This window comes from Pseudomonadota bacterium, from assembly GCA_039033415.1.
In the GTDB taxonomy this organism is placed as follows: Bacteria; Pseudomonadota; Gammaproteobacteria; order Xanthomonadales; family SZUA-38; genus JANQOZ01.
Genome location: JBCCCR010000014.1, coordinates 1 through 115,343, shown reverse-complemented (window position 1 = coordinate 115,343; position 115,343 = coordinate 1). Strand labels below are relative to the sequence as shown.

At 63.6% G+C, this 115,343-nt stretch carries 84 protein-coding genes (1 of these 84 running past the window's edge); 43 read left to right on the top strand and 41 right to left on the bottom strand.

What is annotated here, in order from left to right; translation table 11 throughout:
- The 4 genes in view from rph to AAF358_13205 are tightly spaced (at most 25 nt apart) and all read left to right on the top strand, a layout consistent with a single transcriptional unit that may run on beyond the window.
- Positions 1–274: the final stretch of a ribonuclease PH gene (gene rph / locus AAF358_13220; protein MEM7706515.1), read on the top strand. Its footprint begins 464 nt before the window's first position; 274 of the gene's 738 nt are visible here — the last part of the coding sequence; its start codon lies off the left edge, out of view; the stop codon is at positions 272–274.
- Between the two features lie 10 nt (positions 275–284).
- Positions 285–887 (top strand): RdgB/HAM1 family non-canonical purine NTP pyrophosphatase, encoded by a 603-nt coding sequence (gene rdgB, locus AAF358_13215; GenBank protein MEM7706514.1) that lies wholly within the window; start codon positions 285–287, stop codon positions 885–887.
- 25 nt (positions 888–912) lie between these two features.
- On the top strand, positions 913–2,064 hold the full coding sequence (hemW, locus tag AAF358_13210) for a radical SAM family heme chaperone HemW (protein MEM7706513.1): 1,152 nt from the start codon (positions 913–915) through the stop codon (positions 2,062–2,064).
- Positions 2,057–2,236, top strand: coding sequence for a CPXCG motif-containing cysteine-rich protein (locus AAF358_13205; GenBank protein MEM7706512.1), 180 nt, complete (start codon positions 2,057–2,059; stop codon positions 2,234–2,236). The genes hemW and AAF358_13205 overlap by 8 nt, the downstream gene beginning before the upstream one ends.
- A gap of 33 nt (positions 2,237–2,269) precedes the next feature.
- Here the strand turns inward: AAF358_13205 and AAF358_13200 are convergent, their stop codons facing one another.
- Positions 2,270–2,953, bottom strand: coding sequence for a hypothetical protein (locus AAF358_13200; GenBank protein MEM7706511.1), 684 nt, complete (start codon positions 2,951–2,953; stop codon positions 2,270–2,272).
- Positions 2,954–3,130: 177 nt separating this feature from the next.
- Between AAF358_13200 and AAF358_13195 the strand changes: the two genes are divergently transcribed.
- From AAF358_13195 to AAF358_13185, 3 genes are all read left to right on the top strand, one after another.
- The gene (locus AAF358_13195; GenBank protein ID MEM7706510.1) at positions 3,131–3,385 is read left to right on the top strand and encodes a type B 50S ribosomal protein L31; all 255 of its coding nucleotides are present in this window, start codon (positions 3,131–3,133) and stop codon (positions 3,383–3,385) included.
- A 163-nt stretch (positions 3,386–3,548) separates the two neighbouring features.
- Entirely contained in the window at positions 3,549–4,844 is a 1,296-nt protein-coding gene (locus AAF358_13190) for a citrate synthase (GenBank protein ID MEM7706509.1), read from the top strand.
- Complete coding sequence (locus AAF358_13185; GenBank protein MEM7706508.1) at positions 4,739–6,922, top strand: S9 family peptidase; 2,184 nt, start codon at positions 4,739–4,741, stop codon at positions 6,920–6,922. The genes AAF358_13190 and AAF358_13185 overlap by 106 nt, the downstream gene beginning before the upstream one ends.
- A 65-nt stretch (positions 6,923–6,987) precedes the next feature.
- Here AAF358_13185 and AAF358_13180 read toward each other — a convergent pair whose 3' ends face one another.
- A complete protein-coding gene (locus tag AAF358_13180; protein MEM7706507.1) occupies positions 6,988–7,431 on the bottom strand; it encodes a hypothetical protein in 444 nt (147 codons plus the stop codon).
- A gap of 179 nt (positions 7,432–7,610) precedes the next feature.
- On the opposite strand from AAF358_13180, the gene AAF358_13175 reads away from it, so the two are divergent.
- Positions 7,611–8,216: a nitroreductase family protein gene (locus AAF358_13175; GenBank protein ID MEM7706506.1), complete on the top strand. Its 606-nt coding sequence runs from the start codon at positions 7,611–7,613 to the stop codon at positions 8,214–8,216.
- 20 nt (positions 8,217–8,236) lie between these two features.
- On the opposite strand, the gene AAF358_13170 is transcribed toward AAF358_13175, so the two are convergent.
- Positions 8,237–10,609 carry an ATP-binding protein gene (locus AAF358_13170; protein ID MEM7706505.1) on the bottom strand — a complete coding sequence of 791 codons (2,373 nt, stop codon included), beginning with the start codon at positions 10,607–10,609 and terminating at the stop codon, positions 8,237–8,239.
- Between the two features lie 107 nt (positions 10,610–10,716).
- Here AAF358_13170 and AAF358_13165 point away from each other — a divergent pair, with 107 nt between their 5' ends.
- A complete protein-coding gene (locus AAF358_13165) occupies positions 10,717–11,613 on the top strand; it encodes a GGDEF domain-containing protein (GenBank protein ID MEM7706504.1) in 897 nt (298 codons plus the stop codon).
- A gap of 15 nt (positions 11,614–11,628) precedes the next feature.
- Here the strand turns inward: AAF358_13165 and AAF358_13160 are convergent, their stop codons facing one another.
- On the bottom strand, positions 11,629–11,991 hold the full coding sequence (locus AAF358_13160; GenBank protein ID MEM7706503.1) for a hypothetical protein: 363 nt from the start codon (positions 11,989–11,991) through the stop codon (positions 11,629–11,631).
- A gap of 2 nt (positions 11,992–11,993) precedes the next feature.
- On the bottom strand, positions 11,994–13,202 hold the full coding sequence (locus tag AAF358_13155) for a class I SAM-dependent methyltransferase (protein MEM7706502.1): 1,209 nt from the start codon (positions 13,200–13,202) through the stop codon (positions 11,994–11,996).
- Positions 13,203–13,280: 78 nt separating this feature from the next.
- Here AAF358_13155 and AAF358_13150 point away from each other — a divergent pair, with 78 nt between their 5' ends.
- Positions 13,281–14,351: an EAL domain-containing protein gene (locus AAF358_13150; protein MEM7706501.1), complete on the top strand. Its 1,071-nt coding sequence runs from the start codon at positions 13,281–13,283 to the stop codon at positions 14,349–14,351.
- The gene (locus tag AAF358_13145) at positions 14,344–15,135 is read left to right on the top strand and encodes an SDR family oxidoreductase (GenBank protein MEM7706500.1); all 792 of its coding nucleotides are present in this window, start codon (positions 14,344–14,346) and stop codon (positions 15,133–15,135) included. The genes AAF358_13150 and AAF358_13145 overlap by 8 nt, the downstream gene beginning before the upstream one ends.
- 38 nt (positions 15,136–15,173) lie before the next feature.
- Here AAF358_13145 and AAF358_13140 read toward each other — a convergent pair whose 3' ends face one another.
- From AAF358_13140 to AAF358_13125, 4 genes are read right to left on the bottom strand one after another with little or no spacing between them, the layout of a single operon-like run.
- Positions 15,174–15,857, bottom strand: coding sequence for a DUF3106 domain-containing protein (locus AAF358_13140; protein MEM7706499.1), 684 nt, complete (start codon positions 15,855–15,857; stop codon positions 15,174–15,176).
- Entirely contained in the window at positions 15,847–16,188 is a 342-nt protein-coding gene (locus tag AAF358_13135) for a hypothetical protein (protein ID MEM7706498.1), read from the bottom strand. Before AAF358_13135 ends, AAF358_13140 begins: the two co-directional genes overlap by 11 nt.
- Positions 16,188–16,544, bottom strand: coding sequence for a hypothetical protein (locus AAF358_13130; protein MEM7706497.1), 357 nt, complete (start codon positions 16,542–16,544; stop codon positions 16,188–16,190). Before AAF358_13130 ends, AAF358_13135 begins: the two co-directional genes overlap by 1 nt.
- A complete protein-coding gene (locus tag AAF358_13125) occupies positions 16,537–17,136 on the bottom strand; it encodes an RNA polymerase sigma factor (protein ID MEM7706496.1) in 600 nt (199 codons plus the stop codon). The genes AAF358_13130 and AAF358_13125 overlap by 8 nt, the downstream gene beginning before the upstream one ends.
- A 126-nt stretch (positions 17,137–17,262) precedes the next feature.
- Here AAF358_13125 and AAF358_13120 point away from each other — a divergent pair, with 126 nt between their 5' ends.
- Complete coding sequence (locus AAF358_13120; protein MEM7706495.1) at positions 17,263–17,907, top strand: hypothetical protein; 645 nt, start codon at positions 17,263–17,265, stop codon at positions 17,905–17,907.
- A gap of 47 nt (positions 17,908–17,954) precedes the next feature.
- A complete protein-coding gene (locus tag AAF358_13115; protein ID MEM7706494.1) occupies positions 17,955–20,126 on the top strand; it encodes a primosomal protein N' in 2,172 nt (723 codons plus the stop codon).
- Positions 20,127–20,158: 32 nt separating this feature from the next.
- Here AAF358_13115 and AAF358_13110 read toward each other — a convergent pair whose 3' ends face one another.
- Positions 20,159–20,572 carry a VOC family protein gene (locus AAF358_13110; protein ID MEM7706493.1) on the bottom strand — a complete coding sequence of 138 codons (414 nt, stop codon included), beginning with the start codon at positions 20,570–20,572 and terminating at the stop codon, positions 20,159–20,161.
- Positions 20,573–20,867: 295 nt separating this feature from the next.
- Between AAF358_13110 and AAF358_13105 the strand changes: the two genes are divergently transcribed.
- Together AAF358_13105 and AAF358_13100 are read left to right on the top strand one after the other, a co-directional pair.
- Positions 20,868–21,206, top strand: coding sequence for a YegP family protein (locus tag AAF358_13105; GenBank protein MEM7706492.1), 339 nt, complete (start codon positions 20,868–20,870; stop codon positions 21,204–21,206).
- 127 nt (positions 21,207–21,333) lie between these two features.
- The gene (locus AAF358_13100; GenBank protein MEM7706491.1) at positions 21,334–22,875 is read left to right on the top strand and encodes a tetratricopeptide repeat protein; all 1,542 of its coding nucleotides are present in this window, start codon (positions 21,334–21,336) and stop codon (positions 22,873–22,875) included.
- Between the two features lie 27 nt (positions 22,876–22,902).
- Here the strand turns inward: AAF358_13100 and AAF358_13095 are convergent, their stop codons facing one another.
- From AAF358_13095 to AAF358_13070, 6 genes are all read right to left on the bottom strand, one after another.
- Complete coding sequence (locus AAF358_13095; GenBank protein ID MEM7706490.1) at positions 22,903–23,283, bottom strand: hypothetical protein; 381 nt, start codon at positions 23,281–23,283, stop codon at positions 22,903–22,905.
- 2 nt (positions 23,284–23,285) lie between these two features.
- Positions 23,286–24,284, bottom strand: coding sequence for an OmpA family protein (locus tag AAF358_13090; protein ID MEM7706489.1), 999 nt, complete (start codon positions 24,282–24,284; stop codon positions 23,286–23,288).
- A gap of 146 nt (positions 24,285–24,430) precedes the next feature.
- Entirely contained in the window at positions 24,431–27,328 is a 2,898-nt protein-coding gene (locus AAF358_13085) for a hypothetical protein (GenBank protein MEM7706488.1), read from the bottom strand.
- A gap of 56 nt (positions 27,329–27,384) precedes the next feature.
- On the bottom strand, positions 27,385–30,159 hold the full coding sequence (locus tag AAF358_13080) for a M14 family metallopeptidase (protein MEM7706487.1): 2,775 nt from the start codon (positions 30,157–30,159) through the stop codon (positions 27,385–27,387).
- A 121-nt stretch (positions 30,160–30,280) separates the two neighbouring features.
- Positions 30,281–31,012 (bottom strand): RNA methyltransferase, encoded by a 732-nt coding sequence (locus AAF358_13075; protein MEM7706486.1) that lies wholly within the window; start codon positions 31,010–31,012, stop codon positions 30,281–30,283.
- The gene (locus tag AAF358_13070; protein MEM7706485.1) at positions 31,002–31,757 is read right to left on the bottom strand and encodes a phytanoyl-CoA dioxygenase family protein; all 756 of its coding nucleotides are present in this window, start codon (positions 31,755–31,757) and stop codon (positions 31,002–31,004) included. The genes AAF358_13075 and AAF358_13070 overlap by 11 nt, the downstream gene beginning before the upstream one ends.
- 42 nt (positions 31,758–31,799) lie before the next feature.
- Here AAF358_13070 and AAF358_13065 point away from each other — a divergent pair, with 42 nt between their 5' ends.
- Positions 31,800–32,717 (top strand): helix-turn-helix domain-containing GNAT family N-acetyltransferase, encoded by a 918-nt coding sequence (locus AAF358_13065; GenBank protein ID MEM7706484.1) that lies wholly within the window; start codon positions 31,800–31,802, stop codon positions 32,715–32,717.
- A gap of 109 nt (positions 32,718–32,826) precedes the next feature.
- On the opposite strand, the gene AAF358_13060 is transcribed toward AAF358_13065, so the two are convergent.
- From AAF358_13060 to AAF358_13050, 3 genes are read right to left on the bottom strand one after another with little or no spacing between them, the layout of a single operon-like run.
- The gene (locus tag AAF358_13060; GenBank protein ID MEM7706483.1) at positions 32,827–34,200 is read right to left on the bottom strand and encodes a TRAP transporter large permease subunit; all 1,374 of its coding nucleotides are present in this window, start codon (positions 34,198–34,200) and stop codon (positions 32,827–32,829) included.
- A complete protein-coding gene (locus tag AAF358_13055; protein MEM7706482.1) occupies positions 34,200–34,745 on the bottom strand; it encodes a TRAP transporter small permease subunit in 546 nt (181 codons plus the stop codon). Before AAF358_13055 ends, AAF358_13060 begins: the two co-directional genes overlap by 1 nt.
- Before the next feature lie 55 nt (positions 34,746–34,800).
- The gene (locus AAF358_13050; protein ID MEM7706481.1) at positions 34,801–35,247 is read right to left on the bottom strand and encodes a DUF2782 domain-containing protein; all 447 of its coding nucleotides are present in this window, start codon (positions 35,245–35,247) and stop codon (positions 34,801–34,803) included.
- A gap of 93 nt (positions 35,248–35,340) precedes the next feature.
- Between AAF358_13050 and polA the strand changes: the two genes are divergently transcribed.
- On the top strand, positions 35,341–38,028 hold the full coding sequence (polA, locus tag AAF358_13045; GenBank protein MEM7706480.1) for a DNA polymerase I: 2,688 nt from the start codon (positions 35,341–35,343) through the stop codon (positions 38,026–38,028).
- Positions 38,029–38,092: 64 nt separating this feature from the next.
- The gene (locus tag AAF358_13040; GenBank protein MEM7706479.1) at positions 38,093–38,944 is read left to right on the top strand and encodes a sulfite exporter TauE/SafE family protein; all 852 of its coding nucleotides are present in this window, start codon (positions 38,093–38,095) and stop codon (positions 38,942–38,944) included.
- A gap of 77 nt (positions 38,945–39,021) precedes the next feature.
- On the opposite strand, the gene AAF358_13035 is transcribed toward AAF358_13040, so the two are convergent.
- From AAF358_13035 to AAF358_13010, 6 genes are all read right to left on the bottom strand, one after another.
- Positions 39,022–40,041 (bottom strand): PAS domain S-box protein, encoded by a 1,020-nt coding sequence (locus AAF358_13035; protein MEM7706478.1) that lies wholly within the window; start codon positions 40,039–40,041, stop codon positions 39,022–39,024.
- A gap of 314 nt (positions 40,042–40,355) precedes the next feature.
- Complete coding sequence (hemF, locus tag AAF358_13030) at positions 40,356–41,264, bottom strand: oxygen-dependent coproporphyrinogen oxidase (protein MEM7706477.1); 909 nt, start codon at positions 41,262–41,264, stop codon at positions 40,356–40,358.
- 78 nt (positions 41,265–41,342) lie between these two features.
- Positions 41,343–43,667 carry a DNA topoisomerase I gene (locus AAF358_13025; protein ID MEM7706476.1) on the bottom strand — a complete coding sequence of 775 codons (2,325 nt, stop codon included), beginning with the start codon at positions 43,665–43,667 and terminating at the stop codon, positions 41,343–41,345.
- A gap of 49 nt (positions 43,668–43,716) precedes the next feature.
- Positions 43,717–44,193 carry a DUF494 domain-containing protein gene (locus AAF358_13020; GenBank protein MEM7706475.1) on the bottom strand — a complete coding sequence of 159 codons (477 nt, stop codon included), beginning with the start codon at positions 44,191–44,193 and terminating at the stop codon, positions 43,717–43,719.
- Complete coding sequence (dprA, locus tag AAF358_13015; GenBank protein MEM7706474.1) at positions 44,190–45,395, bottom strand: DNA-processing protein DprA; 1,206 nt, start codon at positions 45,393–45,395, stop codon at positions 44,190–44,192. The genes AAF358_13020 and dprA overlap by 4 nt, the downstream gene beginning before the upstream one ends.
- Before the next feature lie 247 nt (positions 45,396–45,642).
- A complete protein-coding gene (locus AAF358_13010) occupies positions 45,643–46,836 on the bottom strand; it encodes a LysM peptidoglycan-binding domain-containing protein (protein ID MEM7706473.1) in 1,194 nt (397 codons plus the stop codon).
- A 179-nt stretch (positions 46,837–47,015) separates the two neighbouring features.
- On the opposite strand from AAF358_13010, the gene def reads away from it, so the two are divergent.
- The 9 genes from def (at position 47,016) to AAF358_12965 (ending at position 57,525) form a co-directional block, all read left to right on the top strand.
- Positions 47,016–47,525 (top strand): peptide deformylase, encoded by a 510-nt coding sequence (def, locus tag AAF358_13005; protein MEM7706472.1) that lies wholly within the window; start codon positions 47,016–47,018, stop codon positions 47,523–47,525.
- A gap of 48 nt (positions 47,526–47,573) precedes the next feature.
- A complete protein-coding gene (fmt, locus tag AAF358_13000; GenBank protein MEM7706471.1) occupies positions 47,574–48,548 on the top strand; it encodes a methionyl-tRNA formyltransferase in 975 nt (324 codons plus the stop codon).
- Positions 48,541–49,875: a 16S rRNA (cytosine(967)-C(5))-methyltransferase RsmB gene (gene rsmB / locus AAF358_12995; GenBank protein ID MEM7706470.1), complete on the top strand. Its 1,335-nt coding sequence runs from the start codon at positions 48,541–48,543 to the stop codon at positions 49,873–49,875. The genes fmt and rsmB overlap by 8 nt, the downstream gene beginning before the upstream one ends.
- Entirely contained in the window at positions 49,841–50,407 is a 567-nt protein-coding gene (locus AAF358_12990) for a DUF4390 domain-containing protein (protein ID MEM7706469.1), read from the top strand. The genes rsmB and AAF358_12990 overlap by 35 nt, the downstream gene beginning before the upstream one ends.
- Positions 50,404–52,617, top strand: coding sequence for an ATP-binding protein (locus tag AAF358_12985; protein ID MEM7706468.1), 2,214 nt, complete (start codon positions 50,404–50,406; stop codon positions 52,615–52,617). Before AAF358_12990 ends, AAF358_12985 begins: the two co-directional genes overlap by 4 nt.
- Before the next feature lie 97 nt (positions 52,618–52,714).
- Positions 52,715–54,082 carry a sigma-54 dependent transcriptional regulator gene (locus AAF358_12980; GenBank protein MEM7706467.1) on the top strand — a complete coding sequence of 456 codons (1,368 nt, stop codon included), beginning with the start codon at positions 52,715–52,717 and terminating at the stop codon, positions 54,080–54,082.
- A complete protein-coding gene (gene trkA / locus AAF358_12975) occupies positions 54,079–55,455 on the top strand; it encodes a Trk system potassium transporter TrkA (protein ID MEM7706466.1) in 1,377 nt (458 codons plus the stop codon). Before AAF358_12980 ends, trkA begins: the two co-directional genes overlap by 4 nt.
- A gap of 146 nt (positions 55,456–55,601) precedes the next feature.
- The gene (locus tag AAF358_12970; protein MEM7706465.1) at positions 55,602–56,993 is read left to right on the top strand and encodes a TrkH family potassium uptake protein; all 1,392 of its coding nucleotides are present in this window, start codon (positions 55,602–55,604) and stop codon (positions 56,991–56,993) included.
- 142 nt (positions 56,994–57,135) lie between these two features.
- Complete coding sequence (locus AAF358_12965; protein ID MEM7706464.1) at positions 57,136–57,525, top strand: phosphopantetheine adenylyltransferase; 390 nt, start codon at positions 57,136–57,138, stop codon at positions 57,523–57,525.
- 21 nt (positions 57,526–57,546) lie between these two features.
- On the opposite strand, the gene AAF358_12960 is transcribed toward AAF358_12965, so the two are convergent.
- Entirely contained in the window at positions 57,547–58,257 is a 711-nt protein-coding gene (locus AAF358_12960) for an SGNH/GDSL hydrolase family protein (GenBank protein MEM7706463.1), read from the bottom strand.
- A gap of 123 nt (positions 58,258–58,380) precedes the next feature.
- On the opposite strand from AAF358_12960, the gene AAF358_12955 reads away from it, so the two are divergent.
- From AAF358_12955 to AAF358_12930, 6 genes are all read left to right on the top strand, one after another.
- Entirely contained in the window at positions 58,381–59,073 is a 693-nt protein-coding gene (locus tag AAF358_12955) for an SDR family oxidoreductase (GenBank protein ID MEM7706462.1), read from the top strand.
- 479 nt (positions 59,074–59,552) lie between these two features.
- Positions 59,553–72,785, top strand: coding sequence for a beta-propeller fold lactonase family protein (locus AAF358_12950; protein MEM7706461.1), 13,233 nt, complete (start codon positions 59,553–59,555; stop codon positions 72,783–72,785).
- Positions 72,782–73,762: a peptidyl-prolyl cis-trans isomerase gene (locus tag AAF358_12945; protein MEM7706460.1), complete on the top strand. Its 981-nt coding sequence runs from the start codon at positions 72,782–72,784 to the stop codon at positions 73,760–73,762. Before AAF358_12950 ends, AAF358_12945 begins: the two co-directional genes overlap by 4 nt.
- Before the next feature lie 77 nt (positions 73,763–73,839).
- Positions 73,840–75,576, top strand: a complete 1,737-nt coding sequence (locus AAF358_12940) for a hypothetical protein (GenBank protein ID MEM7706459.1) — start codon at positions 73,840–73,842, stop codon at positions 75,574–75,576.
- Positions 75,577–75,593: 17 nt separating this feature from the next.
- Complete coding sequence (locus AAF358_12935) at positions 75,594–83,822, top strand: hypothetical protein (protein MEM7706458.1); 8,229 nt, start codon at positions 75,594–75,596, stop codon at positions 83,820–83,822.
- Positions 83,823–83,824: 2 nt separating this feature from the next.
- The gene (locus AAF358_12930; protein ID MEM7706457.1) at positions 83,825–86,098 is read left to right on the top strand and encodes a beta-propeller fold lactonase family protein; all 2,274 of its coding nucleotides are present in this window, start codon (positions 83,825–83,827) and stop codon (positions 86,096–86,098) included.
- Positions 86,099–86,244: 146 nt separating this feature from the next.
- Here the strand turns inward: AAF358_12930 and uvrD are convergent, their stop codons facing one another.
- The 4 genes from uvrD to egtB form a co-directional block, all read right to left on the bottom strand.
- Positions 86,245–88,413, bottom strand: coding sequence for a DNA helicase II (gene uvrD, locus AAF358_12925; GenBank protein ID MEM7706456.1), 2,169 nt, complete (start codon positions 88,411–88,413; stop codon positions 86,245–86,247).
- A gap of 35 nt (positions 88,414–88,448) precedes the next feature.
- Complete coding sequence (locus AAF358_12920; GenBank protein MEM7706455.1) at positions 88,449–88,835, bottom strand: hypothetical protein; 387 nt, start codon at positions 88,833–88,835, stop codon at positions 88,449–88,451.
- Between the two features lie 64 nt (positions 88,836–88,899).
- The gene (locus AAF358_12915) at positions 88,900–90,102 is read right to left on the bottom strand and encodes a hypothetical protein (GenBank protein MEM7706454.1); all 1,203 of its coding nucleotides are present in this window, start codon (positions 90,100–90,102) and stop codon (positions 88,900–88,902) included.
- A gap of 10 nt (positions 90,103–90,112) precedes the next feature.
- Complete coding sequence (egtB, locus tag AAF358_12910; protein MEM7706453.1) at positions 90,113–91,387, bottom strand: ergothioneine biosynthesis protein EgtB; 1,275 nt, start codon at positions 91,385–91,387, stop codon at positions 90,113–90,115.
- A gap of 40 nt (positions 91,388–91,427) precedes the next feature.
- On the opposite strand from egtB, the gene AAF358_12905 reads away from it, so the two are divergent.
- Both AAF358_12905 and AAF358_12900 read left to right on the top strand, forming a co-directional pair.
- Entirely contained in the window at positions 91,428–92,186 is a 759-nt protein-coding gene (locus AAF358_12905) for a DUF1698 domain-containing protein (protein ID MEM7706452.1), read from the top strand.
- 55 nt (positions 92,187–92,241) lie between these two features.
- Complete coding sequence (locus AAF358_12900) at positions 92,242–93,525, top strand: acetyl-CoA C-acetyltransferase (GenBank protein MEM7706451.1); 1,284 nt, start codon at positions 92,242–92,244, stop codon at positions 93,523–93,525.
- 19 nt (positions 93,526–93,544) lie between these two features.
- Here AAF358_12900 and AAF358_12895 read toward each other — a convergent pair whose 3' ends face one another.
- Positions 93,545–94,003 carry a hypothetical protein gene (locus tag AAF358_12895; GenBank protein MEM7706450.1) on the bottom strand — a complete coding sequence of 153 codons (459 nt, stop codon included), beginning with the start codon at positions 94,001–94,003 and terminating at the stop codon, positions 93,545–93,547.
- 81 nt (positions 94,004–94,084) lie between these two features.
- Here AAF358_12895 and AAF358_12890 point away from each other — a divergent pair, with 81 nt between their 5' ends.
- Entirely contained in the window at positions 94,085–94,471 is a 387-nt protein-coding gene (locus AAF358_12890) for a diacylglycerol kinase (GenBank protein MEM7706449.1), read from the top strand.
- On the opposite strand, the gene AAF358_12885 is transcribed toward AAF358_12890, so the two are convergent.
- The 8 genes from AAF358_12885 to AAF358_12850 all read right to left on the bottom strand — a co-directional run bounded on the left by AAF358_12885 (position 94,456) and on the right by AAF358_12850 (position 102,275).
- Positions 94,456–96,525 (bottom strand): transglycosylase SLT domain-containing protein, encoded by a 2,070-nt coding sequence (locus AAF358_12885; protein MEM7706448.1) that lies wholly within the window; start codon positions 96,523–96,525, stop codon positions 94,456–94,458. The two genes, AAF358_12890 and AAF358_12885, sit on opposite strands and share 16 nt — an antisense overlap.
- Before the next feature lie 128 nt (positions 96,526–96,653).
- Entirely contained in the window at positions 96,654–97,211 is a 558-nt protein-coding gene (locus tag AAF358_12880; protein ID MEM7706447.1) for a YkvA family protein, read from the bottom strand.
- A gap of 120 nt (positions 97,212–97,331) precedes the next feature.
- On the bottom strand, positions 97,332–98,597 hold the full coding sequence (locus tag AAF358_12875; GenBank protein MEM7706446.1) for an acyltransferase family protein: 1,266 nt from the start codon (positions 98,595–98,597) through the stop codon (positions 97,332–97,334).
- Positions 98,598–98,664: 67 nt separating this feature from the next.
- On the bottom strand, positions 98,665–99,390 hold the full coding sequence (locus AAF358_12870; protein ID MEM7706445.1) for a hypothetical protein: 726 nt from the start codon (positions 99,388–99,390) through the stop codon (positions 98,665–98,667).
- On the bottom strand, positions 99,387–100,298 hold the full coding sequence (locus tag AAF358_12865; GenBank protein ID MEM7706444.1) for an ABC transporter ATP-binding protein: 912 nt from the start codon (positions 100,296–100,298) through the stop codon (positions 99,387–99,389). Before AAF358_12865 ends, AAF358_12870 begins: the two co-directional genes overlap by 4 nt.
- Positions 100,299–100,321: 23 nt before the next feature.
- A complete protein-coding gene (locus tag AAF358_12860) occupies positions 100,322–100,699 on the bottom strand; it encodes a GntR family transcriptional regulator (GenBank protein MEM7706443.1) in 378 nt (125 codons plus the stop codon).
- 185 nt (positions 100,700–100,884) lie between these two features.
- Positions 100,885–101,529 (bottom strand): class I SAM-dependent methyltransferase, encoded by a 645-nt coding sequence (locus tag AAF358_12855; protein MEM7706442.1) that lies wholly within the window; start codon positions 101,527–101,529, stop codon positions 100,885–100,887.
- A complete protein-coding gene (locus AAF358_12850) occupies positions 101,526–102,275 on the bottom strand; it encodes a class I SAM-dependent methyltransferase (protein MEM7706441.1) in 750 nt (249 codons plus the stop codon). The genes AAF358_12855 and AAF358_12850 overlap by 4 nt, the downstream gene beginning before the upstream one ends.
- Before the next feature lie 90 nt (positions 102,276–102,365).
- Here AAF358_12850 and AAF358_12845 point away from each other — a divergent pair, with 90 nt between their 5' ends.
- Together AAF358_12845 and AAF358_12840 are read left to right on the top strand one after the other, a co-directional pair.
- Positions 102,366–103,268 carry a LysR family transcriptional regulator gene (locus AAF358_12845; GenBank protein MEM7706440.1) on the top strand — a complete coding sequence of 301 codons (903 nt, stop codon included), beginning with the start codon at positions 102,366–102,368 and terminating at the stop codon, positions 103,266–103,268.
- A gap of 168 nt (positions 103,269–103,436) precedes the next feature.
- Positions 103,437–105,314, top strand: a complete 1,878-nt coding sequence (locus AAF358_12840) for a winged helix-turn-helix domain-containing protein (GenBank protein ID MEM7706439.1) — start codon at positions 103,437–103,439, stop codon at positions 105,312–105,314.
- Positions 105,315–105,381: 67 nt separating this feature from the next.
- Here the strand turns inward: AAF358_12840 and AAF358_12835 are convergent, their stop codons facing one another.
- A complete protein-coding gene (locus AAF358_12835; protein MEM7706438.1) occupies positions 105,382–106,071 on the bottom strand; it encodes a hypothetical protein in 690 nt (229 codons plus the stop codon).
- A gap of 358 nt (positions 106,072–106,429) precedes the next feature.
- On the opposite strand from AAF358_12835, the gene AAF358_12830 reads away from it, so the two are divergent.
- The 3 genes from AAF358_12830 to katG all read left to right on the top strand — a co-directional run bounded on the left by AAF358_12830 (position 106,430) and on the right by katG (position 111,881).
- On the top strand, positions 106,430–108,094 hold the full coding sequence (locus AAF358_12830; GenBank protein MEM7706437.1) for a prolyl oligopeptidase family serine peptidase: 1,665 nt from the start codon (positions 106,430–106,432) through the stop codon (positions 108,092–108,094).
- Positions 108,095–108,359: 265 nt separating this feature from the next.
- Positions 108,360–109,229: a DMT family transporter gene (locus tag AAF358_12825; GenBank protein ID MEM7706436.1), complete on the top strand. Its 870-nt coding sequence runs from the start codon at positions 108,360–108,362 to the stop codon at positions 109,227–109,229.
- A 489-nt stretch (positions 109,230–109,718) separates the two neighbouring features.
- On the top strand, positions 109,719–111,881 hold the full coding sequence (gene katG / locus AAF358_12820) for a catalase/peroxidase HPI (protein ID MEM7706435.1): 2,163 nt from the start codon (positions 109,719–109,721) through the stop codon (positions 111,879–111,881).
- 292 nt (positions 111,882–112,173) lie between these two features.
- Here katG and AAF358_12815 read toward each other — a convergent pair whose 3' ends face one another.
- Positions 112,174–113,655: a choice-of-anchor Q domain-containing protein gene (locus AAF358_12815; protein ID MEM7706434.1), complete on the bottom strand. Its 1,482-nt coding sequence runs from the start codon at positions 113,653–113,655 to the stop codon at positions 112,174–112,176.
- A gap of 123 nt (positions 113,656–113,778) precedes the next feature.
- Here AAF358_12815 and AAF358_12810 point away from each other — a divergent pair, with 123 nt between their 5' ends.
- Both AAF358_12810 and AAF358_12805 read left to right on the top strand, forming a co-directional pair.
- Positions 113,779–114,519, top strand: coding sequence for an alpha/beta fold hydrolase (locus tag AAF358_12810; GenBank protein ID MEM7706433.1), 741 nt, complete (start codon positions 113,779–113,781; stop codon positions 114,517–114,519).
- A gap of 94 nt (positions 114,520–114,613) precedes the next feature.
- Positions 114,614–115,207, top strand: a complete 594-nt coding sequence (locus tag AAF358_12805; protein MEM7706432.1) for a hypothetical protein — start codon at positions 114,614–114,616, stop codon at positions 115,205–115,207.
- The last annotated feature ends 136 nt before the right edge of the window (positions 115,208–115,343 follow it).

Below are 115,343 nucleotides of genomic sequence, written 5' to 3'. Positions count from 1 at the left end.
GCAGCTCAAGGCGAGTCCGATCCACGGGAGCATCGCGGCCGTGTCGGTGGGCATCTACAAAAACACCCCGGTCCTGGACCTGGACTACGCCGAGGACTCCAACGCCGAAACGGACCTCAATCTGGTCATGAACGACGCCGGCGCAATCGTCGAGATTCAGGGTACGGCAGAGGGTCACGCCTTTCGCCGGGACGAGCTGGACGCGATGCTGAATCTCGGCGAGCTGGGCATCAGTCGGCTCGTGGAGCTGCAGCGCGCGGCGCTGGCCGAGTGAGGTGCCGGCGGTGACTGGCCGCACCTGGGTGCTGGCCACCGGCAACGCGGGCAAAGTTCGAGAGTTCAATCAGCGCTTCGCGGAGAGTGACGTCACCTTCCGCGCCCAAAGCGAGTTTGGCCTCAGCGGCGTTGACGAAACCGGCGCAACATTCGTGGAAAACGCCATCCTGAAGGCGCGCGCAGCGTGTGAGGCCAGCGGCCTGCCGGCGCTGGCTGACGATTCAGGGTTGCGCGTCCCGGCCCTGGGTGGCGCGCCTGGCGTTCACTCCGCCCGTTTTGCCGGTGAGAACGCCAGCGACGCGGACAACAACCGGCTGCTGATCCAGAAGCTGGAAGGCGTCGAGGATCGGCGGGCGGAGTTCTGCTGCGCCCTGGTGCTGCTGCGCAGCGCCGCGGATCCACTGCCACTGATCGTGCAGGCAACGTGGGCAGGTACGCTCATCGATTCACCGCGTGGTCGGGGTGGCTTCGGCTACGACCCGCTGTTTGAGGTTGGCGGCGGGAATGTCACCAGCGCGGAGCTGACCGCGGAGACCAAAAACCGGCTGAGCCACCGCGGGCAGGCGATCGATCAGCTGCTTGCATTGCTGGCTTCGTCGTCGGGCGGCTAACCGGGCTGCCGCCGGGTTCAGGCCCATGTTCAACGGACTTCCGCCGCTCAGCCTTTATATCCACCTGCCGTGGTGCGTGCGCAAGTGTCCCTACTGCGACTTCAACTCTCACCAGCTGAAAGGTGACGCACCGACGACGGATTATGTCGAGGCGCTCCTGACTGACCTGGAGGCGGATCTGCCCCGGGTTTGGGGGCGCACGGTCAGCACCATATTTATCGGCGGCGGCACGCCAAGCCTGTTTCCGGCCAAAGACATCGAACGGCTGCTGAGTGGAGTGGCGGCGCGGATTGCGATCAGGCCTGGGGCTGAGGTGACGATGGAGGCGAACCCCGGGACCCTGGAAAGCGGCCCGCTGGCTGACTACCGAGCGGCGGGCGTGACGCGGCTGTCGCTGGGTATCCAGAGTTTCAACGACCGGCTGCTGGAAAAAATTGGCCGGATCCACAGCGCCGACTGCGCCGAGCAGGCGGTTCGGGAGGCGCTAAAGGTGGGCTTTGAGGGCATCAATATCGACCTGATGTTCGGCCTGCCGGGGCAAACCACAGCCGAAATGGTGGCGGACCTGGAGCGCGCGCTCGCGCTCGATCCGGGCCACATTTCCCACTATCAGCTGACGCTGGAACCCAATACGCTGTTCCACCGCACGCCGCCGGCGAAGCTGCCCGATGCGGACCTGTCGTGGGAAATGACGGAGCAGGCTCATCAGCTTCTCGCGGATGCCGGCTACGAGCGATACGAGGTGTCGGCTTTTGCCCGGCCCGGTCAAGCCTGCCAGCACAACCTGAACTACTGGCGCTTCGGCGATTATCTGGGCATCGGCGCGGGCGCCCACGGCAAAATCACGAGCGCCGCCGAGGGTTCGGTGAAGCGCCTGGTTAAGCAGCGCCATCCGGCCACGTATCTCGCTGGCCCGGAGCGGGTCATCCAGACAACCACGCTCGGCCCCGACGACCTCGTATTCGAATTCATGCTCGGGGCGCTGCGGCTAAGAGCAGGCGTTGCGGTCAGCGACTTTACCCGGCGCACGGGGCTGACGATGGCGCAGCTTGAGCCGGAGCTCCACATCGGTGTCGAGAAGGGGTGGCTCAACGTCGACGCCGAACGGATAGCGCCCAGCGAGCTGGGGTATCAATATCTCAATGACGTTCAGGGGCTGTTTCTGCGCGATGTTTGAGCAGCTCAGCGAGCGAGATATCCAGTGTCCTTACTGCTGGGAAACCTTCACGATCTTTCTGGAGCCGGAGCTCGACCGGGACGAGCAGGTGATCGACTGCGAGGTGTGCTGCCGACCGATTGTCGTGCTGGCCGCGTTTGGACAGGTGTTGTCGGTCGACCGGGAAAGCTAAGTGCATGCCCTATAGCCACCTCCTCGACGCTTATTATTCGGTCCGTTTCCCAGTATCGACAAGGGCAGCAACCAGATAGGTCAACAGGTGCACACTGATCATCAGCTCCTGCACTTCCGCCAGCCGAATATCGAAAGGGGTCTGGCTCGCCGGGGCCCACAGCCCAGCCAGGCGCTCCGGCAGTCGGCTCAGCAGCACCGCCAGCCCGGCTGACGCGCAGGCGAGGCCGGGCAGCGCCCATTCCCAGGGGGCGCCAAGGGGTCTTCGACGTCCGCCGGCGCGGCGGCCTAGCGCCAGCAGCGCGCCGAACACCATCCAAAGCTCCAGGGCCAGACGGGGCTTCTGATCGAGCCAGCTGCTCATGTTGTGGAGATTGGTTTCCTGTTGATCGTTGAGTCGAGCGATGGCGTCGGGCGTTGACCAGCCCGCAAGGTGCTGACCCCAGCTAAGTTCTTCCCCGGCAAAATAGATACAGCCCGCGACGACGAGGGCGTACCAGAGTCGCTGGAGCGGCCGCGGGCGCGCTCGCTTCAGGAGCAGCGCACCGATCGCGATGGCGATGAGCAGCAGGACCACCGTCCCGAGCTCTATCGGACCCAGCTCGCCCATAAATCGGGCCCGAAACGTCTCCACCGGCAGCGAGGCCCGTGCCCCAAGAATGGTGAGCAGCAGCAGCCAGGGGAAAAGCTGCAGGGCCAGCAGAGAGGCGCGTTTCATGGGCGGATTGTAGCGCTTGCTGCGTTCCGCGTGTCGCGATAGACTAGCCGGCTTTGCCGCGTTGGGCTCAACGACAGCCCGAAGCGTCCACTTAAACAGCGCTATCGCTCGTCGGTAGAGGCAAACAACAGCAGGCTGCAGGCCGACGCAGGATTCGGTCGCCAGCGAAGAACGAATATGAAACAAGATACGCATCCGCAGTACCGCGACGTGGTTTTTCAGGACATTTCCTGCGACTTCTCCTTTCTGACGCGGTCGACCATGTCCAGCAAAGAGACGATCCAGTGGGAAGACGGCAACGAGTACCCGCTGATCAAGGTGGAAATCTCCAGCCAGTCTCACCCGTTTTACACCGGAAAACACAAAATTGTGGACAGCGGTGGTCGGGTCGACAAGTTCAAGCGGCGCTATCGTCGCGGCGGCAGCAGCTGACGCAAACCCGCTCTGAGGCACGGGTGAAGGCCGCCGCTTCGCCCGCCCGAGACGGCGCCGGATTCTGCCGGCGCCAAAATTAAACACTTGTTGGAAAAAACACGCTCCGGGCCTTGAGCTGTGGTATCCTTGCGCCCCCCAAAACGGTCCACAGGAGCGACACGTGCCAGCCGATAAACTGCTGATTACCGATCCCAGTACGGGCTCAGACTTAGAACTGCCCGTAATCAGCGGCTCCGCGGGTCTTCCCACGGTCGACATCAAAAAACTGCCTGGCGCCCTGGGCTACTTCACCTACGATTCCGGCTTCGCGGCCACGGCGGCCTGCCGCAGCGCGGTGACCTACATCGACGGCGACGAGGGCATCCTCCTGTATCGCGGCTATCCGATCGAGCAACTGGCCGAGCAGAGTTCGTTTACCGAGGTTTCTTACCTGCTGCTGAACGGCGACCTGCCTGACGCGACGGCGCTCGAAGATTTTCGCCAGGAAATCCGGTATCACACCATGATCCACGAGTCGATGAAGACCTTCATCGGCGGCTTTAACTACGATGCGCACCCGATGGCCATGATGATGGGCATCGTGGCCTCGATGTCAGCGTTTTATCATGACTCGCTCGACATCGATAACCCGGCTCACCGGCGGCTCGCCGCGATCCGCATGATCGCGAAGATGCCGACCGTGGCTGCAGCCTGTTACCGGCATTCGATCGGCTGGCCATACGCCTACCCGAGCAACGCGCTCGGCTACGCCTCGCGCCTGCTGCACATGATGTATTCGGTGCCGGCGGAACCTTATGAAGTGGATCCCGTAGCGGCTAATGCGCTGGATCTGTTGTTTATCCTGCACGCCGACCACGAGCAAAACGCCAGTACCTCTACCGTTCGGCTGGCCGGCAGCACCGGCGCGAATCCGTACGCCTGCATCGCGGCGGGTTGCTGCGCACTCTGGGGCCCGGCCCACGGCGGCGCCAACGAAGCGGTGCTTCGCATGCTGAACGAGATCGGCAGCGTGGAAAACGTGCCGAAGTTCATGGAGCGGGCCAAAGACAAAAACGACCCGTTCCGGTTGATGGGTTTTGGCCACCGGGTTTACAAGAACTTCGATCCGCGCGCGACCATTATCCGCAAGACGTGTCACGAAGTGCTCGAAAAAATGGGCATCTCCGACCCGCTGCTGGATCTGGCCATGAAGCTGGAAGAAATTGCGCTGCAGGACGACTACTTCGTCCAGCGCAAGCTCTACCCCAACGTCGATTTCTATTCCGGCATCATCTACAAGGCGCTGAACATCCCGACCAACATGTTCACAGTGATGTTTGCGATTGCCCGGACCGTCGGCTGGGTATCCCAGTGGCTGGAACAGTGCGAAACGCCGGAAACCCGCATCGGCCGGCCCCGGCAGGTTTACACCGGGAACGCGGCCCGCGACTACGTGCCCCTGGCGGAGCGCTCCTGACCCGGCCGCCCCTGGCGGCCCGCAAACCGTTTCAGCACCACGCTCACGGTAAGCACCGTGACGACCCCTGGCACTGGCTGCGAGACGACTCTCGATCTGACGAGGCGGTACTCAGCCACCTCGCGGCGGAAAACCGCTACACCGAAGCCGAGCTGACGCCGCTGGCGGGGCTTCGCCGAACGCTTGAGCAGGAGCTGATCGGCCGGGTCATTCGCGATGATGAGACCGTGCCTTATCGCCGTGGGCCGTTCGAATATTTCACCCGCGTCAGCGGCGATCTCGAGTACCCCGTCTTTCTGCGTCGCAGCCTGCAGCCAAACGCGCCGGCGCAGGTCATCCTCGATTGTAACCAGCGGGCGCAGGGGCATCCCTACTATGAGCTCGGTGACCTCGCGTGCAGCGATGACCATCGGTGGCTGGCGATCACGGAGGATCGGCTGGGTCGCGGGCTGTACGCGCTGACGGTGCTGGATCTCGAAACCGGTAGCGAAGTCGACCCAAAGATCGAGGGGATCGACGACGGGGTCGCATGGTCGGCTGACGGGCGCTACCTGTTTTATGTCAAAAAGGACTCCGAAACGCTGCTGCCCAACGAAGTGTGGCGCCACCGGCTGGGTCAGCCCGCGGATACCGACCAGCTGTGCCGTCGCGAAGAGGATCCTGCGTTTTACACCAGCGTCAGTCGAGGGACGTCGCGGCAGTACCTGTACATACACCACGGCAGCACTCTCAGTGATGAAGTCTGGTGGCTCGCTGCCGAAGAGCCTGAGGCGGCCTTTCAGGTGTTTGCGCCCCGGCGCCCCGGGCACGAGTATGGCGTCGACGACCGGGACGGTCGGGTTTTTGTGCACAGCAACCTGCGACACGAGAACTTCGAGCTCTTCGAGGCGGAGGGCTCCGCTTTCTCCAGCCCCGAGCGGTGGCAACCCCTGATCGTCGCCGATGACCAGGTCCTGCTCGAGGATTTTGCGCTCACGGAAAACCAGGTGGTGGTCGCCGAGCGGCGCGACGGTCTTCCGGTGCTGCGCGTCCATCCGCTGGACGGCGAATCACCCTGGGTGGTTACGATCGACGGGCTGCAGCCCGCTGAGCGACCATGCTACTTCCTCGACGACAACGGCCTCGATCAGCCGGAGCTCCGCTTCGGCGTCAACTCGCTGACTCGACCCTATGAGATTTACGACCTCGATCTCGCGAGCCGGCGCACGCGGCTTCGCAAACGCACGCAGGTGGGTGGCGGCTATGACCCTGCTGGCTACGCCAGCGAGCGGCACCACGTCCGCGCCGCGGATGGCAACTCGATACCGGTATCACTGGTCTACCGCAAGGATGGGGAGGCGCTGGCCCAGCGGCCGCTGCTGGTCTACGGCTACGGTGCGTATGGGTCCTGCATCGATCCCGAGTTTTCGGCTTCCCGCCTCAGCCTGCTCGACCGGGGCGTAATCTTTGCCATCGCTCACGTGCGTGGTGGTGAGGACCTTGGTCGGCACTGGTATCACGCTGGCCGGCGGGAGCACAAAACCAATACGTTCACCGACTTTATCGGCGTACTGCAAGGGCTTGCGGAAGCAAAGATCGGCGACCCAAGCCGGATCTTTGCCATGGGCGGTTCCGCCGGGGGTCTGCTGGTGGGGGCCGTGCTTAATCAGGCCCCGGAGCTGCTGTGCGGCGCCATTGCCCAGGTCCCGTTTGTCGACGTGCTGACGACCATGGAGGATTCGGCGATCCCGCTGACCAGCGGGGAATACGATGAGTGGGGTGATCCGTCGGATCCCGTCGACTACGCCCGCATGGCGCTATGGTCACCCTACGACAACGTCTCTCGGCAGACCTATCCGCACCTGCTGGTGACGGCTGGGTTGCACGACGGTCAGGTTCAATACTGGGAGCCGGCCAAGTGGGTTGCCAAGCTCAGGGCCATGAAAGAGGGCGACCGGCTGCTGCTGCTCCATACCGAGATGTCCGCTGGCCACGGCGGCGTAAGCGGCCGCTACCGCCAGTATGAAGAGCAGGCTTTAGAGTACGCGTTCTTGCTGGGGTTGTGCGAAGAGCCGGCAGGCTGGTCGGCCGGAGCTTAGACAAGAAAACGCCGGCGGGCGAAGCCGGCCGGCGTCTCTATGGCTTTAAGGCTCCGTGGAAGCGCTCAATTGCCGCCGTCGGTGGCGTCCTCGACCGCGTCTTCGGCTTCTTCCATCGCCTCGTCAGCTTTATCCATGGCGGATTCCTTCAGCGACTCGCCGGCGGCTTCCAGCTCTTCCCCTGCCTTGTCCATCGCGTCGCCGGCCATTTGCTTGGCGCCGTCCATCGCGTCGTCAGCCATCTCGCCGGCCTTGTCCATGGCATCCCCGGCCATTTCTTTGGCGCCATCCATCGCTTCACCAGCGGCATCTGCGGCGTCGCTGGCCATCTCACCTGCCTTATCCATCGCGTCGCCGGCGGCATCGGCGGTGGCCTTAGCAGCGTCCGATGCGGCTTCTTTGGCCGCTTCAGCGGTCTCAGCCGCCTTTTCTTTCATGGTATCGCTGTCGTCGGAGCTGCAGCCGACAAGCAGCCCAGCCAGTAATGCAATTACGAAAAAATGCCTCATGATCTTTGTCCCAAACGTGCCCATAAGAGCCGCGCATCATGGCCAGCACGGGGCTGGTTTGCAAGCGGCCTCGCCATCGCCGGTCCGCAGGTGCGCCAAAGCGCAACGATTTGGACCATCTGCCCGCGAGGCAGTTACAATGGCGCCCTTTTTCTATCCCGCCTGACGAGAGTAAGACCATGAGCGGACGTCCCGCCCCGGCAGACCACCCGATTGAATCCATCATTTCCGAACGCTGGAGCGGTCGGGCCATCGACTCGCGACCGGTCGACCGCGCGACTGTCCTCAGAATGCTGGAGGCAGCCCGCTGGGCGCCGTCGTGTTTTGGTGAGGAACCTTGGCGCTTTCTGCTGTGGGATCGCGAACGCCAACCCGAGGGGTGGGAGGCGGCGCTCAACACGCTGGCCGACAAAAACCAGCAGTGGGCCCGCCAGGCCCCGGTGCTGATCCTGGTCATGGCCGACGGCGAGTTCTCGCGCAACGGAAAGCCAAACCGCTGGGCCCAATACGATACGGGGGCAGCCGCTGAAAACCTGCACCTCCAGGGCGTAGCGGCCGGCTTGGTGGTTCATCAGATGGGCGGTTTTGACGCTGACGCGGCCCATCTGGCTTTTGGTATCCCTGACCGCTACGTACCGATGTCGATGATCGCGGTTGGGCATCCCGGGGAGCTCAGCGATCTGGACGAAGACTTTCACGGCGGCGAAACCGGCCCGCGTCAGCGCCGACCGCTGTCTGAGCTGGTTTTTGAGGGCGCCTGGGACAACCCGCTCCTGGAAGGCTAGCTGCTCGCCCGCGGCTCGGCCTATTCGACGGCCTGCGGACCGCGGGCCGTTTCCTCCCAAAACTCCCGGGCCCGCTGACGGGCGATACCCAGCAGGCTGTCTGCCGGGTAACCGTCGTCGCCCCAATGACCCACCTCGCGGCCGGTGTAAAGCGCCAGCGCCTGCTCAACCGAGGAAACGGCGTATACCGCAAATTGTCCGGCGCGGGCTGCCTCGACGATGTCCTGGCGCAGCATCAGGTCGCCGGCATTGGCGCTGGGGATAATCACGCCCTGGCTGCCGGTCAGCCCGAAGTGATCACAGATGTCGAAGAATCCTTCAACCTTTTCATTCACACCACCGATGGCCTGGATCCGGCCATGCTGGTCGATGGCGCCGGTCATGGCGATGTCCTGGCGCAGCGGGACGTCCGTCAACGCGGACAGCAGGCAGCAGATCTCCGCCCCGGACGCCGAGTCGCCGTCGATCCCGCCGTAGCTTTGCTCGAAGGCAATCGAGGCGTTAAAGGCGAGCGGGTGATCGGTTTTTAGCAGGGTGCGCAGCAGGCCTCCGAGGATGTGAAAGCCTTTGGTATGAATGGAGCCGGACATGCTGGCGCGGCTTTCGATGTCGATGACGCCGGCGCTGCCTGGGCCGATCGCTGCGGTGATCCGGGCGGGGAAGCCAAACTTGATCGGGCCCGCGCTCATCACCGCCAGGCCATTGATCTGGCCGATCCGGGCGCCTGACGTTTCGATGGTCACCGTACCGTCCTTCAGAAAAGACTGAAAGCGGGTGGAGGGCAGGCTCGCGCGCAGTCGCGTGCGGGCCACGGCTTCGCGCACGTCGTCACCGCTGATGAGCTCCGCGCTTCGCTGACCTGCGACCCAATCCGCTTCGCGCGCCAGATCGGCGATGCGGCCAAAGCGGGCGGTCAGCTTGCCGGCCTTGTCGGCAACGCGCGCACCGTGCTCGACGAGCGCGGCGACGCCGCAGTGGGTCAGATGCTTCAGTCCTTCCTCCTGGCAGATCTGGGCCAGGACGCCGGCATACTGACGCAGCGCTTCGGGGCCACGCTCCAGGACTTCGCTGAAGTCGGCCAGCACCTTGAACTGGTGCGCAAAGTCGTAGTCCAGCGCGTCGAGCCGGTAGTAGAGCGAGGCGCTGCCGATCAGCACAACCCGCAGCGACACGGCGATCGGTTCCGGTTTCAGGCTGACCGGTGAAAACGGTGAGTTGTACTCCCGCGGCACAATTTCCAGCATGCCGGTGCGCAGGGTGCGCATCAGGATCTGCCAGGCGCCGGGTTCCGCCAGCACGTCGTGTGCATCCAGGATCAGAAACCCGCCGTCTGCGGCGAGCAGGGAGCCGCCGCGAACCGACCGGTAGTCGGCGCTGCCTTGTCCGCCGGTGTCCCAGACGGTCTCGATATTGCCGAGCAGGTTGGTCAGGCTGGGACTCGTTTCGCGCACGACGGGGCTGGCGTCCTGATGGTGCTCCAGCAGAATGTTGATGCCGTAGCGGGTCACCGGGTCAAAGTCTTTCCCGCCGCCGCTGAGCACCTGGTCCACCACGTCGTCCACCACCTCGTCCAGATGCGCCCCGAGGGCGTCGTGCGGAAACTCCTGCTTGATCCCCGAGGTGGTGCTGCTCATCAGGCTGCGCAGGCTGTTCTCGTTCAGCTCCTGAATCTGCCGCGCGTTCTGCCGCATCACCTTGCTGATCTTTTGCGAGATTTCCGGCAGTCGCTTGGCAAAACCCTCGATGCGGGAAAAGATTTCGGTCTGCTGATCGGTGCTGATGTCACCTTTTCGCACCAGCGCCTGAAACTGCTCCGGCTGAACGGGCTGGCCGTCGAGGAGCGGGAAGATGGCGGCCTGATTGCCCTGCGGCGTTTTGACCTGAACCAACGCCAGGTCCTGGGACCGGAGCTCCTCCTCAAACGGGTTGGTGATCTGGTTGACCTGCTGCTGAGCTTCCTCCTGCAGCGTGCTGCGAGCTGCCTGCAGATGCTGGCTGTTCATGGCGTCGCCCAGACCGCTGGCCACGAAATCCGCCATTTCTCGCAGCGCGCGCCGCAGCGGGCGCGCCTGGCCGCGCGGCAGGTCGATGAGCCTGGGGCGATCGGGCTGGGCGAAGTTGTGGACATAGCACCGGTCGCGCTGATCCTGGCAGCGGGGCTGCAGCTCCTTCAGCACGCCCTCTACCATCGTCAGCCGCCCGGTCCCGCGGATACCCCGGACAAAAACATTTTGTCCGGGCGCCTTGCAGTCCAGACCGAAGCGAAGCGCGTCCGCGGCCAGCGGTTGACCGATCACCTCCGGCTCGGGCGTCACCTCAGCGGTCGAGCGGAAGCTGAGCTGGGCTAAGTCTACGCACCAGCGCAGCGCGTCGGGGGGCAGGGCTTCTGTCATGCGTTTTTCCTTGCAGGAGGTTTCAGAGATGTTGGCCGCTGAACGGGTGATGGTGCGACCTTCGGATTCAGAGGATAAAATAGGTCGGGGGTAAGGAGCACGTTTTTTTGACCGACGATCATCGCACAACCGAGCGTTTCTACAATCTGACGACCGCCGCCACCGAGGGGGTTAGCGCGACGCTGGTTGTGATCCGCGGTGAGCCGTTTGGCAAGTCGTTCGAGCTGAGCCTGAAGCCAGTCACCATCGGGCGCTCCAACGCCTGTGATCTGCAGTTTGGCGAGGAAAGCGTATCGCGCAAGCAGTGCGAGATCGCCTACGACGGCGAGAGCTATTACATCACCGACCTGCAGTCGACCAACCGGACTCAGGTCAACGGCGACGACATCACCCGCTGTCAGCTGAAAGATGGTGACCGGATAGCCTTCGGCGGTGTGGTGCTGAAATTTGTCGCCAGCGATGCCGTGGAGGCGGCTTATCACAGCAACATGTACGCCCGGGCGAGCTCCGACCCGCTGACCGGCATCGCCAACCGTCGGGTCTTCGACCAGGCGCTCGACCAGGCGGTGCGGTCGCAGCATACAACCCCGAGCGGACTGTGTCTGGCGATGCTCGATCTGGATCGTTTCAAAGACGTCAACGATCGCTACGATCATCTGGTGGGCGACCAGGTGCTGAAGAAGGTCACCGGTGTGCTTAACCGCCAGCGCGGTGAGGGAGAGCTGATCGCCCGTCTGGGCGGCGAAGAGTTTGCCATCATGCTGCCGGGCCTCTCGCTTCGCGAGGCGTTTGGCAAAATGGAATCGCTTCGCCATACGATTGCGCGTGCGCCGCAGCTGATTGAAGACCACGAAATCACCATCACGATCAGCGTTGGCGTCGCGGAGTTCTCGTCCCGCATCCGCAACCAGCAGGCGCTGCTGCGGGCGGCGGATCAAGCGCTCATTGAGGCGAAAGCGGCCGGTCGCAACTGCGTTCGTATGGCTGAGAGCCAGCCGGTTTAAGCAGCCCTCGCTCGGTTAGTCTTCAGGCAGAGGCCAGCCTCGGATCAGCGCTGCGCCGCGGATCTGGTCAATTTCCCGCTGCAGCCGCGCTTCGGTGAGGGCCGCGCCGGGGGCAGCGGCATCCAGGGACGCGCGCTCGTCGAGCAACGCGCGCAGCTCGATACCCAGGTTGCGCGCTTCTCGCCACAGGCGACTATCGGACTCCTCGCAGGTTCCAGCCACCGCCTCTCCGCTGAGGCCCGCCTGCCAGGCCGTGGCCGGAGCGCAGGGGGCGGGTGGGAGCTCGCTGGGCGTGCCGGCGCAGGCCACCAGGCCCAGCACCGCCAGCCAGACCACAGGCCGGCAGCGTGGCTCGGTACGCCGGCGGAGCGCGTGCATCGTCATTTGCGGTTGTAGGCGGACAGGTAAAGTTCCACCGTGGCTAAATCCTGCATCGGGTAGTCCTGAAGCCGCGGGTGGTGGTATTCGACCAGGTCCTCGGTGCGCAGCGCAACGCGATAAAACTCAAAGCCGAGATCCTTGAGCTCCCGCTCGAAGCGCGCCACGGTCATCGGATTGAGCTCTTTGTACCACTGCCAGTACTGCTCCGGCGTGGAAAACTCGCCCGCACGGTCCATGTAGTTGGGCTCGGTGCCAAGCACCAAATCTTTGAGCTCCTGCTCGGATTTGGTCAGATGAAAGAAGGGCTCGTTGCTGAACTCGCCCAGGTGGTGACCAAAATTGGAGTAATACAGCCCGGGGTGGGCAAACAGCAGCCCGCCCGGTTTCAGCACCCGCCGAATCTCCTCGAGCGTCTGCTGGTAGCCGCCGGCGATGTGCTCCAACGATCCCCAGGACAGCACCACGTCGAACTCGCTGTCGCCGAAGGGGATCTCGTTGCCGCTGGCGGGCAGAAACTCCAGGCCCTCCGGCAGCGCCGTCAGCGGTAGATGGTTGCGGCCGCAAATCTCCGGCAGCCGATCGTAGCCGCGGAATGGATCGATGCCCACCAGGCGCTCCGGACGGCACCGGTAGAACACCCCGAGGTCGGTGATGCCGTCCCCGCAACCCACGTCTAGGATCTGGCCTTTGAGGGCCGGGGAATCGCCCAGCATGTAGGTGATGATGGTGCGCGCGGCGTGGTCGAAGTGGCGGTAGAACCAGTCTTCGTGCCCTTTGTTCCAGGACAGTTCAGCAACGGGTACCGCGCCGTCAGCGGACCGGATCTCCCAGTGGCCGGGGGCTCCAGGGTTGCCGACGGCGCCGGCGGCAACCTCGGCCTTTACGGTCTCGCGCAGCGCCTGAGTCTCGCGACCGCCATAGCGGTGCAGCAGCGTGATCACCAGGCGGTAGCTCCCCTGAGCCAGGTCGAGCGCGCTGGCGCTGAAGGCCAGCTCATAGTTGCCGGCCGGCAGCCAGGACACGTCCAGGCCCGCGCCGCGCAGGTGATGGGTGAGCGCCGGGGCCTCGCGGCCAGGCTCAAACCACTCCAACACGCAGTCCAGCTCAAACAGCGGCCCCTCCGGCAGGCTCACCTCCAGGCGCACCGCAACCGGGTCACCGGCGGTGAGAGGTTCCGGCTGTAGCCGCGTTTTATTGAGTAAAATCATGGCCGCGCATTATGAACATCCGCGCCGCCGGTCCACAATAGGCACGATGGCGGCCCGCAAGGCAAAATAACCAAGCCGATGACAGCTCAGCAGCAGTGGTTTCTTGAAGGTCGCCTCCGGAGTGACGGTGAGGTGGTGTGGATTCCGCTGGATCACTTTCCCTTTCGAATCGGCCGGCAGCGCAGCCTGTCGCTCGCGCTCAAGGCCAAGGGCATCTCAAGGCTCCATGCAGAAATCAACTGGGACGGCAGCCAGCTGTGGCTGATGGACCTCGACAGCACCAACGGCACGTTCGTCAATCGGCAACGAGCCGAGGAGCGCAGCCCGCTGACCCACGGCGACCAGATTCAGTTCGCCGATCTGGCGTTTACCGTGGTTCACGGCGCGGAGCGAGCTGCCGAGACCACGGCCAGCGATTCGGATGCAGAAATTGAGGTTGAGCCGCTCAAGCAGATGCTGGAGGGGCAGCAAATCAGCGTGCTGTTTCAGCCGCTGATCGATCGGGCCGAGCACACGCTGTTTGCCTTCGAGGCGCTCGCGCGGGGTGATCGGCCGGACCTGCCGTCTTCGCCGGTGGCGTTGTTTGAGCTGGCCCGAGACCAGGGGCTGGAGCTGGAACTTGCGCACCTGATGCGACGGGTGGCGGTTCGGGCCGCAGCCGCCAGCGGCCAGCAGGTCCCGATCTTTCTCAACATTCATCCCGAGGAGGTCCAGCGGCCTGGGCGTCTGCTGGAGGATATCGCCAATCTGCGGACGGCGTTTGCCCAGGTGCAGATGGTGCTGGAAATCCACGAGGCCGCCGTGGCCAATCGCGACCATCTCCAGGACGTGGGCAGTCGCCTTAAGTCCCTAGGGGTCCAGCTAGCCTACGATGATTTTGGGTCAGGGCAGGCGCGGCTCACAGCGCTGGCAGAGGTGCCGCCGGACTACGTCAAGCTCAGCGCGAGCCTGATGCGTGATATCGATACCTCGCCGCCGGCGCACCAGCAGACGGTGCGCATGCTGGTGAGTTACGCACAGGGCATGGACATTAAGGTGGTCGCTGAAGGCATCAGCTCCGACGCTGAGGCGCGCTTCTGCGATGATCTGAAAATCGACCTGCTGCAGGGCTTTCGCTACGGCGAGCCGGAGCCGCTGGGTCATGAATAGGGAAGGCGAGAGCAACAACCGCTGGCGCCTCGCCGGCCGCCGGGCGCTGGTCACCGGCGGCTCAGCCGGGATCGGTATGGCCGTGGCGCGAGAGCTGCTGAGCCTCGGCGCCAACGTGGCGCTGGTGGCCCGGCGCCAGCAGGTGCTGGAATGGAAGGTGTCGGAGCTGGCGGGCGCGTTTCCGGAGCAGGAGGTCTACGGCCTGGCGATGGACCTGTCCTACCTGGAGGAGCTTGGCCGGGTCCCCGCGTGGCTTTGTACGTTCTGGAACGGCCTGGACATCCTGGTGAACAACGTAGGCACTAACGTTCGCAAAAGCGCACTCAATTACCAGGCTGGCGAGTTTCAGGCGCTGATGGACACCAACCTCGGCACCTGTTTCGAGCTGAGCCGGCTCTGCCACGGGCTGCTGCGAGTTGGAACGGACCCGTCGGTGGTGAACGTGTCGTCGGTTGCCGGCTTGACCCATCTGCGCACCGGGGCGCCCTACGCCATGAGCAAGGCCGGCATGAATCAGCTAACCCGCAACCTGGCCTGCGAATGGGCGCAGGACGGAATCCGGGTTAATGCCGTTGCTCCCTGGTACACCGATACGCCTCTGGCTGAGGGCGTGCTGGGGGATGCTGAGTACCTCAACGAGGTGCTCGCCCGAACGCCCATGAACCGGATCGCTGATGCCGAGGAGGTCGCCGCGGCGGTGGCTTTCCTGGCGATGCCGGCTGCCAGCTATATCACGGGTCAGACGCTCGCCGTCGACGGCGGCTTCAGCGTGTTTGGCTTTTAGTGTCCTGCAACGAACTAACGCCGCAGGACACTAGCTAGCTAAGGAGTTTCCTCACCTAGCAGGAACGCCTCCCGTTCCTCCAGGCTCATGTCGGCCAGGCGTCGCTCCAGCGCGTTCCACTGTTCGGGTGTGCCGTTGCGAAGCCGTCGGGTCAGGTTCCGTTTTGCCTCCGGCCCCAGCTGACCGGCCAGCTCACGAAACCAACGAGCCTGGGCCGGTGCCATCTGCGCTAGCGGTCGGGCCGCGCTGGGTGCAGCGCCGGCTCGGCCGTTGCGCAAACGATTCAGAAAACTCTTGCGCTGTTCCGCGGACATCGAATCCCAGAGCTCCCTGATGCGTCTTTTTTGCGCTTCGGGGAGCGCGTTAAAGCGGCGAAAGTTCTGTCGCAGCAGCCGCTGCTGCTCCTGCGGGAGCGAACGGAAACGGGCAAAGCGGTCGATGATGCGCTGACGCTGCTCCGGCGCATAGCGCTGCCACTGACCGAAGCGTTTGTGAACGAGCCGCTTCTGTTCGGGTGTCATGCTGGTCCACAGCTTCGCGCCGGATTCCAGGCGCTCCTGCTGTTCGGCGCCGAGCGTGTCCCACTCCTGCGCAAACGGCGCGAGCACCTTTTGCTCCGCTTCGCTCAGCGAATCCCAGTCGCCCGCGCCGGCCGTGGCCAGCCAGGTGAGCAAGAGGAGTGCGAGCGGGGCGAGCCGACGGTTCAGTCGCTTATCGCGCATGACGGAGCTCCCGGCGATGGGCGGGCGTTGGGGCGCGCTCCTGACGGGTTGGCGGCGCCGCGGTGGGCCCGTCGCTGGTGTCGTCGACGTCCAGCGTCAGGGGTATCGCCTCCGGATCCATCCACTGGCCGTCTTCGGTCTCAAACAACGCAACAAACTCGAGTAACGCCATGCTTGGCGGCGGCTCATCATCGCCGGCCGCCGCCGCCGGGGTTTGCGCTTCCGCGGTGCCGTCCGGCGTCTGAGCGGCTGCCGGCGTCAGCGGCAGACTCGTGAACGCCAGCACCAGCCACAGAGGCGTTTGCCGCAGGGGTGTATCTTCAGGCCTCATCAACCGGCCTCAGCCTCGGTCAGGACCTCGTCGAGCCAGGCGTAAAACTCCAGGTTCTCCAGCATCTCCAGCGACTCGTCGGACGCCAGTACGGTGAAGTCGGAAACTGGCTGTTCCAGCAGCGGCTGCGCGGGCGGCGGCACCCGTCCGGTCAGGCCGATAGCCACGGCCACCACTGCCGCGCCCGCCGCCAGACCGCCCGGCAGCCAGCGTCCTCGGCTCTCGTGCCGGACGTCGTCCAGCGCCTGCTGGCGGGCTCGGTTGAGCCGCGACAGTGTGGCCGCGTCGAGGCCGCTGCTGCGCTGCTCGACGATGGTATTCACCGCGTTGGAGAGCTCGCGATCGATGTCAGTCATGCTGATGTTTCTCCAGTTTTTCCCGCAGCGCGCTGGTCGCCCGCGACAGGTGCGTTTTGACGCTGCCTTCGCTGCAACCCATCACTTCAGCGGTTTCAGCGACGCTCATCCCCTGCCAGGATCTCAGCAGGAACGCCTGGCGCTGCCGGTCCGGCAGCGCGGCGAGCGCCCGTTCCAGCGCCTCGGTACCCTGCTGTCCAGCAAGCGCGCGATCCGGCTGTGGTGTCGTCAGGTCTTCAGCGCGGCTTTCAAGATCGGGCCCGCTGTCGATGACCTGCATGGGTGCCTGCCATCGCATCCGGACCTTGCGGCGCCTAAACCAGTCTTTGATCCGATTGTCCACGCTGCGAAAAAACAGCGGGCGCCATTGCTCTTCGGGCTTGCGTCGATAGCGCCGAACGAAGGCGGTCATGGCGTCCTGAACGATATCCAGCGCCTCGTCGGGGTTGCCGGTTGCATAGTTGGCCATGGTAAACGCCTGCCGCTCCACCGAGCGCAAAAAAATGTCCAGACGGTCCACGGTACCGGTGGTTTTGCTGTCGGCCCGAGGCGTGAACATTGTTTGCATCATCACCAGGGTTTCAGATCCCATGCTATCGTAACACCCGCTTGTAGCTGGTCTGTAAAACAGGCACTTGCGCACCATTTCGGTCGGTTTTCACGGAAGATCCCGTCCAGAACGAGGCTACAGGTCAACAACGCTTCAGGATGAATTACGTTGACACGGGTTTTGCCACAGGAAGGCAGCGAAAGCGCTGCAGCAAAAGTTGCGCTGGTTGGGTCGCCACACCACACGCTGGGCGTGGCGGTTTGTCGCCATCTGGCGGCGCAGGGCGTGCGGCTGGTGATTACCGATCCCAAGCCGGAGCGAGGCGCCGCGGTGTGCCGCCGCCTGGCCTGGCAGGGCGTTAGCGCCAGCTACCGCTATTTCAGCCCCGAATCGAACGACTGCGAACAGCGTCTGTTCGAGGACCTGTCGCTGGTGTTCGGTCGCGTCGACTGGCTGATCAGCTTTTTCGATCCCGCCCGCTACGCGCCCTCCTGGCTGTCGTTTACCGACGACCAGGTGCAAGAGCTGCTGCTGCCAAAAATTCAGTTCCGGCGCCGCCTGCTGAAAGCGCTCGATCCGCTGTTCACCGAGGACGCGATGCACCTTCAGGTCTGTATGGGCGTCGACGGCGCCAGCGACGCCGCCAGCGCGCTGCTGTGGGACCGCCTGTTGAGCAGTCACTATGAGGCTAGCGCCATCCGAACTCGAATGATGACGGTCGAAGGAGAGGTGGAGGGCATCGACCGTCCGGCCGCGTTTCCTCGCAGCATCGAGCTGGACCTGGATCGACTGATTACTCTGCTCGAAGATTAGTGGGCCGAACAAGTCGGCGGTGAGCTAAAATGCCGGGTCGTTTCTGATTGACGGCCCGCGCCATCAGCCAAGCACCTCTATCCACCTGTCAGGTTGCCGTACCGGTTCCGCTGTCGCGCAGCTTTGATTATCTGTGGCCCTTCGACGAGCCGCCCGTGCCCGGCATGCTGGTGGAGGTGCCGTTTGCCCGCCGTCAGCTCAAGGCGGTGGTGCTCGGCGCCGGTGAAGGGCAGTTCGATACGGCCCGATTGAAGCCCGTCACCCGCTGCTGGCCGACGCCTGCACTCGACGCTGAGCAGCTGGCGCTGGCCCGCTGGTGCAGCCGCTATTACCACCACCCGCTGGGTGAGGTGCTGAACACGATGCTGCCCAAAGCCTGGGACAATCCAGCGGCGCCGGAAACGGAGCTGGTGTTGACGCCCAGCGGCCGCATGGCGCTCGACGCCGGGCAGGTCCGGGGCGAACGCCAGCAGCAGGCGTTGAGCATGCTTTCACGGCGGCCGATGGCGCGCTCGCGACTGCAGGAAGCTGGCATCAGTTCCGCGGTCATCCGCACGCTGTTGACCAGCGAACGCGTCACCCAGCAAGCGGTCGGGTCGACGTTGACGGTGAGCTGCGGTCCTGAGCTGACCCCGGCCCAGCTCGACTGCGTCAACCGCATCCGGGAAGCGAGCGGCTTTGCCGCGCACCTCCTCTATGGCGTTACCGGCAGCGGCAAAACCGAGGTTTACCTCGAGCTGATTGCCGAGGTGGCCGCGGCCGGTCGCCAGTGCCTGGTGGTGGTGCCGGAGATCGGGTTGACGCCGCAGCTCGCGCGACGGTTCCTGGAGCGTCTGGGCAGCACCGTGGCCGTGCTTCATTCCGGCCTGGGTGATCGAGAGCGCGCGCGCAGCTGGCAGCGAGCTGCCGACGGTGACGCGCAGGTCATCATCGGGACGCGCTCTGCCGTCTTCTGTCCGTTGCCCCGGGCGGGGCTGCTGGTCGTCGATGAGGAGCATGACCTGTCGCTGAAGCAGCACGAGGGGTTTCGCTATTCGGCCCGGGACGTGGCGGTGCAGCGGGCCCGCGAGCTGGCTGTGCCGGTCATCCTGGGCAGCGCAACGCCTTCGCTGGAGAGTCTCAATAATGCCTGGAGCGATCGCTATCGGTACCACCGCCTTGATCAGCGCCCTGGAGCGGCGACGCTGCCGTCGGTCGAATTGATCGACAGCCGGGGTTGCGGGTCCGACGGCGCGCTCACACCGGCCGCCCGCGAGGCGCTGCATGAAGTGTTGGCGAAGGACGAACAGGCCTTGGTCTTTCTGAATCGGCGCGGCTTCGCTCCGACGCTACTGTGTGACGCCTGCGGCTGGGTGGCGGAGTGTCCTAGCTGCGATAGCCGGCTGACGCTGCATCGGGCCGTCGGGCAGCTGCGTTGCCATCACTGCGGCTATAGTCAGCGCGCACCCACCGCCTGCCCCGAGTGCCGTTCGACCCGGCTGGTGCCGTTGGGTCTAGGGACCCAGCGGGTTGAACAAACGCTTTCTGACGAATTTCCAGGCCGTCGAATCTGGCGTGTCGACCGGGATTCGGTGCGCAGCCGGCGCCGCCTGCTGCAGCTGCTGGAGGAGATCGGCACGGGCGATTCGGGCATTTTGGTTGGCACCCAGATGCTGGCCAAAGGGCATGATTTTCCGAATGTGACGCTGGTGGTGGTGCTCAACATCGACCACGCGCTGTTCAGCGCCGATTTTCGAGCCGCCGAGCGGGCCGCGCAGCTGATGGTTCAGGTGTCGGGTCGTGCTGGGCGTGCTGACAAGCCGGGCCGGGTGCTGATTCAGACGCACCAGCCGGACCACCCCATGTTCGCCGGTATCCTCGAGCGTGGTTACCTGGCGTACGCTCGTGACCTCATGACGGAACGCGAAGCGGCGGCCTATCCGCCAGCCGGGTTTCTTGCGGTGCTGCGGGCAAACGCGCCGCAGCGATCGCTGGCGGAAAATTTTGTGACGGCGGCCATGGCTCGGCTGGGCGGCCCCGCCGAGGTGGAGCTGCTTGGGCCGCTGCCCTCGCCGATGGAGCGGCGGGCAGGACACTATCACCTGCAGGTGCTGCTGAGCTCCCGCCGGCGCAAGCCGCTACATGGTCTGCTGGACCGGTGCCTGCCGGCGATCGCCGAGCTGCCGCAGGCTCGACGGGTCCGGTGGTCGGTTGACGTTGATCCGCAGGACCTGTTCTAGCGAGGGTTAGTCCTTGCGTTTCTAGAAGCCAGTCAATTCCCGGCTTCGGCTGGTTCGTCGGTAGCCTCGGCGAAATGCAGCAGGACGCCGCAGGGATCCCAGACGTAGGTGACGATGTCACCGTGGCTTTGACGCTTAGGAGGCGCGGTTCGAGCGTCACCGAAGCGACCGCCTTCGACGACCTTGGTCGCGTGATGAAACCAGGCTTCAGCGCTGTCCACCCGGATATAGAACATGAAGTTCTGGGCCCACTTTTTGGCATAGAAGTCCTGCAGCAGAAACCGGTTGCCGGCAAGCTCGAGCTCAGCCAGCCCCTCCGCCCGCCAGTTCATATGCCATCCCAGCTGCCGGTAAAAATCCAGGGACAAGTCAAAATCCCGACTAGGAACAAACACCGATACATCCTGGGCTGTGGGCGGGTCGAGTAGGGAGGGTTGGGAGGTCATAAGCGATCTCTTTTTGGTGCAGTGGGAAGGTCGGCTGGCGTCATTGAGAAGCCTCCTGAAGGCCACTTTTTTTCGGCGAATCGGGGATACGTCAACAATCGTGACCTGAACGAGTGTATTGCTTTCAATTTTCTTTGCCAAAGGCAAGTGCGATGTTAAGGTTGCCAACGAGGGGTTACGCGATGGATGGTCGACCGTTCGGCAATCGATCCGGGTTTCTCGGCGCATCCTCGGCTGCCCGTATCCCGGCCCTGCTCAATTTCGTGGGAGTTAGAAATTTTAAGGAGAGGACCTTATGGCAGGCAAATTCGAAGTCTTCCAAGGCAAGAACAAGCAGTATTATTTTCGTTTGAAGGCCGGCAATGGTGAGTGCATCATTTCCAGTGAGGGGTATACGTCGAAGAAAGCAGCGCTGAACGGCGTGGCTTCGGTTCAGAAAAATTGCGGAGCCGACAGCCGTTACGAAGTTCGCGAAGCCAAAAACGGCAAGAAGTATTTCATTATCAAGGCGGGTAATCATCAGGAGATCGGGCGTAGTCAGATGTATGCGTCAAACCAGTCCTGTGCCAAGGGGATGGCATCCGTCAAGCGTAACGGCACCGCCGATCGCGTCGACGACCTGACCGACGGTTGAAAACCTGGCCGGGTCGGACCGACCCGGCCAGCGTTTCCTGGTCGGCCTGGTCCTTTGACCGGCCAAACCGTTTGGATCGCCGCCAACCCGGCCGCCTTTTCGGCAACGGCCGCCTTCCTAAGATCGCATGATTCCGCTTGTAATCCTGCTGGCCACACTGGCCAGCGTTGATCATCCAGACCCGGCCGGGCATCCACCGCACATGCGCGAGCTGCTGACGCAGGCCCGGGAGCGTTTTGAGGCGTCAGCGTCTGACAGTGCCTCCGCGTATGGCGAGCTGGGCATGGTTTACCAGGCCAACGATTTTCTACGGCCCGCCCGGCAGGCTTTCGAAACGGCGCGAGATCTGGCGCCCGCCGACGCCCGCTGGCCTTACTATCTCGGAATGCAGGCGGCGCGGGAAGGACGTTTTGCCGACGCCGAGACGGCATTCTTGCAGAGTCTTGAGGTGAATCCCGACTACGCTCCGGCGCGTGTGAGGCTGGCCCAGGCTCACGTGGCGCAGGGGGACAGCCGGCGGGCCCGGAAGATCCTCGAAGCGGTGACCGTTGCCAGCCCGCGCCTGGCCGCTGCCCACGCGGAGCTCGGTCAGATCCTTCTGGCGGACCGCGATTTCGACGCTGCGGTGCGCTACCTGGAGGAGGCGCTGTCGCTGCAACCCACCGCCAGCGCGCTGCGAACGCCGCTGGCCATGGCCTATCGCGCCAGCGGGAATGCCGATCGCGCCGCCGAGCTGCTGTCCCAGCGGGGAACGCGCGACGTGGTGCTCCTCGACCCGCTCAACGAGCGTCTGATGTCTAACTCGCGGAGCTTCAATTATTTCATGTCGCTGGGCGTCGCCGCGGCGGAAGCCGGGGACCTGGCCCAGGGAATCCGTTATCTGCAAACGGCGCGGGACATTGCGCCGGACAACCCAAACGTGCAGGTCACGCTGGCCCGCCTGCTGGAGGTGGACGGGCAGCTTGCGCCGGCGATGCAGGCCGCGGAAGCGGCGCTGGCGGCACGGCCGGACTATCCGCTGGCGCTGGAGCAGCGCGGCGTGCTGCTCGAAATGACGGGGGATTGGCAGGCCGCGGCGTCGCTTTATGCGCGTGCCCTGGAACTGGATCCCGAGCTCAGCGACGCGCGGCTGCTGCTGGCCAATGCGCAGATGCGCCAAGGCCAGTTTGCCGAGGCGGCGGGCCAGCTGGAGCTGCTGTCGCAGCAACGGCCCGCGGACCCGGTGGTGGCGCTGCGGCTTGCGGTGAGCCGGGCCGAAGCGGGAGACTGCGCCGCCGCGGCCCAGCTGCTGGACCAGCGACTGCGCAGCAACGCGCGAACCGATCTACTGCTGGTGCTGGCGCGAATTGTGGCCGGCTGCGACGGCAGCCCACCGGCGCTGGCCGGGCCGGTGCTCGGCGCGCTGCGCCAGCTTTATGCTCGCCAGGCTGACCTGGAAATCACCAGCACGCTGGCGATGCTCGAGATGGCGAGCGGATCGGCTGAGGCCGCCGTGGCCTATCAGCAGGAAGCGCTGTTTCTCGCGCTGCGGGACGGCTTGGCCGAGGATGAAATTGCCGTGCTGCGGGCTTCGCTGGAGCAATATCGGTCGGGTCAGTCGCCCGAGCGTCCCTGGCCGGCTGGGCATCCGGTGACGGCGCCGCCGCTGGCGAGGCCGGGAGACCGCTGACGACACGGTCTCTGGCAGGCTTGCGCGCTACCCGCCGCCCTTGAGTCTGGCAAGCTCCTGCTGCGCCGTCTCGGCCGCCAGCTTCTGATTGACCAGTTCGGCGCTGGCGTTGGCCAGCTGGCCGGTTGCATCCTCCAGCTCCTGGGTGAGCCGCTTGACTCGGGTCTCCAGCTCATCGCGTTCGGAGATGGCCCCGGTAGCGGTGGCCTGATCTTCCTGCTGCCGTGACTCAAGAACCTCAACCTGGTGGACCAGGTCTTCCAGCTCCCGATCCGTGGCCATGCGCAGCGTGCTCAGCTCGTTGTTGAGAAAGGTACTCGCGCGGCCCCAGGTGAACCAGCAAATCAGGGCCGCCAGGCCGATGCAGCCCAGCATGATCACTAGCAGTATCAACGCGTCATTGGCCATTCTTATCGTCGTCCCAAATCCAGCTGGACCTCAACGCGGCGGTTTGCCGCGCGGCCAGCTTCTGTATTGTTGTCTGCGACCGGTTCGTTCTGACCCCGGGAGCCGATACGCACGCGCGTCGAGGGCAGGCCCAGTTCGCCCAACAGCTCCGCCACGTGGCGAGCCCGGCTGAGCCCCAGCGTTTCGTTGACCCCCGCCTCGCCGGTATTATCCGTATGCCCGATCACCCGCAGACTGGCGCCACGATGGCGCTGCAGGAATCCGCTCACCTCTCGAACGTAGCTGCGTAGCTCTGGGTCTGTGCTGGCCGTGATCGCCGCCGGAGCAAAGAACACGGTGCGGCTCGCAACCAGGTCGCTGAAATCTTCGGTCGCAACGGTAAAGCCCGGTTTACGACTCCGGTCCAGCAGCAGGGCTGAGTCGATCGAAATGCGTGACGCGGCTATGCCGGCTTCCACCAGGGCGCTCTTCAGCGCTGCGGCTCTCGCCTGGCCAAGATTGTCTGCCGCGGCCGGCGTTGACTCGAACACAAAATACTCACCGTTCAGCGTTACGTCGATCGCTGGTGAGCTGTTCAGAAATTCGGCCAGCTCGCCGACGTACGCAGTGCCACCCTCGGTGCCGCTGAGGTCCCACACGTCCGGCTCAAAGCCGAGTGGCCGTGTGGTCAGCGAAGCCCCGCTGGCAAGGCTGATGACCGTCGGCGCCGCTCGTGGCGCGACGCGAGGCGGTGCCTGCTCGCCGTTGGGGACGGCGGCGGTCGATGCGGTCATACCCGCCCGATCATCACTGATCGCGGCCTCCGGTGCCGGGACGGGCTCCGCCGCGGCGCTGGACCTGGCGTCCACCGGTTCAGCCGGTAAGGGGTCGGCGTTGAGCGGGGGCTGCGCGGCCAGCGGCGTGCCGTCGCAGTGGTTCTTTACCTTGCACAGCCAGACGTACTCGGCGCCGGCCATCCAGGCCCCGAGCAGCAAAACGAGCAAAATGACGACTCCTTTCACGTCCGCAATCCGGCGGTTGTCTCCTTGCAGAAGGCGTAATTATAAGCATGACAGAAAAGCTTCGCTTTCGGGAATACTGTCCTAAGCAGGTTTTGGCGGGCTTCGTGTGGCCGGAGCCCGCCACAAAAAGCACCCGGCTGACGAGATCAGGGGCAGGTGTCGTAGATCCCGACGGCAAAAATCATCGACTGCATCATCTGCGAACTGCCTTTCCACCAGCCCGCCTGGTTGAAGTGACCCACACCGTTCCAGCCGGCATTGGCGTCGGTCGGAAGGCCGCCAAAGCCGGGGCTGTCGAGCGCGGCCCGCGCAACCGTACAAAGGTTGATGCCGGGATTAACCTCGTGGCCCAGCAGCAGCATGGCGGCGGTATGAGGTTTGGTGTGTGCGGACATCGCCGTCATCAGATCGGAATCCGGTGAGGCCTGGCAGCTCACGACCGAGCGACCGTCACCGCTGAGCTGACAGTCCAGGGCGGCGGCCCAGTCGCCCGCGACGTCGAGCGCGCCACCCGGTTCCTGCGCCAGCCCCTGCTCGTACAGCACGCGCGGCGCCTCGCCCAGGGCACGCCCGACCGAACCCTGCGGCGGATCTCCGTAGTTAAAGAAATAGCGGTGAAAGAACGGCAGCATCAGCGCATTCTGCATAAACTGCTGCGGCGTGAAGCAACGATCGGGCAGGGGCGCTGGCGGGCCGGGAATATCCCCGTTTATGCCGCTGGCGAAATTCACCTCGCCCTGGCAAAGGATGCCGGCCGCGAGGTTGTCTCTCGCCAGCTCGCCCACAATCTCCCGGAGCCGCTGGTCACAGCTCACGCCCTCGGGGCCGGGCACAAACTCCGCGCAGTTGGCGAGCATCTCCAGATGCTGAATGACCTGGCGGGTGATGTTGATCGCGTTGACAAAAGCTTCCCGGTTGCCCTCTGGAATGGCCGGATCGTAGCGGCCGACCACCGTCCGTCCGGCCTGCGCAAAACGTTCTCGCAGGCCGAGGGTGGGGCGCAGCGTATAGCCGAGCTCGGCACTCATGGCGTACGTGTAGTCATCGGAGCCGAAGGCGGACCGGTGCCATTGGCCACCGCCGCTGCCGTCAGCCGCGCACGGCGGTTGAAATAGCTCGCAGCCCGGTCCGCCCGAGGTGACCGCCAGTCCGGCGCGATTGCCGTGGCTGTTGTTTCCGGTGTTCAGGTAGGCGGCGTGCAGCTGTGTGCGGTAGCCGGCGAGCGCGAAGTCCCAGGCCCAGCGCGGCTCACCGCTGCGCAGAAACTCCAGCAGCTCGTTGCCGGCCGGGTCCCAGTAGTTCATGCCCGAGCTGACGTTATTGGGCGCGCCGGCGTCGACGTTGAACGGATCGGAGGAGCCCGTGTCGGGCCATAGCTGGGAACCGAAGGTGGCGTTACGCTCATGCTGGCCGCCGAGGCCGGCGGTCTGGTCATGGAGCAGATTCATCCAGGCCAGGTAATCGGTTTTGATCGCCGAGGGAGCCTCGGTGCCCAGCGACGGGAAAACGCTGGCAGCGTTAAGGTGGTCCAGCCGCAAGCGCGGCAGCAGGCCCCGCTCGAGGAAATCGAGCTGTCGCTGGCGCAGCACAGCAAGCTGGTCTTCCAGCGGCTCGCTCGAGCGCGCGTCAACCGCCAGCAGCGCATGGTTCCAGATTCCCTTTCCTTCGCCCAGCGTCAGGTCGCCATGAACCACGTTAACGCGGATCCCCTCGGCCGAAACCTCCAGTGACTGGGGTTCGCGAAAGCGCATCCATGCGGCGGTCAGACCAAGCAGCCAGTCGGCGGACAGTCGCGCCACCAGCGGCTGAGCAAAACGTGATGGCTCGGAGACGATTGCACCGTTGCGGCTGGCCCGCGCTCGCCGCCGCCAGCCGCCGCCGTCAAAAGCGCCGCGCAGCTGCGCCAAGCTGGTCGGGCCGCTGCCCACGTCGAGGACGTCACCAAAGCTCGCCGTCTGGCCGGCGAGGTCCACCAGCGGAAACTGCCAGCTCACTTCGGTGACGCGGCGTGTCTGATCGGTCCAGGGGCCCGACTGGGCGTCACTGCACTCGTTGCGAAACTCAAACTCCAGCGCCACGTCTCGGCTGTTGCGGAAAAAGCTCATCGCCACGCTGTAGCCCAGACTTTCATAGGGGGTTGTGTTGTCGGGCTGGCAAAGGCTATTGCCGGCCGGGTCGACAAAGTGACCGCGGGCCGCCACCGTGACCTTCACCGGGCCCGCTTCGAGAATCTCAAAGCTGCCGGGGTCAACCACGGCGGCGGCCAGGCTGGCTTCGCCGCCGATGCCCGTCACGGGGTCCTCAAACCCATCGGCAAACACTCCGCCCGGCAGTGGCACGGCGCTGAACGGCTGTGCCCCGAGCGCCACCGACTGGTTCTGGTCATCGAGGAATACCAGCCGTGGACCCGCCTGCGCGCCGCCACGCACCAGCAGTTCAGCGCTGCCAGCGGCCACCGTCCAGAGCTCCTGGAGCAGGGCCGGGTCTTCCGGATCGACGCGGAAGCGCGCGACGCCGGTATCGACCAGCCAGAGTGGGTTTTCGTCCGTCAGGGTAACCGCCAGCGGGTCAGCGGTTTGCGGGGGCTGGTCGTAAATTCGCAGCTGGTAGTCAGCCTGGGCGTCCGCGGCCAGCGCGACCGGCAGCGATACCTGCAGCCAGCGAATCGGCCGAGTGTTGTCAGCCAGCGGTCCACCCCAGCGTGAGAGGATGGAAAACTGGGCTGCCACCTGTCGACCGCCGGCGGTCAACGCCAGTCGGCTCGTGTCGGTCAGCCCGGAGGCAGCCGGGAGCGCCAGACTTGAAAAAGCGATCTCATTGCGGCTGTGGGGCCGATCGTTGACAACCGAAAAGCACAGTTCAACAAAGTTGCCGCCCGGCGCCGGCCCCAGATCGCCGGCCTCCAGCGAGGGCGGAGCGAGGCCCGGGCTGCAGGGGGCTGCGGGAGTGCCGGCGAGTGCTGTCCCGCTCAACAGCGCGCCTGCGCTGAGGATGATTGTGCTTACGCGATGTCCAACCGCCGTCCGTGGGGTTGCTGATCTCATGACGCCGATTCCTTAGCCTGCGTCTCCCTAACGACGTAACTGGTCGCGCAAATGTCTCAGCGGAGCCGGGCGCTGTGGCCGGCGCTGCGCAGCACGGCGTTCATAAACAGCACGTTGAGGCCGTCCAGGTAACCCCGGACGTTCGGGTCGGCGGTGAACCCGATCACGTGGCCACGCCCGACGCGGCGGGTCACGACAAAAGGCTTGAAGGCCAGCTGCTCGCGGTTTTCCTGCCACAGATAGCCGCTGACCAGCAGTGAATCGGGATCACCAAAGCGCGCCACGGTTATGCCCTGGTCGCGCCGCAGCGGCGCGTAGATCCGATTGCCCCGCAGCAACACGTTCAGCGTCGGTTTAACGCCGGCCGCCAGCCAGTGTTCACCCTCCACGTCCGCGTTGAGCAACACGCCCGGCACGTATTCCGGCGACTGCTCCGGCGCGGCGATCGCGGCCTCATACTGTTTGAGGTCGGTCAGCATCGTGCCGGAAACCGGGCTCACGTTCTCTTCGTCACCATTGCCGCCGGCGGGCTGTGGGCTGCGGTGGTCATATTCTCGCTTGAGCGACAGCAGGGGCTCTTTGCCCTGGATCACCGCGTCCAGCGCATTGCCCAGGGCGATGACCGTGCCGCCCTCACGTACCCACTCATCGAGGCTAGCGGTCAGTGCCGTGGCATAGGGTGAGTAAGTCTCCGGAAGGATCAGCACGTCGTAGCCCGACAGATCGGCCCGCGCGAGACGGTCACTGCGGATCGGCGTCACCGGATAGCCGAACTGGCGTTCGATCACGAACCGCGCAGCGCCGGCGGAGTAGATCCGCGTCGGATTGTCCCAGGCCAGGGCGACGCGCGGTGCCGGTAGATCGGTCACGTTAAAGCTTCCGAAGTTGGGGCCTTCCTCGACCCAGCTGTCGGATACGCCGATCACGGTGGCGCCGCTGCGCCGCGCCATCGTTGCCAGTCGGGCGCCAAGGTCTACCGGGTTGCCGGCAACCGGCATGATGAGCGTGCCCGCCGGGTAGCGGGTGCCGTTCTGCGTAAAAGGCTGATCGCTGCCGCGGACTCGGAGTCCATCGCGCAACGCGGCGGTGAGCAGCCGGACTGCCGCGCGGGTGCCCCAGGGCGCAAGATACGCCACGGTGGCGCCGGCGTTCTCGAGCGACCCGGGCCGAACCCATTCCGATCCGGTCGGCTCGAAAGCGCCTTTGGTCGGGCGCTGGCAGGGCCGGGTTGTCACGTTGTACATCAGCGGGAGGGACCAGCTGGTGACGTCATAGATCTGATCGCCCAAGTCTTTGCTGCGTCGGCGCTCCTGCTCCTCGAGGAACTCGGCATCCATGTCGACCTGCGGATCGAGGAGCGTCCGAATCAGCCGTTTTGCCGGCTGTGCCAGCGAGACGGCGTAGCTGCCGGCCGGGTAGTCCTCGCCGCAGGCGCTGAACGGTTCGATGGCCCGTCGTACGGATACACCCTGCTGCGTCAGCACGCCGGCCAGCTTGTCCGCGGCTGACGCGTCGCCGGCGCTGCTGATCAGGTACTCCCGAACGCCGCGCTCACCCTCAGCGACCGCGCTGAGCTGATAGCGGCGAAAGTCCTGGAGCAGCTTTTCGCGATGAATGGCGGTCGCCTGGGCGGTCGACACCGAGGTGACAAAGTGATTGCGGACGCTGTCGCCGTACGTGAGGGTGCTGCCGTTGCGACGCCGGATGGCCAGTCCACCGACGGAAGCCTGTTCGTAGGTCATCGCCACGGCGCCGTAGTAGGCCGGCCAGGAAGCGCCGTAGCCCGGATAAAAGGCGTCGAAAATCTCGCGGGTGAAGTAGTCGATGCCAAACCGATCGAACCAACGGGCGTTATTGCGGCCGAAGAGGGTCAGATTGGCCCGCTGGTCGCTCGCCAGATGCGGATTGTAGGGAACCGCCTCCGGCGCAAAGTAGTACGTGGCGTCGGGCCCCATCTCGTGCAGGTCGACAAACACCAGCGGCAGCCAGCGCCGCAGCGCCGCGACGTGACCGCGCGTCTCTGGCTGGGTCAGGGCCAGCCAGTCCCGGTTGAGGTCGAACAGGTAATGATTGACCCGACCGCCGGGCCAGGGCTGGTCATGCTGCGCCGACTGTCGATCGGTATCCGGCGTCAGTCCCAGGGTCTGATCGAAGTTGAATAGAAAGCGTTCCCGCCCGTCGGGGTTTTGGACCGGCGTCAGCCAGACGATGGTCTCCGCCAGAATCTGATCGACAACCGGATCTTCCTCGGCGGCCAGCAGATGGTATGCCGTCATCATCGCGGCGTCGGTCGGGGATATCTCGTTACCGTGCACGCTGTAGGCGAGCCAGACGCTCGCGGGAAGTCGGGAGAGCAGCGTCTCCGCCGTCTCGCTATCCGTCGTCGGATCAGCCAGCTGCTGCATGTCGACTTCAAACTGCTCCAGGCCCTGAATGTTTTCAGCGCTGCCGATCGCCAGGTAATAGAGCGGTCGGCCCTGCCAGGATTCGCCGTAGCTGAAGAACTGCAGCTGCTTGGGGCGAGCGGCCGCCAGCGCTTCAAAGTAACGCCTGGCCGCGGCTGTGGAGGTGATGCGCTCGCCGGCCCGGTAACCCAGCACTTTCTCGAAGGTCGGCACCTGGGGGTTGTAGCGCGTTTCTGGCCAAAGCGGTTCGCCGAGGTTGCTCACGAGACCTGTGCCCGCGCCGCTGACCTGGGCGATGGCCGGACTGGCCGTCAGACCGGCCGCCAGCGCCGCTGCGGTGAGGCATAGAGCCCGACAGACCGCGGGCCGGAAACGGCGCGCGACGTTGATGAAAGCGGCGAGTGCCGCAGAGTGCTGAAAGCGCATAGGGCGTCCTTTTGCTGAAGGCACGGAGTGATTTGCACGGCCCATCAGGCGCCGGCTGGGTCACAGTAGCAAAGTTGGTGTCCGGACGTGGCCGCCCGAGGCGAAGCGCGGAATTCAGTGTCTATCGCTCGTCGTCGGCGGAGCTGGACAGACGCTGGAGCGCGCGGCGCAGAACACCTTCCAGGAGCGACCAGTCGGCGAGCTTGAGGTCGGCACGCTGCAGGACAGCGGCCAGGCGCGGGTCTTCGAGGCCTGCCGGGGCAAAGTCGAGGGTTTCCAGGAGCTTGTCGACCTCGCCCAGGAGATGGTGCAGCTGTTCCTGAGTGGGGCGCTCAACGCGATCGGTTGGCCGGTCGGCGAAATGGCCGGCGAGTTCCCAGGCATAGATTTGCACGGCGTGAGACAGATTGAGGCTCGGGCACCGCGGGTTTGACGCGATGATGGTCTGCAGGCGGCACTGGAAAAGCTCTTCATTGCTTAGACCGCTGGACTCCGGGCCAAACACCAGCGCCACTTCGCCCTCAACGCTGCTGACCCGGTCTCTTAGCTCGTCCGGGCTCAAGATCGGCCAGTCCGCATGCCGGCGCCGGGCGGAAACCGCCACGCTCAGCTGACACCCAGCCAGGGCCTCAGCCAGCGTGTCGACAACGGTCGCCTGCTCCAACACGTCGGCCGCCTCCACGGCGCGCCGCGTCGCTTCCCGGTGAGGAAACTCCGTGTCAGGAGACACGAGCCACAGCTGGTGATGCCCCATCGTCTTTATCGCGCGGGCCGTGGCGCCGATATTCCCCGGCACCGACGGTCGGACCAGGACAAACCTGAGCCGGTCGGCGTCCTGCCCTTCAGCAGTCAAAACGGATTTCTTCGACCGCTGCCGAGCGCGTGCCGGGAACCGGTCGGGTTCCGGCGCCATGATAGGAATAAACGAGCGAGAGCTTGACCGAGTTGGTGCGGTTGCGGGTAGCCGCATGAAATAGACCAGCGTGAAAAAAGAGGGCGTCACCCGGCTCGAGATCCAGCTGAATCGACTTATCGATGGCCGCCGCATTATCCGCATGCTGCGGATCGAGAAAGTACCCCTGATCGAGCCGGGCGGGTTCCAGGTCCCAACGGTGAGATCCCGGGATCACCCGCAGGCCCCCGTTTTCCGTACGCTCCTCGCCCAGCGCCAGCCAGCAGTTCACCAGCTGCGGCGGTTCGAACGCCCAGAACCGGATGTCCTGGTGCCAGAGGGTGTCGCTGGAATAGCTCGGATATTTGGTCATGACGCAGTTGTGGTGTGCTTGGCTCAGCCACACCGTGGGGGAGCCCAGCAGCTGACTGACGACCGGTGCCGGGACGGCGGCCCACGCCTGGATGGCCCCGCTTCGGGCGTAGGCGGCAAGGAGCCGGCGGGGTGTTGAGGCCCCGCGGTCTTCCTCGCTCCGCGGCGCGCCCGGATAACCCACGTCGATTTCCAGCTCCATCGGCTGGCTGGCAAGCTCGGCACGGACCTGCTCAAGGATCGATTCCAGTCCGGCCGGGTCGGCCAGGCCTCGGACCCGCAGAAAGCCTTCGCGGTCGAAGCGCTCGCGGTCAGAAGTTGAAAACTCACTCATATAGTTGCATTCTACAACTAATTGGGTGGATGAGACATACATATGGGTCCAGTGATCGAGGGTTTACGGCAAGCGGCCCGTACTTTAGTGCGCGAATTCCGCGTTGTCGATGGTTCCGGGTGTATTCCCGGCAGTACCGTACCGGAATGCCATCTGCTGATGGAGCTGGAGTCGCGGGGCACGGCCACCGCCTCAGAGCTGGCGGAAATTATGCTGCTGGAGAAGTCGAGCATGAGCCGCCTGATCAACCGACTGGTGTCCGCTGGGCTGGTGGCGGCGGGGCGTCCCGGTGGTGACCGGCGTCGCCGCCCCCTCTCGCTGACCGAACTCGGACGCGAAAAAGTCCACGAAATTCACGACCGCGCAGACGACCAGGTGCGTCGGGCGCTGGCGTTTGTTCCCGACGAGGCGCGCGAGGGCGTGCTCGACGGACTGCAGCAATACGCCTCGGCCCTGCGCTATGCGAGGCTTAGCGAGGCGTTCCACATTCGACCGATCCGATCAGACGACAAAGCCGCCATGGCCCGGGTGATTCGCGACGTGATGACCGAACACGGAGCCGTCGGCTGTGGGTATTCCATCGGCGATCCGGAAGTGAATGACATGCACACCGCCTACCAGGGCTCCGGCAGCGCCTATTTTGTGGTCGTCGACGACCACGACGAGGTGCTGGGCGGTGGCGGCGTCGGACCGCTGGTCGGGGGTGACGATGAAATCTGCGAGCTCAAAAAGATGTACTTTATGCCGCAGCTTCGCGGCAAGGGGATGGGGCTGCAGCTCCTGAGGCACTGCATCCACACTGCCCGCCTGCTGGGCTACCGCCGGTGCTACCTCGAGACGCTGGACGTGATGCACCAGGCTCGCCACCTTTACCGCAAGCAGGGCTTTGATGACTTGGACGGCCCGATAGGAGCCACCGGCCACGACGCCTGCAACCGGTGGATGATGCGGGAGCTTTGAGTCGCGATTTTCCCTTGGCTCGCATTTTCAATGGCTTGTAGCCATCGAAAATGTCGGCACGTCCATGTGCCGAAAGCGGCTTTCAAGCAGCCGAGTTGTTCAAGGGACACTAGCCGTAGATGCGTTCGGGTAGCCAGGTGACCAGGGACGGCGCCGCGGCGATCAGACCGAGCACCAGGATCTGGATTGCAATGAATGGCAGCACCCCACGGTAGATATCGCCGGTGGTGACGGTGCTGGCGGCGACGCCTCGCAGATAGAACAGGGCAAAGCCGAAGGGCGGTGTGAGAAACGAGGTTTGCAGGTTGACGGCAATCAGGATGCCCAGCCAAATCGGATCGATGCCCATGGTCAGGAGCGCTGGCCCGACAATCGGCACCACCACAAAAATGATCTCGATGAAGTCGAGGACAAAGCCGAGCACAAACATCAGCGCCATGACCGCCAGCAATGCGCCGACCGTTCCGCCCGGCAGGCCGGTCAGCAGCCGGTGAACGGCTTCGTCGCCGCCGAATCCTCGAAAGACCAGCGAAAAAACCGCTGCGCCGATCAGAATTGCAAACACCATGGCGCTGACGCGCACCGTTCCGCGCATGGTGCCGTTCAACGCGTCCAGGCCAAACTGGCCTCGCAGCAGCGCCAGCGCCAGCGCGCCGGCGGCGCCGACGCCGGCAGCCTCCGTGGGGGTGGCGATGCCGCCCAGATTCGAACCCAGCACGGCCACAATCAGCAGCAGCGGCGGCGCGAGTGCTTTCAGCAGTTCTCCCAGCGCGGGCGTTGGTTCGTCCCCGTCGGCAGCCCGCGGCGCCCGCTCGGGTCGGGTCAGCGCCACCAGGAGCACGTAGGCCATATAGGCACCGACCAGCAGCAGACCCGGCAGCAGCGCGCCGGCAAACAGCTCGCCAACCGACACGGTCTCGGGAGAAAAGATGCCTTGGTCGCGCTGCGCCTGCTGGTAGGCATTGGAAATCACGTCGCCGAGCAGCACCAGCACAATCGACGGTGGAATGATCTGCCCCAGCGTGCCCGCCGCGCAGATACTGCCGCTGGCCAGGCGCGGGTCGTAGCCCGCCTTCAGCATGCTGGGAAGCGACATCAGGCCCATAGTGACCACGGTCGCGCCGACAATGCCCGTGCTCGCCGCCATCAGCATGCCGACCAGCAGTACCGCAACCCCCAGCCCGCCCCGCAGCCGGTGGAACAGACCCGCCATTGCCCCCAGCAGATCCTCCGCCAGCTTGGACCGCTCCAGCACAATGCCCATAAACACAAACAGCGGCACGGCCAGCAGGGTCTCATTGCCCATGATGCCAAAGATACGGTTGGGTACGGCGCTTAAGAATGCCGGATCGAACACGCCGGCAGCGGCGCCGACGGCGGCAAACAGAAGCGACACGCCGGCCAGGGTGAACGCCACGGGAAACCCGGCCATCAGCACCAGGCAGACGGCGGCAAACAGCACCAGTGCGAGCAACCCGTCCATCAGCGTTCGCCGTCACCCGGCGGGGCGTCAACCGACGCGTTGTGTGCGCCGCGTTTCAAACCCCGGATGCTGCGAGCTGCCAGCGCCAGTCCCTGCAACATCAGCAGCCCCATCGCGATGGGGATCAGCGTTTTGAGAAGGTAAACATAGGGCAGCCCGCCAGCCTCCCGCGAGCCTTCGCCTGCGCCCTGGTTGGCCGCCCACGAGGCGGCAACATAATCGAGGGAGCTCCACAGAATGAAGCCGCAGCTGGGCCAGAGCAGCAGCAGCACGCCCAGCAGGTTGACCCAGTGTTTATGCCGCGCGGGGGCCGGGCGATAGAAAATGTCCACCCGAACATGTTCGTCGTGCTGTAGCGTGTAGCCAGCGCCGAGCATAAACACGGCGGCGTGCAGGTAGAGCACCAGCTCCTGGACCGCCACCGAACCGGCGTCAAAGCCATACCGGGCTAGGACCACACCACACGTTAGCAGTACCATCGCCAGCGTGAACCAGGCAATGACGCGGCCGCACCACCTCGCCAGGCCGTCAAGCAGCTCGATCAAATCCCCTCCCAGGCTGCGCTAGTGGTCAAGCGCTCCGCCCCCTAAGTCCGGCGCGTTACTCCCACTCGAGCAGTTTCCAGTGGACCGGCTTCACGCCCGAATCCGACTCGAACTGCCGGGTCTCCATAATGCCGTCGCCGTCATAGTCGAAGAAATAGTAGGGAGGCCCCTTCTTGGGCGTGACCTTGACCATATAGATCTCGCCGTTGCTCGAGTACTCCTCAATGATCTGGCCGTCGTCTCCGGTGGTGATGCGCACCGCCGGCACAATCTCCTGGCTGTTCCTGACCTTGGGCGGAATGGGCACATCGCCGATCGGCGCCTCGTTGGGGTCGGGCTTTGGCGCGCTTTTCAGCGCCGGCAGGGGCGGCGGCGGCGCGTCTTCTGTCACCGGGCCTCCCGGCTGACCGTCGTTCTGCGCCTCGCTGGCGGGCTGCGCCTGGCCCAGTAGAGGAGCCAGCACGAGCAGCAAGGCCCAGGTCTGCAGTATTCGCATATTCATCGGTTACACCATTCGCGTGACGTTCGCACCTCTATCATAATGTGACGCCTACGCCTGACCATTTCAACTTAACTGCCGCGAAAGGCCCAAAGCATGCCCGCCAACCCCACCCTTTACCTGATCGACGGTTCCTCCTATCTATTTCGCGCCTTTCACGCGCTGCCGCCGCTCACCAACAGTCAAGGGGAGCCTACCGGCGCGCTCTACGGGGTGGCCAATATGCTCAAGGCCTGGGTCAATGAACATCACCCGGATCTCCTGGGTGTTGTGTTCGACGCGCCGGGACCGACCTTTCGCAACGAACTCTATGACCAGTACAAGGCCAACCGCCCGCCGATGCCGGACGATTTGCGGGTGCAGATCGAGCCGCTGAAGAAAATGATTAGGGCCATGGGCTGGCCATTGATCGAAGTGGCTGGGGTGGAAGCGGACGACGTCATTGGCACGCTGGCCCGCAAGGCCGCCAGCCAGGGCCAGGACGTGCTGATCTCCACCGGCGACAAAGATCTGGCGCAGCTCGTCGACGAGCGTGTGACGCTGGTCAACACGATGTCCAACACGGTGCTGGACCCCGACGGTGTGAAGGCCAAGTTCGGCGTTGGCCCGGAGCAGATCATCGATTATCTGGCGCTGGTGGGGGACAAGGTGGACAACGTTCCCGGCGTCCACAAGTGCGGGCCTAAGACCGCCACCAAGTGGCTCGACGCCTACAGCGATCTCGATGGCGTGATAGCGGCCGCGGACGGGATCGGGGGAAAGATCGGAGAATACCTGCGCGAGGCGCTGCCGACCCTGCCGCTTTCCAAGGAGCTGGTCACGATCAAAACGGACGTTGCCCTCGAGCTGGACGGCGCCAGCCTGAGCCTGGGCGAGCCCGACAGCGACACGCTGCGCAAAATTTTCACCCGTTTCGAATTCGGCCGCTGGCTGGCCGACCTCGACGAGGAAGATCCCGCCAGCGAGGCGGCAACCACGGACACGGAGATTGTCCGCGATCTGGCGACACTCGATCGATGGGTGGCTGACGCCAAAGCTGCGGCGCTCTATGCGCTGGACTGCGAAACCACCAGCCTCGATCCGATGGTGGCAAAGCTGGTCGGGGTTTCCCTGGCGTGTGAGCCCGGAAAGGCTGCCTATGTACCCATTGCCCATACCGGCGCCGGGGCCGGAGAACAGCTGGCTTTGGAGGCGGTCATCGAGCGTTTGAAGCCGCTGGTGTCCGATCCGGCCTGCGCGCTGATCGGTCAGCATTTCAAGTACGACGCCCTGGTGCTGGCCCGTCATGGTCTGGTGATTGAACACTGGCGCTTCGACACAATGCTGGAGTCGTATGTGGTCAATGCCGCGGGCTTCCGCCACGACATGGACACACTCGCGGAGCACTACCTGGCGCGGAAAACGGTTCACTACGAGGACATTGCGGGCAAAGGCGCCAAGCAGATTACCTTTGATCAGGTGCCCATGGACCAAGCCGCCGAATATGCCGGCGAGGATGCTGACGTCACCCTGCAGCTGCATCATGCGCTGTGGCCCAAGCTGGAAGAGGAGCCGCCCCTCAAGCAGGTGTTCGAAGAGATCGAAATGCCGCTGGCGCCGGTGCTGGCCCGGATCGAAAAGAAGGGAGTGCTGGTGGATCGGAACATGCTGGGTGAGCTCAGTCAGGAGTTCGCCGAGCGCATGCACGAACTGGAGCAAACCGCCTATGAAGAGGTGGGCCGCAAGTTCAACCTCTCCTCCACCAAACAACTTCAGCAGATCCTGTTCGAAGAGCTGGAGCTGCCGGTCCTGCGCAAAACCCCGAAAGGCCAGCCGTCAACCAACGAAGAGGTTTTGGAGCAGCTGGCGCGCGACTATGTGTTGCCCCGGCTGGTGATGGAGCACCGGCAGCTCAGCAAGCTGAAGTCCACCTATACCGACAGCCTGCCGCTGCAGATCAACAGTGAAACCGGACGTATCCACACCTCCTATCATCAGGCGGTTGCTGCGACCGGCCGCCTGTCGTCCAACGATCCGAACCTCCAGAACATCCCGATCCGCAGCCCGGAGGGGCGGCGCATCCGAGAGGCGTTTATCGCCCCCGACGGCATGGTCCTGGTGGCGGCGGACTACTCCCAGATCGAGCTCCGCATCATGGCGCATCTGTCCGGGGATGACGGCCTGCTGACCGCCTTCAAGGAAGGCCGAGACGTGCATGCGGCCACAGCCGCGGAGGTGTTTGGCGGCGATCCGGACGACATCGATCCGGATAAGCGCCGAGCCGCCAAGGCGATCAACTTCGGGCTTATCTACGGGATGTCAGCCTTCGGCCTGAGCCGGCAGCTCGGTATCGGCCGTAAGGAAGCGCAGGAATACATCGACGTTTACTTTGCGCGGTATCCCGGCGTCAAAGGCTACATGGAGGAGACCCGCGCAAAAGCGCATGAGGCCGGCTATGTCGAGACCTTATTCGGCCGCCGCCTCAACCTCCCGGAGATCAACTCTCGCAACTACCAGCGACGCCAGGCGGCGGAGCGGGCGGCGATCAACGCCCCGATGCAGGGAACGGCGGCAGATATCATCAAGCGCGCCATGCTCGGGGTCGATCGATGGTTGACAGAGACTTTTGCCGGCGAGGCCTCGGTGCTGATGCAGGTGCACGACGAGCTGGTGCTCGAAGTGGCCGAACCGGTGCTCGAGGACGTTAAGGACGGGGTGATCGAACGCATGGCCGGCGCCGCCGAGCTGACGGTACCGCTGCTGGTGGAGGCTGGGGTCGGGCCTAACTGGAACGAAGCTCATTAGTAGGATGTTGAAAAAGCCATCCATGGCCCATGGTCATTGCGATGGCAACATTGCCAAGTGAAAAATGCGATTTTCACTTGGCTCACATTTTCAAGGGCTCTTAGCCATCGAAAATGCGGGCACCGATCAGACGATGACAGGCCCTGAGACTGCGTTCGCGCCCTGGCAGTACGGCCTTCTGAGCGCCGTGGGGGTTGTCGCCGGCTGGATGAATGTCATGGCCGGGGGCGGGTCGCTCCTGACGATTCCGGCGATGCTCTTCATGGGGGTGTCCGGGCCGGTGGCCAATGGCACCAACCGGATTGCCATTGCGGCCCAGAATATTGTCGCCAGCATCATCTTTTTCCGCTCCGGAATCAGCGACCTAAAGCTCAGCCTGACCCTGGCGGCGGCAGCGTCCGTCGGCGCGGCCGGCGGCGCCGCTGTCGGCACCCAACTGGACGGCGTTTGGTTCAACCGGTTGCTGGCGCTGGTGATGGTCGGCGTCATGGTGCTAATGGCCACCGGCTCAAGCGGTGCGGGCCCCGCGACCGACAAGGCCCGGGCGCCGATCTCTCGTCAGCGCCTTTGGGCAGGCCATCTGTGCATGGTAGGGGCAGGCGCCTGGGGAGGTTTTATTCAGATCGGCGTCGGCTTCATCCTCATGCCGATCCTGCATCGCGTGCTGGGGCTGGATCTGGTTCGGACCAACGCCCACAAGGTGCTGATCGTTCTGATTTATACCGTCATAGCGCTGGCGGTTTTTTCCAGCCAGGTCGAGCTGCTCTGGGCTGCTGGTCTGGCGCTTGCGGTCGGCAACGCTGTTGGTGGCTGGCTGGGGGCGCGCACCAGCATCGACCGAGGTGAAGGGTGGATTAAGGGGGCGCTCTACGTCGGTTTATCCGCTCTGGTCATCAAGCTGCTGTTTTTTCCATGAAGGCAACGGTCATGTTTCTCACCTGAACCGCCGCCAGGTGCCGAGAGGGCGCCGGTCCTAACGGCGGGGATGGGCGGTCAGGCGGCGCTGTGGCCGGAGCCCCCCCAGCGCTCCTGATTGGCCGGCGTTTGCTCGGCCGTGATCGCACGGCCGTCAACCAGCACACCTTCGGTGTAAGGCTGGCGGGCACTGTCGAAGGCTTTGCGCAGGAGGAGCTGCGCGGTAACCGGTCGGCGCCCGCGATCCGGCAGCGACACCGGGCCCCACGCGCCGAGCATCTCCGCGTCACTGCGGCGTTGCAGTTCATCGGTCAACGCCGGCGCGTGGCCCAGCTCGTTGAGCTGTTCCAGGCTGCTGCACCCCATTAGCTGCAGCAGCACCGTGTTGGCGCGCAGATAGCGACCGTCTTCTGAACAGTGGAACAGCGGCACGGGAAGATCGGAGAAGGTTCGATAGAGTTCAGCCCGAGCATGCTTCAGCGATTCTTCGGCGAGCACCCAGTCGGTCTCGTCAAAGATGACGCAGTCAGCGCCGGTAATCCGACCGCGAGCGTTGCGGGTGAGACGCGCGGAAACGGCGCCGTAGAACGGCGTGCCGTCAGCGCTCTGCAGCACCACCTTCAGATTGCGTAGCTTGCCGGCTTCGACGAGCGCGGGCATCAGCGGCTCGTGATCGGCCATCTCGTTCAGCGCGTCTCGCTCCTTCTGGGGCATAAAATCGCGCAGGGTCCTGCCGATAAGGTCCGTCCGGGCATAACCCAGCTTGCGGGCGCCTTCGCCGTTGATATTGACGATCCGGGCCTGATCATCAATGGAGTAGAGCAGGATCGGCGAATTGTTGAAGATGGCGATAGACCGGCGACGGTTTTGAACCTGCCGCAGCCCCAGCCAGCTCAGCACGACAAAGAGCAGAAACTGCGCGCCAGCGATCACCCACCAGGCCGTGGGGACTTCCCCTTGCGCGCGGGTGAGCCAAACCTGGACCACCAGCAAAACCGCCGCGATGACCAGCGCTACGCGCCAGGGAACCTCACCCAGCAGGGCTCTTTGGAGTTTGGTGTAAGCGAGCAACGCGGCAATCCCGAGCTTTGACCCCATAAAAGATCGACGGGCAGCGCAAGATCTTAAGCCAGGTGGGATGTGTGCGCTGGCGCCAAAACGGCTGGACTAGACGGTCTGGCCGGCCCCTATGCCGTAAGTCATGGGTGCGAAACCTTTTTTGCTCTGGCCGGTCTACTTAAGCAAGCCCGCAAGGCTGGATCCATCTCCCTCCCTGAGTGGATCCGTGCGGAGACGGTGTTCCCCCAAGCTCCGTTTCCCGTGACCCCGGGGGTTTCCCCTTCCCCCGGGGTCTTTTTCTTCATCGCCGTGACGAAACGGGAAAAAATCCTGAATTTACCTATCGCTCGATGTCAGGCCGCCAGTTCGGTGAGCCAGTCGCGCGGCTTTAGATAGTCAGCCAGCGCGGCTTCCGGCGTACCAGGTTCGGGAGACCAGTCGTACTTCCAGGCCACAATCGGCGGCAGCGACATCAAGATAGACTCGGTCCGACCGCCGGTCTGCAGGCCAAACAGCGTGCCGCGGTCGTAAACCAGGTTGAACTCCACGTAGCGACCCCGGCGATAGGCCTGGAAGTCTCTTTCCGCCTCGCCGTAGGGCGTGTCTTTGCGTCGTTCCAGAATCGGTCCGTAGGCGGGGATGTAGTGGTCACCCACGCTGCGCATAAAGCCGAAACACTCGTCGAAAGACGGCTCGTTCAGGTCGTCATAGAACAGGCCGCCGACACCGCGGGTCTCGCTGCGGTGCTTCAGATAAAAGTAGTCGTCACACCACTTCTTAAAGCGCGGATAGATGTCCTCACCGAACGGGGCGCACGCCTGCTGCGCCGTCTCATGCCAGTGCTTCACGTCCTCGTCGAACGCGTAGTAGGGCGTCAGGTCAAAGCCACCGCCGAACCACCAGATGGGTTCAGCGCCGGGCTTTTCAGCCACAAACATGCGCACATTGGCGTGGCTGGTGGGGGCAAAGGGATTGCGTGGATGAATAACCAGCGAAACCCCCATCGCTTCGAAGCTGCGGCCAGCCAGCTCGGGCCGTTTTTCTGTGGCGCTACCCGGGAGCTGTTCACCTCGGACATGAGAGAAACCCACGCCCCCTTTTTCCAGCACCTCACCGTCTTCGATGATCCGCGACAGACCGCCGCCGCCGTTGGCGTGTTCCCACGACTCGGCGCTAAATTCTTTGCCGTCGATGGCGCTCAGGGATTCGCAGATTCGGGACTGCAGGCCCGTCAGATACTCTTTAACCGCGGCTTTGTTCATGGTTTCTCGCACTATGCACGCCCGGGTGCCCAGGCGCAGGGTTGGCACCCGTCATGAGGAAAGGCTGGCCCGCCCCGCTCAGGCTGTTTTGGCTTTTTTCTTGGTCGCGCGTTTTTTGCCCCGCTTTTTGCGGGCGGGCGCCGCGGCAATGATCTCTTCGCACTCGGTGAGCGTCAGTGTCTCCGGCTCTCGGTCTTTGGGAATCCGACCGTTTTTCTTGCCGTCGGTGACGTAGGGGCCGTAGCGACCTTTGAGCACCTGGATTTCGCTGCCGTCGAAGCTTTTGATGATGCGCTCTGCGTCGGCCTTCTTCTTCTCTTCGATCAGCTCCAGCGCCCGCGCCAGGTCGATGCTGTACGGGTCGTCCGGCGCTTTGATCGAGACAAAACTTTTCTGGCCGAAGCGCACGTAGGGTCCAAAGCGTCCGATGTTGGCCGTGATCGGGAAGTCGTCGTCCATCTTGCCGAGCTCCCGCGGCAGCTTGAACAGCTCCAGCGCCTGCTCCAGATCAATCTGGTCCATCTTCTGGCCCGGCAGGAGGCCAGCAAACTTCGGCTTTTCTTCGTCGTCTTTGGTGCCGATCTGGACGTAGGGCCCAAAGCGACCCATGCGGACCGAAATCGGTTTGCCGGATTTGGGATCGGTGCCCAGCTCCCGCGCCTGCAGCACCTCGTCGCGGGTGACCGACTCCTCTTTGTCCTGAACCAGATTGGTGAACGGGTCCCAGAACTCTTTCAGCAGCGGCACCCACTCGCGCTCACCGCGGCTGACCTCGTCAAGGTTGTCCTCCAGCTGGGCGGTAAAGTCGTAGTCGACGTAGCGCGTAAAGTGATCGGAGAGAAACCGGCTGACGATGCGCCCGACATCGGTGGGGAAAAAGCGGCGGCTTTCCAGCTCAACGTATTCCCGATTCACCAGCGTCTGAATGATGTTGGCGTAGGTTGAGGGTCGGCCGATGCCATACTCCTCGAGCGCTTTAACCAGCGACGCTTCCGAAAAACGGGGCGGTGGCTCCGTGAAGTGCTGTTCGCCTCGAATTTCGGCCAGATCCACCACCTCACCTTTTTCCAGCGGGGGCAGTTTGGGTTCACTCTTCTTCTTGTCGCTTTCCGCCTCTTCGTAAACCGCAAGAAAGCCCGGCTCCACCACCGTTGAGCCGCTGGCTCGGAAGCTTGCCCCTTCACCGCAGGGAAAGGTGGCCGTCACGGTGTTCATGATCGCCGGGTTCATCTGGCAGGCGACGGTGCGGCGCCAGATCAGCTCGTAGAGCTTGAACTGGTCTTCGCTCAAAAACGCCTTGATGTTTGCCGGTCGCTGGCCGGCGGCCGTCGGGCGGATCGCCTCGTGCGCCTCCTGGGCGTTTTTGGACTTAGTTTTATACGTGTTGGCCTGTTCCGGCAGCTTGTCTTTGCCGAAGTCCTCAGCAATCACGCCGCGCAGCTCGTCCAGCGCATCGTTAGATAGCGTCACCGAGTCGGTCCGCATGTAGGTGATCAGGCCCTGCTGCGCCCCGTCGACCTCCACACCTTCGTAAAGCTGCTGGGCCACTCGCATGGTTTTCTGGGCCGAGAAGCGCAGCTTGCGCGCTGCGTCCTGTTGCAGCGTGGAGGTGATGAACGGCGGCGCTGGCCGGCGGCGGCGCTGGCGGCTGGTCAGATCGCCTACTGTCAGCTTGCCCTGGGCGGCCTCCAGCAGTTTTTCTTTGGCTGCAACGGCCAGCGCTTCGGTGTTCAGGTCAAACTGATCGAGCTTCTCGCCGTTGAATTCAACCAGTTTGGCGGTAAACGGCTGGTCCTTCTTGTTGAGGTCGGCCTCGATCGTCCAGTATTCCCGGGGCTCAAAGGCTTCGATCTCGTTTTCTCGCTCGCAGATCATGCGCAGCGCGGGGCTTTGCACGCGCCCCGCCGACAGGCCGCGACGCACCTTCTTCCACAGCAGCGGTGACAGGTTGAAGCCCACCAGGTAGTCCAGCGCCCGGCGAGCCTGCTGCGCGTTGACCATATTCATGGAGATTTCGCGCGGGTTGGCGACCGCGTCGGAGATGGCCTTTTTGGTAATCTCAGAAAACACCACCCGGAACACGGGCTTTTCCTTGAGCACCTTCTTTTCCTTCAGAATCTCGTGGACGTGCCACGAGATGGCCTCACCCTCGCGGTCGAGGTCCGTCGCCAGGTACAGGGAGTCAGCCTTGCGCATCGCCTTGACGATCGCGTCTACGTGCTTGGCGTTGCGCTCGATGGTGGCGTATTTCATGCTGAAATCGCCCGTGTCCACCGCGCCCTCTTTGGGGACGAGGTCGCGAACGTGCCCGTACGACGCCAGGACAACAAAGTCTTTGCCAAGGTATTTGTTGATCGTCTTGGCTTTTGCCGGCGATTCAACGATTAGGAGGTTTGCGGTCATTCGATAGACGCCCGAAAGGGCGTTGATTCCTGTCGGTTGGGGTGTTCGATCAGTGGCTAAGCTCCGGAGTGCTCTCGAACATGAAATTCTCCATCCACGCGTAGTTGGCTTCCTGGCCCGGCTGATCGAACAGCACCATCAGCACTATCCACTTCAGGTCGTCCAGATCCACCTCGGCGTTCTCCAGCGCCATCGTGCGATCGATCACGAGTTCACGGCGAGCCGAGTCGAGCACACCGGCACCCTCTAAAAAGGTGATAAAGCCGCGAGACTCGGTGTCGAGCCGCTGCTGCTCAATATCGGTGTAGACCCGCACCGGTCCGTCAGACTTCCCCTGCATCTCAGGCAGGTGGCGCTGGCTGGCCAGGCCGTCGAGCCAATCAAAGGCCTTGTTGATCTCGCGATCGCTGAAACCAGCTTCCGATAAGCTCGACTCCAGCGAGGCGCGATCCGGGTCGTCGTCCGGCTCGTCGTACATGTAGTTTTCAAACAGGTACATCAGAACGTCAAGGACGTTTTCTTTCATTGCCATCCCTCGCCGGTGCGGCAATATCCGCCGCCGGGGCCCATTTGAACCAGGCCTCTTAATTCCAAAATCAGGAGCATGGAGGAAACCGATGCAGCCGTCAATCCAGTGCTCTCGACCAGCAAATCTACACTAAGTTCATCAAATCCCACCGCGTCGAACAGCATTTTATAGTCATCGTCCAACAAAAAATCGTCTGCGCCCAGGGCCCCGCTGATGGCCGTGCCAGCACCCTCGCGACCGCTTTGCCCTGCGCGGGTTTTCTCCGACGTGTCGAGCTGTTCCCGCCGCAGCGCCGCACTTTTTCGTGCCCGTGGCGCGATATCCCGGATGAGCTCATCAGCGTCCTCCAGCAGTCTGGCGCCCTGCTTGATCAGCCGATGACAGCCGCGCGCCATGGGGTTGTCGATCGACCCCGGCAGGGCGTAGACGTCCCGACCCTGCTCGCCCGCGATCCTGGCGGTGATCAGGCTCCCGGACTGGACGCTGGCCTCGATGACCAGTACCGCCAAGGATAGCCCTGAAATCAGGCGATTGCGCTGCGGGAAAGAACGCCGCCGCGGTTCCCAGCCCGGCGGGAACTCGCTCACGATCAAACCGCTGCGGACAATGTCGGTGGCGAGCCCGACGTGTCGGGCGGGGTAAATTCGATCGGGGCCTGTCGCGGCCACCGCAATTGTCAGGCCGCCTGCGTCCAGCGTGGCCCGATGCGCCGCCCCGTCGACGCCGAGCGCCAGTCCGCTGGTGATGACCAGGCCGTGTGCTGCCAACGCGGCAGCAAACCGCTGGGCATGCCGCAGACCGCCTGAGCTCGGGTTCCGGGTGCCGACAATCGCCAGCTGCGGCAACCACAGTAGCTGCGGGTTTCCCCGACAGAACAAAGCCAGCGGCGGATCCGGGACGTCTCGCAGCTGCGGCGGGTAACCCTCGTCGTGCCAGGTCACCAGATCGCAGCCAGGCTGGTCCAGCCACCCGTGGTCGCTGTCCAGCAGCGCCGAATCGGGGTTTACCAAACGCGCGATCGTGTTCTTGCCAATGCCGGCCTGCGCGAGCTCACCCGCGCTGGCACGCAGCAGCGGCTCGCAGCCGCCAAACCGCTGCAGCGCCTCAACGCCGCTAGTGGTTGTGCCCGCAAACGCGCGGATCAGGCTGAGCCATGCCCGCCGGTCGGCAGTTTTGTTGGTGGTGGTGGAATCAGCCAAACGGGGGCTCCGTCGAACCTCTAGCCATGCAGACAAACGCGCGGCCTTTGCGCGGATGTTATCAGGAGAAGGAGCGGGCGGCCCCGTGGGCGTGGGGGGTTAAGGTGAGTTAGTGGCTCTGCCGGTTCCAGACACCGACGCCGCGATCAGCAAGTTTGTAGGCCAGGGAGGGGCTGCGGTTGATCAACCCGGGCTCGCGCCCGGACCGACCGTCTTGCGTTCGCCCGGGCCACGGCCCGGGCGACGCTCAGGGCATCTTGAGCTTATCGAGAATGCGGACCGCCTTCTTGCCGCGCATCACCAGGCCGTAGCTGACCCGCTCGTGTGTTTTAAAGATCATGATGTGTGACGTGTATTCGTCCGGCAGCTGGACATTGGCTTTCTTTCGCCGTTCCTTGGAGAAGAAGGTTTTCACGTCATCTTTCGGATAGCGGATTTCGTCACGGATCATCTGACCGGGGCGATGGGTCGAGAACACGTCGCCATGCTCAATACCGTCGTCCCAGCCTTTGTTGATTGCCACAACCTGATTGGGGCCGACGCCAAACAACGCATTGCTCAGCGCGATTACCTGCGTATTGTCTGGGAGCTGCTCCGGCGCATGCGGGTAGTATTCCAGGTCGTAGTTGGCGGTGAACAGGGGGATCACCAGATCGCCTGGCAGCACTTCGAGTTCGCTCGAGGTGATCAGCATCGTGGAAGGATCGCCGGACTCAAGCACTTCAGCGGTGGCGGTCTGCACCACCTCATAGCCGAGCACCCGGGTGTTTTTGTATTTCCCGCTCCAGACTTTTTCGGTCCAGAAGCGCGACACGAAGTCGGTAATTGAACGCTCCGCCGGGTACTCCCAGTCGCGGGCTTCGGGGCGGAAGCTCTCCGCCTGGTCGTACGGCCAGGTCTCTGGAACCTCGCGAAACTCCACCGTCGGGCGCACGATCGCATAGCTCTCGCCGGGGGCGGCTTCCTCAAGGCCCCGCGCGTAGAGGTTGATGCCTTCTGATCCGGCCAGGTAAGACTCTTCCATGGCGAGCACATAAGGCAGGCCCTCAAGCTCGGCTGCATCCAGGATGGTCCGCTTGTCGAGGTAATGCCGAATGTCGTTCAGATTGATGGGCTGCACCGCCTCAGCCAACGAGGTTCGACGCGGGTAGGGTGACAGCTTCCGGCCCCGGCGCAGCGACAGGCGCGGCTCGCCGTCGATATACACCAGGTTGATTTCGTCACCTGGGTAGATGAGGTGCGGGTTTTCGATCTGGGGATTCACCTGCCAGATTTCCGGCCACAGCCAGGGCTTTTTCAGAAACCGGTCCGAGATGTCCCACAGCGTGTCACCCTTGACCACCACGTAGCGGTCCGGATGATCATCCCGCAGTTCCACCTGGGCAGCAGCGCTGGCGCACAGGAGCGAACCGACAAATATCGCAAGTAATGGTTTAAACATCGCGGCCAATGTCTTGATTCCCCAAAGAAGTTAGTGTATCCGAATTTTCGTGAGCGGAAAACATCCGAAAATCGGCAGGGCCGCGGCCATTCACAATGGATCCCCTTGCCCTGCGCCTATACTTTAAATACTGTTTGTGCGCACAAATATGAGATTCAGTTCAAACTTTCGTCCATTTCATGGCTTTACTTAACATTATTGAGTTCCCGGACCCCCGTCTGCGCACCAAGGCAAAGCCGATCGACGAGGTGGATAGGGAAATTGTCCAGCTCGCCGACGACATGCTCGAGACCATGTACGACGCCCCAGGCATCGGGCTGGCGGCGACCCAGGTCAATGTTCACCAGCGGTTGCTGGTGGTCGACGTGTCGGACGATCGCGATCAGCCCCACGTGCTGATCAACCCGGAGATCCTGGAGCGACGCGGCAACCAGGTCTACGAGGAGGGCTGTCTGTCGGTTCCGGGCATCTATGCCAAGGTCGATCGCGCCGACTGGATCCGCGTGGCCGCGCTGGACCGCAATGGTGAAAGCCGTGAGCTGACTGCAGATGGTCTGCTGGCTGTCTGTATCCAGCACGAGATCGATCACCTGGACGGCAAGGTTTTTGTGGATTACCTCTCGCCGCTGAAGCAGCAGCGCGTGCGCAAAAAATTGGAAAAGGCGCGGCGCGCAGAAGCCTCTGCATAACACTAGCTCCCAGCCGCTAGCCGGGCCCAACACGTTTCAAACATCACAATGAAAATTGTCTTTGCCGGCACGCCGGATTTTGCGCTGCCCGCCCTTGAGGCTCTGGTCGCCAGCGAGCACGACGTGGTGGCGGTGTACACCCAGCCCGATCGGCCGGCTGGCCGCGGGCGGCGCCTGAAACCTGGGCCGATCAAGGCCTGGACCACAGACCATGCGCCTTCCGTCGAAATTCGACAGCCGGCTACGCTGCGCGGTGAGGAGGCCGCCGAGGCGCTTGCCGAGCTGGCGCCTGACCTGATGGTCGTGGCCGCCTACGGCCTGATACTTCCCCGATCGATCCTAGCGGTGCCGAGGCTCGGCTGCTGGAACATTCATGCCTCGCTGCTGCCGCGCTGGCGCGGCGCGGCCCCGATCGCCCGCGCGGTGCTCGCCGGCGATGAGCAGACCGGGGTCTGCATCATGCAGATGGCGGCGGGGCTGGACACCGGGGACGTGCTGTCGCGGGCCGCCACGCCGATTGCTGAGAGCGACACCGGAGGCAGCGTGCATAACCGGCTGGCGCAGCTGGGGGCTGAGCTGCTGATCGAAACGCTGGCCAGAAGAGATGACTTGGCGCCCGAACCCCAGGATGACAGTCAGGCGACCTATGCAGCCAAGCTGGAAAAGGATGAGGCCAGTCTTAACTGGCAGCAGCCGGCAGCTGTGCTGCTGCGGCAGATCCGAGCCTTCAACCCCTGGCCGGTGGCACGTTTTCGCTTTGGTGAGCAATGGCTGCGGGTCTGGGATGCCGAACTGGTGCCCGAGCTCGAGGGTGACCCCGGGTCGATCGTCGAGGCAGATACCGCCGGCATTGTGGTGGCCACCGGTCGAGGCGGCCTGCGGATTACCACCATTCAGCGATCCGGCGGTCGCCCCCTGCCGGCGGCCGATTTTCTCAATGCCTTTCCGCTGCCAGCCGGAACGCGGCTAGCGTTGGCGGAAACGCCTGAGACGCCTGGCCCTGACGGTGAGCTGATTGGCTGAGCGTCCCGCCACGAAACCAGCAAAATCCCACAGCTCGGGCGCTAGGAAGCGCCCGGCGCGGCGCGGGCAGGACAGTCGTGCAGACGCTGCGAGACAGCTCCAGCGGGTGCTCGCCGGCCGTTCTCTGAGCGGTGACCAGGCAGCGGCTGATCCGCTGCGACAGGCTTTGGTCTACGCGGTACTTCGGCACCTGACCATACTTGAGACCCTGCTCGATCGGTTTCTCGAGAAGCCCCTGCGGGCGCGCGATGAGGATCTGCGCTGCCTGCTGCTGGTTGGCCTGGCCGAGCTGAACGGGTTTTCCACTCCCCAGCATGCGGTGCTGGACCAGGCGGTCAGCGCCACAGCGCGCCTGGGCAAAAAGTGGGCTCGGGGGCTGGTCAACGCGGTCCTTCGCAGCTACCTGAGGTCTGGGCAGAGTGCGGCCGCATTGGCCGCCAGCGACCTTGAGCCCGCGGTGCGTTTCAGCCACCCGCGTTGGCTGGTGTCGGCGATCGAGGAAGCGTGGCCCGCCCAGCTCGAGCCGATTCTTAGAGCCAACAACGAACAGGCGCCAATGTGCCTGCGGGTAAACCTGTCGCGCGTCAGCCGGGACGACTATCTGGCCAGCCTCGAGCAGGATGGTATCGAGGCCCGCGCTTTGCCGCTGGCGCCCAGTGCGATCGAACTGCAGAAGGCGCGGCCGGTCGCGGAGCTGCCCGGCTTCGATTCGGGTCTGGTCAGTGTGCAGGATCCGGCCGCGCAGCTGGCGGCACCGCTGCTGGGCGCAGGGCCAGGCATGAGCGTCCTGGACGCGTGCGCGGCGCCGGGCGGCAAGACGGCGCACCTGCTGGAGCTCCAGCCCGAGCTGGCGCTGACCGCGGTGGATTCTGACCCGCTGCGAGTGCCAAGGATTGCCGAGAATCTTGCCCGCCTTGGGCTGAGTGCGGAGGTGCTGACGGGGGACGCCGGTGAGCTGCCGGCGGCACAATTTGATCGAATCCTCCTGGATGCACCCTGCTCGGCAACCGGCGTCATCCGCCGCCATCCGGACATCAAGTGGCTGCGTCGCGAGAGCGATATCGATGACTTGACGCGTCAGCAGCGACGCCTGCTGGCGCGCCTGTGGGAGCGTCTGGCGAGCGGCGGGCAGCTGCTTTACGCCACCTGTTCTTTGCTACCGGCAGAAAATCACCTGACAATAGAGTCGTTTGTGGCCGCCACGGCTGACGCCAGGGTCCTGTCCCTGTCGGGGTCGTGGGGCGTGGATACCGGCTGGGGCCGACAGCTTCTGCCGGGGCAGGACGGAACGGATGGGTTTTTTTACTCGCTGCTGGAAAAACGCTGAGCGGGCTGCCGCGGTTGGCCTGTGCCTGCTGCTCGCCGGCTGCAAGCTGGCGCCGGCGGAGTCTCGCCCGTCGATCGAGGTGCTCGCTTTCAGTCCTGTGGCCGCTAACGCGCAACTGACCCTCAGCCATCAGCTCTCACCCGAGGTGCTTGACGCCCTGCGCCACGGTGTCTCGGTCACCTTCCAGTGGCGCCTCGAGCAGCGGCAGAACCGGCCGGTGCTTTGGGACAGCCTGCTTTGGTCCCGCAGCGGAGAACGCCAGATCAGCTACCGGTCGCTGTCGCAATATTTCACCCTGCTCGAGCCGGTCAGCGGTGAGGCAACCAGCTTTCGCGACCTGCCGGCGCTGCTGGCGGCGCTCGATCAGGTCCCACTCGAAGCCGTGCCGACGGACGCGGAGGGCGCCTACTTCCAGGTGCGAGCTAGGCTGGTCATTTCCCGGCTGCCGCCGGCGCTGCGCCTGTCGTCCTACCTGTCCGACCAGTGGCGGATGGACACGGGCTGGGTTCGCCTGACCGGGGTGACGTCTTGAAGCGGCGACCGGTCGCGCGATTCTTCCAGCGGACGCTGCCGATGGCGTCCGTGCTGGCGCTGCTGTTTGTGGCGCTCTACCTGGCCGGGGACGCTACGCGCGGGCTGGAGGGCTGGAATCAATATTATGAGTGGGTCTTTCTGCTCGCCGGTGCCGCGCTGGTGGTGCTGGCCGCCGCGGTGATCTGGCGGCTGGTCAGCCTGATTCGCCGGCGCCGGGCCGGGCAGCCCGGGGCCCGCCTGACCCAGCGCATGGTTTTGATGTTTGTGGCGCTGGCGGTGCCGCCGGCGCTGATCGTTTACTGGTTCTCCGTCGATTTTCTCAATCGCAGTATCGACCGCTGGTTCGATGTGGACGTGGCGACCGCGCTCGAGGACGCGCAGGCGATCGGCCGCCGTTTTCTGGAGCTGCAAAAGGTTGAGAAGAGCAACCTCACGGAACGTTTGGCGCAGCGCCTGGCGGATCTGTCCACGGACGACCTGGCCTCGGAGCTGCGCGACCTGGTGGCCGAGGGAGACGCGCTGGAGATGACGGTCCTCGGCGAAGGCGGCCAGGTCATCCGCACGAGCAGCCGCGATCTGGACCGGTTCACCGCCGATGTCCCGAGCGACCTTCAGCTAATGCAGGCGCGCCAGCGAGGAAGCTTCGTTGACTATGAGCCCAATCTGACCGAGGGGGAAGTGCTGCAGGTGCGGGTGCTCCAGACGATTCCCGACCGGGGACTCGGGCCGGAACGGGTGCTGCAGGGCATTTATTCGGTGCCGCAGGGTTTCGACGAGCAGGCCAGCAACGTGGAGGCGCAGTTTCTGCGCTACGAGTCGCTCAGATACCAGCGCAATGCCCTCAAGCAGGCGTTTGTGCTGATTCTTTCGATGGTGCTGACGTTGAGCGTGCTGCTGGCCCTGCTGCTGGCCTTCAACACCGCACGTCGGCTCGTGCAGCCGATCAGCAATCTGTCCGAGGCGACCCGATCCATCGCCAGCGGCAACTACGAGCGCCGCCTGCCGGTGGCCAGCAACGACGAGCTGGGGTTTCTGGTTCAGTCATTCAACATGATGACCGAGGAAATCGAGCGCTCCAGCGGTGAGGCCAGCCGCTCGCGTCTGGAGGCGGAGACGCGACGCGATTTCCTGGAGACGATCCTCGGCAGCCTGAGCTCCGGCGTGATTACGCTCACGGGCAGTGGCGTGGTGCGAGCGGTCAATCAGGCAGCACAGGACATCCTTGAAGTGGACGAGGCCGCGCTGCGTGAGCGGGCCTTGAGCACCGTGGCCCAGGAGCATCGCTGGCTGGCGCCCCTGGCGGAACTGATGGAGCGCAACGCCGGAACCAGCCACCGCTGGCGTGAGGAGATCAGCCTGGAGGGAGAGGGCCATGAATTGGTGCTGACCTGTCGCGGCGCCAGGCTGCCCATGCCCGACGGCAGTGCCGGCACCGTGCTGGTCTTGGAGGATATGACCGATCTGGTTCGCGCTCAGCGCGAAGCGGCCTGGGGTGAGGTGGCACGGCGGCTGGCGCACGAGGTGAAAAACCCCCTGACGCCGATTCAGCTCTCGGCGGAGCGGCTTCGCCACAAGTATTTGAGCCGCATGCCAGAAGAGGACGCGGCGGTGCTCGACCGGGCGACTCGCACCATCGTGACCCAGGTGGAAGCGCTGAAAACCATGGTCAACGCGTTCAGCGACTACGCCCGGGCGCCGACGCTGCAGCTGGAGCCGCTGCGCCTGTCTGAGCTGGTCGAGGAGATGGTGGAGTTCTACCAGCAGGGCGATCGACAGATGACGCTGGAGTGCCAGTGGATGGCCGACGAGCCGCGGGTATTTGCGGACCGCTTGCGGCTGCGCCAGCTGCTGCACAACCTGATCAAAAACGCCCAGGAGGCCGGGGGCGGCGGTCCGCTGGAGCTGCGTGCGGCCAGCCACCTGGAATGGCAACGCGGCCACGCCAGCCTGTGCCTGAGCCTGCGCGACAACGGCCCCGGCCTGCCGCCGGAGATCCAGGACAAGCTCTTCGAGCCTTATGCCACCAGCAAGAGCCGAGGCACGGGGATTGGGCTGGCAATCGTGAAGAAAATTGCCGAGGAACACGGCGGGGATATCAGCGCGCGTAACGCTCGCTCCGGCGGCGCCGTGTTTGAGCTGCGTCTGCCGGTAGAAGCCTCCGAGCTGCCCTCCATCGACCTGCCGAAAGAGCGCAGCGAAGCTGGCTGACGGCGTATAATGAATTCCCAGGGGAATGGGTCGCGCCGCGACCGCAACATGGCTGACGCCAGAGACACGTGATGAACCGCACAGGAACTCACTGAACATGGCCACGGGACATATCCTGGTAGTGGATGACGAGCCGGATATTCGGGAGCTGGTCACCGATATTCTCGCCGACGAGGGATTTCGCGTATCGAGCGCAGCGGATGCTGAGCAGGCCCGGGAGGCTCGCCGCGCGTCGCGCCCGGACCTGGCTCTGCTCGATATCTGGATGCCTGAAACCGACGGCATCACGCTGCTGCGGGAATGGGGTGAGGGCGGGGCCCTGCCGTTTCCCGTGATCATGATGTCGGGCCACGGATCGGTGGAGACGGCCGTCGAGGCCACCAAGCTCGGCGCCTACGATTTCATCGAAAAGCCAGTCTCGCTACCCAAGCTGCTGCTCAGCGTTGAACGCGCCCTGGAGGCGGGCAGCCTGAAGCGGGAAAACGAGGGTTTAAAGCAGCGCCTGGCGCCGTCGGTGGAGCCGGTGGGGGTGAGCGCCGGCATGCAGCGGCTCCGCGAGCAGATCGAACGCGTTGCGCGACACGACACCTGGGTGCTGATCAGCGGGGAGGCCGGTGTCGGCAAGGCCACCGTGGCGCGGTACCTGCACACGATCAGCAGTCGAGCACAGGCGCCTTTCGTCGAGCTCAACGTCGGCAACATCGCCGCGGAAAACTCCGAGCGCGAGATTTTTGGCCAGGAGAGTGACGGGCAGGTTAGCTACGGGCGCCTGGAGCAGGCCAACGGCGGCACGCTGTTCATCGACGAGGTGGCGGAGATGGGCGAGGAGACCCAGACGCGCCTGTCCAGCGCGCTGACCAGCGGGCAGGTCACCCGCCTCGGCGGCAGCGAGCCAGTCACCATCGACGTACGCGTCATCGCTGCAACCCGCTGTGATCTTGAGCGCGAGGTCAAGGAAGGCCGGTTCCGGGAGGACCTTTACTACCAGCTCAACGTGGTCCCGCTGACCGTGCCTCCCCTGCGGGATCGGCGGGAGGATGTGCCCGAGCTGCTGCGCTTTTACACCGAGTATTTTCCGAGCCGAGAGAAACTGCCGTACCGGCATTTTTCGGTGGCGGCCCAGAACCGGCTGCGCAATCATCGCTGGCCCGGCAACGTCCGTGAGCTTAAAAATCTCGTCCAGCGCCTGCTGATTCTGGGCGCCGGCGAAATCGAGGCGGAGGAGGTGGAGGGTGCGCTGGGCGCGGCCACCGAAACGCCGGGAAATCAGCTCCTGGCGGATGTGAATTTTTCGCTGCCCCTGCGCGAGTCGCGTGAGCAGTTCGAGCGAGCCTATCTTGTGTTTAAGCTCAAGGAAGCCCAAGGCAGCGTTGGCCGCCTCGCCAAAGCTGCCGGCATGGAGCGAACCCACCTGTACCGCAAGCTTCGCGCCCTCAACATCGATCCGAAACGCCTGAACGAATGAAGATCATGATCCTCGGAGCGGGTCAGGTCGGGTCGTCGGTGGCGGCCAGCCTGTCGCGGGAAGAGAACGACATCACCGTTGTCGACACCAACGCCCAGCGTCTTGGCGAGCTGCAGGACAAGCTGGATATTCGCGGTGTGCTCGGCAACGCCTCTCACCCGAAGGTGTTGATCCGGGCCGGCGCCGAAGACGCGGACATGGTGGTGGCGCTGACCAACAGTGACGAGATCAATATGGTGGCCTGTCAGGTTTGCTACACGATCTTTCACACGCCCACCAAAATTGCGCGGGTGCGGGCCGCGGAATACCTGGATTACCCCGAGCTGTTTTCCGGCGACCAATGCCCCGTGGATGTCCTGATTAGTCCCGAGAAGCTGGTCACCGAACACGTCAAGCGGTTGATCGAGTATCCCGGCTCGCTACAGGTGCTGGATTTTGCCGACGGGCGCGCGCAGATTGTGGCGGTGGCAACGGTTGAAGGCGGGGCGCTGACCGGCCACAAGATCTCAGAGCTACGCCGCCTGCTGCCCGACGACATCGAAATCCGCGTGGCGGCCATTTTCCGGGAGCAGAAGGCGCTGATCCCCAGCGGTGAAACCGTGATGATTCCAGGGGACGTGGTGTTTTTCCTGGCTGCTCGGGGGCATATTCTCCGGGTGATGGCCGAGATCCGAAAGCTCGAGCAGCCGGCGCGTCGCCTCATGCTGGCCGGCGGCGGCAACATCGGTGCGTCGCTGGCGGCGGTGCTCGAAGACGAGTATCTGGTGAAGCTGGTGGAGCGCTCGCGACCGAGGGCGCAATACATCGCCGAGAGTCTTGAGAAGACGATTGTGCTGGTGGGCGACTGTGCAGACGAAGATCTGCTGCGGGAAGAAAACATCGATCAGACCGACATGTACTGCGCGCTGACCAACGACGACGAGGCCAACATCCTGTCATCCATGCTGGCCAAAAAAATGGGCGCAAGGCGGGTGATCTCGCTCGTCAATCGGGCCTCCTACGTCGACATGATGGAGGCAGGCACCATCGATATCGCTTTGTCGCCGCAGCAGATCACGATCGGAGCCCTGCTGACCCACGTGCGCCGCGGCCACATGGTCAAGGTTCACTCGCTGCGGCGAGGCGCGGCCGAGGCCATCGAAGCGGTGGCCCACGGGGACAGCCGCACCTCGAGAGTTGTGGGTCGGGCGGTCGAGGAAATTCCCTTGCCCGAAGAGGTCACCATCGTCGGTATCGTGCGCGGCGAGTCGCTGATCATCGCGCACCATGACGAGGTGATCGAGCCGGAAGACCACGTGATTCTCCTCGTGCTCAACAAGGCGGGCCTCGGGGAAGTTGAGCAGCTGTTCCAGGTGGGTGCCACCTTTATCTGATGGTCCGCAGGACGCTGACGCCATGCGCATGATCCGAGCCCACCGCCGTCGAGCCGCGCACGGGAGCCGCTGTGGCCGTTAGCAGCCCTCGGTTCCAGTCGATCCAGCGGATTGTTGGCGTGCTGCTGGTTCTGTCGAGTGTCACCATGCTGCCGCCGGCGCTGGTCGGCTACCTGTATGCAGACGGCAGCGCCACGCCGTTTCTTGAAGGATTTGCGATGCTGGCGGCCCTGGGCGCACTGTGCTGGTACCCGGTCCGCCACATTCGCCGCGAGCTGCGGATCCGGGATGGTTTTGTGGTGGTCGTCGCCTGCTGGCTGGTGCTCGGGCTGGCTGGATCGGTGCCGCTGTTTCTCTCCAGTCAGCCGGAGCTGTCGCTGACCGATGCGGTCTTTGAGTCCATGTCCGGGCTTACCACCACCGGCGCCACCGTGCTGACCGGCATCGACTATTTGCCGAAAGGCATCCTGTTCTATCGCCAGCAGCTGCAATGGCTCGGCGGCATGGGGATCATCGTGCTGGCGGTCGCCGTCCTGCCCATGCTGCGCATCGGCGGGATGCAGCTCTACCGCGCTGAGACGCCCGGGCCGATGAAAGACAACAAGCTCACGCCGCGCATTGCCGAGACGGCCAAGGCTCTGTGGAACCTTTACCTGTGGATCACGTTGACGTGTGCGCTCGCCTACTGGATTGCGGGGATGTCGATCTTCGACGCGGTAGGCCATGCGTTTTCCACCGTGGCGATCGGCGGCTTTTCGACGCACGACCTGAGCATCGGCTATTTCAACAGCCCAGCGATCGAAGTGATCTGCATGCTCTTCATGTTTGTCGCGGGGATCAACTTTGCGCTGCATTTTATGGCCTGGCACCGCGCCAGCATGTCGCCCTACAAAGGTGATCCCGAGCTCAAGACTTACATTGGACTGATCATCGCCGCAACCGTGTTTTGCAGCTGGCAGCTCTGGAGCAACAGCGTCTATCCGGACGCGCTTCAGGCCATTCGGTACGGGATGTTTCAGGTGATCTCCATCGGCACCACGGCCGGGTTTGCCACCGATAGCTTCTATCTCTGGCCGGCCACGCTGCCGCTGCTGCTGCTCCTGCTCAGCTGCGTTGGCGCCTGTGCCGGCTCGACCGGCGGCGGCATGAAGGTGATCCGGGTGCTGCTGCTCTATAAGCAGGGCTGGCGCGAGATGGTGCGCCTCGTCCACCCGAGCGCCCTGGCGCCGGTCAAGCTCGGCAACCGCAGCGCTTCGGAAAAAGTCATCCAGTCCGTGTGGGGTTTCTTTTCGGTCTATATCCTCTGCTTTTGCCTGTTTGCGCTGATCCTGACCGGCTTTGGCGTTGACCTGGTCACCGCCGTCTCCTCGGTGCTCGCCTGTATGAACAATCTGGGTCCCGCGCTGGGCCAGGCAGGGCCGCACTACGCCGATCTGGTTGATCCAGCCAAGTGGGTTCTGAGCCTGGCTATGGTGATGGGCCGCCTGGAGCTGTTTACCCTGCTGATTTTGTTTACGCCCGTGTTCTGGAGAAACTGAGCGACCGACCGGTTTTATGTCGCCCTCAGTTCAGCGCTGGCGCAAAAGCACATGCCGCAAGTTGGTCTGGTAGCACGATAGACCCGACGCTATGACCTCAAAGGTTATTGTCGCGCCGCAAACCGGCGGGCAAGCTCAACCAATGAGCCTATTATCCCAACTTGTCGCTAGCGGTTTTTTGGCCGTAGGACTGATCAACTTCCTACCGGTGATCGGGGTGATCGGTGCCGCGCAGCTCCAGCGTCTTTATCAGGTCAGCATCGCTGACACGGACCTGGCGCTGCTGATGCAGCATCGGGCCCTTCTGCTGAGCATCGTCGGCGCTTTACTGGTGGCGGCGGCATTCCGGACGGAGCTGCGGACCGCCGCGGCCTTGGCCGGCCTCACCAGCATGGTCGGCTATCTGCTGATCATCGGTCTGGGCGGCACCAGCAACGCGAGCCTGATCAAAGTCGCCTGGATTGACGTCGCGGCCGTCGTCATCCTGCTGGCGGCTCTGGTGGGAGATGTAACGCTCCGGCGGGCAGGTTGATGTGTCGGTGGCGGGACGGTTTCAGGCGCCCATGCGGGCGGCAAAGGCGGCAATATCCTCGGCCCAACGGCAGACGGCGTCAGCATTGGGATGGTAGCCGTCATCGGCAAACTCTTCGGGTTCGGGTACGAAGTCGCTGGCTAGAAACCTCCAGCCCAGCCGTTCGGCGGCCAGCTGGCCCGCGAGCTGGAAGGCCCGGGCCCGCTGTCCGATGGCCCAGCGAAGCGGCTGCGGGAGCGCTGGGAAGTGCCACATCGGCGGCACGCCCAGCAGCAGGATATGGGCCTCAGGCGAGTGGCGCCGAAGCACGTTATCAATCTTCGACAAGCCCGCCGCGAAACTTTTCATGCTGACCAGACCGGTGATGTCGTTCACTCCGGTGGATATGACCACCAGATCATAGGGTTCCGGTCCCAGCTCCGGGAGGAGCTGGCTGGCGGTTTGCCAGGTGCGGTAACCGCTGCGCCCTAACGCGTGCCAGCTGGCGCCGTCCGCCAGATGGCGAGCGATCTGTGCGGTGAGCGACCGGCTGCGATGAGGTGTACCCACGCCGTCGATAATTGAGTCGCCCAGTCCTAAGATCCGCAGCGTGACGGGCTTACCCTCCTGGCCAAGCCCTGGGCCCGGTGCCCCGGGGAGGGTGTTGGTTCGGTGTCTCAGCCAAAGCGCCTGAGGCAACACAAACGGGAAGGAAAGCCAGAACACGCTGGCGTGCCAGCGGGATCTCAGCACGGATAGTTTTGACGGCAACGCACGCGCCAATTCTATCGCGACGGCGCGACAGGATCTCCCCGGACACGTTTTTGTCGCCTGGCCGTCACGCCAGGATGACGGGTCGGAGATGAGCATAGTGATGTGAACATTTTGCTAGTAGGTGCCTCCGGGGGAATCGGACAGGCGCTGAGAGAACAGACTGCCAGGCGACGGCCCGACGCGACCATCCTGACGGCCGCGCGGTCCGGCGCCGACCACGCGGTCGACCTCACCTGCGAAGACAGCGTCTCGGAGCTCGCGGAGCAGCTGAAAGGAAGCGTCGATCGGCTGCACTGGGTGATCAACGCAACCGGCACCCTGCACGGCTCGGACTGGCAGCCGGAGAAGCAGCTCAAGGATATCCGCCAGCCGTCGATGAGCGCGGTCCTCGCGGTCAACGCGATTGGGCCCTTGCTGCTGGCACGACATCTTGTCCCCCTGCTGACGCACGACGAGCCAGCCGTTTTTGCCAGCCTTGCCGCCCGTGTCGGGAGTATCAGCGATAACCGTCGAGGCGGTTGGTACAGTTACCGGATGTCCAAAGCGGCGCTGGTGATGGGTATTCGTACGCTGGCTATCGAGTGCGCTCGCCGCGCTCCGCGGCTGACTTGCGTCGCGCTGCATCCGGGAACGGTTGCAACGCCATTGTCGGAACCCTTTCAGCGCAACGTTCCGGCCGATCAGCTGTTCACCCCCGAGCAGTCGGCCAGTCACCTCCTCAACGTCATCGAGTCGCTCACCCCAGAGCGCAGCGGCAATCACCTGGCCTGGGACGGCTCGGAGATTCCGGCCTGACGAACGCGGTTGAGGCCCGTTTCTGAGCCTCCCGCCGGGCCGCCACGCCGCCTTTCCTAGCGCAGGGCGCGTTTGCCAGAAAATTGCGAGCATAAGGATCGATTAATCCTGTTGCCGCTCGCGTTTTTCCATGCCTCGCCGGCGCTTGCCAGGGCGGAAGCCACCGATGGAAAACCACGGCACGGCGGGCGCTGGCGGCATTTCAACAGCGCCGATTCGGGGCCTTTCGAAACGTGGGTCAGGGTTCGCCCAGCTTACGAGAAATACTTTGTAAGACTTTGTTAACTGACGCTTCCTGGCGGCGGAACGCTTTCCCTGAGAAACAGACAGGCCTATAGTGGCGGCTTGGGGGGCAATCACAATTAGTGAAAGCACCAGCCGAGGTCGCCGGACTCCGGGGGGCCTGTACATCGATGATGTGCGGGTAAATGGAGCCGGTGAAACGCGGCGTCAAAAGCATGTTGGCTATGGAAAAGCGTATGCGTTTAAGGGTGTTTTGTAGCGCGTTTGCAGCGCTGTGGGTGCTGTCGTCTCCGGCAGCTTGGGCTCAGGTCAATACCACCACGTCGCTAGACACTGCGCCAGCTTCGCCGGTGGTTGGACAAACGGTCACCTTCTCGGGAACCGTCTCGCCGGCTTCTGGGTCGACAACGCCCACCGGTTCGGTGGCGGTCACCTTTACCGTCGGCGGTGGTGCAATCTGCACCGACGCGGCGCTCGACGCCGGCGGCAACTATTCCTGCACCGAATCGTTTTCCTCCGCTCAGGCCGGAACATCCGTCACGGCGACCTTTGCGCCGGCTGACTCGATGGCGTTCAACGCAAGTTCGACGACCGGCAGCCTGACGGTCGCTGCGGCCGACACGACCCTGGCGGTGCTGGCCGGTTCGCTCGCCATCGACAGCCAGTTCAACACGCCCTTTGCGGCCAGCTTTTCGCTGACCGTTGACTCACCCGGGTCCGGCTCGCCGTCCGGTACGGTGACGCTCACCTGGGGCAGCGACACCTGCCAGGCCACGCTGCCGGCGACAAGCTGCAACATCACCCCCACCGCAATTGGTACCAACAACGTGACCGCCAGCTACGCGGGAGACGGTGATTTCATTGGGTCTACCGACTCAACGGGGATAGCTCACACGGTGACGCGCGCTGACACGACGCTGACCGTGCTGTCCGGCACACTCGGGACCGACTCTTTTGCCCTGAACCCGTTTGCGGCGAGCTTCAGTCTGACGACCACGCCGCCCAGCGCCGCCCCGGCCACGGGCTCGGTGGTGCTGAGCTGGGGCAGCGATTCCTGTACCGCCACGCTGCCGGCGACCAGCTGTAACATCACCCCCACCGCACTCGGTTCGCAGAACGTGACGGCGGTCTATGCCGCCAACGGGAACTTCAACGGCTCGAGCGATACCACCGGCGTCAGCCACGACGTGGTGGCCGCCAATACCTCCACCACCGTGACGCTGCCGGGGACCGCCACGGCTAACGCGGCGCTGACGGTGACGGTGACGGTCGCTTCGACCAACGGCAACCAGACGCCGGGCGGCACCGTAAACGTGTCCGGCGCCGGAGACACCTGTGTTGTAACGCTCAGCGGCGGCACCGGAACCTGCCAGATCACCCCAACTGCCACCGGCGAGATCACCGTGACCGGTAGCTACCCCGGCGACAGTCTGCACAACGCCAGCGCCGGCAACGACACCGTGACGGTGGACCGCGGCGTCAACGTCAGCATCACCAAAGACAATGGCGTGGCCAATCTGAGCCCGAACCAGCCCACCGCCTACGATCTCGTTGTCACCCATGAAGTGCCGGCCGGCGGCGCAAGCGGTCTCGGTGCTATTCGGGTGATCGTTGATGACTCAATTCCCGCGGCCCTGGATAAGGACACGCTCGAGTGTCCGGCCGCCGTGGACCCGGAAGACCCCTGCTGGTCTTACTGCCCGGGGATACCCACCGACCCCGCCACCGACTACACGATCAGCAACTGCCCGGTCGCACTCGTGGAAGGCAGCGGCGATATCGACGGGGAGATCATCGAGCTTGCCGAGGGCAGCTCCACAACCATCGTGATCAACGCTCGGGTGGACGCCGGCTTCACGTCGGGCTCGATCAGCAACACCGCGACGGTAACCTTGGACTCGGCTGAGACCTTCACGATCACCGACATCACCCCGGGGGACAACACCTCAACCGATACGGACCCGGTCGGAACCGGTACCGACCTGCAGGTGGTGAAAGACGACGGGGTCACCTCAGCGATTCCCGGCACGGAACACACCTACACCATCACCGTGTCCAACGTGGGTTTTGTCGGCGCCAACGGCATCCAGGTCGACGACACGTTCCCGATTTTCAACGGCACGTCGGTTACCGCAGGCTTTGTCGCCGGCACCATCAGCTGGCAGTGTGAGGCCACCAACGGCGCCTGCTGTCTGAGTAACGGCAGCAACGAACAGTGTGGCCTCAGCGGACCCACCGACCCGGTGGTCGACGACGTCATCGACCGGCTGGTGGATATGCCGTCCAACTCGACGCTGACCTTCACCGCCACCGGAACGCTGGCGGCCACGGCCACAGGCACGCTGTCCAATACGGCTACCGGTACGCTGCCGGTCGGCACCAACGATTTTGACACCGGCAACAACACCAGCACCGACAACAACACCGTGCTGTCGCCGGTGGCCAATCTGCGCATCAGCAAGATCGCGCTGCCCGTTACCCAGGCCTCACCGAGTGACCCGTTCCAGCTCAGCTATGACATTGTGGTCACCAACGACGGTCCGAGCTTTGCGGCCGGTGTCGCCGTTTCCGACCCCTTTGATCTGTCGACCGATTTTCTGGCCAACACCGTCAGCTGGACCTGTGTGATTCAGGGCGCCGCGCCCAGCGCCTGTGGTGCACCCAGCGCAACCGGGGTCGGCGATCTGACCGCCACCGTTGATCTGGCGCCGGGCGACGCGGCGGTTTTCGCCGTGCAGATTCAGGTCGACTCTGCAGCCCAGGGTCAGATCAACAACACGGCCAGCGTCAGCTGGGCGGGTGGCACCGATCCGACGCCCGGCGACAACGACGCCGACGCGACGGCGCGCCTCACGGGCTCAGCGGTGCTGTCGGTGTTCAACTCGGACGGGCTGACCAGCGGCGTCCCGGGTGAAGAGGTGACCTACACGGTGCAGGTGTCCAATGCGGGACCCGATACCGTCTTCGGCGCCCGCGTCATCGATTTCTTCCCGGCGGAGGTTGAGGCGGTGAGCTGGAGCTGTGATGCCACCACGCCGATCCCCGGCGACCTCAGCGTGCTGGATTTCTACAGCGATGGACTGAACCTGGGTGATCCGACCAGCCTGACCGTCAGCCCGGACGGCGCGCATGTCTACGCCACCGCCGCGTCGGCCAGCTCGCTGGTCGCCTATACCCGGTTCAACGTGCCTGGCCCGAACTTTGGCCGGCTTACGCCGCTGCAGGTGGAGCTGGACGGTGTGTCCAGCACCGGCTCCGCGGCTGACCTTGTGGAAGGGCTGGAGGGCGCAAGCGCCGTGGTGGTCTCACCGGATGGCCGGCACGTCTACGGCGCCGGCGCGGTGGACGGCGGCATCGCCATCTTTCTGCGCAACACCCTGTCGGGCAGCCCCGACTTTGGCCGGCTCGACTACGGGACCGACTTCACCGACGCCCTGCTGGCCGGGGTCAGCGACCTTGTCATCAGTCCGGACGGCGAGCAGCTCTACGCGATCACCAACGGCGCTGTTGTGGTGATCAGCCGCGATTCCGGCAGCGGTACGCTGACGCTGCTGACCAGCTACGCGGCGCCGGCCGGCGCCGACCCGCGTCTGGTCATATCCGCGGACGGCAGCCATCTGTATCACGTCGCCGGAACCAGCCTGCGCAGCTGGTCCCGGGATACCGACTCGGTATCCGGTACCTTTGGTGAGCTGAGCCAGATCGGCGCCGACCTGACGCTGAGCGCCGGTGGGACCGACGTCACGATCAGCGGTGACGGCGCGCACGTGTATACCGCACAGGGCAGCGCGATCAGCGCCTTTTCGCGGGTGGCTCAGTCCGGCGTCCTGACCCTGATCACTTCTTACAGTGCGCCGGCTAGCATCGGCGGCGCCAACGGCATTGCGGTGAGTCCGGATGGAGAGCACGCGATCGTCACCGCAGGGGCTTCTGACGCGGTGCTGGTATTCCGGCGCGGCGCGGCGGGCACCCTGACGTTCGAGCAGGAGCTGATCAACGGCAGTGGCTCACCGGCCATCGGCGGGATCGGCGCGCCGGCCTCGCCGGTCTTCGGGCCGGAAGGCCAACATGTGCTGGTCACCAGCGCCATGGACGTCGGCGGCCCCGCGCCGGCGATCACGGTGCTCAATCGGCGCGCCCCCGATCCGCTATTCGCGCTGATCGAGGTGGAGGAAAACGGCGTCGATGACCCGGCCGACACCGGCCCGGCGGTGAGTGGTCTCAACGGCGCTAGCGCGGTGGCAGTCAGCCCCGATCGCAGTCACGTTTACGTCGCCGGTCTGGGGGATGACGCCGTCAGCGTCTTCGCCAGAGACCCAGACTCCGGCGTCAGCGCCGGCACTGAGGGTCGCCATATGGACTTCATTGCCAGCTACGGTGCCGCCACCGGCATCAGCGACATGGAAGAGCCCACGGATATCGTGCTTAGCAGCGACGGCGCGTTCCTGTTTGTCGCCAGCCAGGTGTCCAACTCGATCAACGTCTTTAGCCGGGACAACAACTCGGCGTCCGGCACGTTCGGTGAGCTAACGCACCTGCCTGCGCTCACGCAGATCGATGGCGCCGGCGCGGACGGCCTGCTGGGCGTCACGGGCCTGGCCCTGGCGGTGGGTGATGAACACCTCTACAGCGCGGGTCGGTTCGATGGCGCGATCGGGCTATTTGATTTTGATCCGAGCGCCCCGTCCCTGACGTTCCGCGAGGTCAGTGCCAACGGCATCGACGGCGTGGTTTCGCTGGCCGGGGTCTTTGATCTGGTCGTCGCCCCGAGCGGGTCCCACGTCGTCGCGATCTCGGCCGAAGATGACTCGGTTGTCGTGTTTGAGCGAGACATCACGCCGATCGGGGCCGACCGCGGCAGCCTGACTTTCCAGCAGGCGCTGCCGCTGGACACCAACAGCCAGCCGCTGGGTCTGGACATCAGCCGCGACGGCGAGCACGTCTATGTCGCGGCGCAAACCAACAGCACGCTCTACGCGCTGGCTCGCGACACGCTGGACAGCAGCCCAACCTTCGGCGACGTACGGCTGATCGATACCTACGTCGACGGTCAGGACGGCATCGACGGCATCGGCGGTGCCCGCGCGGTGGCCGTGAACCGCGACGGCAGCCGGGTTTACGTCGGTGCTGAGAACGCCGGCGCGGTCGCAATCTTCGGCCGTAACCCGGACAGCAACAGCGCCAACTTCGGTTTCCTGGATCTGCTGGACGTGCGCCAGCAGGGCGTGGACGGCGTCTCCGGCCTGGTGCAGGTCTACGACGTTGCCGTCAGCGGCGACGGGCGGCACACCTACGCGGCAGCGCTCGACTCCAACGCGCTCACCGCCTTTGCGCTGGGCATTGGCTCGAGCTGTACCGCGGTCGGCTCCGGCAATATCGACGATACCGTCACCATCGGTGCCAACGGCTCGGTCACCTACACCGCCGTGGCGAGCCTTCGCTCCGACGCGGTGTTCGGCAATACCCAGTGCCTGACCGAAAGTGGTGTCACGCCCGCCGCCAACCCTGCGGCGCTCTGCAACGTGGCGACCGTGGAACTGCCGGAAGGCTTTGATGACCCGGACGAGGCGGTCGACCAGGACAACCAGGTAACCGACAACGACACGGTCCTGAACCCACGGGCGGACCTGGTGGTGACCAAGACCGATAGCCAGGTCTCAGCCATCGCCGGCGAGGCGCTCACCTATACGGTGTCGGTGGTGAACCAGGGCCCGAGTGACGCGATCAACGGGTCGCCGAGCGCCGTGACCATCAGTGATGATCTCGACGACGTGCTGTTCGATCCGGCGAGCATCACCTGGAGCTGCGACGCCGTGGGGTCGGGTGCGGTCAGCTTTGTCGACGCGGAGTTCGACGAAACAAGCGGCGTGACCACGCTGGACGGCGCCAGCGCGGTGGCCACCGGGGCAGATCCTGACGGTGTCGCCGGGCCGCTCGGCGAATATGTGTACGTGGCGAGCGTCCTGGATTCGAGCCTGACGGTCTTTGAGCGCGATCCGCTCAGCCAGCTGCTGACCGAAGTGGCCAGCGTTGATTCCAGCACCGTCGCCGGCCTGGGCGGCGCCCGCGATGTGGTTGTTACCGCGGACGGACGCTATGTGTATGTCGCCGGTCAGAGCTCAGACTCGATCGTCGCCTTTGAGGTGGTCGACGGCGGCGGCGGCACGCTGCAGCTCAATCTGATCGACACGGAAAGCGCCACCACCGGCACCCCGAGCCTCAATCAGCCCGTGGCCCTCGCGCTCTCTCCGGGCGAGGACAACGTGTACGTGGCCGCCGCCAACTCGAGCGCCGTGGTGGTGCTCGCGCGCGACAGCGACTTCGGCACGCTGAGTTTTGTCGAGGATGAACTTGACGGCGCGGATGATCCCACCGATTTGGGCGCGGCCGTGTCGGGTCAGGCGGGCGCCAGCGACGTCGTGGTTTCCGCTGACGGGGCACACGTATACGTGGCGGGCGCAGCGTCGGGCGCCGTGGTGATCTACGACCGCGATGGCGGCGGCGGCGCGCTTTCGTTTGCCGGCGCGTTGACCAGCGCGCTGGCGGGCTACGACCTGACGGGCGTGGCGTCGCTGGTATCCTCCAGCAACGGCGAACAGATCTATGTGGCGATTGCCGACCTCAACGCTGTGGCGGTGCTGCAGCGCAACAACTCCAGTGCGTCCAACGACTTTGGCCAGCTGACACCGGACCAGCTGATCCAGCAGGGTGACGCCGGCGTGTTTGGCCTCGCCCGACCTAACAGCCTGGCCGTATCGCTCGACGCGTTCCACGTCTACGGCACCGCGGGTCAAAGCAATACGCTGTTCTTCTTCAACCGCGACCGCGCTACGGGCCGCCTGAGCTTCGGCGGCGTGGCGCAGGACGGCGCGCTTGGCGCTGACGGCCTGGCGGGCGCGTCCGGCGTGGCGGTCACGCTCGACGGCAGCGCGGTTCTGACGGCGGCATCGCAGGATGACGCGGTGGCCTCATTCAGCCGCACGCAGGACTCGAGCTGTCAGGAGTCGGGAGCGGGTGATCTCGTTAATCTGCCGATTAACCTGGCGGCCGGCGGTCAGCTCACGTTCACCATCGACGTCAACGTCAGCGCCGCGGCCACGGGCGCACAGCTGACCAATACGGCCACGGTGTCGGCCTCCATCGACGACGCGACGGGCAACAACAGCGCCACCGACACCACGCTGCTGAATCCGGAGGCCGACCTGTCGATCACCAAGAGCGACGGTCGGGCTGAGTTCGACGGGCTTGCCGGGGCCCTGAGCGTCACGGTGGCGGAGTCGGTTGGTGGATCCCACGTTTACGTCGCCGGCGCCAGCGAGGCGGCGATTGCCATCCTGCGCCGCGAGAGTGACGGCGGCTCACCCGAATTCGGCGAACTGAGCTTTGCCGGTGTTGCCGCCAACGGCGTGGACGGCATCGCGGGCCTGACCGACGTGCGCGAGGTTGCGGCGGCGGCTGACGGCGCCAACGTCTACACTGTGGCGTTTGTCGACAACGTGCTGAACGTGTTCGCTCGCGATGAGGCCAGCGGCGCGCTTAGCTCGGTCCAGGTGCTCACCGACGGCGTGGCCGGCATCAGCGGCATGAACGGGCCCACCGCACTGGCGCTGGCGCCCGATCAGGGGCATGTCTATGTGACCGGCGCCAACGTGGATTCGCTGGCCATCTTCAGCCGCGAGACGTCGGGCGCTAACGTCGGTCAGCTGACCTTTGTCGGGTCGGTTCAGAACGGGGCCGACAGCGTCACCGGGATGGACGAGCCGGTGGACGTGGTGGTCAGCGCTGACGATATGCACGTGTACGTGGCCGGTAAGAGCGGCAGCTCCATCGTGGCATTCAGCCGCAACCCGAATCCGGGCAGCAGCCAGTACGGCCAGCTGACCTATGTGGCCACCTATACCGACCAGGCGGTCGGCATCGACGGCATCGCTGGCGTCGACCGGCTGGCGCTGACCGACGACGGGGCTTACCTGTATGCCCTCGGGCCGGACGATCAGTCGGTTGCGGTGTTCGCTCGCAACAGCGGTGACGGCACGCTGGCCTTCGTCTCGCGCAATCAGGACGGCATCGGCGGCGTCACGGGTCTCGCAGCGGGCGGGGATCTGCTGACGGTTGACGACACCTATCTGTACATCGCGTCCCGCAGCGGCGCGGCGGTGCTGCGTTTCGACATCAACGTCGACGGCACGCTGACCGGCTTCACGCGGGTACGCGACGGCGACGCGAGCAGCCAGCCGGGTGTGGTGGTGAGCGGTCTGGCCGGTGCGGCCGGGCTGGCCGTCGACGCGGGCGCCAATCAGCTTTACGTCGCCGGCGCGCAGGCTAATGCGATCAGCGGCTTCCAGCGGGATGCCGTCGACGGGTCGCTCGATTTTGCGCAGAGTTTTGTCGACGGCCGCGGCGGCGTAGCACCGGGTGATACGGTTGAGTACACCATCGAGGTGTCCAACGCCGGGCCCAGCGACGTTGTTCAGGCCATTGTGACGGACGCCTTCCCTGGCGAGTTTGAGGACGTTCGCTGGTTCTGCGAAGCGGAGATCGGCGCTGAATGTCGCCTGGACTGCCTGCCGCCGGACTTTTGCCCCGGCAATATCAACGAACCGGTCAACCTTGAGGTTGGCACACGCGTGGTCTTTACCGCCTTTGGCACGGTGCGTCCGGGTGAAACCGGCACGCTGAGCAACACGGCCACGGTGACCGCGCCGGCTGGTGTCAGCGATCCAAATCCCGACAACAACACCGCCACCGACAGCGATACGCTGCTGTCGCCGCTGAGTGATCTTCTGATTTCGCAGTCGGTGCTGCCGGCTAACCCGGTGCCCGGACAGCCGGTCACGCTGACGATCAGCGCCACGAGCGCGGGGCCGTCGTTCGCGCGGCAAAACCGCGTGACCAGCCTGATCCCTGAGGCGCTGACCGATATCGCCTGGGCCTGTGTGGCAAGCCCCGTACCGGGCTTGCTTGACCTGGTCGACAGCTATAGCAGCGGCCTGTCGGGTGACCCGGACGCGATTGTGGCTACCGTCATCTCGCCGGATCGCAATAACCTATACGCGCTGGCCCGCGACGGCGCGACGAGCGTTATCCTGCAGTACGAGCGCAACGCCAGTGACGGCACCCTCAGCGCCGTGCCGACGGCTTACGTGAATGGGCAGAGTGGCATCGACGGGATCGGTGGCGCCAGCGGGGCGGTCTTCAGCGCCGACGGTATGTTCCTTTATGTCGCCGCTTCCGAGGATGACTCGGTCGCCGTGTTCTCCCGAGATACGACGACAGGCGACCTGACGTTTGTCGAGCGTCAGCTCGACGGTCTCAACGGCGTCGTGGGTCTCGGCGGCGCGATCGACGTGATCCTGTCGCCCAACGAGCAGCAGCTTTACGCGGCCGGCAGTGACGATGACGCCATTGTGGTGTTCGATCGGGCCGCTGACGGCACGCTGACGTTCCAGTCGGTGATTCGTCAGACTCAGGCTGGCGTGGACGGTCTCAACGGCGTACGCGCTCTGGCCGCCACGCAGGACGGGCGGTTTGTTTACGCGGCCGGTGAGCTGAACGATGCTATCGGCGTGTTTGCGCGCGAGCTGGCGGACGGTGATCTGTCCTTCTCCAGCACGCTCCAGAACTTCCAGCTCGGCGCGGACGTGCTGGCCGCGCCGACGGATCTGGCGCTGTCGCCCGACGAGGCTTTCTTGGTCGTAGCTGGGTCGGGCAGCGATGCGGTCGGCGTATTTGCGCGAGATGCCGACACCGGCGAGGTAGCCCTGGTCTCCAGCGTCATCAACGGCGCGGGCGGCATCACCGGGTTGGCTCAGCCGCAGTCGCTTGAATTTGCCCGCGACGGGTCGGTGCTCTACGTGGCCGCCGCCGGCAGCGAGACCGTGACCGGCCTGCGCTTCGATGCCGGCGTGCTGTCGCTGATCGAGACCTACGACACCACCGACTTCCCGACGCTGAGTGGTTTGACGGCCCTGACTGTCAGCAGCGACAGCGGCTTCCTGATCCTGGCGGCGGGCAATGGTCCGGACCTGACGGTGCTGGGTGTGGCCGACGGGTCTACCTGCACCGATGCGGGCACCGGCAGCATCTCGGACGTGGTGGATCTATCGGTCGACGGCAGCGTGGTTTATACGGTCAGCGCCGTGGTCGGGTCTTCGGCTCGTGGGCTGCTCGATCTGACCAGCGAGATTGTTCCCGGGCCCACCGTGGAAGATCCCGATGTGGCCAACAACAACGCCACGTTTGCGCCGCCGCCGGATCTCATCCCGACTACCGAGCTCTCGACCACCAAAACGGACGGTCTCGAGCGTGTTGTGGCCGGCCAGGCCGTGTCTTACGACATGACCGTCAGCAACGCCGGGATCAGCGACGCAATTGGTATCGCGGTCAGCGACGCGCCCCCCGTCTTTCCGACGCAGACGGCAGGACTGATTGAATCCTCCATCGCCTGGTCCTGCACGCCGGCCGCGCCATTGGGCACGGCTGCGGTCATCATGTCTTCCGCTGAGCCCGGCCTCGCTGGCGCCAAGGCGCTGGCGATCACCGCGAGCGGCGAAACGCTGTTTGTCGCGGGCGGTGATCAGTCGGTGATCAGCTTCAGCGTGGCGGGCGATGGTTCGCTGACGCCGCTGGAGAAACTCAGCGATGGTGACAGTGTCACCGGCGGCACGATCAGCGGCATGACCGATCCGGCGGCGCTGGCCGTCAGCCCGGACGATCGTTTCCTCTACGTCGCTGGCGGCACCGATGACGCGATTGTCGTGTTTGCCATCGGCGCAGGTGGAGTGCTGACCTATCAGGAAACGCTGCTGCGCGCGGCAGCACCCGGCCTGGACGGCCCGGCGGCGCTGGTGTTTTCGCCCGACGGCGGCCAGCTCTACGCCGTGGCGACCGACGGTGACGCCGTGGTCGTTCTGGCGATTGACGGCATCACCGGGGGCTTAAGCTTTGTCGATCGCGAGCGCGACGGCTTTGGGACGATTCCCGAAGTGAACGTAATCGCCGGCGCTGCCGATCTCGTGATCTCACCTGACGGCCGCTTTGTCTACGTGGCGGGCGCTGACGGTGATTCGCTGGCGGTCTTTGAGCGCAGCAGCCAGAACGGCGCCCTGGACTACGTGTCGGTGCTGCGCCAGGGTGACGGCCAGGTCGGCGGTCCCGGGACCCCGACCCTCGTTGCTGGCCTGACTGACGTCACGTCCCTGACCCTCAGCCCGGGCGGCGCCTACCTGTACGCGGGCAGCCCAACCGAGGCCGTGGTTGCGGTTTTTGCGCTGGACAGCGAAACCGGTGCTCCCACGTTGCTCGACACGATTGGCGATGCCACCACCCCCGGCGTGACCATGGCCGGTCTGACCCAGCTGCAGCAGGCTGACGGCAGCGAGCTGCTGCTGGCGCTGGCGCCCGCGGGTGACGCGGTGCTGGCCTACCGGCGCAGCTGGGACACCGGGCTGTTGGTGCCGGTCGGCGAGCTGGCGGCAGGTGGCCAGGGCTTTACGGCCTCGGTCAACCGGCCGGGTTCTGACCAGCTTTACGCGCTCGGCGCCGCTGACCAGACGCTGACGACCTTGTCTCTGCAGCCCTACGCCACCTGCGACAGCTTTGCCGGCACCGGCAGCGGCTTTGCCCAGACGATGACCCTGACCAACGGGGCGGCCGCGAGCTTCAACCTGCAGGCGCTAGTCGATCCGCGGGCCCGGGGCGTGCTCACCAACACGCTGACGGCCGCGATCGAAGGCAACGCGCTGGACAGCAACCTGCTGGACAACAACGCGACTGACCTCACGATCATCGACGTGGAAACTGATCTCAGCATCACGAAGGCGGTTCAGCCGTCAACCGTCAACGCCGGTGAGACGGTGGCCTTCACCATCACCGTCAGCAACGCTGGACCGAGCGCCGCGCTCGGGGCGAGCGTCTCTGACCTGTTTGATCCTGCGTTTGCCAACATCAGCTGGACCTGTACGCCCGGACCCGAGGCGGCTTGCCCGGCGAGCGGCACCGGCGATATCAGCGCCAGCGTGGACATTCCGGTCGACGGCGAGGTGGTGTTCAGCGTGAACGCAACCGTCCTGCCCTCGGTGCTGGGTGAGGTGAGCAACACCGCCCAGGTGCTGACTGAGGAGCCGGCCGCTCCGGCTGCGGTCACCGATCCCAATTTGGACAACAACTTGGCGACGGCGCTGCTGACCGTCGAGTCCTCCGCCGACATCAGCGTCAACAAGTCGCTGAGCGGCGGCGCGCCGCTTGCCGGCACTGACGTGAATTACATTGTCGTCGTGGAGAACCTGGGGCCGAGCGATGCCCAGGCGCCGGTGAACGTTGTGGACCTGCTGCCGGCCCAGCTCGTTGACGGCAGCTGGACCTGTATCGCCTTCAATGGCGCGGCCTGTGAAACCTCAGGTACCGGCTCGATCGACGAAGACGTCACCCTGCCCGCTGGCGCGCGGGTCGAGTTCGCGCTCCGGGCGGCGCTGCCTTCGAACGTGTCAGAAGGCTTTAACTTGATCAACGACGCGCTGGCAACGTTGCCGCCGCCGAGCACCGATCCGGATGAGGCCAATAACGCCGACAGTGCCGAGGCTGCGGTTACCACGCAGGCTGACCTGTCGCTGAGCAAGACCGCTGCCCGTGCCGTCCTCGATCCGGCTGGCTCACCGGGCACGAATCGCTACACGCTGACCGTCAGCAACGCCGGGCCTTCCGACGCGGTGGGCGTGCAGCTGACCGACGCGGTGCCGGCCGAGATTACCGGTATCTTCAACGACAGCTGCGGCGGCAGTGGAACCCTTCCGTACAGCTGCGATATCGGCACGTTGGCGGCCGGCGCCAGCGCCAGCGTCAGCTTCGATGTGCGCTACGACGCCAACGCGCTGGGGCTGGTCACCAATACCGGCACCGCCGCGGCAATCACGCCCGATCCGATCGGCGCCAACAACACGGCGTCCGCGGATGTGGAGCTGGTCAGTGGCCCCGATCTGGCGGTGACGATCGATGACGGCGAGGTGGGTGCCCTGCCGGGCAACCGCCTGACGTACACGGTGGAAGTACGGAATATCGGATCCGCGGATGCGCTGGGCGTCGGGCTGACGGTGCCGGTACCCAGCGAGCTGCTCGAAGTGACCTGGCGCTGTCTGCAGGCGATCTGCCCGGCTACTGACGGTGTCGGCAGCATCGACGAAACGCTGGATCTCGCTGCCGGTGAACGGGTGGTCTTCGAGATCGAAGCGCGCGTTGATCCGGCGCTCGATCCGGTTGCGGTCCCGCAGGTGACGGTCACGGCCACCGCCGACTTTGCCGGGGATATCGATCAGTCGAACAATACGGCGTCCGATATCAACCTGATGCTGGAAATCATCTTCCGTGATGGCTTCGAGGCGCTGGTGGTTGGCCTCAAGTCGGCCTGGGCTACGGCAAGCGCCAACGCCCGCGGCTGGCTGGCGGCGGCAGCGCTACCGGAGCGCGACGCATGAAGCGCCTGGCTGTAAGTATTGCGGCAGCGGCCCTGCTGGCCGGGGGCGCCTACTATCTTGTCAGCAGCAAGCCTCCAGCTCCCGAGCTGCCGCCGGAAGTGCTGGCGCAGGTGGGTGACCGGATCATCACGCGGCAGGCGTTTGTCGACGAGATGGCGCTGCGCGGCGGTCAACGTGCCGGCTATTTCCAAACGCCCGTCCAGCGTCGGGCGCTGCTCGACGCAATGATCGAACATGAGCGGATGCTCCAGGCGGCGCTCGACGCCGGGGTAGACGAGCGCCCCGAGGTGAAGCGTGCGGTGCAGCGCATCCTTGTGGATCGCTATCGCGATGAGCTGCTCGAAAGGCGCTACGAACAACTGACGATCAGCGACGCTGAGCTCGAGCGTTACTACGCCAAGAACGCAGACAAATACAGCCGGCCCGAGCGCCGCCGCGCCGCACTGGTCCAGGTGTCGGTAGCGGCTAACGCGACAGACGAGGCGCGCGAAAAGGCCCGGCAGCGGATCGAGCAGGCGGCCGCCGCCGCGCAGGCGCTGGGCCCAGAGGTCCAGCACTTCGGCAACGTCGCTCGCCAGTTTTCTGACGACCGGGCCACCCGCTACACCGGCGGCGTTATCGGCTGGCTGACGCCTGGCCGAAGCAGCCGCTACAAGTGGGACGAGGCGGTGATTGAAACGCTGTTTTCGATGCAGGAGCCCGGGCAGATTTCGCCGGTCATTGAGACCCAAGACGGACTCTACATTGCCCGGCTGGTGGCACTTGAGGCGGGCGGTGCCCGCCCCCTGGAAGACGTTGCTGAGGGTATCCGGATTGCGCTGCTTCGCGAAAAGCGCGAACAGGTTAAGGAAGCACTGTTTTCCAATCAGGGCCTGGATGCCTACGTCAATGAAGGCCTGCTGGCGGAGATCGAGCCGCTGGCTGGCACTGCGGCGGACCCGAGAGAGCCGCCCGCCATGCCTCGATCGAGTCGTTAACGCAACACCAGGGAACGGATGTTATTGCCGGCACGAAGCCGGAACGGAAGGTAGAAATGATCAGGTTGAACGCCTATTTGAATCGCGCATTACTGCTGCTCGGACTCGTCGCTCTTGCCGGCGGGGCCCAAGGCCAGGCGCGCTTTACCCAGACTTTTGAACTACAGCCTGGCTGGAACGCCGTATATCTGGAGGTCCTCCCGGATCAGCCCGATATGGAGGCGGCACTCGCCGGCACGCCGGTGGCCAGCGTCTGGCGTTTTATCCCCGACCGTCCAGGGCTGGATTACATCCAGGACCCCTCGGAGGGGCTGATGAACGTCGAAGGGTGGTTTGGCTACTTTCCGGAGCCCCGGCCTGAAGCGTTTCTGAGCAACCTGTATACCTTGACCGCCAACGTCGCCTATCTGATCGACCTGGACAGCGATACGCCGGTTACCTGGAGCGTGACCGGCAAGCCCGTGATCCGATCCCGCGCCTGGGCCGCTGACGCGTTTACGCTCACCGGTTTCGAGGTGGACCCCGCCAGTCCGCTGACCTTTGGCGAATATTTCGAAGCCTCCTCCGCCCACCAGAATCAGCCGATCTTCGCGCTCAGCAGTCAGGGCAACTGGGAAGAAGTCACCGACCCGGCCAACACCTTTATCGATTCCGGTCGTGCCTACTGGGTGTTCAGCGAGGGTCCGTCCGCCTTTCAAGGTCCTTTCCAGGTTTCGGTCGATCAGGATGGTGAACTTGAATACAGCTCTGCGGTCAGTCAGCAGACCGTCGCGATCGAAAATGAAAACGCGGTCGCAACCGACATTACGGTACGCACGGTCTCTACCGGTACGATGCCGCTGGCCTTCGAACAGATCGACCCCGACACCAGCGAGGTCGCCTGGCCGGCGCTGCCGCCATCGCTGGATCTGCCGATCGGGGCCGGCGGCGACCTGCTGCTGAACCTCGGCGTTCGGCGCAACCAGTTCACCGATACCCGGATGGAAGAGATCCTCGAAATCAGCAACGGCATGGGTATCCGCCGCTTGCTGTTTGTCGGCGCCAACACCCTGCAGCCGGTCATTCCCGCAGCGGCCTTGAAGCAAGCCGGCCTCCAGCAGAAGGGTGGTGGCGTGAACGAGTTTGCCGGCCTTTGGGTCGGGTCAGCGCGCGTCAACCAGGTGAGCGAATCTCAGCTGGCCGGCACCACACCGCTGGCGGCGGGCTCCAACTTCCCGATTCGGCTGATTGTGCACATCGACGGTCTGGGAACCGTTCGGCTCTTAAAGGAGGTCATCGTGCTGTTTGAAGAGGGCACCATGGAGCCCTCAACCGTGAATCCGGCTTTTATGACCGACGCCACGCCCGGTCGCTACGTGCTGGTGACGGACGACAACCTGATCGCTAACTTCACCGGCGCCAAGACGCGGGCCGGGATCCCGGTGGGGATTCGCTACAGCACGGTCAGCTTCGATTTTATGGAGCAGTTCATCGAGCTGCCCGGGTCGTTCGATCCGGACGGCAGCTTCAGCGGCCAGATCGTGATCAACTCCGATGACCCGATCAATCCGTTTAAACACAGATTCCATCCGGACCACGACAACCTGGACGCCCAGTTCTTGAACCCATTGACCGAGGCGCCCCAGATTACCCGCGATTTTTCGCTGAGCTTTTCCTCGGATGACCCCAGCAACCAGAACCTTCCGGAATACGGCAGCAGCATCGTTTCCGGCGTGTTTTCTGAGGCGATTTCCGGGCTGCACCGCAACACCATTTTTGTGGAAGGGCCCTTCAGACTTGAAAAAGTCTCCAACGTATCGGTGTTGAATCAATGAGGCGCCGGAGCATGATCATGGAACGACAGCAATCCCTTTTCTCCGCCTTTACGCGGACGTTGGCAGCCACTCTGGCGCTATGGATCAGCGCCGGCGGCATCGCCTGGGCGCAGTGGCCCACCGGGGGCGGCAGCTCGCTCGCCGACCAGGCGATCGACGTCAAGGTGGGCCCGAGCGGCGACATTTACGTGGTGGGTAACTTCCAGGGTCTAACCGACTTTGGTGGTGAAATCCTTACCTCCGAGAACTCCCTGGATGACGTAATCGTCGCCAAGATCAGTCAGGGCGGCACGCTGCAGTGGGCCCAGGCGGCCGGCGGCAGCTCAGCCGTTCGCGCCCGGGCTTTGGCAATTGATGGCGCCGAAAACGTCTATCTTGTCGGTGAGTTTTTTGGGGATGCGCTGATCGGCGGGACCCTGCTGCGGTCCGGCACGGGCGGCACGGGCGATCCGAACACCCGCGACGGTTTTGTCGCCAAGCTCGACAGCTCCGGACAGTTTGAGTGGGCCCGCGCCTTTGGTGGCGACCTGGACGACAGCATCTCCTCAGTCGGCGTTGTGCCGGGCACCAACTCGACTATTCCTCCCGTACCCGACGCCGTGATTGTCGCCGGCTCCTACGTCTGTAGCGCCAGCTACACCGGCGGCACAATCTCGAGCACCAACGCCTGTTTCACGGCTGAAGACCAGTTCGAAAACATGTTCGTTGCGCACCTGTCACCCACCGGCACCTGGGAGACCGTGGTTGATCGCGGTGGCGCCAGCTCCAACCTTGAGCGGATTAACCACATGAGCGTGGCCGGTGACGGGCGCGCGTTTATTGCCGGCCGGTATGCGGGCCCCGGCGATACCATCACGGCCACCGAAACCTTTGCCAGCATCGGCGGCGTGCCCAGCGGCTGGACCACGACCAACGGTACCCGGTCAGGCGTGGGCGACGCGTTTGGTCGCCGGATGCTCTTCCTCCGTCACGGTCGAGTCGACGTGCAGTCACCGGTTTACAACCTCCAGGGACTCGAATTTGCCAGCCTCGACTTCTTAGCGCAGCGCGGCAGCGACTCAGCCGGCAGCGAGCAGCCGGACTCAGGTGAAAACCTGCGCGTTGACTACCTCGCTTCCGACGGTAGCTACAAATTCCTCGTCGAGTTCCCCGGCAACGGGACGCCCGGGCAGGTTGTGAATAACGTCACCGCAGACCGGATTTTCCTGCCGGACGACGCCTTTCATGCCGGCTTCCGGGTGCGCTTTCGTTTGCTGACCGCCAGCGGCTCCGACTTCGACTACTGGCACGTCGACGACTTTGCCGTCTCCGCGCGCGGCGCCGGCACCAGCTTCGTGTCGGTCGTCAACGACACGGCGGGCAGCCCCGCCTTCAGCGATATCACCAACCTGCCGGAAGGTCTTGAGGTCAACGATGTTGAGCTGAGCCCGGACACGTCCCGCCTGATCCTGGCGGCCGAGACCAGCGCCGCGGTCACCTATTGCCAGTCCACCGCGCTGGCGGACGCCTCGTTTGTGGCCTCACTCAACGGTGCCACGCTGAACTGTGAGTGGAGCAAGTCCGCGCCCTCGAGCCGGGCGCTGGGCGTCGCGGCGGTGGCTGACGGCGGCACCTTCCGCGTTTATGCCACCGGCCAGTTCCGAGGTACCACGGTCTTCACCACCGATCCGTTGATCGATGGCTCGCTGACCTCTACCGACGCCGCCTGCGGCGACGTCTACGTAGCCGGCCTCGACGGCAGTAACGGCTCGTGGCTGTGGGTGACGGGCGGCGATACGTACGACGTCACCGACGGTGTGCCCGGCCGCGCGGGTGGCAGCCAGTGTGACGCGGGTGTGGCCATCGACGGCCGCGATGCGTCAAACCTCTATGTGACCGGTGAGATCACCGGGTTTGCCGTCTTTGGCGAAGCGCAGTCGATCGAAAGCCTGGGCGACACCGATGCGTTTGTCGGCAACCTGTCGACCGACGGGGTTTGGTTCCAGCGCAGCTCCTGGACGGTGGGTGTGCCGGTGCCTCCGCCACCGGACGCCAAGGTCGACGACCTGACTTTCCAGCCTGACTTCTTCATCGACGGTGAGCCGGTCGACGCGCTGGGGGGCAACCTCTTTTACTGGGCGCCGCCGATCACCGGCCTCGACGCGCGACTGATCCCGTTGCAGGACATCGAAAACATCGAGATTCGCTGGCGCAAGCAGGGGCTGCCGCTCCAGGATGATGACCGCACGCCGAGCCAGGGCTCGGTGCAGTGGCCGGTCGACCCGTGCACGGACGCCAGCTTCGCCGACTGCCTGCAGATCCACGTGGCGGGGTCTCCCGTTGAAGCGGAGCCGGCGGACAACTCGTTCACCTTCCTGCGAATCGTCACCCCCAACTCAAGGCCCAACGACGCCACCGTCAACACCGGTCTGTTCGAAGCCACCACCACCGGCTTTTCGTCCCTGATCTACGTGCGGGGTCCGGAGCCGCAGGATACGACGTTCGAGGGAGTTGTTCAGGTGGTGCGAACGGTGCCCCCGGCGGCTGCCCAGCTGTTTGAGGGAGGCGTCCCGGCGGAGATCGGTCAGCCGATTACCGACCCCTATCACAACGAGCTGGGTCGCACCGGCTACGTGCTCAATGAAAACGCGTTTTACGACGGCGTTGGTCCCAACGCGGCTTACGACCGTGCCGGCCGGACCGGCGCGGTGATTCCGGTGAACCGGAGCCTGACCACCCGGTCCCAGGACGCCACCAAAGAGCTGGTGGTGAGCTGGTACCGGCGCAAAGCCATGGGAGTTTTCTGGCCCGAGAAGCCGGTCAGCTACGAACCGTTTTGGCCGCTCGACGCCGACCTGATTGTGGTGGCCAGCGAGCGGGGCGGCGAGGCGTTTGGCCAGCAGCCGCTCGATCCGCTGGTGTTTGAGAACACCCAGGTTTATCAGCAGCCCGACGTAAATCTGCCGGGCTACAACCCGAACGACGAGCACGCGTTTTTTGCGCCATCGTCCACTGGCACCGGCCTGCAGGCGATCTTTGCGCTGCGCAGCGACTTCGGCTCGCAGCTGGCCGGCGACGTCAATGCCGCTTCTGACCCCTATGTGCTGGTCAAATACTTCGACAGCGGCGCCAACGCCCAGCGTTTCCGTGTTTACCAGGTGCTTGCTACCGGCGCGGGGTTCAACAACTTCCGCTTCTCCGGCACCGCAGCCACCACGGTCGCGCCCCCTTATCCAGTCAGTCTGCTGCCGGGCTGCGCACAAACTAATGTTGTGGGTCAGGCGGCCACCGATCCTCAGCCGCCTCCGCCGTTTTTCATGGACTACACCAACCAGCTCTGGAGCTCGTCTGCCGGCAGCGGTGCGGTCCGCTTTTTCTATCCGACCCAGGCAGGCTTTTTCTTTGACCTGGACAACAACGACGAAAACGATATCGACACCGGCGACTGCGTGCCCTGGCTGGCCCGTTTGCCCGAGGCACTGGGCGGCAGCAGCAATCCGAATGACCCGATCCTGGTCAGCTACGACATCACCTGGCCCGATAACCCGCCGCAGCTGATTCCCGGCGAAACGCTTCTGGAACCCAAGCGCGGCCTGCCCGACATCGTTAACCAGGCGGCGGTGCAGATCGCCTTCGACGAGATCCGCGACGCGTCTGCCACGCCGGCGCCAGCCAACGCGCTGGCGCAGCTGATCGATCCGCTGAATCCGCGCACGGTTGACCTGGCCGCGCTGCCGGCGGGGATCGCCAGTGAGCTCAACACCAGCGGCCAGCGCATCATCCTTGGCAACGTCTCCGGCACGCTGAAGCTGCCGGCGTCCATCCGACAGCGCCTGTCGTTTGACCCGCTCAACGGCCGGCTGTCGTTCGCCGGCGTGTTCGACGCAACCGGCGCGGGTGAGCCGCTGCTGTTGCTCAACGTCATGAGCTTCCGCGATCGGGATATCCTGCTGTCGCTCGACAGCGACTCCGGCTGGCAGCAGGCGGTGCAGGACCTGTTTCGACTGACTCGCAACCCGCAGGGCATCCAGCAGATCTGCGAAGCCAGCTCGATCAACGAAAGCAACGAGCGTGTCTGCAGCGCGGTGCGCTCGGTCACCGATTCCGACGTGCTGATCGGCCAGCAGGACAGCAACGGCGACGGCATCTTGGAGCAATTTACGGCGACCGGCGTGAGCCCGGCGCTGACCGCCGGCTTTTCCCAGGGAAGCGGCTTCCTGACGCTCGCCTTCAACAACGATCCGGGCCTGACCCCGCTGCCGGTTAGCCTGCAGGTGATTCGGATTGACTGCCTGCAGTCACCGCCACCGCCGGTGGACCCGGCGGACGCTGATATTTTTAGCACCTATCAGGGCCAGATCCAGATCATCTCGCCGGACAACATCTTCGATGAGCAGCTGGTGCTGCGCCACAGCGGCGACTTTGGTGGAAACCCGGATGCGCTCGAGTTTGAATGGTTCTTCCAGCCGGATCTCGATGGCACGCCGCCTTTCCCGCTGCCAGACACTGACGCTGGTCAGCTCAACGGCTGGATCCAGTTTCCCGTGGATAACCCGATGGGTGCGGTGGAAATCAGCATCGAAGGGGCCAACATCCAGACGCTGTCTGACAACTGGTACATCGCCCGCTATCGCGGACTGCCCAATTGCGGCAACCAGACCGAGTTCAGCATCTTCGCCGGCCAGCCCGGCGCCACGCCGCTGGAGCCCCGTGCCCAGCTGGCCGAAGGCTGGGTCAAGCGGGTTGTCTCCCGCTTAAATCCGTTTGAGGCCCGGGTGCAGAACTTTGCCCAGGCAGCGACCAACAACTTTGCCAGTATGCTGATCCAGCTCGGCGAGCGTTACGAGGGCGATATCGCGCTCAACAACGACCCCGATAACCTGAACGGTATCGGCCTGATTGAGGCCTACACCACAGTGATGCGGCGCGCGATCTCGCTGTCTTCGGGGGCAACCCCGCCCGTGGACTTCGGCCCGGCCAACAACGCCGTGCTGCTGGTGGCCTCCCGAATCGTCGACTTCTACACGCTGCTGGGTAACGAGGCCTACGCTGACGCCCAGGATCCGGCGATTGGTGTCGACGTGAATCGGCCGCCCTATTTCACGCTCGCGCCGGCGATCTTCAACTTCCAGAACCAGCTCAGCAGCGTGCTGGAAGAGGAGCTGGTTCTGCTGCGCGGGCGCGACGATTCGGGTGGTCCGGTGGCGGCCAACCCGGTCTATAACCGCCTGTTCTGGAACTTCACAACCGGTGAGGGTGAGGTGGCGTACGCGCTGTCGTACAACATCTCCGACCAGAACAACGACGGCGTGCTCGACGAGTTTGATGCGCGAATTCAGTTCCCGCAGGGCCATGGCGACGCATGGGGCCACTACCTGACCGGGCTGGACATCTACTACGACCTGCTGCGGGAGCCGTTTTTCACCTGGGTGCCTCGAGCTGAGGCCGTCACGGTGGCGGGTGTGCCCATCACCGTCGATTTCCAGGACGAGCGGCAGTTCGCCGAAACCGCCGCCGCCAAGGCGCGGGCCGGCGCTGAGATTGTCGATCTGACCTACCGCTCTGCCTACGTCGAAGACCCGGCCGGCCAGTGGCAGGGTTACAAGGACATCGATCCCGATCGAGCCTGGGGCCTCACCGAGTGGGGTCGCCGAGCCGGGCAGGGCGCCTACTTCGATTGGGTGACCGCCACCTCGATCCTGCAGGTTGAGGAGCCGGATCCGACGAAGCAGGGTATTCAGAAGGTCGACCGAAGCACGGTGTCAGAGCTGGCCGAGATCCAGTCGCACCACGCGTCGATTCAGGCGCAGCTCGACGAGGCGGATCAGGGCCTCAATCCGCTGGGCCTGTCGAAAGGTATCGTGCCCTTCGACATCGACCCGTCGCTGGTGGACGCCGGTGAAACCCATTTCGAGCAGATTTATGACCGGGCCTCCACCGCGTTGGATAACGCCGTGCAGGTGTGGGACTTCTCCAACAATCTGAATCGGATGCTGCGCTTCAACGAAAATGAGGTCGAGGATCTGCAGGTGAACTCCGCCGCCCAGGAGCTCGATTTCAACAACCGCTTGATCGAGATCTTCGGCTATCCGTTTGTCGACGACATCGGTCCGGGCGGCACGTACCCGGCGGGTTATGACGGACCCGACCTTTATCACTACATGTACGTGGACGTGAACGCGCTTGAGGGAACGGTCTTCGACTTGAGCGGCAACAACGGAACGCCGCTGAGGCCCGCGACGCTCAATACGTTCAACGGCAACTACTCGCCGATGGTTAACGGCCTGAACTACTTCAACATCTCGGGTGAAGCGGACGATCTGGGCTGTGATGCCACGCCGCTGGAAGACGGTTGCAGTCTGGGTGACCCGGCTGACAACCAGCTGCTGGAGGTGCCGTACACCACCATCGATTCGGACATTGTGGGTTTCGCCTTCACCAAGCCGCCGGAATGGACCGGTCAACGCCGTGCGCCGGGACGCCTCCAGGACGCGCTCAACAAGCTGTTCGAATCGCGGGTGGCCTTGGATCGCGGCCTGCGAGAATACGAGAACCTGCGCCGAGATGTGGCCGACCAGATCGACACGATCGAAGCCACCTTCGACATCCGTCGCGAGCAGATCAGTATCGCCAACAGCGAGCGCCAGGAGCTGCGCGATCTGACCATTGCTGCGGAGGTGCTGAGCAACGCTGCCATCGCCGCCCGGCAGGTGGGGAAGATTATCGACGGCAGCTTCAAGACCGCAGCGACCTGCGTGCCGGGTAACTTCGTCGCGGGACTCGCGGCCGGTGGTGATGTCTTCTCCACCGCGGAGTGCACGGTTCAGGCAGCCGGGGTTTCGGCCACGGGCATTGCGGACGCTATCGGGGACGGGCTGGACATTGCGTCCAACGCCACCTCAGCGGCCAAAGAAGACGTCAGCCAGCAGGCGGCGATCGAGAGCCAGGTGCAGGATGCGCGCCTCGAGCTGTTCAACCTCAAAGGTGAACTCGACGCGCTGCTGCGCCGGGAGCCACTGGCGCGGGCGGAGGTTTTCTCCCGGGCACAGAACGTGCTTGAGATGCAGGGCGCCTACTTCTCAACGCTGGCGGAAGGCCAGCGCACGCTGCAGCAGCTCATCAACTTCCGCAAACTCGGCGCCGCGGCGGTGCAGGAATATCGCTATGAAGATCTGGCTTTCCGGATTTTCCGGAACGATGCCCTCCAGAAATATCGGGCCGCCTTTGATCTGGCAGCCCGCTATGTCTATCTGGCAGCCACGGCCTACGATTATGAGACCAACCTGCTCGGCAGCGATGGCCAGGCGGGTGAAGGATTCCTGACCCAGATTGTGCGCGAGCGAAGCCTCGGGCAGATCATCGGCGGCGCGCCGGTGCCAGGATCCCGCGGCCTGGCGGATCCCATGGGGCGGATGGATGCGAACTTTGAGGTGCTCAAAGGCCAGATGGGTTTCAACAATCCGCAGACCGAAACCAATCGGTTCTCACTGCGGCAGGAGCTTTTCCGCATCGCCGGCGACGACGATGAGGCTGACGCGTCCTGGCGGGCCATCCTGGAAGAAAACCGGGTGGCGAATCTGTTTAATCTGCCGGAGTTTCGCCGCTTCGCCAGGCCCTTTGCGCCGGAGAGCGCCGGGCCGCAGCCAGGCATTGTGATCCGATTCCCGACCACCGTCTCGTTCTCGCTGAACTACTTCGGCAACCCGATCGGGCCGGGAGACAGCGCCTACGACTCGTCAAACTTTGCCACCAAGATCCGGTCGGCCGGCGTCTGGTTTGGCAATTATGAGGGCCTGCCGCTATCGAATACTCCCCGCGTGTATCTGTTCCCCGTGGGAGCTGATGTGCTTCGGGCACCGGCGGCCAACAACTTCTCGACTCGGGAATGGAACATCGTTGACCAGACCATCCCGGTGCCATTCCAGCTGGGTGCCCAGGATCTGGACAGCGCCACCTGGGTGCCCACGGACACCCTGATCGGCAACAGCACCGATATCCGTCGATTCTCGCGCTTCCGTGCCTTCCACTTTGGCGGAGAGTTTGACCCGTCGGAGGTCATCACCGACAGCCGACTGATCGGCCGCTCGGTCTGGAATCGGGAATGGCTGCTGATTATTCCTGGCGAGGCGCTGTTGTTTGACCCGGACGAGGGGCTGGACGTGTTCATCAACGGACAGCTGACACCCGGAGGCGGGGGAACCCGGGACGGCAACGGTATTGACGACATCGCGCTGTTCTTCCAGACCTACGCCTACTCGGGGAACTGATCATGAGAAGACTAAATCACGCGCGGCCCGTAGGCCTCATGTCTCTGCTTTCCCTGCTCCTGCTGGGCCTCGCCCAGCTAGTACAGGCCAGAATCCCAGAGCCCGATCACGTGCTCTACGGCACGGTGACGCTCTTTGGCGCACCGGTCGCCGACGGAACGCCAATCACGCTGGTTTTGGCCGGGCAAAGCGAACCGCTCGTAACCTATAAACTTGGCGATGATCCGACGCTGGAGGGGGTTTACGCTTTGCGCATCCCGATGGACTCGGTCGACCCGCGGGCGCCCAACACGGCTCGGCCGGGGGAGAACGCCCAAATTTTTGTCGCCGGCGAGCTCGCGGCGTCCACCACGGTCGGCGAGGAAGGCACCGCACGACGCCTGGATCTGGATCCAGGCAACCTGACTGGCTTCCCGAACCTGACGCTTGACGACATCACGGTGGTTGAGGGCAACGGCAACGTCCTGTCCAGCGCCTCCGTGCCGGTGCGACTCAGCACAACCGTCAGCGCCATCGTCACCGTCGACTGGCAGACCGCTGACGGCAGTGCGGTTGCCGGCGCCTGCCCTGGTGGGGACTACATTGCGGGCAGCGGTCAGCTGATGATTCCGGCGGGCGAGCTTGAAGGAACCATCTCCGTGGACGTCTGCGGCGACAACGATGTGGAGGGCAACGAGCTCTTCACCGTGAACGTCACCTCAGCCAGCTCAGCCAATATTGCGGACGGCACCGCTGACGTCACCATCATCGGCGACGACGATCTGCCGCTGCTGAGTGTTGATGACATCACCGTGATCGAGCCGACGAGCAACGGTATCGCCACCGCGGACTTCACCGTATCGCTGTCTCGCGTTGCGGCTCAGGAGGTGCGCGTGTCCTACCTCACGCTGCAGCGAACCGCGACGGCTGGGGAAGACTACGTCACGGCCGCGGACATACTGATTATTCCAGCCGGCAACCCAACCGGAACAATCTCCGTGCCCCTGCTGGCGGACGGTTTCGTCGAACCAGACGAGCAGTTCGATCTGGAGCTCACCCTGCCAACCAACGCAATCCTCGTGGACGGCGTCGCGTCAGCAACCATCATCGATCCGGCCTTCAATCCTTCGGTCGATCCGGTAGACACGTTGACCCAGGGACAGAATGGGGTAGACGGCCTGTCCGGAGCGGCCGGCGTACTCGTCAGCCCGGACGGTAACGACGTCTATGTCGCCGGTCGAGCCACCGATACAGTGGGCGCTTTTGGCCGGAGCGCTGATACGGGTGGTCTGGTGTTCTCAACCGCCTACAACACCGGGTCGAGCGGCTTTACGCAGGCGCTCCTCGACGGCGTCTCCGACCTCGCCACAACGCCGGACGGCGCGCTGGTGTTCGCATCAGCCACCAACGACAACGCGGTTTCGGTGCTGAGCCGAAACGCCGGCGGCGTCCTGAGCCTGGCAACGACCACCGATGACCTCGGGCCGATTCCGGGCCTTGACGGTGTCGGCGCGCTGGCCGCATCTTCGGATGGTGCGTCCTTCTACGCTGTGGGTCGGAACGCTGGCGCGATCAACGCCTTCAACGTTGGATCCGGGCCGAACCCGCTGGGCTTTATCCAGTCGCGCAACGACGGTGGTTTGGCCGGTGCCAGCGATGTGGTGATCTCGCCGGACGGTGAGTCTGTTTACGTGAGCGCGTCGCTGGATAACCTGGTGGCGCTGTTCTCGCGCAATACGGTGGATACCGGCGGCGGGGTGGGCCAGCTGACCTTCGTGGAAAACTACCGCGACAACGTCGGCGGCATTACCGGCCTTGCCGGCGCCTCAGCCATGGCGATTTCGCCAGACGGTCGCCACCTGTACGTGGCCGGAGCGACCAACAACAACCTGGTGATCTTCAGTCGAGCCGAAGACGGCGGGCTGACGCTGCAGGAGACCTTGACCGGCGGCAGCGGCGCGCTGTTCTCGATGCTCGGACCTAACGCGGTGGCGATCAGCGCTGACGGCCAGCTGGTTGCCGTCCTCGGCCTGGACGACAACAGCCTGACGTTGTTCAAGCGGCAGGCTAACGCGGAGCAGGCGAACTTTGGCCAGCTGGTGCTGGCGGAAATCCTGCGCGACGGGGATGGGGCCATCACCAACCTGCGCGGTCCGGTGGACGTGAAGTTCAGCCCGGACGATCGCCACATTTACGTCACCAGCAGCGTCGACAACTCGATCCAGGTCTTCCGGCGGGTGTTTGATGACCTGATTATCGAGCGCAGCTTTGAGGTTCCGCCGGCGGCGCCTCAGTAACTCTTGCGGATGCACCGGCGCTTATGCCGGTGCGTCCCGACTACGTTTCTTCTGAATTTGAGGCTTCGTTCCGGCAAAACGGCCGGACAGCCGATTCGCCTGGGTAGTCGATCGCGCGAACTTGCCGGCTGGCGGCTGATTGAGAACTACAGCTCTTCTAGATTGGCGTAGCTGAGGACCAGCCACTTTCTGCCGGCGTCTTCGAAGTTCACCTGGACGCGGGCGTGGTCGCCGCTCCCCTCAAAATCCATCACCATTCCCTCGCCGAAGGTCTTGTGGCGGACTCTGGTGCCTAGCGCGAGGCGTGGCCCTGGTTCCTCCAGTGACGTGTGGAGAACGCCGGGCGCCGGCGAGCGCGGCATGCTGGCTTTTGGGCGGACCTCGTGGATCAGCTCCCTCGGCAGTTCGCTCAGGAACCGTGAGGGGCGCTGGAAATTGTGGCTGCCGTGCCAGCGGCGCGACTCGGCGTGCGTGATGACCAGATGCTCCATGGCGCGCGTGATGCCGACATAGCAGAGGCGGCGCTCCTCCTCCATGCGGCCGGATTCTTCGGCGGCCCGCTGGTTGGGAAACAGCCCCTGCTCCATGCCGACCAGGAATACCAGCGGAAACTCCAGCCCCTTGGCGCTGTGCAGCGTCATCAGCTGGACACAGTTTTCCCAGGCCTCAGCCTGGCCTTCGCCGGCCTCCAGCGCAGCGTGCGCCAGGAACGATTCGAGCCTGCTTAAGCCCGCGTCTTCATCGTCCGGCGGCAGCGCAAAACCGCGGCCGGCGTTCACCAGTTCAGCAAGGTTTTCCCGACGGCCTTCCAGCTTGTCGGCGGGCTCCCGTTCGTAGTGGGCGATGATGTTGCTGGCTTTGGTCACGTGCTGGATCTGAAACTCCAGCTCCTGGTCGCCGCAGTCGCGGTGCATGGTTTCGATGAGTTCGAGAAACCGCTGCAGGGCGTTGGCCGCCCGCCCGCTCACGCCTTCTTCGATAATCAGCACCTGGGCCGCTCGCCACAGGGAGCAGTCGCGCGAGCGCGCCATGTTGCGCACGGCTGCGACGGTGCGCTCTCCGATCCCGCGCGCCGGCACGTTGACGACCCGGTCGAAGGCCGTATCGTCGTCGCGGCTGGCCAGCAGCCGCAGGTAGGCGAGCGCGTCCTTGATCTCAGCGCGCTCGAAGAAGCGCAGGCCCCCGTAGACGCGGTAGGGGATACGGTTATTGACCAGCAGTTCCTCAAACAGGCGCGACTGGGCGTTGGAGCGATAGAGCAGCGCAATTTCGTTGGCGTCGCGCCCCTCTTCCAGCCAGCGCTCGATCTCGGTGACGACGTACCGCGCCTCGTCGTGTTCGTTGTGGGCGGCGTAGACCTGAATCCGTTCACCTTCGGCCCCGGCGGTCCAGAGATTCTTGCCCAGCCGCCCGTCGTTGTTGGAGATCACCGCGTTGGCGGCGTTGAGGATGGTGGCTGTAGAGCGATAGTTCTGCTCCAGCCGGCGCGTAACGACGTTGGGGAACTCCCGGGTGAATCGCTCCATGTGCTCAACCCGCGCGCCTCGCCACCCGTAGATGGACTGATCGTCGTCTCCGACCACAAAGGCGTTGCCGGTGTCGCCAGTGAGCACTCGGACCCAGGCGTATTGGATGGCGTTGGTGTCCTGGAACTCGTCCACGAGGACCTGGCGGAAGCGCTCCTGATAGTGCGCCAGCACCTGCGGGCGATGCAGCCAGAGTTCGTGGGCGCGCAGCAGCAGCTCGGCGAAATCGACCAGCCCGGCGCGCTCGCAGTAGCCTTCGTACGCCTCGTAGATGTTGCGCATGCCGCGCATGATCGGGTCTTCCCCCACCTCGATATGCTTCGGGCGCTGCCCTTCGTCCTTGCGGTCATTGATAAACCACTGGGCCCGGCGCGCGGGCCAGCTGGCCTCATCCAGATCCAGGTCTTTCAGCACCCGCTTGACCAACCGCAGCTGGTCATCCGAGTCGAGAATCTGGAAGGTTTGAGGCAGCCCTGCGTCTTCATAGTGCATGCGCAGCAGGCGGTGGGCGATGCCGTGGAAGGTGCCGATCCACGTGCCCCGGCTCGGGCCGCCGAGGAGGGCCTCGCTGCGCTGGCGCATTTCCGCGGCGGCTTTGTTGGTGAACGTCACCGCCAGCACGTTGAACGGGGAGAACCCCATCACTTCGATCAACCAGGCGATGCGGTGCACCAGAACGCGCGTTTTCCCGCTGCCCGCGCCAGCCAAGACCAGATAGTTTCCGGCCTCGCTGGTCACCGCTTCACGCTGAGCTTCGTTGAGCTCGTCGAGTAGGTGGGAAACGTCCACGGTGGCCTAGGCGGAGGGGAAGACCGACGCCGGGGTCAAATCAACCAGGCCTGGGTCTGGGATCGCTGCCGGCACAGGGAGCGCAGCAGCGCGGCGAGATCCTGACACGACATCCGCTGCAGCGTCGGCAGCTCAACATCCTGCACTCGCTCGATCAGCGAGATCAGCTGCGACTTGGTGAGATCTTCGATGGGCAGCGCAATCTTGTCGCGCTGCAGCGGCGGGAACAGGTCGTTGAAGATTACCTCGTCCGAGAGGCCGGCCTTTTTGTCCTGCCGATAACGCTGCAGCTGCTCGTGGGTCAGCGGCACCGCGATGATGGCGTCATCGGTGGTCATCCGGTGCTGCCAGTTCCGCACGGCCATCAGATGACCATCTGACACCCTCCGGGTGAAAATCTTCTGAGCGCGTGGAGTATCCATCAAGACTCTTAGTCTAGCAGTCGAATGGCAAAACTACCTGAATGAACCCAGAAAAACTGGCGCGCTAATGCCAGTTTGGCGCCAGCGCGTCGGGGTCAACCGCGAGCGTCCTGCTGGTCGCGTCGATCACCAGCTTGCCGGGGTAGGAAAAGCAGCGCTCGCCGTCGCCGATTTCCTGCATCTTGTTCATCAGCGGTGCCACGCCCTGTGGTACCAGCGGATAGTGGTGTTCTACTCGCGTCAGCTCGCCGGCGGCGTCCTGCCAGGCCACCGTAAAGGCGACCGAGCCCAGCTCCGGATCCGTGTGTTGGGTGATCTGAACCGGTCCGTCCGTCGGTCCATCCAGGGCCACGTGGTGCCAGTGCATGGCCTGAGGCTTGCGCTCCGGGCGCGTTTCGCGCCATCGATCCAGCGACTCGGGCATCTCCCAAACCGGAATCACCCGCACCGGCACGCCGTGCGCGGTGAGCGTCACGGTGATCTGGCGCTGGCTGCGAAGGCACGCGGCATATTGGCCTGCCAGATCGCCTGGCTCCAATGCGGGGTCGGCGCTGGCCGCCCAGGCGTCAAACGGCTGAAACAGCACCTCCACGTGCTCGTTCATATAGACCACGCGGCTGCCGCAGTCGGTGACGGTCCATCGATCCTCGTCGGGCGCGTAGAGCGCAGCCTCCAGCAGGTCCCAGAGCTCCGGCAGGCCAACGTTGGCGAACTGCAGACTGAGCATGGCGGCCAGATCGTTGCTCGTCAGATATTGAGCGTGCACCAGGTTAAAACCAAAGAGCTGATTGAGCGCCAGCGCGGTGGCCGCTGAGGCCTGGCCGCTTTCCACCAGCACCTGCTCCAGCTCCTGGCTGGCCGCCTGGATCTGTTCCGGCGGACCGGTGAGCACCCAGGGCACTATCAGCAGCGGGCCGGTCAGGCGATTGAGGGCCGGGTCCAGGGCCGGCTTGGGCAGGTGGCCGTCGGCGGCACCCAGGGCCATGCAGTAGGGCTGAAAGGCGCTGCCGAGGCTTTCCCGATAAAGGTCGGTCAGCGCGCTGTGCACCGGGAAGCCCGGCGCCAGGATCTGCGTCTGATCGTAAACGGCCGCCGAGAGGGCCATCCCGAGGCTGCGAACATCCGGCATCATTTTCGCCAGGTCTGCGGTCATCGCGTCGCCGAGCTGCTGCGCCTGCTCCCGTCCCAGCGGCTCGAGGCTGGGCATCTGTTCGGTGGGGTCGATTTCGATGGCCAGCAGAGCGCCGACCGAGCTGATGTCACTCATGAAGCGTTTCTTATTGAGATTTAGCCAGGCGGATGCCAGAGAACATCCAGCGCTGGTGGGGATAAAAGAAGTTACGGTACGTGGTGCGGGCATGGCCGGCGGGTGTCGCAAAGCTGCTGCCCCGCAGCACCATCTGGCTGCACATAAATTTGCCGTTGTACTCACCCAGGGCACCGGCGGGGGCCTGGAAACCCGGGTACGGCTGATAGGCCGACCGCGTCCATTGCCAAAGTGCGCCGGTGAACTGCGGCCAGTGCGGTCCGGCGGGGAGCGGGACCAGTGTTCCGCGCGGCTGGCCGGCCTTGTGCGCGGAGTGCTCCCATTCAGCCTCGGTAGGCAGGCGACAGCCCCGCCAGCTGGCGAACGCGTCTGCCTCGTAAAAGCTGACGTGCGCTACCGGTCCGGCCAGATCCAGCGGCTGCAGGCCGTTGAGGGTGAACTCCTGCCAGCCGTCCTCGCTGTGTACCCAGTACAGCGGCGCCTGCCAATGATCGTTCTGTACCGTTGCCCAGCCGTCCGACAGCCACAGAGCGGATTGGCGATAGCCGCCGTCTTGGACAAAGTCCAGGTACTCGGCGTTGGTCACCAGCCGGTCGGCCAGGCCGTGGGTCGTCAGCAGTTCGGGGTGCCGCGGCAGCTCGTTGTCGAAACTAAACCCGTCGCCGTCGAAGCCGATCTGAGTCTCGCCGGCGTCGACTTCAAGCCAGCTCGCCGGTCGCGCCGGCGGGCTCGCCGGGGGCGGGACGGCTTTGTAGGCCGGCCAGGTGGGGTTCTGGAACAGGACATGCTTGATGTCCATCAGCATCAGCTCCTGGTGCTGCTGCTCGTGATTGAGCCCCAGCTCGATCACGGCCAGCGTGTCGGCGCTGGGTGAGCCGTGCTCCAGCAGCTCGCTGACCTGCTGGTCGACGTGATGGCGATAGGCCAGCACCCGGGGCAGGTCTGGGCGGCTGATCAGCCCGCGGAGGTGCCTCGGAAACTGGGGCCCGACGGCGTTGTAGTAGCTGTTGTAGAGCTCTTCGAAACTCGGGTCAAAGACCTTGTACGAAGCGATCTCCCTCAGGATAAACGTTTCGAAAAACCAGCTGGTATGAGCCAGATGCCACTTGCCCGGGCTGACGTCCGGCATGGACTGGATCTGGAGATCTTCCGCCGTCAGGTCGGCGATCAGGTCCAGCGAATGCTGGCGGACTGACAGGTAGCGGCGGAGCAGCGTGCCGGGCTCGACGCGGACATCAGGGTTGGCGGTCACGGGACTAAAGCGTTTGCTAGGGGTGACGCCCATTGTACCATTGCTCCCTCCTCCGATTCCTACGGCACCCTGCATGGACACAGCAGCCAAAGAGGCGAAAGCGCTCGAGCGTGAGTGGTTTTACCCTTTCCCACTTCCCAGCGGCAAAACGACGCCCACCTACGATGGCGGACGGCTCAACGCGGTACACGATACGCGGCTGAAGATGATGGACAGCGCTCTGTTGCCGCTGCTGGGAGAGCAGCTGGACGGCAAAAGTGTGGTCGATCTCGCCTGTCACCAGGGTTACTTCGCCCTGTCGATGGCGGCTCGAGGGGCGCAGCGCGTCCTGGGTGTGGACGCCAGGACCGAGCACATCGCGGACGCCACGCTGATGGCGGAGCTGGCGGGTCATGAGCAGTTCGAAGGCATGGTCAGCGATATCCATGCACTCGACACCGACGCTCTGGGGACGTTCGACGTGGTGCTGATGCTGGGCCTGATCTACCACCTGGAAAACCCGGTGGGCGCCATCCGCACAGCGCACGCCCTCACCGGCGGCGTCTGTCTGGTCGAAACGCAAGTGGTACCACACCTGTCGGGCAACGTGGACTGGGGCAACTACCGTTTCGTCAAACCGCTAAAAGGTTGTTTTGGCATCATCGACGAAACCGAGGAGACCCACGGTCCGGAAATGAGCACTCAGGGCATCTGTCTGGCGCCCAGTACCGAGGCCTTGCTGTGGATCATGGAGAAGGTCGGATTCAGTCGCGTGGAGCTGGTGCCCCCCCCGCCGGATGCCTACGAACAGCACCGATACGGCAAGCGCGTGATGGTCGCCGGTTACCCTTGAACCCTGTCCGCGCATAGCGGATAGTTCAGCCATTGTTCAACGAATCGGTCCCCTCATGACAGCGCAGCAACCGGTCGCCATCTGCGGCGGCACCCGAATCCCGTTTTGTCGCAACAACAGCGCGTACGCGACCATCGGAAACCGCCAGATGGGTATCAAGACCCTCGGGGCTCTGGTGGAGCAGTTTTCCCTCTCCGACGAGGTGCTGGGTGAGGTCGCCATGGGCGCCGTCATCAAGCATAGCCGCGACTGGAACCTCGCCCGAGAGGTTGCCCTGTCGAGCGGCCTGTCGCCGCTGACGCCGGGGATAACGCTGCAGCGGGCCTGCGCCACCAGCCTGGATGCCGCCATTTTGGTGGGCAACAAGATTGCCCTGGGCCAGATCGATAGCGGCATCGCGGCCGGTTCGGACACCACGTCGGATGTGCCGATTGTCTTCGGCGACGCCTTCGCCTCACGTCTGCTCGCGACCGCTCGCGCCAAGACGCTGGGCCAGCGGCTCAAGGCCTGGAAGGGTTTTCGCCCGCGCCACCTGGCGCCGTCTTTCCCGGGCGTGGCCGAACCGAGAACCGGCAAGTCGATGGGTGATCACTGCGAGCTGATGGCCCGTGAGTGGGGCATCACGCGCGAAGCCCAGGACGAGCTGGCCCTGACCAGCCACCAACGCCTGGCTGCCGCCTACGACGAAGGCTTTCTGGACGACCTGGTTGTGCCGTTCCGGGGGCTGAAGCGAGACGGCATTCTCCGCCCGGACTCCACGCTGGAAAAGCTGTCGACCCTGAAACCCGCGTTCGATAAACGTTCTGGCCAAGGCACGCTGACGGCCGGCAACTCCACCTCATTGACGGATGGCGCGAGCGCGGCCTTGCTGGCCAGCGAAGCCTGGGCGCAGGAGCGAGATCTACCGATCCTGGCCCATCTCACCGCCTCGCGAACCGCCGCCGTGGACTTTGTCGCCGGCGAGGGTTTGCTGATGGCGCCCGCCATCGCCGTCGCCCGGTTGCTGGAAGCCACGGGGCTGACCTTCGCGGACTTCGACTTTTTTGAAATTCACGAAGCGTTTGCCGCGCAGGTGCTGTGCACGCTCGCGGCCTGGGAGTCCAAAGAGTTTTGCAAGGAGCGGCTGGGGCTGAAAAAGGCGCTCGGCTCCATCGATCGCGACAAGCTCAACGTCAAAGGCTCGAGCCTGGCTGCGGGTCACCCCTTTGCCGCTACCGGAACCCGCATTTTGCCGGTGGCCGCCAAGCTGGTTTCCCAAGCCGGCAAGGCGCGCGCGCTCATCTCCGTCTGCACGGCCGGCGGAATGGGTGTCGCGGCGATTGTTGAATCCGCCGGCTAACTGACTGATTGGCCGGTGATCAGTTGTCGCCCGTGGCCTGGCGGGTGATCGCGCGGATCTTCTCGTTGTTCATGATCGCCATGAACTTCTCGTTGGCCATCAGTGTTGTCAGGTCGCCGGTGGCTACGGCGCGCATGATTTCCGGGTCCGCCAGGATCGCCTGAAGCTGCGGATCGTTCTGCAGCTCGCCGATCATCGACATCGTCGTCGCGTCGGCCGCCAGCTGGTTTTGCAGCTTTTGGAGCTGCGCCTGAGAACCCGATGAATCGCGCTCGGTCGAGCGGCCGTAGCTGATCGACACCACGTCTGCGGCCGGCACCTTGACCGTTCCGAGCGAGTCGCTGCGGATGGTGTAGACGTCGTTGCTGAGGGATACCACCTCACCGCGAAGGCTGCTGCCGTCAGCCAATTTCAGGGTCGCGCCGATTGCCGCTCCAGCACTCCAAAGCAGCAGCGTTAGCATGATTAGCCATCTCATAGTGACCCTATCTTACCGTTTTGCGTGGGGTTCAATGTGTCGATTCAGTCACCCGGTGACTCACCCTGCTAGACTCGCGCCATGAGCGAACTGAAACGGCTGGTGCAGGCGACCCGCAACTCGATGGCGGGCCTGGGTTTTGCGATTCGTGACGAGCAGGCGTTCCGTTCGCAGCTCATCGTGTTGGCGGTGCTGATACCGGCCGCCATCTGGCTGGCTTCTTCCACCCTTGAGCTGCTCGCGCTGCTGGCGAGCGCGCTGCTGGTGCTCATTACCGAGCTGCTCAATACCGCCGTTGAGGCGGTGGTTGACCGCGCCAGCCCGGACATCCACCCGCTCGCCAAAAAAGCCAAAGACTGTGGTTCGGCCGCGGTTTTTGTCGCCATGATGCTGACGCTGCTGGTTTGGGGATTGCTTCTCTGGGACAAGTTCGCTGGCCCCTTATGGGTCAGCTATTCGCCAACGTAGGCAGCCACGGCCGGCGAAGCCTGGCCACCGGAGCCCGGCAACCGCTGGTGTTCGGTTAAACGCACGTACATTTCATAATAGTCGCGAACCCGGGTTACATAGTCCGTGACCTGGCGCGAGTCGAGCGCTTGATACCGGGGCTGGGAGGACAGGTCTCCCATGGCTAGCTCGACGTGGCCAAACCAGCGGCGCGGGTCGCGGCCCTGGCTGGCCGCCAGCTTACGGGCTGCGTTTACATGGGTGAGCCCGCCGTTGTAGGCCGCCAGCGAAAACCATGTGCGGTCTCGAATATCCAGATCAGCCTCAAACTGACTGCGCACCCAATCCAGGTATTTCACGCCTGCGTGGACCGCATCTTTGGGATCAAAAAGATTTGAGATGCCTACCTGCCGCGAAGCGGCGTCCTGCACTTGCATCAATCCTCTGGCGCCCGAGCGCGATACCGCGTTGGGGTCGAAGCGGCTCTCCTGGAGCATGACCGCCAGGATGAGTCGCCAGTCGAACGCGTAGTAGCTGGCATAGCGGCGGGCCAGCTCGTCAAACGGTGAGTAGCCATGGTCTCGCTGGAACACCGCGACCGCGTCTTTGAAAGAGTCTGCCGCTTTGCTGCCGGCAAAATACTTGCTGCGCCCGATGCGGACGCGACGGCGGCCTGCGTCGCTGACCAGGAACTTATCGACAGCAGCCGCCAGCTCCGGGGTATCGCTGCGCATGATCCAGCTTCTTGGCGTCGCGAGCTCCACCTTACTCAGGCTGACCAGATCGTCGCGCCAGAGCGACTGTAGCTGAAATTCATGATCGTCGATTACCGCAAAGTCCGCCTCGCCTCGTGCCACGGCGTCGAGGAGCTCTGAGGGACTCAGCGGCAGCTCGACGACCTTCGCGCTGATGCCAACGCCGGCGAGCCGTTCAAAGTGCTGCGGGTAGGGCGTCCCGGGCGAGAGCAGCACGTCCTTCTGATGAAAGTCCAGCGGCCCCAGCCGATGAAAACGTCCGCGGCGGCTGACCACGCGGCCGGAGGTCGTGAAATAGGGCTCACTGCCGGCGAGGCCGGCCGGAAGCGTTTCTGGCGCGAGCAGGCCGGCAGCGATGTCCGCTTCACCTCGGGTCAGCCGCTCTAGCATCTCTTGCCTTGAACGGGCGATCACCACCTCGAGTCCCAGGTCATGATGCCGCACAAAGGCCCGCGCCAAATCGTACTCGAAGCCCATGAACTGCCCCGACCAGGCAAAATAGGTTTCGGGCCGGTAGAGCGTGACAAGACGGATACGGCCACGCTTCTGGATGGCCTCCCAGTCTCCGCGGTCGACGTAGAGGGCGCTGCGGGTCAGCGTCTGTTCGCGGAGAAAATCGTTGACCTTCTTTTCCAGAACCCTGTCGGCCGCCCGCAGGACCCAGCTGAGCGCAACCTGATCCCGGAGACGCTGACGCGGTCGGAGCCCGGTGATTGCGCGGTCGGTAAACTCATGCTCATAGGCCAGCGATGCGGTCACTTCGCCCCGACCCACCTGGGTCAGGAGCGCGTGCCGGCTCGCTCGCACCGGTGCCACCGACAGCTGGATGTGCTCATTACCTTTCTTAAGGGCCAGCGCCTGGTGCCACGCATCCGAGGCGAAATGAACCGTCAGCGTCGCGTTGGTGCTTCGAGACTCTGCGACGTAGGGGCTGGTCACGCGCCAGAGGTCGGCGTGGCGAACCGGCAGGGTGGACGCCAGCCCGGCAGGAAGGGGTCTGGCCTGCGACAGCGGTTCAATCGCGACGTCGACGTCCCCGTCTGCCAGGCCCTTCAGCAGCTCGTCCACCCCGACAAAATCAATAAAGTAGGGTCGAGCACCGAGGCGGGCCGCGAGATTCATGGCCAGAACGCGTTCCTGGTCGGCCGTCACGCTGGCGGGCGCAAGCTGGCCAATGCGTAGCTCGCCGCCGGTTTTGATGCGGTTAAAGGTCTGAAATGCGAGCGCCGGCGAACCGGCAGCCGTGATCACTAGGATCAGCGCCGAGATAAGCCAGGTTGTGATTCTTCCCCCCAAGGCGGCAGGGTCCTGCGCATCCATGGCGTTGCCTGAAAATACCCGGGGACGGAAATACTAGTCGGCTGGAAAGAAAATATCCAGCTTTTAGAGACGCTTGCGTGAGCTTGTTGGCAGCCTTCCGAGGCTTCTACCTCAGTGCAGCCGGCGGCTTAGAACAGTCGGAAGTTGCCCACCGTCCCGGATTTGCGGCTGCGGCTGGAGCGGCGCGTTTTGACGCGCCGGTGAAGACGCTTCTGCCGTTCGACCACAAAGTCCTCCCGGTCCAGGTCGTGCTCCGGAATGCCACGTTTCGCTGCAGCGGCGGTGCGAAACACGCAAAAGTCTCGATAGGCTTCGATTTCGTGTTTGAGCTCGCGGACCGCCAGTTCGATCATGATGGCGTCATCGAGAAAACCCAGGCCGGGGATTTCATCCGGAATGAGGTCTTCCGGATCACTGAAATAGGCCAGCGCGCTCATCACGCGCTTATGCTCATCGGGCGGCATGGCCCAGCCTTTGTCCTCGACCATGGCGATCAGGCCACGCAGCCGGGACAAACGGTCGGTGATGAAGTTGGGCGCTTTCTTGGCGTTGACCTCAGCGAGAAGCTTGGTGGCGGCGGCCACGATGGTGGCCTCATCGGTGTCCTTGTGTGCCTTGATGGCGCGGCGCATTACCCCACGAAAGTGGCTCAGGTCTTTATCACTTAAATCGAAGGTAATCCTCAACGAACTGCTCCTCAGTCTTGGCCGCGGTAAAGCGTCTCAGCGTAACCCTGCGGCGGCAAAGGCGTCAATGTGGCAAATGGCCAGCAGTTGACGCCCAGGCATCAGCGTCGCCGGAAAACCTTACGACGAGGGCTGACCGTCGGGGACCGGTTCTGCATGGCTGGCGGCGGTCGGGCGACGCCTGCTTTTGCGCCCGTTCAGCAGCCAGCCGATCGGCGTCCAGCGAACCAGCAACGCATAGCTGATCAACCCGAGCAGCATCGTCAAGACGACCGAGAGCGTCAGCTTTACCCACAGGCCCCCGTCGAAGTCCAGCAGCGCAAACTGGATCCAGAAGAGCAACGGCAGGTGGATCAGGTAGATCCAGTAGGACGCGTCAGCGACATAGCGCATCGCGCCGCTGGCTCGATCGAGTAGACGCTTGCCAAGGACCAGGCAGGAAAGGGTCATCCACCACGAGACGAACGCGCCGGCAACCGCCATGGCGATGTGTTCGGCCGTAAGCCCATCCGGCTGGCCACCTTGCGCCATGATCTGTTCCATGCTTACGGACTTCGGCAGGAAGTAAAAGTACACGGCATAGAGCGCTGCGCTGCCAGCCAGCATCAAGCTGACGTGCGGCCGCAAACGCTCCAGCAGAGTTTGCTGGCCGAACAGGTAGCTCCCAAAGAGGAAGAAAAGCCCGTAAAAACCGAACGACCAACCGTGTGGCATCAGGCCATCGGGTGCCGGGTGCGGCGCCGTCTGACTCAGCAGCGCTGGAACGGTCAGGATCGGCAATAGGAGCATCGCAGGCAAGACTCCAAGTCCATCGAATCGCGACAAACGCGCCAGGATTCCGAGTCGGCTCAGCAGAAGCCAGACGGGAATAAACAGACAAAGCTGGTACAGAAACCAGAGATGGCTGAAGGAAAACGGGGGCGGCGTCTGTTCGGGCAGGGTCTGCAGCCACTTGATGAGGCCGAGCATCGGGGAGGGCCGGGCCACGTGCTGGCTGGCCCATTCAATGCCGCCGATGGTGGCGATGGTCACCAGCGGCAGGAAGACCAGCAGCGGGAGCGCAATGCGCAGCGCGCGGTTCTTCACCAGACCCCAGGCGCCGCGCTTACGCAACAGGTAGGCAGCAAAGAAGCCGGCGATCAGGAAAAACAGTGGCATCCGGAACAGGTGGCTGAACCAGGCAACGGCGTCGATCCACGCGGCGTTTTGCGAGTCCGCGGACAGCCACAGGTTGGCCATGAGCGGGCTGTGCGCCAGCATCGCGTGAAACAGGACGCCCGCCAGCATGGCCAACGCCCGGAGGTTGTCCATGTAGTGATAGCGCTGGTCGATCGGCGTGGTGTTTTCAGGGCGAGCGAAGTCCTCGCCGGTTTTGGCGTGTTCCATGAGTTCTCTCCAGTGGAAAGGTCGACCGTGCTGGCCGACGGTTAAATTCGAAGTCAGGTCACGACGACTACAGGTAGTCGTGTTTCCGGGACTGAATCAGCAAAGTTGCGGCGATCAGCAGCACAATCGCGATCAGTTCAGCGGCAATCAGGCCCAGCGAGGACCGGTTCCAAACCGCTACCGGACCCGACACATACGGGCCGATGCCCTCAATCTTGTTGAGGCTGTACATCACCAGGGAAATCAGAATATTGGTGATAGTCATCACCACAATCGTCCAGGCTTCCGACTCCATGACCAGCGCCACGCAGAGCACCAGCACATAAGCCAGAAACAGCTCGAGCAGCATGATGACGGTGAACGGGATCAGACCATTGGGCAGGCCCTCCTTGCCGAGGATGGTGCCGACGGCAGCGCCCACCAAGATCAGCCACGCGAGCAGAAAGATGCCCAGGTTAGCGCCCAGCTTGTAGACCGAATACTGCATGTAGGTGATGGGCAGGCTCATGACCAGCGGCAGGTTCTGCTGACCGCGCTCGCCCACGACGTTGACAAACACCAGGTGTGCTCCGGTCACGATGACGGCTGACATAAGAAGCAGTGCGCCGGTGTAGAACGCCGCTTCATGACCCGTGGCCAGCAGCCCGACACCGATCATGCCGAGCGCGAAATAGGCCAGCAGCGGGCCGGCGCTGAAGTACACGTCCTTTTTGGCCAGCTCCCAAAGCAGGGTGCGCACGCTAACCCGCTCAGGCGCCAAAGCACTGTCGTTGGTGGCAGCAATTGTGGTCACAACAATACCTCCTCGCGGCTGGCTTCAACCTCAGCCACAAATATCTCTTCCAGCGTCATCGGCTCGACACCCTGGACTTCAGCGCCCAGGTGGGTCAGCCGCTCGGTCATCGCCGGCTCAAACCGATCGGTGACCACGCTACCGAGCTGACCGCGATGGTGAAATTCCACAACGCCGGAAAGGTCCTTTTCGCGGATCTCGTCGGCAGCGCGGAAGCGGACGCGTCGCCACTTTTCCAGAAACGTTTCCTTATCCTGCGAGTCGATGATCCGGCCTCGGTCGATAAAGGTGATCATGTCGGAGACCTGTTCCACGTCTTGCGTGTTGTGCGACGAAAACAGCACGGCGCGACGTTCATCGGCCAGCACTTCCAGCAGCTCGTTCAGGACTTCCTTTCGCGCGACCGGATCGAGTCCCGTTGTCGGTTCATCCAGCACCAGCAGTTTTGGCCGACGCGCCAAAGCGAGGAGCAGTCCAGCCTTAACGCGCTGCCCGTGGGAGAAGCCTTTGAGCTTCTGCTCCTGCCGGAGATCAAAGCGTTTCAGCAGCACCTGTGCATAGTTGTCATCCCAGCGGGGATAGATTCGGCGCATGAAGTTCATATGCCAGGCCAGCGTGCCGTTCTTAAAGAGCCGCATGTCCTCGGAAGCAAAGCCAATGTCCCACTTGGCATCCGCCATCCGCTCGGGCATCGGCACACCCAGCACCTCCAAGTCACCCCGATCGGCCTTGATCAGCCCCATGATCATTCGAATAGTCGTGGACTTGCCGGCACCGTTCGGGCCGATGAAACCCATCACGCAACCTGGCTCCAGCGACAGGTCGACGTCGGCCAGTTCGAAATGCTGGTAGGACTTGCCTACACCCTTCAGCTTGATCAGCGGTGCTGTCGATTCGTTACTATTCATGATGCTATTCCTGGAGTCCTGGCTCATGCGTCCGGCCAGCGTTTTCGCAGCCGGCTGATCAGCTCTTCGACGTCAAGCCGCAGCGACTTGGCCGTCTTCATCACCTGCGTCAAATGCTGATCGAGTTCGGCCTCTTTGAGCCGACTGCCGAGGTCATCGACCGCCGCGACAAACGAGCCTTTGCCCTGCTGCGTGACGATGACGCCTTCGTTTTCGAGATCCTGATACGCCCTTTTGATGGTGATCACGCTGACCTTTGCGTCCACGGCTAGCTCCCTGATCGACGGCAGCTTGAAACCGGGCTGCCAGTCACCCACGGCAATGCGCAGCTTGATCTGCTCCATGATCTGCAGGTACATCGGTCGTCCGTCGCTCTGCGACAGGATGAAGTCGTGGCCCATCGGTATGGCTTACCGTCAACTGTTTATAATCAATATACACAGTATACACATATATACACAGCTGTCAAAACCTATACACAGTGCTGCGCGACAGCCGGCGGACTTAGGGCGGGAGGGGTAGCGGTCCGCGGAGGGTGAGGTACAACCGGCTGGACCATTGCGGTCCAGCCGGGAACAGGCTGCGGTTAAACCGTGCGGGCCACCACGTAGTGACTCGCTTTGGGTTTCGTTTGCCAGACTTCCTCCACGGCAAAGCCTGCATCTTCGATCCATGCAAAAAAGGTCGCTTCCTGAAACACGTTGACTCTCGGCAAGACCCCGAGGTGTCGACCCATCGGCGCCACCCAACCGAGCCACCGGGCACTGTCGCCGATGCACTGCGTGTTGGAGATGAGCAGCCCGCCGGGTTTGAGCAGACCGTACAGCCGCTGCAGTGTCGCCGGGACGTCTTCGACCAGGTGTAGGATGCTGTGGGCCATGATGACGTCATAAGGCGTCGGCGCAGATTCCAGGTCTTCGACGCTCGACACCTCAAACGCCACATTGTCGGCGCCCGCTGCCCGGGCTTTCTCGCGGGCGATGTCGATCATCCTGGGCGAGATATCGGTGCCAAGCACCGAGGCAACGCGGGAGGCATGATGCAGTGCGGTGCTGCCCGTACCGCAGCCGATTTCCAGCACCCGGTCGGTGATGTTCAGGTAACCGTTGGTTTTCCTGAGCTTGGTTTCGTAGGCAGCCTGATCGGGCACCGCCTTGCGGGCGTAGCGCGCCGCGATGAGATTCCAGAAGCGTGCGTCTGCGTGTGGTGGGTTCATCGTGATCGTACTCATAGGTATTGCTCCGGACCGGCGATGCCGGCCTGTTGATGTTGTCCGATGGCGACAAGGCTCGTCAGGCCCGCCACGCCCGTCAGGTGGGCCCGGGTGTTCGTCGGCGCGAGGCCGGCCTGACAGAGCCATTGGTGAGCTCGGTCGTGGGTCAGCCGGTGCGTGCGCCACTTCGCCTGGATGTAGGCGCCGAGCCACGAGTGCCGGGTCATGCACGCAACAACCCGACCACCCGGCCGCAGCACGCGACGGATTTCATTCAGCGCGTCGATCGGGTTCGGCAGATGCTCGAGCACGTGTGCCGCCACCACAACGTCGAAGCTCGCATCGGCAAACGGCAGCGCACAAACGCATGCTTCCAGCAGTCGGGCCGGCCGGTTAGCGGCGCGGAAACGGGCGTCGGCTGTGGTGATCATCGCCGGCGATACGTCCACACCGCTCAGTGCAAGGGGCATGCGCCAGGCACGCGCGAGCGCGAGGGAAAAAGACCCCGTCCCCACGCCGCAATCGAGCACTTTCAGCGGCGCCGCGCTGGCCTGAATAGTCCTGCCGCTGATGAGCTTCTCAAACAGGCGCTCGTAAGCCTGGCCATAGCCGAGTCTGTCGGTCAGCGCCGTCCAGCGAGGTGCCTCGCGATTGTAGGCTTCGGCCAGCGCTTCCGGGTGTAGAGGGCGCCGCTCCACGCGAATCTGCCAGGACCCGACCCAGCGGGAAAAGACAGGGATTAATGGCGCGTTGGTGTACTGCATGACTTGGTTCCTCTCAAACGAGGTGTCATGCTATCTATGCAAATACAAAACATAAATTCCCAATATTTCTATATTTGGTATGCATAAATTATGAATTGGCAGGCGGTAAGCTTCGACTGGAATCAGGTAAGGGCTTTTCTTGCGACGGCAGAGGAAGGTTCGCTATCCGCCGCGGCGCGGGCGCTTGGGGTGACGCAACCTACGCTGAGTCGGCAGGTTGCGGGCCTTGAGGCCGATTTGAGCGTGACCCTTTTTGAACGGGGGCACCGGCGCATGGAGCTCACCGAAACCGGTCTGGCGTTGCTGGAGCACGTGCGCGCGATGGGTGACGCGGCGACACGGGTCTCGCTTGCGGCCACGGGCCGCACCGAGCTTATCGATGGACATGTCAGCCTGACCGCCACCGAAGGATTTGCCATGATCCATTTGCCGCCCATCGTTGAGCGGATACGCGAACGGGCGCCCGGCATCGAGCTGGAGATCATCACCGCGAACGAATCACTCGATCTGATCCGGCGTGAAGCGGATATAGCGGTGAGGCACGCCCGGCCGGAACACGGGGATCTCATCGCGCGTCATATCGGCGACATGACTGGCCATTTCTATGCGGCCAGCGCGTACCTGGACAGGAAAGGTAGGCCAAAAACGCCAGCCGATCTGGTGAACTACGATTTCATTGGCTTTGAAAGCCCAACCACGCTGCTGGCTGTGTTCAACGAGATGGGCATTCCCCTGACCCCGCAGCATTTCAAAGTCTACACCTCAAGCGGCGTGGTCATCCTGGCGCTGATGGAGCAGGGGCTGGGCGTGAGCGTCATGACCCGAGATGTGGCCGCCTTAAAGCCTTCGCTGGAGCTGGTGCTGCCATCGCTTCCGCCTTTCCCCGTGCCGGTCTGGCTGGTCACCCACCGCGAGCTGCACACCAGCCGGCGTATTCGGCTGGTGTTCGACACCATCGCCGAATATGTACAGGAGAAGGGCAAAAGTGCATAGATCGACAACGCCAGCAGCGGAGTCGACCACCGGTGGGTCTAGTGGGGCGATTCAACTGCCTGCCTGATATTTGCGGGTTTTTGCTTGCGCGAATCCTGTTGATGGGCAACAGTGAAACGACTGGATTTCGTCGCTGGAAAGTACTGGCAGTGGCACCAAGCGGTAGCAATGACTGATTCAAACGATCAACAGGCTCGGGGCGCCAAGCGTTTCGTCTTCGGCAATTTTGTTTTCGATGCCGATGCGGCGTTGTTGTCGAGTGGTGGAGTTGCCATCGAGCTGCGCCCAAAATCGATGGAGGTGCTGGCGTACTTCCTGGGTAGACCCGGCGCGCTGATCACCAAAGCTGAACTCATGGACGCCGTCTGGGGTGAGCAGGCAGTCATTGCGGAAGACTCTCTGGTCCAGTGCATCGTTGAGGTCCGACGGGCGCTTGACGATAGCGCTCGAAGCCTCATCCAGACAGTCCCCCGGCGCGGTTACCGCTTTACGCCGGAAGTCCACCATGAGATTGCGAGTGTCCACCCACAGTCGGAGCCGGCCGTTGGCTCAGGCGGAACTCGCTGGAAGTGGGAAGGGCTCGCCGCCGTGTTGGTTGCTGCCGCTGCGCTGGCGGCCGCGCTGATCGATGTTGATGCGCCCATATCGTCATCGGTGCAGCGAATCGCCGTTGCCGACCTCCAGGTGTCCTCTGAGGTAGTCAGTGCGAGCGCGCTGCTTTTGACGGAGTCGCTGCGTCTGCGGCTGGACGAATTCTCCGGTCTCTCAACGCGGGCTCTCGAAGCTACCACCGACGAGGGCTCCATGCCGTTGGCCCTCGATCTCGCGCAGGGGCTGGGAATCGATTGGCTCGTGACGGGCAACGTCAAACAAACGCCGGGCGCCGCGCGCCCTGAAGTGCGACTGTGGTTGTGGGACACCTCAAACCGGTCACGCTTTACGATGGTTGTCTACGAGCTGCCAAAGCAGGGCGACTCTGCCAGTACGCGCCGGTTCATCACGGTGCGCGACGCGATTGTCGATCGCGCCATGCTTCGCCTGCCCACCCACCTGCTGGGAAACGCCAGCCAGGCAGGGTTCCCGGACCAGATTGCCGACTTTGAGACGTACGCGCTCGTCATGTCGGAGCTTGAGCTTGAGCGATGTAACCCGGAGTTGGCTCGAATGATGACTCCGGTTGTGCAGCGCACCCCCGATTTCATGCGTGGCTGGATGGCCTTGGCCTGGGCTCATTGGGTGGATTCCTGGGCGTGCGGTCTAGGTGAAGACGCGCTGAAGGGCGCGATGGGGGCTGCAAAAAAGGTGCTGGCACTGAGACCTGACTATCCCAGCGCGATTAAGGTCAAGACATCGGTGCTTGCGGCGCAGGGCAAGTTGAGCGAAGCGCTCGCCGCGGCGCAGCAGGCGGCGCGGTCCTCTCCAGATGTTGCGCCACTGTGGGCAACGGTTTCCTATCTCCTGAACTACACCGGGCGTCTCGAGGAATCGGAACGGGCGATGGAGAAAGCGTTGGCGTTGGATCCACTGGTACTGATCGCAGAGACAGGCGAAACACCCAACGTGTTTTTGTATGTGGGTAAGTGGCAACGATTCCTGGAGACCCAACCGGTCTTTGACTCTCCGTATTTCAATTTTCAGCGTGCCTACGCACATTTTCGCAGTGGCAACACAAGCGGAGCGCTGGCGATTACCCAATCTGATCAGCAAACCGCGCCGTCTGATTTATACACTCGGTTTTCCGCCGCCTTGACCGCGATCATCGAAGGGCGCAGCGGCGCTGCCGCTGAGATCCTTCGTGGCATCGTCGAACAGCGAGAGCAAAGCGGCCAAAGTGACGGTGAGACCACCTACCGCGAAGCGGTATTGTTTCTGCTGGCGGACGAAGAAGTGACGGCACTCGAACGGCTGGATCTTGCGAGTACGCAGGGCTTTGTCTGTCTGGAGTGCGTGGTGCGTGACCCGTTCTGGCATCCGCTTCAGGAATCTGGGCTGCTCGCAGCATGGTCTGAGCGGTGGTCCGAGGAGATGCTTGGCGGAGGCCGTTAGCCCTTCTTGGGAGAACTGCCCCATTCAGCGCGAGGGTGCGTCAAACGCACCCTCGCGCTGCGATCCGTCATGGAACCCGAAACACCGCGACGCCGGCGGGGTAGCCGAACGGTCTGCCCTCAATACCGACGTGCGGTATGCCGGACAGCGGGTCCTCGGGGGTAAGCAACTGCCGAGCCAGCTCCCGATTGTCTTCGAGCTTGGCCGGCCCATGGCCGAAAACAAACATCCAAACCTGAGAGCCTGAGCTCGGGTAGAAGTCCTTAAAGCTCCCTTTGAAATTGTTGGTGCGTCGATCGTTGGCCAGAATCCCATCCATTCTGCCGAACACCACAAGCGGATTGAGGAACTCGCCGGACTCGTCCGGAGTGAAAAAATCCGCCAGGCCACAGGGTGTCGCGTAGCCCAGCGGTTCTGGGATTGGGACCTCGGAGTTCTCGGGCGTCAGCGGAAAATTGCCGCATGCCCCTGGGTTGTCGATGTAGACCCACCAAACGGTGTAAGGACTCCCCGGGACCATGCCGCTCACCTGCATGTTGCCCGTCAAGCCGCGTCGCGTGGTGCAAAGACCGGCGCGGCCGCCCATTTCGTTGCCGGTAAACGCGCCGTGCCAAAAATCTGTAACCGGCGTGACGTCGCAGTTGTTGAAGATTCGCTTGTTTTCCTCAGCCTGGGCTGGGCTGATTGCCAACGTACTTAGACCAAGGCACAGGCCAATAGCAAAGGCGCGGAAGCGATTAGTGTTGAGTTGGGACATGATCTTCCTCCAAGTTACCGGGCAATGCCGGCCGAGACCTAAAGGTATCGATGGCCCTCATGCGGGTAACGAAAACACAGCGAAGAACCGGCGACAAAACTACGAATCTCATCGAAATGGGCTGGATTCTCGCTTTCTCGTAGGAATCGCGCGCGATGCCCCTCACAGGTGAGCCTTCCGTTGCCCCAGTCAGCTGGGCGAACGCGAGCCGTTCTAACTCACTCGATGGTATATCTCTTTTGCGGAGTTGTGGCTCTCAGAGGAGAATTTTGCGCTTTGTTCGTCAGCCTTTCGTTACGCAAGAGGCCTCAAAGGTTTCTAGTAGCTCCGCCGGATTATCTTGTGGAGAAGCGCAAACATGTGGAGAGCAATAACTCTGATCTTATGTGTCGGCTGGTCGGGCTTGGCTTGCGGTCAGTTACAGTCTGAGCTGACGCTAGAGCATGGTGGGCAGACTCGCCTTTATGACCTATACGTTCCGCCAACGAGCGGAGGCGGAGCCCTGCCGCTGGTCATCGACTTTCACTACGTACTCTGGTCGACCGGCGAATATCGATCGAGATTCGGTTTTAACCCGGCATTCCACAGCAGCGACCTGGTGACCGCATTCCCGCATTCGGGCACGGGCTGGAACTCCGGTCTTGGCGCGGCTGGCAGAGATGACGTGGGGTTTGTACTGGCAATGATCGACGAGATCGCGCGGCAAACCCCCATAGACCAGGATCGCATCTACATCATGGGGTTTTCCGACGGCGGTGAAATGGCTTATCGGCTGCTGTGCGAAGCTCCGGATCGGTTTGCTGCAGCCGCCACCATCGCGGCGCCGCTGCGGCCGGAATTTGAAATCGGTTGCCGGTTGCCGAGAGCTATTCCGCTCATGGCTTTTCGCGGTATGACGGATCAACTCGTGGGGTTTCAGGGCGGAACCAACTCCTTTGGTGAGACGACCCTTGGCGCTAATGAGACGATGAACTTCTGGCGTCAGCAAAACGGCTGCCAGGGGCCTATCACCAGCGAGGACTTCGCGCCGCAGCATTCATGCCGGGTGGACAATTCCTGCAACGTCGGGACCGAGGTCAGGCTTTGCGTGGTTGAGGCCACCGAAGTTCATCGATTTCGCCACTCGATCTTTGACAACGCTGCTGGCATTGATCTGCGGTTTAACTCGCTTGATTTTATGACGCGTTTCGTTCGCCCGGAAGCTGCGTTTGAGATTGATGGCGGATTGACCGGCGCCTGGTTCGATCCGGATAATCCTGGACAGGGGCTGCTCGTTGAACCTATTCCGTCAAACACGTCATTGTTCGCAGCGTGGTTCACGTTCGATGTGTCTGCGTCGGGTGATGGTGGCGATGAGCAGCGTTGGCTGACGCTTCAGGGGGACTACGTCGGCGCCGAAGCAGATTTGGACATACTGAGCACGAGCAGTGGTCGTTTCCTGAGAGCTGATCCAGCGGAAACCCGAGTTGTGGGGAGTGCGAAACTGCGTTTCTTCGGCTGCACAGAGGCGCGCCTGTCCTACCAGTTCGACGATGGACTGGGGGGAGAGATTGCGCTAACCCGACTCTTGCCCGATACGCTTTGCGGGAACCCGATCGGCAATGCGCCGATTCCCAAAACGCTTAACACGATGAACGCAGGACTGAGCGGCGCATGGTTCGATCCATCGACCCCGGGACAGGGGTTGGTTTTTGATGTTGTGCCGGCCGCTCAGGTTCTTTTCGCCGCGTGGTTTACGTTTGGTGAGGCATCAGATCAAAAAATCGGCGCTGTTGAGCAACGATGGATGACGGCTCAAGGGAGCACGCTCGGCGTTGAGTCGGAGATGGTGATCAGTCAAACGATGGGCGGACAATTCGATTTGCCGCAGTCGGTTTCGACGTCACCCGTCGGCGGCGGGAGATTGACCTTTGTTTCCTGCACGGAAGCGAATTTCGACTTCGAACTCGACAGCGGCGAGACTGGCAGCATTCCGCTGACTCGACTTGCGCCAGATGTATTCTGCGAAGCACTGACCCGCTGACAAAGGAACGTTAGGCACCACAATCGATTGAATTGGTCAGGGTCAGGGTAATGGAACAGGGCTAACCTACGCCCACTGTATCTTTATCTGGACCCTGACAATGCGGACCCGACGGCAGACACACGCGCAGCAAACCACTAGACTTGCCGGCTGCCGACCGCATCGGACCCGATGAACGAAAAGCTGCTTCCCCGATCGCAGATCCTTGCTGCAGGTGATGCGACTGCCGGCTTACGCTCAGGCGTTACAAGATCAGCGTGACTGAATGCCTGCGCCTCATCTACTGCTGATTTTTGTTGCGTGCCTGGTCTGGGCGTTTAACTTTATTGCCTCGGCGACCGGGCTGCTGCACTTTCCGCCATTCCTCTTCACCCTGCTGCGCTTCATCCTGGTGATGATTGTGCTGCTGCCATTTCTGAAGCGGCCGCCGGCGGGCCAATGGTGGCGACTCGTCGCCGTTGCTGTGCTGACGGGTGCGCTGCACTTCGGCCTCAATTTTTGGGGGCTGCAGCTCTCCGACGATATTTCGTCCGTGGCGATCTTGGTACAGGCCTACATCCCCATGTCAGCGGTGATGGCCGCGATTTTGCTGAAGGAGCGTCTCGGGTGGCGATCGGTGCTGTCCATCAGCGTGGCGTTTGCGGGAGTCCTCGTGCTGGGTTTTGACCCCAAAGTGTTTTCGCAGCTCGACAGCGCTTTGCTGGTGCTGCTCGCCGCGTTCTCGATGTCGCTGGGTACGGTATTGATGCGGGGTATCCGCGGCATGGACCCGCTGGGCTTTCAGGCCTGGACCGCTCTGATTTCCATTGTGGCGTTGACACCGGTGGTTTTGCTGCTGGAGCGGCCCAGTCCAGAGCTGTTTACCGAGGCACAGTGGCAGCATTGGGGTGGGGTGGTGTACTCGGCGCTCGGCGCCTCGATCGTGGCGCACGGCATTTTCTTCTTTCTGATCCAGCGCCACCCCGTCGCTTACGTCACACCCTATCTGCTGATGACCCCGCTGCTGGCGATTGTGCTAGGCATCGTCATGTGGGGCGACCGCCTCAGCTGGGGGCTGGTGGCCGGAGGGGTGCTCATCATCGGCGGAATTCTGATCCTGTCGCTGCGAGCCAGAGCGCGCGCGACGGTGCCGTAATCCGCGCTGCAGCACGACGCTCAGCACATTTCGCAGCTGGGGGCGGCTCTTGTAGCCGTTTGGCAAAAGCTCGAGCTGCCGCTGGGTGATTTCTTCGAGGCGCGCGCCGAAAACGAGCAAAAAAACCGACTCGCGCTTCACCGCGCGGGCGGCCGAAGGCGAGTATCCTTTTAGCTGGCGTCACGAAGCGGTAACGCCGGAAGCGCATCCTCTTTGGGCGGTTACCCGAGCTTGATTATGTGCTGGGTAGGGTTTATCGCGGGCGACTTCTCAGATCGCTAAACTTTGAGCTGAACTATTGGTTAGGCGCCAAGCGCCAGCAAGGGCGGTCGTTGCTTTGCTGCGCGGCTTAGACACCAGCGCGTCAGGTCTCACCCGCCGGCGAGCGATTAGCCATAGAGAGGTTCAATCACGATAAAAGAAACAATTCATTAGCTTAATCGCCTGCCGGGTTGTGTAATAGCGGCAAGTTTTCTTCAGGAGATTCCCATGAACGATCCCAAGCAATGCCCCGTGATGCACGGCGGAAATACCTCAATTGCCGAGCCAGTCAACAAATGGTGGCCGAAGTCTCTCAACCTGGACATCCTCCACCAGAAGGGCGCACGCGTGGATCCGATGGATCCGGACTTCAGCTACCGCGAAGCGGTGAAGGGTCTAGATTTCGACGCGGTTAAGACCGACCTGCACGCGCTGCTGACGGACAGCCAGGCCTGGTGGCCTGCCGACTGGGGCCATTACGGTGGTCTGATGATCCGGCTTGCCTGGCACTCTGCGGGTTCGTACCGCATCCAGGACGGTCGTGGTGGCGGTGGCGCCGGCAACATCCGCTTTGCGCCGCTGAACTCCTGGCCCGACAACGCGAGTCTCGACAAAGCCCGACGGCTGCTGTGGCCGATCAAGAAAAAATACGGGAACGCCTTGTCCTGGGCGGACCTTATCCTGCTCTCTGGCAACATCGCCTACGAGTCCATGGGCCTCAACACCTTCGGCTTTGGTTTTGGCCGCGAGGACATCTGGGGTCCGGAAACCGACGTGTACTGGGGCGCTGAACAGGAGTTCTTGGCGCCCAGCGAGAATCGTTACGAGTCGCTCGACGACACGTCCACGCTCGAGAATCCCCTGGCGGCAACCCACATGGGGCTTATCTACGTCAATCCGGAGGGCGTGAACGGCCAGCCCGATCCGCTGAAGACGGCCGCCCAGGTTCGCGAAACGTTCGGCCGCATGGCCATGAATGATGAAGAGACGGCGGCGCTGACCTGCGGTGGCCACACCGTGGGCAAGGCGCACGGTGGCGGCGCCGGCGAGCATGTCGGTCCCGAGCCCGAGGCTGCCGGCGTGGAAGAACAGGGCCTCGGCTGGGCCAACAGCGACCATCAGGGTCAGGCCAACCGGGCGTTCACGTCAGGTATCGAAGGCGCGTGGACCAAAGAGCCTCTGAAGTTCGACATGGGATACTTCGATCTGCTGTTTGGCTACGACTGGGAGCTGCAGAAGTCGCCAGCCGGCGCCTGGCAGTGGGAGCCGGTCGGCATCGCCGAGGAAGATCTGCCGGTAGATCCCACGGATCCCACCAAGCGGGCCCGGGCGATCATGACCGATGCCGACATGGCGATGAAAATGGATCCGGCCTATCGGGAAATCTGCGAGCGTTTCCGCGAGGACGAGGCGTACTTCCGCGACACGTTTGCCCGCGCGTGGTTCAAACTGACGCACCGTGACATGGGGCCAAAGGCGAACTACATCGGGCCAGACGTCCCATCGGAAGATCTCATCTGGCAGGACCCGATCCCGGCTGGCAATGCGGACTATGACGTAGCCGCGGTGAAAGCAAAAATTGAGGCCGCTGGGCTGTCACCCGCCAAGCTGATCGCCACCGCCTGGGACAGCGCCCGCACCTATCGCGGTTCCGACAAGCGGGGGGGTGCCAACGGCGCACGAATCCGCCTCGCGCCGCAGCGAGACTGGGAAGGCAATGAGCCTGAGCGCCTGAGCGAGGTTCTGTCAGCGCTGGAGCCCATCGCCCAGGAAACGGGCGCGTCGCTGGCCGACGTGATTGTGCTCGGCGGCAGCGTGGGGCTGGACCAGGCCATCCAGGCTGCCGGCCTGTCGGTGGCGGTTCCGTTCACCCCCGGTCGCGGCGATGCCAGTGCCGAACAAACCGACGCGCCGTCGTTCGACGTCCTGGAGCCGTTGGCTGACGGCTTTCGGAATTATCAAAAGGATCGTTATGCCGCGAGCCCGGAAGAGATGCTGCTCGACCGCGCGCAGTTACTTGGTCTGACCGCCCAGGAAATGACGGTGCTGCTCGGCGGATTGCGGGTGCTGGGCGCCAACTATGGCGGGAGCTCGCATGGGGTATTCACCGACCGCGTCGGTGCGTTGACCAATGACTTCTTCGTCACCCTCACCGACATGGCGTACAGCTGGCATGCGATCGGCGACGGCGTCTATGAGCTTCGAGACCGCGAAAGCGGTGCCGCGAAGTTTACGGCGGCCAGCGCGGACCTGGTGTTTGGCTCAAACTCCGTCCTGCGAGCCTACGCTGAGGTCTACGCGCAAGACGACAATCACGAGAAGTTTGCGCGCGATTTTGTCAGTGCGTGGGCCAAGGTCATGAACGCAGATCGTTTCGACCTGCGGTCCTGATCAACCGCAAGCACCCTAGTAACCAAAAAAAAGGCCGCGCAGTGCGCGGCCTTCCGTGAGTCGGGCAGAACCTGCCCTCGTGTTGCCGTGGTGCGATCAGCGTTGGACCGCTCCCTCCTCACACGACTGCAGACTCATAACCGTTTGATACTCACTCGACATGTGATCACCTCCTTTCAATTGCCCGTAGAACCTTGATCATGCCGGAGCGCCGAGCAAATGACTACCGGCTGCGTCGTCGTGTCGAAGTAATTTTCTTGACGCCTTAGACAACCGCCAATCGACCCTTTTGCTAGGGCGACTCGAACCCGTCTCGAAACAGCGCGCCCGAGGCGTCCAGCTCCACCGCACCGATATCACACGGGATGTTGCCGCGATCGAAGCCGCGCTGATCCGTTGGCAGGCAGAAGATGCTGGCGGCATTGACCGAGGGGCTACCTGGAAGCGGGGCGCGAGACAGCGTCGGCCCGCCGTTATCCTGCAGCGGCCCAAGCTGCGCGTCGCTGGCGATAATGTTGGGGCCCGTTTCCGGGCAGAGATTGATGCTGAAGATGTTGCTTCGGTTTTCCACCACGTTCGCGTTGCTGCCCCGACAGCCCTGGTTTCCCATAGCGGTAAAAATCGAATCGCGGATTCGCGCGGTTGTCGATTCCCGCTCCAGGCTTATCGTGGCGCTCGCCTGGGGCGGGGTCAGAGTCATGGTCACGTGGAGCAGCGTGATGTCGGATTCGGCGGCGATACCGTCATTGCCCGTGAAGGTGCTGTTTTCGATCTGCATCTTTGTGGACGGGGTCAACTGATAGATCTGCCACTCGTCGCGCGAATCGGGCGTATCGATAAACAGGGATTGCTGCACCAGCGCTTCGCCACCGAGTTGCCTGATCGACGAGCCGAAGCCGGAGGTTGCTCGATTGTTTTCGAAGGTGCTAGCGATCACCGTGGTGGTGGCGAAAAAGCTTTGAGCCGTCAGTATCGCCCCACCGGCCAAGGCGCTGTTGCTGACAAAACGACTCTGCAGGATCTCAGCGACTGAACTCTCAATAACGATAGCGCCACCGCCATCGCTGCCCGTTGCTTCGTTGTTGCTAAAGACGCTGTCGACAACCCGCAGCGTTCCAACGTTGCCGATGGCGCCGCCCAGGTTGCTGCGGTTACCGTCGAAGGTGCAGTGCTCGACAATCAGGTCGGTTGCGACGACACCGCCTCCATAGTCATCGGCACGGGAGCTGTTCACCTCGCAGTGTCGGAGGGTGACCGGCGCTGCGCTCAGAATGGCACCGCCGACGGTTTGGGTGTAACCCTGCTGCAGCGTCAGATGCTCCACCTCGAGGCTGCCCGTGTCCGTCACCCGAAATATGCGGCTCTGATTTTGTCCGCTAATTTCCAGCGTGAGCGTCTCAGAGCCCGCTATTCGGAGCGGGGACGTCACCGCCAGTTCATCTTCCAGGAAGATTTGGCCTGGAAAAAGGGTTGGATCGAACACGATGGTGTTTGGCTGGCTGCCGGTTCGTACCGCGCGCAGACAGCCGTCGACGTTGCTGCCGGCGTTCAATGAAGCCACCGCGTCGCGGAGAGTACAGCCCGGCGTCGAGAAAGTACTATCGTCGAGGTTATCGACGATGACCTCGAAGTAGGTGTTGATGACAATCTGCGCATGCGCGGCCCCAAAGGCTGCTGCGACCGCGGCAAGCACTAAGACCGGGATCAGGCGACCCGTCGGTATTGGGAACGGAATCCGCGGTCCGGCAAAATCCTGGCTGGATGAGTAGCTCATGCCCCTTAAACGTCATGGTCGGGAAAAGTGCACACGCGGCGGATTCCGCGCGGCTGTCGATCGCTGGACAGCAGGGGCCGGCCTAGGGCAATCTCTCAGCGTGTTTTTTCGGCTTTTTGACCGATGCTCGAAGTCCTGACGCTTATGGCCGGCCTGGCAAGCCAGCAGGTCGTGAAGGCCATTCCTCCAGCCGCTACGGAATGTGTGGTCCTACTGCATGGCCTGGCCAGATCCGATCGTTCCATGAAGCGCATGGAAAAGACGCTTGCGACGCAAGGCTATGAGGTGGCCAACATCGGCTACGATTCGCGCAGCGCTCCGGTGGAGGAGCTGGCGATACCTGCGGTTCAGGATGGGGTCGATGCCTGTACCCAACATCAGCCCACCAAAATCCATCTCGTAACGCATTCCCTGGGCGGCATCCTGGTGCGGTATTACCTGGCTCGCAAGGTGATAGAAAACCTTGGCCACGTGGTGATGCTGGGCCCGCCGAACCAAGGTAGCCACGTGGTGGACAACTGGCGCCGAATTCCGGGGTTTCGGCTCCTCAACGGCCCGGCCGGCATGCAGCTGGGAACCGATCCGGACAGCGTACCGCGACAGCTCGGACCGGTGTCGTTTTCGCTGGGCGTCATCGCGGGGACGCGCTCCATGAACCCGATTCTGTCCCTAAGCCTACCCAATCCCGACGATGGCAAGGTGCATGTGGAAAACACCAAGGTCGACGGGATGTCGGACTTCATCGAGGTGCCCCATACCCACACGTTTATGATGCGTGCCCCGGATGTGCTCGAACAGGTGATCCACTTCCTGCGTCACGGACGGTTTTCTCCAGCCGCGCCGCCGCTGGACGGCGCCGGGTAGTCGTCGGCAAAATTTCGTTACGGAAGGATTTTTTTCGTATCCCGTTGTGGCAAGATTAACGCTGGTCTCGTCACTAACGCAGAACCATAGAGTGATGTCTCGCAGCGCGGCGCTCACCCGCGGCAAACCGATTTTTTGGACGTTCCTGCTGGGCGCTGCCCTAATGTCAGCCGTGCAGGTTACCGCCGGGGCAGAGTCGCCCCCCCCGCCGAGTCTCAAGGACAACCAGGGATACCTGCTGTTGTCCACCGACCTGAACTTCGACGCGGTGGATATTGAGCTCAAGCGAGATGGCGGCCTGTTCCATCGTGGGCTTGATGACCTGAAGAAAGGCGTATCTCATCGCCTGATCGCGCTCGATGCCGGCCGCTATTATTTTAGAAATCTTACGGTTGGGATCTGGGGGCGGGCCTACAAGATTTCGCTGGGTGAAGACACAACCGCATTTGAGATAGAGCCCGGCAAGATCAACTACATGGGCCAGCTTGTTGCTCGACATGTAAGCGGCACCCGCTTCTTTGTCCGGCGCACCAATAGGCTGACCCAGGTGCTGACCTGGCTGCCCGAAAACCATCCGACTCAGTACCGCAACTATGAACTCCGTTTTGCCGGGCCGTATCCCGATCCATTTCTTGCGCTGGTGAAATCCTTGGAGTCACAGAAGGCGGTGGCTACGGAAGGTGACTAGTGTCCTGTTTGGCAAGTTCGTTGCGTTTCAGAGCCCCGTTGGGCGCCAAGAACAAGGCGCATCGCGCCGGCAATGGCCGTAGCCCTTGGCAAGCGATGCAACGCGGTTATTGGTGCCCAAGGGGGCTCCCTTCGGG

Coding starts and splice junctions, on each gene's coding strand:
- hemW (MEM7706513.1), top strand. CDS start 913: ATGTTCAACGGACTTCCGCCGCTCAGCCTTTATATCCACCTGCCGTGG.
- AAF358_13205 (MEM7706512.1), top strand. CDS start 2,057: ATGTTTGAGCAGCTCAGCGAGCGAGATATCCAGTGTCCTTACTGCTGG.
- AAF358_13200 (MEM7706511.1), bottom strand. CDS start 2,953: ATGAAACGCGCCTCTCTGCTGGCCCTGCAGCTTTTCCCCTGGCTGCTG.
- AAF358_13195 (MEM7706510.1), top strand. CDS start 3,131: ATGAAACAAGATACGCATCCGCAGTACCGCGACGTGGTTTTTCAGGAC.
- AAF358_13180 (MEM7706507.1), bottom strand. CDS start 7,431: ATGAGGCATTTTTTCGTAATTGCATTACTGGCTGGGCTGCTTGTCGGC.
- AAF358_13175 (MEM7706506.1), top strand. CDS start 7,611: ATGAGCGGACGTCCCGCCCCGGCAGACCACCCGATTGAATCCATCATT.
- AAF358_13170 (MEM7706505.1), bottom strand. CDS start 10,609: ATGACAGAAGCCCTGCCCCCCGACGCGCTGCGCTGGTGCGTAGACTTA.
- AAF358_13160 (MEM7706503.1), bottom strand. CDS start 11,991: ATGCACGCGCTCCGCCGGCGTACCGAGCCACGCTGCCGGCCTGTGGTC.
- AAF358_13155 (MEM7706502.1), bottom strand. CDS start 13,202: ATGATTTTACTCAATAAAACGCGGCTACAGCCGGAACCTCTCACCGCC.
- AAF358_13150 (MEM7706501.1), top strand. CDS start 13,281: ATGACAGCTCAGCAGCAGTGGTTTCTTGAAGGTCGCCTCCGGAGTGAC.
- AAF358_13145 (MEM7706500.1), top strand. CDS start 14,344: ATGAATAGGGAAGGCGAGAGCAACAACCGCTGGCGCCTCGCCGGCCGC.
- AAF358_13140 (MEM7706499.1), bottom strand. CDS start 15,857: ATGCGCGATAAGCGACTGAACCGTCGGCTCGCCCCGCTCGCACTCCTC.
- AAF358_13135 (MEM7706498.1), bottom strand. CDS start 16,188: ATGAGGCCTGAAGATACACCCCTGCGGCAAACGCCTCTGTGGCTGGTG.
- AAF358_13130 (MEM7706497.1), bottom strand. CDS start 16,544: ATGACTGACATCGATCGCGAGCTCTCCAACGCGGTGAATACCATCGTC.
- AAF358_13125 (MEM7706496.1), bottom strand. CDS start 17,136: ATGGGATCTGAAACCCTGGTGATGATGCAAACAATGTTCACGCCTCGG.
- AAF358_13110 (MEM7706493.1), bottom strand. CDS start 20,572: ATGACCTCCCAACCCTCCCTACTCGACCCGCCCACAGCCCAGGATGTA.
- AAF358_13105 (MEM7706492.1), top strand. CDS start 20,868: ATGGCAGGCAAATTCGAAGTCTTCCAAGGCAAGAACAAGCAGTATTAT.
- AAF358_13100 (MEM7706491.1), top strand. CDS start 21,334: ATGATTCCGCTTGTAATCCTGCTGGCCACACTGGCCAGCGTTGATCAT.
- AAF358_13095 (MEM7706490.1), bottom strand. CDS start 23,283: ATGGCCAATGACGCGTTGATACTGCTAGTGATCATGCTGGGCTGCATC.
- AAF358_13085 (MEM7706488.1), bottom strand. CDS start 27,328: ATGAGATCAGCAACCCCACGGACGGCGGTTGGACATCGCGTAAGCACA.
- AAF358_13080 (MEM7706487.1), bottom strand. CDS start 30,159: ATGCGCTTTCAGCACTCTGCGGCACTCGCCGCTTTCATCAACGTCGCG.
- AAF358_13070 (MEM7706485.1), bottom strand. CDS start 31,757: ATGAGTGAGTTTTCAACTTCTGACCGCGAGCGCTTCGACCGCGAAGGC.
- AAF358_13065 (MEM7706484.1), top strand. CDS start 31,800: ATGGGTCCAGTGATCGAGGGTTTACGGCAAGCGGCCCGTACTTTAGTG.
- AAF358_13060 (MEM7706483.1), bottom strand. CDS start 34,200: ATGGACGGGTTGCTCGCACTGGTGCTGTTTGCCGCCGTCTGCCTGGTG.
- AAF358_13050 (MEM7706481.1), bottom strand. CDS start 35,247: ATGAATATGCGAATACTGCAGACCTGGGCCTTGCTGCTCGTGCTGGCT.
- polA (MEM7706480.1), top strand. CDS start 35,341: ATGCCCGCCAACCCCACCCTTTACCTGATCGACGGTTCCTCCTATCTA.
- AAF358_13040 (MEM7706479.1), top strand. CDS start 38,093: ATGCGATTTTCACTTGGCTCACATTTTCAAGGGCTCTTAGCCATCGAA.
- AAF358_13035 (MEM7706478.1), bottom strand. CDS start 40,041: ATGGGGTCAAAGCTCGGGATTGCCGCGTTGCTCGCTTACACCAAACTC.
- hemF (MEM7706477.1), bottom strand. CDS start 41,264: ATGAACAAAGCCGCGGTTAAAGAGTATCTGACGGGCCTGCAGTCCCGA.
- AAF358_13025 (MEM7706476.1), bottom strand. CDS start 43,667: ATGACCGCAAACCTCCTAATCGTTGAATCGCCGGCAAAAGCCAAGACG.
- AAF358_13020 (MEM7706475.1), bottom strand. CDS start 44,193: ATGAAAGAAAACGTCCTTGACGTTCTGATGTACCTGTTTGAAAACTAC.
- AAF358_13010 (MEM7706473.1), bottom strand. CDS start 46,836: ATGTTTAAACCATTACTTGCGATATTTGTCGGTTCGCTCCTGTGCGCC.
- def (MEM7706472.1), top strand. CDS start 47,016: ATGGCTTTACTTAACATTATTGAGTTCCCGGACCCCCGTCTGCGCACC.
- fmt (MEM7706471.1), top strand. CDS start 47,574: ATGAAAATTGTCTTTGCCGGCACGCCGGATTTTGCGCTGCCCGCCCTT.
- AAF358_12990 (MEM7706469.1), top strand. CDS start 49,841: ATGGGTTTTTTTACTCGCTGCTGGAAAAACGCTGAGCGGGCTGCCGCG.
- AAF358_12980 (MEM7706467.1), top strand. CDS start 52,715: ATGGCCACGGGACATATCCTGGTAGTGGATGACGAGCCGGATATTCGG.
- trkA (MEM7706466.1), top strand. CDS start 54,079: ATGAAGATCATGATCCTCGGAGCGGGTCAGGTCGGGTCGTCGGTGGCG.
- AAF358_12970 (MEM7706465.1), top strand. CDS start 55,602: ATGCTGCCGCCGGCGCTGGTCGGCTACCTGTATGCAGACGGCAGCGCC.
- AAF358_12965 (MEM7706464.1), top strand. CDS start 57,136: ATGAGCCTATTATCCCAACTTGTCGCTAGCGGTTTTTTGGCCGTAGGA.
- AAF358_12950 (MEM7706461.1), top strand. CDS start 59,553: ATGCGTTTAAGGGTGTTTTGTAGCGCGTTTGCAGCGCTGTGGGTGCTG.
- AAF358_12945 (MEM7706460.1), top strand. CDS start 72,782: ATGAAGCGCCTGGCTGTAAGTATTGCGGCAGCGGCCCTGCTGGCCGGG.
- AAF358_12935 (MEM7706458.1), top strand. CDS start 75,594: ATGGAACGACAGCAATCCCTTTTCTCCGCCTTTACGCGGACGTTGGCA.
- AAF358_12930 (MEM7706457.1), top strand. CDS start 83,825: ATGAGAAGACTAAATCACGCGCGGCCCGTAGGCCTCATGTCTCTGCTT.
- AAF358_12920 (MEM7706455.1), bottom strand. CDS start 88,835: ATGGATACTCCACGCGCTCAGAAGATTTTCACCCGGAGGGTGTCAGAT.
- AAF358_12915 (MEM7706454.1), bottom strand. CDS start 90,102: ATGAGTGACATCAGCTCGGTCGGCGCTCTGCTGGCCATCGAAATCGAC.
- egtB (MEM7706453.1), bottom strand. CDS start 91,387: ATGGGCGTCACCCCTAGCAAACGCTTTAGTCCCGTGACCGCCAACCCT.
- AAF358_12905 (MEM7706452.1), top strand. CDS start 91,428: ATGGACACAGCAGCCAAAGAGGCGAAAGCGCTCGAGCGTGAGTGGTTT.
- AAF358_12900 (MEM7706451.1), top strand. CDS start 92,242: ATGACAGCGCAGCAACCGGTCGCCATCTGCGGCGGCACCCGAATCCCG.
- AAF358_12895 (MEM7706450.1), bottom strand. CDS start 94,003: ATGAGATGGCTAATCATGCTAACGCTGCTGCTTTGGAGTGCTGGAGCG.
- AAF358_12890 (MEM7706449.1), top strand. CDS start 94,085: ATGAGCGAACTGAAACGGCTGGTGCAGGCGACCCGCAACTCGATGGCG.
- AAF358_12885 (MEM7706448.1), bottom strand. CDS start 96,525: ATGGATGCGCAGGACCCTGCCGCCTTGGGGGGAAGAATCACAACCTGG.
- AAF358_12875 (MEM7706446.1), bottom strand. CDS start 98,597: ATGGAACACGCCAAAACCGGCGAGGACTTCGCTCGCCCTGAAAACACC.
- AAF358_12865 (MEM7706444.1), bottom strand. CDS start 100,298: ATGAATAGTAACGAATCGACAGCACCGCTGATCAAGCTGAAGGGTGTA.
- AAF358_12860 (MEM7706443.1), bottom strand. CDS start 100,699: ATGGGCCACGACTTCATCCTGTCGCAGAGCGACGGACGACCGATGTAC.
- AAF358_12855 (MEM7706442.1), bottom strand. CDS start 101,529: ATGAGTACGATCACGATGAACCCACCACACGCAGACGCACGCTTCTGG.
- AAF358_12850 (MEM7706441.1), bottom strand. CDS start 102,275: ATGCAGTACACCAACGCGCCATTAATCCCTGTCTTTTCCCGCTGGGTC.
- AAF358_12845 (MEM7706440.1), top strand. CDS start 102,366: ATGAATTGGCAGGCGGTAAGCTTCGACTGGAATCAGGTAAGGGCTTTT.
- AAF358_12840 (MEM7706439.1), top strand. CDS start 103,437: ATGACTGATTCAAACGATCAACAGGCTCGGGGCGCCAAGCGTTTCGTC.
- AAF358_12835 (MEM7706438.1), bottom strand. CDS start 106,071: ATGTCCCAACTCAACACTAATCGCTTCCGCGCCTTTGCTATTGGCCTG.
- AAF358_12830 (MEM7706437.1), top strand. CDS start 106,430: ATGTGGAGAGCAATAACTCTGATCTTATGTGTCGGCTGGTCGGGCTTG.
- AAF358_12825 (MEM7706436.1), top strand. CDS start 108,360: ATGCCTGCGCCTCATCTACTGCTGATTTTTGTTGCGTGCCTGGTCTGG.
- katG (MEM7706435.1), top strand. CDS start 109,719: ATGAACGATCCCAAGCAATGCCCCGTGATGCACGGCGGAAATACCTCA.
- AAF358_12815 (MEM7706434.1), bottom strand. CDS start 113,655: ATGAGCTACTCATCCAGCCAGGATTTTGCCGGACCGCGGATTCCGTTC.
- AAF358_12810 (MEM7706433.1), top strand. CDS start 113,779: ATGCTCGAAGTCCTGACGCTTATGGCCGGCCTGGCAAGCCAGCAGGTC.
- AAF358_12805 (MEM7706432.1), top strand. CDS start 114,614: ATGTCTCGCAGCGCGGCGCTCACCCGCGGCAAACCGATTTTTTGGACG.